We start from the raw sequence: 85,478 nt of genomic DNA on the forward strand, positions 1-85,478 counted from the left end.
TCATGGAACCATCCTGGGCCACCGGCCCAGACACATCGACACTCAACGCAGGACTTCCGGATCTCGCCCCGTCAAGGGAAAGGGTTGTTCTGAGCCGCTGGCCTCAACTCACCCTGACAGACGGGGATCCGTCCACGCAGTCCCGGCCTCAGGTTCAGATCGCGCCAGAGTCACCAGCCCCCATCCTCTCTCAGGAAGAGTGAAGTCATCCCGCACTACAGCCAAGGCCTCACCCGGCCGAGTCGCGGCGTAGTACATCAGGCCGAAGAAGGCTGCGAGCTTCGGGCCACGATCCCGGCCAACGTAGGACACTCCCACGAGACATTCGGCAAATTGCACCGGAGATAGCACCACTCGCCGGTCCACCTCGTCCGCGACCTTGGCAACCTTCCATTGCACCGTTCCCACTGGGTTCACCGAGAGATGCCCCATCTCGACCGCGTGGCCGAAGAAGTTGTGTAGAACAGCACGCTTCCGGCGCATGGTTGCGGCGGCAGCCGGGCTCCCATCGATCTTGGACGCACAGGCGTCCAGTGCAGCCCGGACCAGTGCCGGCCGATTGGCTACGTCGTCGAGTGCGTCAATCGGCAAGGCGTTTTGAGCCATCCAATCCAGAGCATCGGCGATGTCTCCGGGTTGCTCCTGGTCGCGCTTGGGCGGATTGAAAGCGGCATTGATCAGCGCCTTCCGGAGCGTGTCCGCCGCAGGAGGGTTTGCCGCTTTCGGCTTAACCAGCACCGGTAGCACGGTGGCCAGGGCTTGAGCCGTGCCACGCCGTGTCTTGGCAGCAGCGGTCGGCCACTTGAGTGTGGTGTACCTGAGCGCCAGGTCATAGACGGTGATCGTCTCTTGCGTCTCCATCATCGAAACAGGCAGACCCGTTTCGACATCGAAACCCTCCCCCTTGCGGGTCGCTTGGATCAGGTCGGATCGGAAACTCTCGGCCAGGCAGCGAGTCTTGAACGAACGACGCTTGAACCTGCCTGCCAACCGCCACCGCACCGAGTAGGGCTTGGGACGATCCTTGCGGATATCCAGGGGGTAGATGTCCACGCTGTAGGTGATCACGCAGCCTCCTCAAGGTTTTCGAGCCATGCGGCCAGGACGGAGCGGCGGATGCGCAACTCGCGGTTGGGCAGTCGGACGCACTGCGGGCCGGTGCCCAGTTCGCGCCAGCGTTGCCATGTGCGGCGCGGGATTTGGAGGTCGGCCAGGACTTCGGCGACGGTCAGGAGATCAGTCGGCTTCTGCGGGGTCATCGGCTCTCCGATCGATTCGAGGTCAGGCGCAGTTCGGGTGCGTGTGGGTGCCGTCGTCGAAGGTGAGCGGCAATCGGCATCGGATGCAGGTGGGTGCCGAGTGGGGAGAGGTAGCCGTACCAGCCGTACCAGCCTCGTTTTGCCTGGTCAGCCCAGGTACGGCTTGGTGAGGCGGTACGGCTTGAGCCGTACCGGGGGCGTGGGCCTGGTCGTGGCCAGCCGATCCGTGGCGATGTCCGGAGGAGGCTTCAAGCCGTACCACCGAGTGAAGCCGTACCGCCTCTGACGTGGGGTTATGCGGCTGGTACGTCTGGTACGGCTCTTCCGGGTGCCCCCGATCGGACTCCGCCTGCTCGCGGTTCGGCGGGCAGTAGCGGTTCCAGGCGTCGGCGAAGTCATCGCGGCGGTACCCCTTGGCCTGGCCTTCGGTGAACCGGTAGGTGCCGGGGCGAATGTCGTACTCGGCCAGGAGCTTGCCGAGCTTCATGGGTGTCATCCATTCCCCACGGGGGCCGAGCGTGGCCCAGGGCGCCTCGGGGTCGGCGCAAAGACGTTGGATCAGGACTCCGCTCGGCAGAGCGGGAACGTTCTCGAAAACGGCCTGGCAGTCGCGCAGGAGCCGCACCGAGAGAGGTTCCTCGCTCACCGCGTCCCGTTCGCCGGTGAGGACAACACAGGCGTTGCGGCCCCGCTCGGGCCAGTGCCCACCGGCCAGGTCGGCGATGGCGACAAGAGGCTCCCAGGTGTCGGCGGCCCGGTCCTCGACGGGCATGTCGGGCTCGGCGGCAGCCAGTTCGGCAGCGTGGGCGCGCACCCACGTGTGCAGCTCGGCGGCCAGGCGCCGTAGGGCGGGCCCGTCGCGACGTTCGCGGTAGGGGGCGACGGTTTCACCGGGGGCGCGCCGGCGCATTCGGATCACGGCGGCCCGGTCCTCGATGGTGTCGGGCATGTGGCCGATGCCGGCCAGAGCGGCCATGGCGAAGGTGGGGATCTTCTCTACGCGGGCTTTGGCAGCGTCGTAGCGGATCGTAGGCCGATTGCGCTGATGCCCGGCGTTCAGTAGCCCGCGCAGGTCCTCGTTCGCTCCCTGAGCCGCCGGACCGAAGATCGTGTCGGCCTCGTCGAGCAGGATCGTCGGCGGCTCGTCGGAGCCGATCGAGCGGTAAATGGCCGGGGGCGAGGCATTCACGGTGATCAGTGGTTCCCAGCAGGTGGCCTCGACGATGTCCAGGAGCCGGGACTTGCCGCAGCGCTTCTCGGGTGCCCGGATGACCAGGCGGGCGGCGTGGGCCCAGGAGGGTTGGGCGTGGGTGGCGGCTATCCACAGGACTACGGCGTCGGTGGCGTGGTCGGAGGGAAGCACGACGTAGCGAGTGAGGATCGCCCGCAGGCGGTCGAGCAAGGCGGCACCGTCAATGGTCTGGGCGTTGATGTCTGCGGTCGTCAAACCGGACTCCAAAGGGTTGGATGGGACGAATGGACGTTCAACGGAGGTTGCGGATGTCGAAGTGGCTGCGAATCCGTGTGGCACTCTGCTTGGTCCAAATCCTTTTCGGCTTGGGGCAGCTGATCACTGCTGTGGCGTGGGGCGGGGAGGCGTGGGGTTGGCGTGCTGGCATGGGGGCGTCGATACTGATGACCGGCGGCGTTCTCACGTACGGGATCTATGAGGAGGGGCGCAAGAAGGCCAGGGCCGAATCAAACGGGGATCAGAGATGAAACCTTGGATCTGGCAGGCGCTTTTGGCAGTGCTCTGGATCGCCATGAACACCGCGCTCCTGCTGAATGAACTGATTGCCAACGGGTGGACCCGGCAAGCTGTCATTCGTGCGGTTGTTACCGCGCTCGGCCTCATCTACTGCTATATCGCTTACACCACACGAAAGAAGAGCCAGAGCGACGCGGAGTAGCGACAGAGCAGTTCAAGCGGCCTCCGCACGGCTCGGCGGCGTGCCTGCCTCTCGGATCGCGCGAAGTGGCCGATAGGGCATCCCCCAGGACTTGGCCGCCTTTTCGCGGAGTTGTTCGCCGGTCAGACCCGGATCGTGGTCGAGTTGGTCCGCGCGTTGGCGTAGCCACTTCTCGCGGGCGGTGTGGCCGAGTGGTCCGGGGCGGTTGGCGATGGCGTCGCAGGTGAGTTGGACTTCCCGCCACAGGGCGGCGTGTTCGGCCTCGACCTGGGCTCGGCCGATTTCGATGCCGCGCCGGAGGGCGTCGCGGATGCCGGCGTCGTAGCCGATGTTCAGCACGTCCCAGCGGGTGGCCTCGGGTGAGTCCCAGCGCAGGTCTTGGCGGGGTGCCGGCCGATGCGTTCCCCAGCGGCTTACGCGGTTCATCGGCGCGGCCTCGGGTCGCCGGGCAGGCCCCGGCGGTGCTCGCGGGAGAAGTACTCGTAGATCCGGCGACCGAGGCGTACGCGGCGGCCGGTTCCGGCGCAGTGGCGGCACAGGCGGTGGCCGGCGCCGAAGGGGTTGTGGTGTTTTCCGGAGCCGTGGCAGCGTCGGCAGGCTGCGAACGGGAACGTGGCGCAGGCCAGGAGGTAGTACGTTGCGTAACCGAGTGCTGCGAGGGTGACTAGCGCGGCGGGGCTGTGCACTTTTTGCCTCCACGGGCTGTTTTTGGGCGCAGTGAGGGGAGCGCTGCTAGGTGTTAGCGCGCTGATCAGGATCGGGTTGTGGTGCTAGCGGTGCCGCTAGGTCTAGCGGGGCTAGGTGCTAGACCTAGCGGCAGGTTTCAGCCCTTTGAGGGGCGGGTTATTGCTTGTCGCGGTCACGTTTGGTGATGGCCTTGAGGATGTCGGGGCGCTTGAGTCCGCGACGGTTGGCGCCTTCTCCGGTGTCGGCGTCGGTGCCCCAGACCTGGCGGGTGACGACGCCGTAGGGCTTGAGGGCGGCGGTGAGCTGTTCCTTGGTGAGGGTGGGGTAGACCTCGGGCCGTAGCTCGGTCAGGCGCTCGGCCACGACTTCGGACCAGGCGTTGGGGGCGGAATCGGTGAGGATGAGGGCGATGTCGTCGAGCAGGGTGTCGCGGCGGATGGCGTCGGTGTTGAGGTTCTGGCCCAGGGCGTAGCCGGTGAGTGTTCCGGCTTTCTCGCGCATGGCCCGGGCGCGGGCCACGACTTGTTCGGCGGCCACGCCGTCGATGTAGTGCGTGCGGGCGATGACCGGGTCGTCGCCTTCACCGGCCAGGTAGCCGATGCCCCGGTCGCGGCGGGAGAACATCGTTGCGGCGATACCGGCGGCGTGCATGGAATCGCCGAGCACCATGTCGTTCTCGCGCCATCCCATGACCTTGAGGCAGAACCGCAGCACGGCGTTCGCGCTGATGCCCGGCGGGATGCTCTTGGCGTCGGGACGCTGTGTGGCCAGGATCAGGCTGATGCCGGCGGCCGGGCCGCGCTTGATCAAGTCGACGCAGATTTCCTCGAATTCGCCTCCGTACTGGGAGTGTTCGAACCACACCTGGCACTCGTCCACACCGGCGACGATGGGCTCAAGCCCGAGGCTCTTGCGGTCTGCCAGGTCGGGCGTGACCTTGTTCTCCGGGCAGATGTCGCGGGGAAGGTCACGGATCACCTTGGTGCGGCGGCGTAGCTCGGTGCGCAGCTCGCGCATGGCAGCCAGGCCGTAGGCGATGTCCTCGTCCTCATCCCCCGCCCGGTACCGGTGTGCCACCGGTTCGGTGGCCGACAGGTCGCCGGTGCCCTTGAGGTCGAACGCCAGTACCTTCGCCCGGGGGTCCAGGCACGCGGCCAGAAGAATCAGCCGCAGCGTGAACGTCTTGCCCATGCGCGGGACCGATCCGATGATCATTGACGCGAACATCAGGGTGAGCGCCACGACCTGGCCCCGGGGGTCGGTGCCGATCGTGAACGGCTCGAATAGGTCGACCTTTCCGGCCTTGAGCAGCGGCCATGCGGCCTGCCGGGATTTGGACATGTCCCGGTCGGCCACGAACAGGACCAGGCGGCCCGGGTGGACGTCGGCGTTCACCTCCGGCCAGACACACCCCAGGGGCCGGGCCAGAGCAGCGGCAAGTTTCTCCCGCTTCTCGACCACCTCAGCGGCCAAAGCACCGGGCGGGAGCGTGATGTCGGCCCGCCATCCGGCGCCGTTCTCGCGGGTGATCGGTGCGGCGAACCAGCCGCGTCCGGTATCTCCCTTGGCCATCGCCCGGTCGATGTCCACGATCCGCAACCGGCTCAGCGCCTCGACGACCTGATCGGAGGTGAGCGGCGTGACCTCGGTCCGGATCACGGCGGTGTCCAGCAGAGGACGATCAGCCGGCGCACCGATGATGCCGAGCAGGATCACGGCCACGGCGATCGTGGACCACAATAGCCAGGCCGGAACCAGGAACGCAGCGATCAGGGTGGCCAGGCTCAGGCCGGCGACCATCGCCGTGACGATCGAGCGCCACCTCACCCGGCGGTCTCGTTGACTCGACAGACGCTCATAGGTGCGCGCCTCGTCCGGACGTGTGGTGGCCGCCCGGACGATCGACTGCCGAACCGGCTCCCCTTCCATGTCGAACCACCAGCGCGAGTACCGGCTGACCAGCCGGGCCGCACCGCGCGGGGCGCGGAACGCCAGACGGGCGCTGTACTTGGGCACACGGACGCAGTGGTAGGCGAGGGTGTGTCCGGCCAGGCCGGCCGCCCACGCGGTGTTCGCCGTGAACTCGGTGCGAGAACGCAGCCAGGTCGGCACCACGGGACGACGCTCGGCCTCACGCATTCCGGCCAGGCTCCACCCGGCGCGGCGCTGTGCTTGCGGGCTGTCGACCAGCACCGCGTCCGGGCCGGTGCCGGGGGCCACGATCGTGCCCTCGATCGGAGGATCGGTGTCCGGTGCGGTGTCGGGTTCGGTGTCCGGGGACGTGTCCGGTCGGGTGTCCGGCACGCTGTCGGGTCGGGTGTCGGGTGTGGTGTTGCGGGCGCGGGCGGCGGCCAGGTCCACCACGTCGGCGTTACGGGTGGACGCGTCGTGGTCGTCGGGTTCGGGTGTTCCGTATGCGGGGGCGGTGCTCATCCGTGGTTCCCCTTCCAAGGTGGTGCGGTAGTTCCCGGGGTGGGGTGACCCGCCCGATGCGGGGCCGGGCGGGTCACGTCGTGTAGTGGGGTGTCAGGCGGCCAGGGGCCGGATGTCGGGCTGGATGTCGCCGGACTCGACGACGTCGGTGGCCGTGGTCTCGGTGGCCGGGCGGAAGTAGCGGCTGACGGTCCGCTCGGTGACGCCGAGCTGTTTGCCGATGCGGGCGTACGTCCATTCCGGGTGCTTCTCGCGCAGAGCCACGGCCTTGTCGGCGTTGCTCTGGCGGGGCCGGGCCGGCCGACGCTTACGCAGATCGGTCACGTCGCCCTGGTCATTGCCGTTCACCAGTGCAGCCCGGTTCGCGATGTCAGCCTCGGTCCAGCTCGGTAGCTGGTCGGCGTCCTCGATCGTCGCGTGGGGCTCCTGGTCGGGAGCCTCCTGTGCGGTCTCGGCCGGGGAGACTTCCGGCGTTTCCGTGACCAGGTGAGCCAGTGCCGCGCCCATGCCGAGCACGGCGACGGGCAGGCAGGCGACCAGGGCGACGATGGGCCAGGGCGCGTGCGTCATCCCGGCGGCTGCCATCAGGTGGTAGGCGACTTGGCCGGCCGCGCCCAGGCACAGGGAGCCGATGGCTGACCAGCGGGCGAACGTGCGGGCTCGGTTGCTGACGTTCATGCCGAGCCACACGTACATGGCGTACGCGGCGTAGGTCTCCACGCCGATCGGCAGGGTGATGGCGGTGTTGATCCGGGCCTCGTCCCAGATACCCGGCAGTGGGGCCACCGGGCCGAAACCGGTCAGCCGGCCGAGCTCGACCCAGCCGGACCAGATGGCCACGAACGCGGGCAGAGCCAGCAGCAGTACCGGCCAGGCGCGGCGTGGCGTGCCGCTGTGAGCCTCGCTCGGGTCGGTGGCGGTGTCCGTCGTGCTCATGCTCAGTGCTCCGTTCCCTTGCCGGGGGTGATCGTCTTGAGGTGCGCGGTCACGCGGCGCACGTCGTTCAGGCCGTCGTCGAGCCGGTCCAGGCGGGCACCGGAGCGCATCAGGGCGTCAGAAACCTGGGTGATGGACGCCTTCAGGTCGAGGTCCGCGTCGTGGGCGAGTCGACCGCCGTCGTAGGCGGCGTGCAGCCACCGCATGACGTGGGCGATGGATTGCTCCATGCCGTGGACGGTCGCCATCAGGTGGGCGATCACGGCGTCCACTTCGTGCGCCTCGCGGTATCCGGTGCCGCCGATCGTGAGGTGGTTCAGGCTCCGGATCGCCTCGGCGGCCAGATCGGCGAACTCATCCGGGCGCTTGGCGTTGGGGATGCTCATCAGCAGCTCACCTCAGTGGTCTTGGCCAGCAGCAACCCGTCCGGGCGGCCGGTGTCGATGCCCTGGCGGATCAGCCCGTCAACGCACCGGGACTCCACCACCCGCGACACCGGGCTATTCGTGTGTGCGCTCTCCCCCGCGATGGCTCGCAGCGTGAGCGTGGTCGGAACGGCCGTGATGACCGAGGCCAGAAGACCAGCGCCAATCCGGCGCAGGACCGGCGGGGCGTGTCGGGCGTGTGAACTGCGGATATGCGTGCTTGCTGTACTCATGCCGCACCGCCAAGTGGTCCACCGTTGAGCCAGTTGAGCGGCTCGGCGGACATGAGGTGCCTCAGCTCGGTTGCGCCAGTTACGGCCTGGTCCAGTCGATGACGAGCCAGTTCCGAGCCCTCGTCACCGGTGACGGCCATCGCGATCTCAGCGTCGACCACAGCGATTTCAGCTGCGATCAGAGGCCATTCGGCCTCGATCAGCCGCAGCTCGCGGCGGCTCGGCCCGTTCAATGATCTCCAGGAATGCACGGCGGTCCCCTTCCGTTGAGCAACTGGCTTAAGCCACTAAGTGGCTTGAGCCAGTTATAGCGACACGGCGGGGCGCACGTCAACAAGTGGCTTGAGCCAGATGTCCTAGACTCCCGATCCCGGGACCGAACGGAGAGGTCAACCACCCATGAGTACGCAGCGCGAACAGCCCCCCAGCCGTCGCATCGCCGACGTCCTGCGTCGGGCTATCGCGGACGGCACCTACCAGGAGGGCGACAAGCTGCCCTCCGAACGTGTCCTGGCCTCCACCTACGGATCGGCCCGCAACACGGCTCGCGAGGCGGTCAACATCCTGGCCACCGAAGGCCTGGTCGACGTGCGCCACGGCAGCGGCGCGTACGTGCGCAAGCAGGTCAAGATGATCCGCCTCGGAGCCGAGCGCTACAGCGAGAGCACGCGTCGAGAGACCGGCCTCTCACCCTTCCGGGCCGAAGCACTCAAGCAAGGCAAGACCGTGCGGGTGGACGTGCCCAACATCAGCCGCGTCATTCCGCCGGCCATCGTGGCCGAACGCCTCGCGGTCGACCCCCACACCGAATCCGTTGTCCAACGCGTAAACCACTACTACGCAGACGATGTGCCCGTTCAGATCGGCATCACATACATCCCGTGGACGATCGTCGAAGGATCCGTCCTGGCCACCGACGCCAAGACCGGCACCGGGAGCATCTACGCCCGGTTCGCCGAGCTCGGCCACCAGATCACCAACGTCCGGGAAGAAATCTCTGCCCGGATGCCCCGCCCCGATGAGGCACAGATCTTGCACACTCCACCTGGCGTCCCCGTCCTCGATGTCGTCCACACCGGCATCGACCAGGACGGAAAACCTTTCGAGGTAACGAACTTCATCATGCGTTCGGATTTGACCGGGCTCGACTACTCGATGGCTGTAGAGGACTGATCACGCGACATGGCAGACAACCCCACATCCCGAATCCGCCCCCGCACCGCCGATGACCTCCCCGCCCTGGGCGATCTCCTGGTCCGCGTCCACGAACTCGACGGCTACCCCGTCGAAGGCGTCGCCGACCCCATCGCCTGGCTCAAGTCCGACAACGAGCTAGCCGCACTCACCGCCGAGAAAGACGGCCAGGTCGTGGGCCACGTCATGCTCAGCTACCCAACCGACGCCGACGCCGCCGCGACCGAGTGGGCCGAGCGCGAGGACGAACCACGGGATGCCATCGCGGTGCTCGGCCGGCTGTTCATCGCGCCTGAAGCACGCGGGGAACGGCTAGGCGCGCGGCTCACCGACTCAGCCACTGAGATTGCCCGCAAGCTCGGCCGGCGCGCGGTGCTCGACGTGATGGCCAAGGACAAGGCGGCCATCCGGACCTACGAAAAACTCGGGTGGGAACGCATCGCCGCGATCAAGCACACCTTCGGCGACGGCCAGAGCGTCCCGGCCTACGCCTATGTCTCACCGCTGGAGTAACCCAAAGACTCCCCTGTCCGCCGGCCTCGTACGGGGCGTGGCCACGAAGGCGTGCAGGGGAAGCGTCGCCGTCCGGGGTCAGGTGCTCCCCTGCCCCGGACGGCGACCAGCAGGCAGGGCAGTCCGCTACCGGTTCGCACCCACCACCGGACTGCCCGACCAACCGCCCCCACCGCACCGGTGAACCCAAGAGTCCTGGCGCCGTGGGGGCAACCATCGTGACGCGACTGACCACCCTCCGTCGAGCCGCGTCACGGCAAGAAGGCTCCGGCCGCGTCCGCGCTGATGGCTTACCAGCGCCGGACGCGGCCGGGGTCTCTGATCGCCGAACGAGCTGCCCGCAACCGATGGGCGGAACCCAACGATTAGCATCGCATTTTCACACGGACAGTTACTTCCTGTTACTCTGAGCTTCGCAGCAGGTTGATCGCCGCGGTTCATGAACAGCCGGGCCAAATGCGAGGGGGCGCTATCAAGGATTGGGATTGGATTGGAATCTCCGGCCTAATCCTTTCAGTTGTAGGATTCGCCGTGACAATTTGGCAACTCACCCGCACCAAGAACGCGAGCATCGCAACGCGATCCGCGATTGAGCGCACAGAAAAACGAATGGCCTTAAACCACCTACTGACGCTCCTACCTCAGTTGCGACTATCGGAAAACGATCTCGATGTAGCCGTATTCGATAATGACGCACGCTTGGCCATGCGTGCATTAATGGCCTATTCACATACTGCCGTGGAAATCGCCAATCTCCTCGATCGCCACCCGCAACATGCCACCCTGGCAAAAGAGTTGAAAGACGCCGCCGGCAAGGCAGCCGAGACCAAGGTCGCTATCGCGGACGCGTCCGCCAAGGCGGGGGTAAAAGGCATGACTAAGAACTTCAGATCCAAAGTAGCCGGACTATCTAGCAACTTATCTGGAATTTCAACATTGGTAGCAATTGAAATGGGGCGCGAAAACTGATGCAAGCATTAACAACCAACCAGCGCCTTGCCCTCATCAACCGACTCCATCAGTTGGTTAAAGACAAAAAGATCATATGGGATCCTGAAGAAGACAGCGACTATGAGTTCTTTGCCACCCTCGAGAAATTTACATACACACTGACGTGTCGCGACAAGGACGATTCCTACCCGTTCAGCCTGGAAGTTTATGGCAGAGAAGCCCAGCGAACATTTGACCTTATCAACACTGAAGATGAATCGCTTCCAGAGCTTATGAGGACCGAGCTACGCGACCTTTACATGACAGTAAAGAAGGTGACACTTGCTTACGAGAATTTAACCCAGCAACTTTTCAGCGAGTTGGGACTTGAAGCACCACCGAGGGTCGAAGACGAGAAACCTCCCTTGTGACCCCATGGGATCAATGTACTACTGCCAAACTAGCAGGGAATCAACAAAGGGGAATTACCCCCAAATCTTCTGTTCGGCAAGTAATTATTTCCCATCAGGAACCAAGCGTTCAACAAGCATCTTAAGCAAATCGACTTCGGATTCCGTCGGTGCAGCCTTGCTCTCCAGGGGTTCGGATCGAAAAAGAGTCTCTCCAAAAGTCGCGAGCAGGCGTGCACGCTCAGCAGGCGTCATCTCGGCAGTGTAAGCACGGATGGTATTTAGGCGCACTTCAATCTTTGCCGACTCACTACTTGCGTTTGTGTGGCGTGATCCCTGCCTAGCGAAGTAGAAAGCCAAAGCCACGAGCGGGGCAAAAATGAAATACTTGTGCAATGCAGATGTCCATGAACCTTCATCCGGGCGAGCTAAAATCTCCCAAATTCCGAAAATTGTCACGGCCAGAACGAGAACTACTGCCGCGGCATGCCATTTGAAAGCCCTCTTCCTTTCCTCTCCTGCAAACTTCTGAAAGTATTCCGCCATCCCGGCCAGGCCCGAATCGCCAGCAGCACGTTTAGCGTCCCGGGCTGCTTCCTTGGCCTCCGCAAGAGTGGAAAGAAGTCGGATCTCTTCTGGACGAGCAAGAGTCTCCGCCATCTCAATTATCCGCTGACATTGATCGTTCAAATCTTGGCCCCTGGCCACACTAAGAGGATCGCCCTTAACTGCGACTGAGACTGAGAATGCATACTGCGTACGCCGGTTAGGCGTGAGACTTTTGAGAGCCCTGCATAGGTAAAGCGTCCACAACAGGATTTTGTCATCCTCGGCCGTCGGAGAGATTTCATCCAATGCTAAGTTTATTATAGCCAATTGCGGGGTATGCATACTACTTGGATGCGAAGCCAAACTACCAACTTCCTTCTCTGGATTAATTTTGATTGCCGCAAGCATTTGCCTCTCCGGTAGGGTTACTAACAGCCCAGGATCTGCAATTTCGCAAAATCTATCTAATGCTTCAAGGGAAGCTAATGCCAAAATCTTCAACGGATGCGTGTCATTCTCTGAAGCGTTCCATTGTTCGTGCAGCAGCTTGCTGCTAACGAGGACTTCTCTAATCCAATCCTCAAATGAGGAAGCTTGCACTTCTTCTATCTCGTAGGGTGCCACAGCATCCACCGTCCCCTGTCTTGTGTACTGCCTAAAGCGTTGGCCGAGCGGAGCGATCCTACGGCCGAGACGGGCCCGGAAGGGAGGGCCGACACCTTGATCTTTTGCGACCACCGTCTCCATCCAGCCGCGCACTGGTCGATCAGTTTAAGCGTCGACGAGTAGCCCCCCATGGCTGCGCCAATTAGAAGAGAACGCTCCCTGCCCCGTTTTTGCCCCCATTGACAAGCAACGGCGGGTTTCTGCAGTTCAGGACGCACTTTAGGCGCGGTTTCGTAATGAGCAGGTCATCGGTTCGAGTCCGATAGGTGGCTCAGGCAAAGCCCGAGATCAGAACCCTGATCTCGGGCTTTTCTGCGTGGTTGCAGCCGGTGGAACCTCTCGGGCTCCGCGACCTACCTACAAGTCGAGGTCAGGACAAATCCGGAGCCGGCGCTCGTGAAAGACCGGCGCGGCCTGGATCGCGTCCGGCAAGGCCGTGGGTCGGTTCTTGATGACCCATCGGAGAAAAAGCAGCCAGGTGAGCCAGCGCATGGCCCACGAGCTCGGACACCTGGTGCTGCATTCCAATACTCTGGGGAGCGATGATCTTGAAGCCGAGGCGAATGCCTTCGCGGCCGAGTTCCTCATGCCGGCGGAGCTGGTGCGACCCTCATTGCGCAACCTGAAGCTCGGGCGGTTGCTCGACCTCAAACGTGAGTACGGCGTCTCCATGCAGGCGCTGGTCGAGCGGGCCTACCAGCTTGACCTCCTGAGCCCCACGCAGCGAACCAGCACCTACAAACTGCTCAGCGCCAAGGGCTGGAGAACCCGCGAACCCGGCAGTGATGAAATCGCCCCCGAAGTAACCGCCCTGGCCCAGGCAATTGGTCAGAGCCTGAGCAGTCGTGGGCTCAGCCCGGCAGAGGTCGCCAGCATCGCCGGCTTCTCCGACGCCCGGCACAACAGTCTCTTCCTCCCGATCGGCCTTCGCGCGGTCTGAGCGGTCCAGACATCATCGCTCTCAGAGTGCTAATCCCAGCACCCGCTGATGCTCACGCCGGTACCGCCCCGGCGAAACCCCGAACTCCCGTCGAAAAGCATTGGAAAAAGCGAACTCCGAAGAATACCCCACCTGACCTGCGATCCCGGCCAGCAGCGTGTCCGTGTCACACAGCAACTGCGCGGCCCGGGTCAGGCGCTGGGTGGTGAGGTAGGCCATGGGGGAGGTGCCGGTCTGGGCCACGAACCGGCGACCGAAAGCCGTGCGGGACAGCCCCGCCCGGGCGCTGAGCTGGTCGACGGTCCAGGGGGTTTGGGGGTTGTCGTGGATCGCGCTCAAAGCTGCCGCGATCCCGGCGTCGTCGATCTCGAACAGGGGCTCGTGCCAGGCTCTCAGCGCGTGCACCAGGATCAGGTCGATCAGGGCCGTGCGGGTCAGGCTGGTGCCGGCCTGACGCTCGCTGATGTCCCGGCCCAGCACCGTGATCAGTGCGGACAGTTCCGGATGCTGGGCCGGGTCGGGCGAGACCACCATCAGGTCGGGGAGGTTGCGCAGGAACGGGTGCAGGTGGCCACGCCCCAGGCGGTAGGCGCCGCACAGGCATTCGATGTCGAACGTGCTCGAGGGCGGTGGCGGGGCCTGCGCCTCCAGCTTCATCAGCGGCAGCTCACGCAGCATACGGGGCCGCAGACTGAGGCCGTGCTCGGCACCGCTGGGGATGAGCACGATGTCACCGGCGTTCAGCAACTGGGGCTCGCCGGCGGCGGCGATCAGCCACGCCGATCCGGAAAGTACCGCGTGGAAGCCGATTCCCTCGAAGCTGTCGAACCGCATGCCCCAGCCGCGCGAACCACCGAACCAGCGCGCACCGGCCTCGCCGATCCGGGCACCGCCCAGAGCCACACTGACCAGGTCCATGCCCGCGATTCTAGGCCGATAACCACCTGGACCGACCGCGTCCTCACTCTCGCTCGAACAAGAGCCGACAGGGAAGGTTTACATGATCACGGACGACGTGGGTGACACTCCCACGAGTCGCCGCCCGGGCCACAAGCACCCGGGGCACACGCGCTGGTCAGGCCGGGGCCAGCACCGCCTCGGACCGCTCGGCCGCCAGGTACGTGTTCAGGATCGGATGCCGCCCGGCCACCGCGATATCACGCCAGAACCTCTGCAGCGTGCTGGATTTCGCGAAACCGCGGGTTCCCCCCAGGTCCAGCATCAGCTCGACGGCCGCGCGGCAGTCCCGGGACGCCTCCGCCAGTTCCCGCACCAGTCGCGGGCCATCGGTTTCGGGTATGTCCTCGGAATCGACCAGTGCAGCCACGGCCAGCATGGCCTGCTCGGCCCGGTTCGTCAGCCGGGTCGCCTCGGCCAGCCAGTACCGGGCTCCGGACGACTCCCCCATCCGCGTGTACGCGGTCATATAGGGCTTACGGTCCGACGCGAACAGGTCCTCGATCACGCTGAGCGCACCCCGCGTGGCCCCGACCACCGGCGCCAGCACGGTGAGACCGAAGTACAACCGGTCCGAGAGCGGGCCGGGCAGCGGCATCGGAGCGATGAGTTCCTCGGGCACCAGCACGCCGTCGGCAACCAGCGTGTGGCTCCCGGTACCTCGCATCCCGGCCATGTCCCAGGTGTGCAGCACCTTCAGCTCGGCCGTGGGAACCAGGGCTATCGAGAAGACGTCCGCGTCGAGCACACCGACCCCGGCCCAGGTCGCGTCCTCACAACCGGACACGCTCTTCCAGGAACCCGTCACCCGCACACCGTCGGCACCACGTTCTGCCCGCCCGGAGGGAACCCCCGTGCCACAGGCCTGCACCTGATCGAACCCATCGGGCAGCGCATCCCCGAAAGCTTTCTTCGCCAGGGTTTTCGTCACCGCGTTCGTGCCCACGTTCCAGCTGGTCGACGGGCAGGCCGACGCCAGCTCGGCGAGCCGCCGCACCGTGGTCACGGCCCCGGCGCCCCGGCTGAGCGTGAGATCGGCCCGCACGGCCTCGACACTCTCCGCCACCGGGCGCCCCTGGGCCTCGGTCTCGGCAGCATGCTCGGCAAGGATCTTCAGTTCTGAGCTCGTCACCCTCCCGAGCCAACCAGCGAACGCGGGTGCCGTGAATACGCAGGACACCCGCGTCCATCAGCAATCCGACGCCTCGGGCCGGTGCATCCAGCAGTGCGTTCTTCGCCCGATTCCCGATTGTGCGGCGGCCGCGTCCCTCAGCAGAATCGGAACATGAGGATCACCGCTGATCAGGCCCTGGCCTGGCGTCTGGAACGACAGTTCCTGAGCCCGCGGGAAAATGTCTCCCGGGCCGACATCGTGCGGCGCCTCGGCGGAGTGCAGAGCCAGGTGGCGTCAGCCGCGGAGACCTCGATCGCCACGCGGCAGCAGACTCCCGGCGCCGCCTCTCCCGAGAACGACGCACTGATCAGGACCTGGGCGATGCGTGGCACGTTGCACCTGTGCCACAGCAGCCAGCTGGCCGATGTGCTGTCGCTGCTCGCGGCCTCCCGCACCTGGACAAAACCTAGCTGGCAGAAAACCTTCGGCGCCACACCGGACGAGATCGACCAGCTCGCCGAGGCGGTGCGGGAGCTCCTCGGTGACGGCAACCCCATGACCCGCGACGAACTGGTGACGTGTCTCGTCGCGGAGAGCCGTTTCGCCGACCTGGAGACCGAACTTCGTTCTGGGTGGGGCGCTCTGCTCAAACCCCTGGCCTGGCAGGGAGCTTTGTGCCACGGGCCGGCGCGTGGCTCCCGCATCACTTTCACCACCCCGTCCGCCCTGATTCCCGGCTGGTCCGGGCTGCCCTCCCCAGACGACGCGGCGCCCTCGGTGATCACTACCTACCTGGGCGCTTTCGGACCGGCCCCGGCAACGACCTTCGACAACTGGCTGATCCGCGGTGTCACCCGCAAGAGCATGCTGCGGAGCTGGTTCACGGGGATGGGCGACCGGCTGACCGAGGTCTCGGTGGACGGGCAGAGCGCGTTCGTGCTGAGTGAGCACGCCGACGAACTCGCCGCGACGAAGCCGAGCCGGGCGGTGCATCTGCTCGGCCCGTTCGACGCCTACGTGCTGGGCGCGACCACGAAAGACACCTGGATGCTCCCCGCCGAGCACCGCGATCGGATCAGCCGGGCGGCGGGCTGGATCGCCCCGGTGATCCTCTCCGGCGGACGCGTGGTGGGCACCTGGGAGCTGGAGCACGGCGACGTCGTGACCGAGTTCTTTCCCGGTGAGAAGGTGCTGTCGCGCCGGGCCCTGGCGGCCGAGGTGGACCGGGTCACCGGTCATTGAGGACGACGTGCGGGGCTCGCGCGCCCGTCCGGGCTACCGATGGACGTCTCGGGTGCGGTCCTGACCGGCGCAAACCCGTACCGGTCCAATAGGCTCATCAGGTTGCGGCGGCCGGCCGTGACGAACATGAAGCAGGAGTTGCTGATGGCCGAGGAACGGACGATAGGTCAGCTCGTATCGCAGGCGAGTGAGGACCTCTCCGCACTCGTCCGTTACGAGGTCGCGCTGGCCAAGGCCGAGATCATGGCCGACGTGAAGCGGGGTGCCGTGGGCGGCGGCCTGTTCGGGGCGGCCGGGTACCTGGCCTTCCTGGCCTCGATCACACTGATCGTCACAATCGGCTTCGCCCTGGTCGCCGCGGGGCTGTCCGCCTGGCTGGCCTTCCTGGTCGTCACCGTGGCGCTGCTGCTGCTCGCCGGGCTGCTGGGTTTCCTGGGATTCCTCCAGGTCAAGAAGATCAAGCCGCCGCAGCGCTCGATCGCCTCGACCAAGAAGACCATCGCCGCGGTGAAGGGCAGTGTCCGGTCGTGACACCATTTGCCCGGTGAGGCTTCGCCGGGCCGACGACTCCGAGCCCTCCCCCGAACAGTCCGTACCCGCGCGCCCCGCTCTGGAACCGGCGGGCGCGCTCTATGTCGATTCCGCGGACACCCTGATCCGCGGTCCTTGGACCCACCGGTTCATCGCCGCGAACGGCGCCCGCTTCCACGTCGCCGAGGCCGGTGAGGGTCCGCTCGTACTGCTGCTGCACGGCTTCCCGCAGTTCTGGTGGAGCTGGCGGCATCAGCTGACCGCTCTGGCCGACGCCGGATACCGCGCCGTGGCCATGGATCTGCGGGGTTACGGCGCATCGGACAAACCCCCACGCGGGTACGACACGATGACCTCGGCGACCGATGTGGCCGGAGTGATCAAGGCGTTGGGCGAGGTCGAGGCCGTGATCGTGGGGCAGGACTGGGGCGGCTGGCTGGCCTGGTCGATGCCCGGTCTGGCCCCGCAGCAGACGCGTGCCGTGGCCGCCCTGTCGATGGGTCATCCGCTGGTGATGCGCCGCGCGCTGACCCGTAACCCCCGGCAGCGCCGTGCCTGGCGACGAGTGCTCGAGTTCCAGATGCCGATGCGCCCCGAGCGCCGGCTGGCCCGGGAAGACCTGGTCGGCGATGTGCTGCGCGACTGGTCCGGACCGGGCGGGTTCCCCGACGAGGAGAGCCTGGACGTCTACCGCAGGGCCATCCGGGTGCCGTTCGTGGCACACAGCGCCATGGAGTACTTCCGCTGGGCCTTCCGGTCAGTGCCACGCCGCGACGGCCGCCGGTTCTCCACCTCGGTGAACGAGCCGATCACCGTGCCCACGCTCAGTCTGCACGGCGAGGAAGACCCGTTCGTGCTGCTGCCCAGCATTCTCGCCTCGCACCGCCAGGTGACCGGGCCCCTGAATTTCGAGCTGGTACCCGGGGCCGGGCACTTCCTGCCCGAAGAGGCACCCGAGCGAGTCACGCAAGCATTGCTGGAGTGGCTGAAGAGCTTGTGAGGGCTCCTCAGCCACCGACGAAGTTGCTCAGCCGCTGGCGCAGTTGCCGGTACTGACCCGCTTCGTCTGGGCCGCGCCGGTCTTGATCGCGTCGCGGGCCTCGTCCATCGTCAGGGCGTAGCCGGTGTCGGCGTCGTCGAGCGACTTGGCGAAGACCACGCCGACCACGTTGCCGGACGGGTCGAGCACCGGGCCGCCGGAGTTACCGGGACGCACGTTGACGTAGAGCGAGTAGACCTCGCGCACCGCGCCCTCGTTGCCGTAGATGTCTTCACCGCTGGCCCGGACGATCGAGCGGATCCGCGCCGGGGAGACCTTGAACGGCCCGTCGTTCGGGAAGCCGACCACCACCGCGTCGTCACCCCGCTCCAGGTCGCCGGTCATCGACAACGGTGCGACCCGCAGCCTCGGCACCGCCAGCACGGCCAGGTCGCGGATCGGGTCGAACGACACCACGCGCGCGGCGTAGACCGTGCCCTTGCCCCCGACCTGCACCCGCGGCTCTGCCACACCGGCCACCACGTGCGCATTGGTGACCACCCGCTGCGGGGCGATCACGGCGCCGCTGCCTTCCTGACCCCGGCCGCAGCTGTTGGCCTCACCGGTGATCTTCACGACCGCCCGGCGGGCCTTGGTCACGGCCTCGCTGTTCACCAGCGCCTGGTCAGGTGCCGTGACCGGGGTGATGTCTTCCGGCTCCACGCCCGCGAACACCCGCGGGAAGCTGCTGGAACCGACGACGTCGCGGAAGCGGTCGGCCACGCCGATGAGCTGGGTCGGCACCAGGTCGTCGATGTACCGGATCACCTTGGACCCGGCGACCGTGCGGGACAGCTGCTCGGACGGCCCACCACGCACGGCGCCGGCGACGAACCACAGCACCAGCGCCACGGCCAGCACCCCGGCGGCCGCGCCGATGATGTGGTCGGCGATCGCGACGGCACCGCCCTCGGGCACCGCCTGACGGATGCGACCACCGAGCAGGGCGCCGAGGAACTGGCCCGCCCAGGCGGTGAAGATGACCGCGAGCAGCGTGATGATCGAGCGCTGCGTGCCCGGGTCGAGGCCGGTGACCAGCTGCGGCACCACGAACATGGCCAATACTGCCCCGCCGACGAATCCGCCGAGCGACAGCACGCCCACGACCAGTCCCTGACGGAAGCCGGAGATGGCATAGCCGAGCATGATCAGCACCAGGATGATGTCGATCATGGAACTTCCACCTCGTCCGGCCCGGACGTGTCGTGCACGCTCAGGCCCTGTTGTTCGATGAGATCCCTGCGCAGTTCCTGACGCGCCGAAAGGCGAACCTGTTGCTCGGGAACCTGGACTATCCGGGTGCGGTCCCACGGTTCTTCGAGCCCGGCGAGGCCCAGCATCCAGCTCAGCACCGCACCGGTGAAGCCCCAGACGAAGAGCCCGGACGCCTCGAACCCGGGACCGGCCCGGCGGTCGCGGAAGTGCGTCACGAACCGGTTGGCCGGGTCGGTCAGCTCGGCCAGCGGCACCCGGACGACCCGTTCCACCTCGCCGGGGTCACCGGGCACGGGGGCGGAAGGGCGCTGCCACCAGCCGATGACCGGGGTGACGCGGAAGTTGGTGACGTTGAGGAAGAGCTCGGCGCACTCGGCCCGCACCAGCACCTCTCCCGGATCGACCCCGGCCTCTTCCTGGGCCTCGCGCAGGGCGGCCGCGGCCGGGCCGGCATCTCCCGGGTCGACGCGCCCGCCCGGGAAGGCGACCTGGCCGGCGTGCGAACGCAGCGTGGCCGCGCGCTGCGTGAGCAGCACGTCGGGGCCGTTCTCGCCCTGACCGAAGAGCACGAGCACCGCCGAGTGCCGGGCATCGGGCCCGGGCGGGGTCATAGTGCCCAGGGCCGGGTGGTGCCGGGGGTCGGCGACGGCTTCGGTGAGCCGGTCGAGCCAGGCCGGTGGAGAGGAGGTCACGCGGGGACCGAGGTGAAGGCCGAGTCGCGCAGCAGTTTGGCGGCCTTGACCGGGTCGGTCTCGCCGATGCCGAACGAGGGGCAGAGCGCGGAGACCGGGCAGGCACCACAGGCGGCCTTGGTCGCGTGGCAGGTACGGCGGCCGTGGAAGATCAGCCGGTGGGACAGCATCGTCCAGTCTTTCTTCGGGAAGAGCGCCGCGATCTCGGTCTCGACCTTGACCGGGTCTTCCGAGGCGGTCCAGCCGAAGCGGCGAGCCAGTCGGCCGAAGTGGGTGTCGACGGTGATGCCGGGCACCCCGAAGGCGTTGCCGAGCACGACGTTCGCGGTCTTACGGCCGACGCCGGGCAGCTTGACCAGCTGCTCGAGCTTCTTCGGCACCTCGCCGTCGTGCTCCTCGACCAGGCGTGCGCCGAGCTTCAGCAGCGAGTCGGTCTTGGCGCGGAAGAAGCCGAGGGGCCGGAGAATCTCTTCCATCTCGGCCCGGTCGGCACCGGCGTAGGCGGCCGCGGAGGGGTATTTCGCGAACAGTTCCGGGGTGGTGAGGTTGACCCGCTTGTCGGTGGTCTGCGCCGACAGGACGGTGGCGACCAGCAGCTCCAGCGGGCTGGAGAAGTCGAGCTCGCAGTGCGCGTCGGGATATCGCTCGGTCAGCAGGCGGTGGATCTTGCGTGCCCGCCGTGTCAGCGCGACCGGGCTCTCGACCTCGGCCTTCTGCCCGTTTCGCCGCCCATTGCCTACCGTCACGCGCTCAGCGTACGCGTCACCACCGACAATCCGGATCTCCGCGAGAGACGGCCGAAACGGCGCGGCCCGCGAGCGCTACTCGTCGGTCGGGGCATGCCACCCACTTGGTCGCTCAAGACATCGTCGCAGGTCGCCCCGCATAACCCGATCCGCCGAACGCCTGGCCCGACCGTGGTCCCCCGGGAGTGTGAGGGGACAGTGGCCCGCTCAAGCGCCCCGATGCCACCGACGAACACTCATGCGTAACGCCGGCCCAAGATCCGGGTCCGGTTCGAGCCGTACGCCGCGCCTCTGCGTTCTGCAGCCGGCCGGGGAGAGGAGAAGCGGTGGCCCTGGGCCTGACCGATCCACTCACCGCCCTGTCGTTCTCGGCCATGCCGGTCGACCAGCTCACCGACTACCACCGAGCTCTGGTGGCAGCCCAGCGGGACGTCGACCACTGGCGGCGGCTGATCCTCGCCCGGATCGACCTGGCCGTCGCCTCCGTCACCGATCTCGACGAGCTGCGGCCACCTCCCGGTCTTCACGGGACGATCTGCCACCCGCCCGCCGGGCTGCGCCGGCTCATCGGGATCGCGCCCACCGACGTCCACGCCGGTGAGGGGGGCATGCTGATTCGTCTGCGCGGAGCGCTGGACGAGCTGGCCCGTTACGAGAGGATGCTCGAGGCCGTCACCGGGGAGGCGGCGGGCATCCTGGCCTACCGGATCGGCGCGGTCGCCTGAGCCGTCCAGCCACCGTCCGGCCACCGCCCGGCGCCGGTTCCGGTCCGGCGCCGACTTTCGGGGTAGCCCCGATTCCACAGCTCAAAGCCCTTTCCGCCATGATGGAGTGCAAGCATCCGGGGTAGGCGTGAGCCTGCCCCCACCCGTGGCCCCATGGCCACGACGTGCATCATCGGCGCACTGTGGGTGACCGTTCATCGGCCCCTGGTGTCACCGGGACCCAGGGGTGCGGCAAACTGCGTGCGGGTGGGGCATGATGCCTCACTGATGAGGCCGTCGGAATCGGGCGGCGTGTGAGGAGGAACAGGTGGACGACGACGTCGTTCGTCAGGCGCCACTGTTCGCAGCGCTGGACGATGAAGCTGCCGCAGCATTGCGGGCCACGATGGCGCCCACCGACGTCGCCCGCGGCCAGGCGCTCTTCCATGAGGGAGACCCCGGCGACCGGCTGTACGTGATCGTCGAGGGCAAGGTGAAGCTGGGGCGTGCCTCCGGCGACGGCCGGGAGAACCTGCTGGCGGTCCTGGGCCCGGGCGAGATGTTCGGTGAACTCTCCCTCTTCGATCCTGGCCCGCGGAACGCGACCGCCACCGCGGTGGCGGACACGTCGCTGATCGGACTCGGCAACGACGACCTGGTGACCTGGCTGACCGGCCGCCCCGACGTGGCCCGGCAGTTGCTGCGGGCTCTGGCCCGGCGCCTGCGCCGGACCAACGAGAACCTCGCCGACCTGGTCTTCTCCGACGTTCCCGGTCGGGTGGCCAAGGCCCTGCTGGACCTGTCCGAGCGGTTCGGGCGGCCCACCGACGACGGCCTGCGGGTGGCCCACGACCTCACCCAGGAAGAGCTGGCCCAGCTGGTCGGCGCTTCCCGGGAGACCGTGAACAAGGCCCTCGCCGACTTCGCCTCCCGCGGCTGGCTGCGGCTCGAGGCCCGGGCCGTGGTGCTCATGGACGTGGAACGGATGCGGCGCCGCGCGCGCTGAGCATCTGCGACGCCTTCCGTCCGGCCCCCTCCCCGGTGGCCGGACGGCGTCCTCAATCAGTGGTGGTACCCCCCAGATAGGTGAGCTGCGCGCGGACACTGAGCTCGGCCGCCGGCCAGACCGAAGGGTCGACGTCGGCATAGACGACCTCAACCACCTCGCGCGGTGTGCGGGCCCCGGCATCCACCGCCGCCCGCACCTGTTCCAGACGTTGCCGGCGGTGCGCCAGATATCGGTCGACGACCAGCCCGGGCTGTTCCAGCACCGGGCCGTGGCCGGGCAGCAGGTACCGCAGTTCCGCGGAGCCGGAAAGATCCCTCAGCCGCTCCAGTGAGTTCAGGTAGGCGTCCAGCCGCCCGTCCGGGTGCGCGACCACCGTGGTGCCCCGGCCCAGGACCGTGTCGCCGGTGAGCAGTGAACCCGACCGCGGCAGCAGGAACGACAGCGAGTCGGCGGTGTGGCCCGGGGTGGCCACGACCTCCAGTCGCACACCCCCCGCCTCGACCACGTCACCCCCGGTCAGCCCTTCACCGCCGTAACGGTGGGCCGGATCGAGCGCGCGCACGGGAGCCCCGGTGAGCTGCGCGAAGTGCCGCCCGGCCGCGCTGTGATCGGCATGGCCGTGGGTCAGCAGGGTCTGCACGACCCGGGCCCCACGATCGGCCACGGCCTCCAGCACTGCCTGAAGGTGCCGCTCATCGTCCGGCCCCGGGTCTACCACCACCGCCTCGGTCGAACCGGGCGCGGAGAGGATCCAGGTGTTGGTGCCGTCCAGGGTCATCGGCCCGGGATTGCCGGCGAGGACGCAGAAGGCCTCCTCTCCCACTGCACCGCCGAACCACGGCACGTTGCCGGGAGCCGGTTCCGGCCCTGACGATGGATGTGGCCCGGTGACATCGTGCGGTGGGTTCGGCACGAAGAAAATGCTACGGGTGCCACGCAATGCACAGCAGAAGCACTAGGTGCGTAGTTGCGCAGGCTGCCGATATTCGGTGGAGCTCGGGTGAATGCCCATTTGGCTGAAGGCAGTACGGTGGTTACTGATAGCGATCAACTCTTTGACGGGGTGTCAACGAGCGTTGGACTACATCGCGGGCGGACGGCGCTCTGCTCGCCGACACGGGGATGACGATGGGGGCGCAGGACACTTTCACGATCGAGGAGCTGGCCACGGCGGCCGGTATGACACCGCGAAATGTGCGGGCCTACCGGACCAAGGGACTGCTCGCCCCACCGACTCGGGTGGGCCGGACGTCCCGTTACCAGGACTCCCACCTCCGCCGGCTGCGCGACATCCGGCAGCTACGGGACGCCGGGCTACCCCTCAAGATGATCATCGACGCCGCGGCCCGGGGTGAAGACCTGGGGCCCACGGGGGCACTCTGGCAGGCCGCCGGGCCGACCGCGGTCGAACGAGGAAGACGCCGTCTCGACGGTGATGACGACAACCCGGCACCCACGGGTGCATCGGTGCTGGTCGATCCCGAGGCGTACGACCTGATGCGCACCCTGCGCGAAGCCGGGGTACCGGCCTCGACGGTTCTGCGGGTAGCTCTCCGGGCCGCCTCCGCGGGGCGGCTGCTGGCCCAGGAACTCACCGACGTCTTGGACGAGGGCGGCGAGCCGATGGCGCGCACACCCCGGAAACCCGTGTCGAACGGGCCGGATTTCACTCCCGGGCCGGTCCCCGACCTGGTCGTGCTGGACGGTGAACCGCAGACCGCCTACGTCATCGATCTGGCGACGGCCATCACCCGGGGTGTTCTGGGCAGCAGCGGGCTGGCCCGCGGCTGATGTCCTGAAAGTGTCGTGAAAGTGCCGTGAAAGTCGGGGACGGCGCCGGAATCCGGCGCCGTCAGCCCGAACCCCCTCAGGAGTTGATAGCGAGCACCATTTCCACCTCGACCGGTGCCCCCAGCGGCAGCGCGACCACGCCGACAGCGCTGCGTGCGTGCTGCCCGACCGGGCCGAACACCTCGCCCAGGAACTCGCTGGCGCCGTTGATCACCAGCGGTTGACCGGTGAAACCGGGTTCGCTCGCGACGAATCCGACGACCTTGACGATCCTGCGAATCTGGTCCAGATCGCCGATCACCGACCGCACGGCGGCCAGCGCGTTGAGCGCGCAGACCCGGGCCAATCCGTTCGCCTCAGCCGGGCTGATCAGCCCCTCACCGCCACCGCTGCCCACCCGGCCCGTGAGTGGTAGAGCACCGTCCACCATCGGGAGCTGCCCCGACACGTATACCCGGTCACCGTCCAGCACCGCCGGCACATAGGCCGCCACCGGCGCAGCGACCTGGGGCAGCACGTACCCCAGCTCGGTGAGCCTCGCCTCGATCCGTCCAGTCATCGCCGTCACCTGTTCAGTCTCGGGGGCGCTTCAGGTAGGCGACAAGGTTTGTCTCGTTGGGCCCAGGCACCACCTGAACCAGCTCCCAGCCGTCTTCGCCCCATTGATCCAAGATCTGCTTGGTCGCATGAACGAGCAGAGGCACCGTCGCGTATTCCCACTTGACCATGCCCGTGAGCCTATCCATGAGGTGAGTGGGGGTGCAGCCCTGGTTCTGGTAGGCGATGCAGGATTGTCACCGGATCGACACGCCCCGACGGGCCCAACCGCTCATGTCACCCTGCGGTCGCGACCGCGGCTGTTTACGCTGGTGCCGTGGCATCGCAGGGTTTTCGCACCGACTCGGCCCGGCGACGTCCGGCCCGTTCGCTTCCCGCCGGGCAACGGGAGACCGACTGGCCCGGCGTCCGGCTCCATATCGTGACCGGCAAGGGCGGCACCGGGAAGACGACGGCTGCGGCCGCCCTCGCCCTCGCTCTCGCCTCCGGTGGGCACCGCACCCTGCTCGCCGAGGTGGAGGGACGGCAGAGCATCGCCCGGCTCTTCGACATGCCCCCACTGCCCTACGAGGAGACGAAGGTGGCGGCTGCCCCGGGCGGTGGCGAGCTCTACGGCCTGGCCGTCGACCCGAAGGCCGCGCTGCTGGACTACCTCGAGATGTTCTACCGGCTCGGCCGGGCCGGCCGGATGCTCGAGAAGATCGGTGCCGTCGACTTCGCCACCACGATCGCCCCGGGCGTTCGCGACGTCCTGCTGACCGGCAAGGTCTACGAAGCGGTCAGACGCCGGGAGACGATCCGGGAGGGCAGCGCGGAGGTGGAGCGTCCGGTCTACGACGCCGTGGTGATGGATGCCCCGCCGACCGGCCGGATCACCCGTTTCCTCAACGTCAACGAGGAGGTGGTCGGGCTGGCCAAGGTCGGTCCGATCCGCAACCAGGCGAACTCGATCATGACCCTGATGCGCTCGAACCTGACCGCGGTGCACCTGGTCAGCGTGCTGGAGGAGATGCCGGTGCAGGAAACGGCCGACGCGGTCGCCGAGCTCGAGCAGATCGGGCTGCCGGTGGGTGGGGTCTTCGTGAACATGGTGCGCGAGCCCTTCCTGGCACCGGAGGCGCTGGAGGCCGCCACCCACGGTGCGCTGGACCGCTCCGAGGTGCTGGCCGGGCTGGCCGCGGCCGGGCTGGGCCGGCGCTCCCGGGCCACCGGCAACGACACCTCGCACGCCGCCCTGGCGAGCGCCCTGCTGGACGAGGCAGCCGGTCACGGGGAACGGGTCGCGATGGAACACAACGAGCGCGGCGAGCTGCTCTCCCTCGGACGCCCCACCTACGAGCTGCCCGCCCTGGCCGGCGGCATCGACCTCGGCGCGCTCTACCAGCTGGCCGGGCTGCTCGGTGAGCAGGGAGCGGCATGACGCTCGACATCGACACCCTGCTGGACGACCCCGCCACCCGGATTCTGGTGTGCTGCGGTTCGGGCGGTGTCGGCAAGACCACGACCGCGGCGGCACTGGGCGTACGCGCGGCCGAGCGGGGTCGTCACGTGGTGGTGCTCACCATCGACCCCGCCCGGCGGCTGGCCCAGTCGCTGGGCCTGGCCGAACTCGACAACACCCCCCGGCCCGTGGCCGGGGTCGACACCTCGGCGGGCGGTGCGCTGCACGCGATGATGCTCGACATGAAACGCACCTTCGACGAGGTGATCGAGGGGCACGCGACCGCCGAGAAAGCCGCCCAGATTCTGGAGAATCCCTTCTACCAAGCACTCTCGAGTTCCTTCGCGGGCACTCAGGAGTACATGGCGATGGAGAAGCTGGGGCAGCTGCGGGCCCAGGCCGACGCCGGTGAGCACGACTGGGACCTGATCGTCGTGGACACCCCGCCGAGCCGGTCGGCTCTCGACTTCCTGGACGCGCCGCAGCGTCTCGGTTCGTTCCTGGACGGCCGTTTCATCCGTGTACTCAGCGCCCCGGCGAAGGCCGGCGGGCGGGCCTACTTCAAGGTCATGTCCGCGGCGATCGGCACGGCCACCGGCCTGATGACGAAGCTGCTCGGCGCCCAGGTGCTGAAAGACGTGCAGACCTTCGTAGCCGCGCTCGACACCATGTTCGGCGGCTTCCGCGAGCGCGCCGACGCCACCTACCGGCTGCTGCAGGCGCCGGGTACGGCGTTCCTGGTGGTCGCCGCGCCGGAGCGCGACGCGCTGCGCGAGGCCTCGTACTTCGTGGAGCGCCTGGAGGACGAGGGCATGCCCCTGGCCGGGCTGGTGCTCAACCGGGTGCACACGGGGCCCGCCGAGGGACTCTCCGCCGAACGCGCGCTGACAGCGGCGGAGGATCTGGACGATGCGGGTGAGCACGCGCTGACGGCCGGGCTGCTGCGTATCCACGCCGACCGGATGCGCCTGAGCGAACGGGAGAGGGCGGTGGCCAGCCGGTTCGTGCAGGCCCACCCCGCCGTCGAGGTGGCCCAGGTGCCCGCCCGCCCGCAGGATGTGCACGACCTGGACGGTCTGCGCGGAGTCGGCGCGGACCTGGCCCGGTCCGGGCAGCCGGCCTTCTCCCTCTGATCGGCCCGTTCGCAAAACCGGGGGCCCGGGCTGGATGTCCAGCCCGGGCCCCGGTTCAAACGTCTGCGGAGCTCTCAGCCGACCTTGACGGCGGCTTCTTCATTGAGCAGGTCGATGATCCGGACCTGCTGCGAACGAGCTGTCTCGAGCAGTCGACGCCATGACTGCACGTTCGGGCGACGGCGGAGCAGCGCTCGGCGCTCCCGCTCGGTCATCCCGCCCCACACCCCGAACTCGATCTTGTGATCCAGAGCATCCGAAAGGCACTCGGTCCTCACCGGGCATGACATGCACACCAACTTGGCCCTGTTCTGTGCCGCCCCCTGAACGAACAGTGCATCAGGGTCACTCTTCCGACAAGCGCCCTGAGTTGCCCACTGGTTCACCGTCACACTCATTTCCCTCGGCCCTCCCTGGACCCCCGTGGATCCACGCTCACCCCCGAGCCGAACCCCTCTAGCGATGACGGTAGGTGAGCATCTGCAACGCCAATAAGGACCGGATGGATGAAACGGCATCGGCCGAAGTGACGATGAGTTACTCTGCGCAATCGTTTCGCTACAGATAGTGCCGGATTGAGAGATCATCTTGCCCGTCTGGCGGTGCTTCTGAGTGACCACGTCTCCATTGACGCGGGCGGTCCGTCACAGCACATTGACCTGCGAACACTCAAAGCTCGCCGTCCAACTTGCCCTTCCCGGACATCTCTGCCCAGTGGATCGCTCCAGCCCGTAATTTCGTTACGCCACCCTTTTGGGTTCTTAAGGCAGGCATATCCAGACCACGTCGCCCGGCGCGCAAAGCTACCGTTGCGTCAGGAGAGAGTCACACAGAGCAAGGATCGATACATGGATGCGCTGTGGATTCAGTGCCCGTTCCGGGGGCCGACGGCACGCGAAACCCGCTGGGACAGCGCGTGAAGCCGGGCCGGGGTCGCTGACAACGGTCGGCCACCACCCGGACGACCAGGGAAAAGATCCTTTCCCGATCGCGAAGATCGCACAGCAGCTCGTATTAACCTACGAAGCATGTCGTCGGCACCTGCCCCCAGAAATGTCTTGGGCCTGCTTGGCGCCTTCGTGGTGACCAGTCTGGTGGCGGGGGTCCTCGCAGCCGGTCTGGCCGTGCCCGCGATCGGCGCGACAGGTCTGGCCTCCAAGAACGCGGTCGAGGCGTTCGATGCGCTGCCCAGTGAGCTCGCCAGCACCCAGGTGGCCGCCAACACCACGGTGCTCGCGTCCGACGGGTCGGTGATCGCGACGTTCTACGACGAGAACCGCGTGCCGGTCTCGCTCGACAAGATGTCGCCGTACCTGCAGAACGCCATCGTCGCGATCGAGGACGAGCGCTTCTACGAGCACGGCGGCGTCGACCCGCAGGGTCTGATCCGCGCCCTGGTGGTCAACGAGATCGCCGGCAGCGTCTCGCAGGGTGCCTCCACCCTGACCCAGCAGCTGGTCAAGAACATGCTCAAGGAGCAGGCGTACCTGGCGGGCGACACGGCGGCCTACGAGGCCGCCGAGGAGCAGACGAAGTCCCGCAAGATCAAGGAGATCCGGCTCGCCTCCGCCCTCGAGAAGAAGATGACCAAGAAGGAGATCCTCGCGGCGTACCTGAACATCGCCTGGTTCGGTGGTCAGGTGAACGGCGTCGAGGCGGCGTCCCGCTACTACTTCAACACCACGGCCGCGAAGCTGACCCTTCCGCAGGCCGCGATGCTGGCCGGCATGGTGCAGTCCCCGGTGCAGTTCAACCTGGCCGACAAGGACAAGCTGGCCGCGGCCAAGAACCGCCGCGACACCGTGCTGAACAAGATGTACTCGCAGGGCATGATCGACGAGGAGACCCGCGACAAGGCGATCAAGACCAAGCTGCGCACGAAGATCACCCCCACCTACCAGGGGTGCGCGAACGCCGGCACGAGCGCCTACTTCTGCGACTACGTCTACAACCTGATCACCAAGAGCAGCGACTTCAAGGCCCTGGGCAAGACCCAGAAGGCGCGCCAGGCGGCCCTCAAGCAGGGTGGCTACACGATCCGGACCACGCTCGACCCGAAGCTGCTCAAGGCCAGCTGGAAGGCCGTGAAGGAAGCCATCCCGCCGAACGACAGCAGTAACGTCGCGACGGCCGCGGTCACCGTCGAACCGGGCACCGGCAAGGTGCTCTCGATGATCCAGGACAAGTACTACAGCGTGGACAAGGGCCGGAAGAACACCACGATCAACTACTCCACCGACTACAAATACGGCGGCTCATCGGGCTTCCTCACCGGTTCGACGTTCAAGCCCGTGGTGCTGGCCACCTGGCTGAAGGCGGGCAAGTCGCTGAACGCGACGATCGACGGGTCGCCCGGCTCCATCGCCGAGAACTCGTTCAAGCGCTGCGGCTCGAGTCTCCAGTCCAGTGCGACCTGGAACTTCGTCAACTCCGGCGACGGTGGTGCCCGTGGCTCGCTGAGTGTCTGGGACGCGACGGCCAACTCCATCAACGGTGCCTACATCCGCATGGAACAGCAGCTCGACCTGTGCGACGTGGCCGACATGGCCAAGGCCGTGGGCATGCACCTGGCCGCGCCGGTCAAGGGTCAGTGCGGCAACGAGAAGGCGACGACGAAGATCCCGAACTGCTACCCCTCGGTGGTGCTGGGTATCGCCAACCAGTCCCCGCTGACCATGGCCAACGCCTACGCGACGTTCGCCGCGAGCGGTAAGTACTGCAAGCCGATCGTCGTCACCTCGATCAAGGACCGCAACGGCAAGTCGCTCAAGGTCCCGACCGCGGACTGCAAGCAGACCGTGGACGCCAAGGTCGCGAACACCGTGACGCTGGGTCTGAGCCGCGCGCTGACCAACGGCACAGCGGCCCGCACCGGCCCGCTCTCCAACGGTCAGCCGGCCTCCGGCAAGACCGGTACCACCAACGACTCGCAGGACACCTGGTTCCTGGGCTACACCCCGCAGCTGTCCACCGCGGTCTGGGTCGGCCCGGAGACCGTGAACGGCGAGCGCAAGACCATGCGGGGCGTCACCATCAACGGCACGTACTGGAACAGCGTCTACGGTGGCTCGATCGCCGCGCCGACCTGGAAGAAGATCATGGAGGCCGCGCTCGAGGGCAAACCGGTCAAGGAGTTCCCGGAGGCCGACTCCAGCCTGACCCGCACGCCGACCACGAACATCCCCAGCGTGGTCGGGAAGAGCCCGGACGACGCCCGCGGCATCCTCGAGGACGCCGGGTTCCAGGTCAGCCAGAGCGGCGACCTGGAGACGTCCGACCAGCCCGCCGGCACGGTGGCCCGGGTCGACCCGTCGGGCTCGGCCAGCACCGGCAGCACGATCACGATCTACCTCAGCGCCGGCCCGAACACCGGTGACACCGAGGACAACACGGACGCCGAGGACACGGTCGAAGCTCCCACCACGGGGACCACCGACCCCGGCACCGGGAACGACACCGGCGGCGGTGGCGGACAGGGCAACGGCCGGTGACGTAGACCGGCAGGAACGGCGAAGGCCGGGAACCCCCGGGGTTCCCGGCCTTCGATCGTCGGTAGGGTTTTTCAGGCCCCGAGCCGGCGCTTCACTTCGGCGGCCACCAGGCCACCGTCAGCCTTGCCGGCGGTGCGGGCCCGCACGGCCTTCATCACCAGGCCCATCGCGGCCCGGCCGGTCTTGCCCGCAGCCTCGGCAGACGCCACCTCCTCGGCAATGATGGCGGCCACATCGTCGTCGGAGAGCTGCTCGGGCAGGTAGTCGGCCAGCACCGCGAGCTCGGCCCGTTCTTTCTCGGCCAGCTCGGCGCGGCCGGCGTCGGTGTAGGCGGTGGCGGCCTCACGGCGCTTCTTCGCCTCACGGGCCAGCACGGCCGTGACCTCGTCGTCGGAGAGCTCACGGGCGACGGTGCCGGACACCTCCTCACCCTTGATCGCCGTCATGGCCATCCGGATGGTGCCGGAGCGGATGGCGTCACGGGCCTTCATCGACGTGGTGAGGTCGGAACGCAGGCGGGCCTTGAGGCCGGTCGGGGAGTCGGACATGAGGCCATCTTCGCACTCGGGCCGATTCGGTAGTACCGGATTTCGGTTCACCGTCATCGATCCTCCCGTTCCACCGAAAACGCCTGATTGAGGACGCGTATGAGCTCCCTCCCAGCGGCCCCCGGTTTACTTCCCCGTACCGCGCGACCCATTCAGGCAGACCTGCGAGGATGTCCGAATGCGCACATCCGTGAAGCTTCCCCTCGCCGTGCTGGCCGCCGGCGCCGCCGGGCTGGGCTGGTCCCTCGCCGAGGCACAGGCCTACACGCTGCGCCGTTTCAGCGTGCCGGTCCTGCCCGCGGGAAGCTCGCCGCTGCGCGTGCTCTGCCTGTCCGACCTGCACCTGGTGCCGAACCAGACCAAGAAGCTCGACTGGGTGCGGGGCCTGGCCGCCCTGGAGCCCGACCTGGTGGTCAGTACGGGTGACAACCTGGCCCACCTGGAGGCCGTGCCCGCGGTGCTGCGGGCCCACGAGCACCTGCTGAAGCTGCCCGGCGTGTTCGTGCTCGGGTCGAACGACTACTTCGCCCCGCGCCCCAAGAACCCGGCGCGCTACCTGCTGCCCTACGGCGGGAAGAAGCGCATCCACGGTGTGCGCCTGCCCACCCGCGAGCTGGTCGAGGGGTTCAGCGAGGGCGGCTGGATCGACCTGAACAACCGCCGCGAGCAGCTGAAGATCAACGACCTCCAGCTGGAGTTCGTCGGGGTGGACGACCCGCACATCAAGAAGGACCGCTACTCCGAGGTGGCCGGACAGGCCGACCCCACGGCCGCTCTCACCATCGGTGTGGCCCACGCGCCGTACCTACGGGTGCTCGACGCCATGACCGCGGACGGCGCGGGCCTGATCCTGGCCGGCCACACCCACGGCGGCCAGCTCTGCGTGCCCGGCTACGGCGCCCTGACCACCAACTGCGACCTGGACCGCCGCCGGGCCAAGGGCGTCTCCCGCTACCCCGGCAACGGCTCCGTCCCGACCGACGCCTGGATGCACGTCAGCGCCGGCCTGGGCACCTCCCCGTACACCCCGGTCCGCTTCGCCTGCCGCCCCGAGGCCACGCTCCTGACCCTCACAGCCGCCGCCTGACGTGTGTTCCGTCTCGTTCTGAGGCCGGAACGGGTATGCATTTCAGACTTCGGCATCTCGTCGGGTAAGGTTGCAACCGCTCCACCGGGGTGTGGCGCAGCTTGGTAGCGCGCTTCGTTCGGGACGAAGAGGCCGCAGGTTCAAATCCTGTCACCCCGACAGCAAGACCGCCGGTCAACCACTCGTTGGTTGACCGGCGGTTGTGGTTTGCGGGCCGACCGAAGGTTCTGGGGAGAAATCTGGGAGAAGCCGACCCGGCCGCACCTCCACGGCCATTCTGTCGGTGGCCCCTGCCAGGATTCCCGTATGGATCCTCTGAAGCTGATCGAGACCAGCCCCGGCAACTTCTCCCTGATCATGAATGCGGGTGACACGCCCGCCGATGTGGTGGTCGGAGAGTCGGGTCACGAGCCGAACGGCTACTTCTGGGACGGCATGGCCAAGTGGCTGGTGCGCACCCAGGTGCCGGAGGTGGAGGGCCGGGTGAAGTTCGACCCCGAGGCCGGCATGTTCTGCGCCTACGGCCCGGACCGCGAGGCACTGGCAGTGCTCGGCACGGCTCTGGCCGCGGTCGTCAACGCGCCCGACCAGTTGCCCGCCCTGATCGCGAAGGGTGAGGCCGAAGGCGTCGACTTCGACGACTGACGAGACTGCTGGCAGGACTACCGCCAAGGCTGAGGGCGAGACCGGTGGACTGACTACTCGTTGGACTGGGACTCGGCCGGCTGTGGGACTCAGCCGCGGGACTCGGCCATGGGACTCAGCCGCGGGACTCGGCCATGAGACTCAGCCATGGGACGTGGCCGCACGATTCAGCCATGAGACGTGGCCATGGGGTGAGGGGGCCTGACCGATAGGGCCGAGATCCTCGTACTCCGTGCCCGGACGCCCCGGAATGGAGCTGGCGATACGCATCGCCGTTGCAACGATGCAACGCGAATCCGCATCACCAGCCCACCGGAAGGACCCTCGTCCATGCGCCGCCCCGCAAGACCTGCCACCCTCACCCCACTGCGTCCGGCTCGGCGCCTGCCCCGGGTGGGCAGCCGAATCGCCGCGATCCTGGTGATGGGTGCGCTGGTGACCTCGGGCTGCTCCACCAGCTCGTCCGGGGCCGCCGGGGCCGACCCCACGGCGTCGACCGAGCTCAAGGCCGAGGGGGTCGGTGCTCCCGACTCCTCGTCCGACGCGTCCAGCTCGACGGCAGCTCCCCTGTACGTGGACGGGGAGGTCCGCAGCGGCGACAACGACCTGGGTGACGAGGGCAGCTCCGCGGTCCTCGACTACTGGACCGACGAGCAGATGGCCGAGGCGATCCCGGCCGAGGTGCCGGAGACCGACGAGGAGGTCCGCGCCGAGATCGAGAACCGTGAGGCGCTCGAGAAGGACGGCCCCGAGGTCGTCTCCGACCCGGTCGAGGGCACCGACACCACGTCCGACCGGAAGGCCACCGACGTCACCAACTTCTCCCGCACCAACGGGAAGGTGTTCTACCGCAACGCCACCGACGGGAAGAACTACGTCTGCTCCGGCTCCGCGGTGAACAGTGCGTCGCAGCGGCTGGTCGCCACCGCGGCGCACTGCGTGCACGGCGGACCGGGCGGCGCCTGGCACCAGAACTGGATCTTCGTGCCTGGTTACGACAACGGAGACCGCCCGTACGGCTCGTTCCAGGGGGCCGGCTTCCGCACGTTCAACAACTGGATCGACTTCGGCCCGACCGCCCAGGGTTTCGCCTCGGACGTCGCCTTCGTCACGACGTTCGACAACGCCGACGGCAAGACGGTCGTGGACACGGTCGGCGGCCACGGCCTGACCACCGGCGGCAGCACCTTCGCCTACGACGTGAACGTTTTCGGCTACCCCGCCAACATCGACGACGGCCAGAACATGATGGCTTGCTGGGGACAGTCGAGCATGACCGCGATCGATCAGGAACCCTTCTCCGGCATTTCCGGCTGTGGCTTCGGCGGCGGCGCGTCGGGCGGTCCGTGGCTGACGGGCTACGACGACGCCACCGGCCTGGGCAAGCTCAAGTCGGTCAGCTCCTGGGTTCCCATGAACAGCGTCGAGACCATCAACGGCCCGTTCTTCGGCACCTCGGTACGCACCCTGTTCGAACTGGCCGACACTGACTGGGGGTCGTGGGGCTGACGGGAGCCTTAGGGCAGAGGACGCGCGAGCGCCAGTAGCGCTGCTTGCCAGGCCGGTGCCTGGCAAGCAGCGCCGGCCTTCATGTCGAGGCCGCGCCAGCCGGTCACCGCCCGGATCCCGTGCAGAGCGCTCACCGACCAGGTCTCCAGACCTTCGAGTGCGGTGGGTGGCACGTTCTCGTGCCGGGTCTCGACGCCCCACGCCCCGGCGATCCCGTCCAGGAGCCCCCAGGTGACTCCGGGCAGAACCGCATCGCTTCTCGGAGGGCTGTAGAGCACGTCCCCCCGCCACCACAGCACCGTGCTCAGCGCCCCCTCGAGCACCGTCCCGGCCGGCGACACCAGCAACGCCTCCCCCGCCCCCACCAGCGCTGCCTGACGTCGCAGGTCCGCCAGCCGGGGCAGGTCCGGGCCCTTGACACCCGGCCGGATCCGGGGATCCGGCACCCCGGGCCCCCACAGCACCACCTCGGACGAGAGGTCGGGAGCGGGCCGGATCCACAACGTCAGCTCGTCACCGGTGCGGTCGACCCGGGGGAACCACCGACCCGACCGGGGCAGAACGGCCAGGACATCGTCCATGAACCGGTTCACCCACCCGGAGGTGAGGGGCCGCACCGAAGGCGGGTGGGCGTCCATCATGGACATGCTCCGGACGAAACGCGCCCGATGCTCCTCGATGCCACGACAACGGCCCTCGTCGACGAGCCAGGAGTCCGCGACCGGTGGCCCGGGCCCGGCCGGGCGGGTGGCGGGCACGAAGTCTCCCGGCCCTCGCCAGAGCAGGGGGCCGGGTGGGATCGCACCGAACGGCTTCATCCAAGGAGTCCTTCGATCTTCAGGAAGTGACCGGGCCGTAAGATACCTGGCTCCCACCCCGCCCGAGGAGCCCGATGACGACTGACCCGCAGCCGGTCCGGACGCTGCTCGTGGACAACTACGACTCCTACACCTACAACCTGTTCCAGCAGCTGGCGGTGGCGAACGGCGCCGAGCCGATCGTGGTGCGCAACGACGAGTGCGACTGGGACACCCTGATGTCGCGCGTCCAGGGGACTTTCGACAACATCGTGATCTCTCCCGGGCCCGGGCGACCGGAGACCCCGGAAGACTTCGGACTGTCGGCTGCCGCGATCGCCTGGGCCCGCACCTCGGGCATGCCCCTGCTCGGAATCTGCCTGGGCCACCAGGGCATCGCCGTGGCCTTCGGGGCTCACACCGAGCCCGCTGCGCGCATCATGCACGGGCAACTCAGCCGGGTGCGTCATGAGAGCCCTCTGTTCGCCGGGATCCCGCAGCACTTCGAGGTCGTGCGCTACCACTCCCTGGCGATACCGGAGCCCTTGCCGGCCGGACTGACCGCGACGGCCTGGTCCGAAGACGGCACGGTGATGGCTCTGGAGAATTCCGGGGCAACGCTTTTCGGGGTGCAGTTCCACCCCGAATCGATTCTCACGCGGTACGGCTCCCGGATCATCGAGAATTTCCGCGACCTGACCAGCGTCCGCCCTTCTGTTTCGATCGCCCCAAAGCCTTTCCCCACAGTGGACGAGGAAAAAAGCACGCCGTTACGCCTCACCGTTCGCCGGTTTCCGGGGCCGGTCGACGCGGAGGCCCTGTTCGCCGCCCTGCACCAGGGATCCGGGGCGGTCTGGCTGGACAGCGCGCGCACCGGACGGTTCTCCTACCTGGCCTGCGCCCCGGGTGGGAATCTCTGGGAATCACTGATCCACCCGGCAGATTCGCCAGACGGGCCGTTCGATCGGATTCAGCGGCGGCTGCGGTCATTCAGCGTCGATGAGCCCGACCTGCCGTTCGACTTCACCGGTGGCTACGTGGGGTATTTCGGCTACGAGTGCGAGGCCGACCCGGCGACGGCCGGCCCTCACACATCCCCCTATCCGGATGCCGCGCTGGTGTTCGCCGACCGCCTCGTCGTGCTCGACCATGAGCAGGACGAGGTGTTCCTGGTGGCGCTTGACCCGGAGTCCGCATCTGCGGAAGACACCGAACAGTGGCTCGACCGGACCCGACACCTCATCGGGAACCTTCAGCCGCTGGAACCTCTGGCCGGTCCGCCCGTTTCCGTCGCCCGCCCGGTGCGAGGCCGCGACCAGTACCTGGCCGACATCCAGACCGTTCGGCGCCACCTGGAGCAGGGCGACACCTACGAGGTCTGCCTCACCACCCACTTCGACACCGCCACGACAGAAGCGCCCCTCACCGTCTACCGGCGGCTGCGGACCATGAACCCGGCTCCCTACGCCGCTTTTCTGGATCTGGGCGGGATCAGTGTGTCGTCCTCCTCGCCCGAGCGGTTCCTCCGGATCGACCGCTCGGGGCGGGTCAGCGCCAAGCCGATCAAGGGCACCCGGCCGCGGGGCTCCTCCTGGGACGAGGACCAGCGCCTGGCCAAGGAACTCGAGAACGACGTGAAGGAACGCGCCGAGAACCTGATGATCGTGGACCTGCTGCGCAACGACCTCGGGCGGGTCTGCCGGCCCGGTTCGGTCGTCGTGCCCGCCCTGATGCGGGTCGAGTCGTTCAGCACGGTGCACCAGCTGGTCTCGACCGTGGAGGGAGACCTGGCGCCGGGGCGCGACGCGGTGGACTGCGTGCGGGCCGCCTTCCCGGGCGGATCGATGACCGGCGCCCCGAAGGTGCGCACCATGCACATCCTTCAGCAGCTGGAGGGCCGGGCCCGGGGTGTCTACTCCGGCGCCGTCGGGTTCCTCGGGGTGAACGGCACGGCCGACCTCAGCATCGTGATCCGCACGCTGGTGCACGACGGGGAGGCCGTGAGCGTGGGAGCGGGCGGGGCCGTGACCATCTTGTCCGACCCTGAGCAGGAATGGCAGGAGGTGCGGCTCAAGGCCGACGCCGTGCTGCGGGCCGTGGGCGCGGTCAGCAGCGACTAGTGCGGCTGGTCCACGTGGGTGGAAATGCGCTGGCGGCTCCGTCGGTAGGCTGTCACCCTAGATCGGCGGGGTATGGATGCCGACCCGAAGAGGAGGGCACTCATGACTGACGACAAGCAGGTCAGCTCAGACACGAAGCGCAAGTTCCGCGAAGCCCTGGAGCGCAAGAACGCCAACGGCGGACAGCACCAGGGCGAGGTCCAGGGAAACGGGAAGGTGGGCGGGTCCCACGGCCCCGAGACCTCTGGCTCTCAGCAGATGTTCCGACGCAAGTCTTCGTAGTACCGGTCAGCTCTGACCAGGTCTGATCCGTTTCCGATCAGGTCCGACGAGGAAGGCGCCACCCGGAATCCCCGGGTGGCGCCTTTCGTCACATCAGAGCCTCCTCGGCCGGTCGGGTGGCATCGGGTTAGCATCGGCCGACCCGTGAGGCCCGCAACAGACCCGCCACCGAGGAGAGTTCTCGTATGATCCGCAACGTCGTGACGGGCCGGCTCAAGCCGGACGCCGACATCGCCCTTCTCGACGAGGGCCTGGCCGGCATCGTCGCCCTGGGCATTCCTGGCATGACCGACGTGAAGGTCGGCCGGGACGCCGGGCTCCGCCCCGGGAACTGGGATTTCACCATTGTGGCCGACTTCTCCGATGTCGCCGCGTACCGGGCCTACGACGAGGACGAGGAACACAACCGTCTGCGCCGGGAGATCTTCGGGCCGTTGTCCGCCGAGATCGCCCGGATCCAGATCGAGTTCTGAGCGCTCAGCAGCCCTGCTCCGACTGGCTCTCACGGCTGACGAAAAGGCTTGCCCCGACGTAGCTGTTGTCCGGTACGCCGATCGGCCCAGACTCTCGGAGCCGGTCCAGCGGCACCACGATCACCTCCAGCCGGTACTGCATGCCCAGAGGATCGAACGGCAGACCCACCGGTGGGCGCAGTTTCCAGCGGGACAGTGATTCCGGGTGCTGCCAGCCCGGGATCGGCGTGACGTGCCGGATGCCGTCGCCGACGCTGAGGTTCTCCACGGAGAACAGCAGCGTCCGGCCCGGTGGCAGGTTCGCGGTACCGCCGAGGTCTGGGCAACGGCCGATCCCGGCCCCGTTGTGCGGGGTGACGAAGGCCGCTTCCCTGCTGGTCACGGGCTTTCCCGGCCAAGGTGTCACGGGGGCTCCCCGCGGCGGGCGAGGCGGTCCCCCGCGCGGGTCGCCGGCGGCCTGGGTGCTCTCGATGGTGGACGACGTACTCGCCGGCCGCGGGGCGTCACCGGTGTGCGGTGCCCGCCGGGTGAACAACAGGGGCGCCAGGATCAGGCCGATGGAGAGCAGCGGGATCAGCACCAGGGCGGCCAGGAACAGACTCGGACGCGCCGGTCGGGCCGTGGCCAGAGCGCGTAGTTGCCCGGCCCAGGCCCGGGGGTCGGACGGGCGGTCCGCCGGGTCGTGGGCCAGCAGCCGGGTCAGGTGGTCGGCGAAGGCCCACGGGTCGGGCACCCCGGCATCGCGCGCCACCGCCTCGGCCCGCCGGCGGGCCCGGTCGGGAGAGAACGGGTCTCGGGCGTGCGGCGGGTTCTCCCCGACCATGCAGAACCAGGCCAGCGCGCCGAGCGAGTACAGGTCGGAGGCCGGGTCACGGGTCGCCATCGGATCGGCCAGCACCTCCGGCGCGGTGTAGGCCGGGCTGTGCCGGCCGGACAGGTCGCGGCCGTCGTCCACCCGCCGCATCGTGCCGATGTCGACCAGCACCACCCCGCGGGACGGGGCCAGGATGCAGTTCGTCGGTTTCACATCGCGGTGCAGGCTCGGGTTGCCCGCCGAGACCGTGCGCGAATGCAGCGCTCCCAGGGCCGCGGCGACCTGCTCGACGTAGCGGAGCCGGGTCGCCAGGGTCGGCGCGGTGGCGGGTGTACCGGCGAGCTCATCGGCCAGCGTCGGGCCGGGCACCCACTCCATCACCACGTACGGCGTCACCAGCGGGCGCAGTCCCGGAACGGGTTGCATCGAGTGCTGCGGATGCGGCGGCGGGCCGACGAAAACGTCCAGCACGCTCACCATGTGGTCGATCCGCATGATCAGCAACAGCGCCCGCAGGTCTTCCCACCGGCGCAGATCGGCCGGGGTGGGCCAGTCGTCGCCCATGTTCGCCGGCCGGCGCAGCCGTTTCACCGCGACCTGTAACGGCGAGGTCAGGTCGCCGCGGTACCGGGCCCGCCAGATGTCCCCCTCACCACCGGACAGGCCCGGGCCGAGGAGCTCGTAGCGGTCCGGATCGCCCGGGGGCCCGGCGAACCATCCGTTGGGCTGCGCCCCGCCCGCCATCCGGGACCGGTCGTCGGTGGCGAGCAGGCCGGAGACGTCGATCGGGCCGTCGACCGGTTCCGGCAGGTCACCGCCGAGAGTGACCGCGTCGGGCGCCGGCGTCGCGGGGCAGCGCTCCACCGGCTGGAGCCTCTCCGGCCCGGGGATGTCGGACACCGGAATCTGGGGCGCGGGAATCTCAGGTCGGCGCATCGAGTGCCTGTACGTCGGCCACCGTGATCGTGCCGCTGTTGATCGCCCAGCGGGCCAGCGCCGGGCGGAAGTCCTCGTAGACCTTCTCCAGGTTGAACGTGACCAGTGCGGCCACCCCCTGGGCCGCGAGTTGCTCGCGCAGCCGGCGCAACACGGTGCGGGCGTAGCCGGGGCTGCGGCCCACGCGCTCCCCGACCTGCCGGTAGGTGGCGGGAGCGGCCCGGCTTCCCGTGCGGGTGAGCAGCGGTTCGCAGAGCGCGGCCAGCAGTCTGCGCTGCGGAACCGTCAGGCCGATCGCCATACCGTCCACCGTCTCGACCGGATCCAGCACCAGCCGCGGCCGGTCGGGTGTCAGGTCACGGACGTCGACATGGACGGCGTACTCGCGGCCGAACCGGCCGGTCACCACGACCAGGAACTCGGGAAACGGCATCGAGGTGGTGGCTGCCCCGGGCTCCAGTACCCGTTGCGTTCCGACCAGCGGACGAAGAACGAGTTGTTTGCTGCGGGAGCAGTTCTGGACCAGCACACAGTCGTCGAGCGTGCGCAGGGTCGCCGTCAGCCGGGAGACGTGCTCGTCGGTGGGCCGGTGAGCGACCCGGATGGCCGCGTCGGTGCCCCGGCCGATCGTGAGTTCCTGCCCCGACAACAGCACCCGCCGGTCGGTGCCGTGGCTGACGATCGCGTAGGGCGACACCGCGGGTGGCGGGGCCCACTGACGCGGCACCCGAATCCCGGTCATGACCACCTCCGGGGGAACTCACCGGCCGGGCCGGTACAGGCTTGACGCACGACCAACAGTTTTCCGCATCCTCCGAGTGCTTGTCAGAACAACTATCGGACTGGCCCTCAGGAGTTCGACGAACGGGCCCTTCGACCGAGCTGCAACAAGGGTAAACACCTGCCTCCGAGAAGCTTTCAGTTGCCCGGAGCAAATAGCGCCAGAACCGTTCCGCCCTCGGAAAACGTCAGGGGCTGATCAGCCCCCGCTGGCCCGATCAGCCCCTGACGCCCGTAGATCTACGCCCGTACCCGGAAGCCTCTCCCGGAAGGAGCATTTCGTGCGACCATCCGAAACCGATGGCTCCGGTCCGGCGGATCACCCTGCCGATGCGATGCTTTCGTCCCGAAGCCGGGCCAGCCGGCTCATCGGGGCCAGGAACTCGTGGACCGACGGCCGGTCGTGCCCCTGCCTCCGAGCGGTCGCGCACGGGTACACCGCGCCACAACACGCACAGAAGCCCCCGATGGACCGGTGATCGACCGGCCTCACGTCGGGTTGGAGACGCTCCGGGCCCGGGCGGCCCGTACCCACGTCCGACGATGATGACGTCATGGCAGCCACGCTCAGATCACCGCCATCAGTTCGCGCAACGACGAGTCACCCAAGCGGTACTCGGCGGTCCAGCCGATCGCCACATAGGTGGAGCCGTACTGGGTGGACCAGACCAGATCGTCAGCCGCCAGACGAACACCGCGTGGATGAATGATCCATTCACGCAGCTCGTCGCGGTTCATCACAGCCAGGGCGCGAGACCCGAACCAGACCGTGACCGTCCCCGGCTCCACCTCAAGATGCAGCGAGCCGACGGACCAGTCCCGGGCATTACGTAGATCGACCTCGACCCGGCCGACCCACTCCCCGGTGTCAGGTCTTTCACCTTTCAGAGCTACTTGCTCCTGCATGGGCGTAAACCCCCGTTGTGTGGCATGGACCGATGCCTGGAACACATCGGTTCTCCCCCCGCCATTGAATAGTCTCGGTCACTACCCCGAGCAACTTCAATGTAACGTTTTGTGACGGGAGGAGCGTGACGACATCCGCGACCCTCGAATTGTTACTCGCCCGTTGTTCAGGAAAATGCCAAACTCGCCGCCATGAGCAGTGGGTCGGGCATGGGGCGACGTTCCCTCGGACGGCAGCTCCGAAGGCTACGGGAAATGGCCGGAAAGAAGCCGGAAGACGTGCGGTCGGTCGGGTCGCGCCAGAAGATCTGGCGAATGGAGGCCGGAAAAGGGCCCTTCAAGTACGCCGATATCCGCGCCCTCTGCTTCATGTACGGCGCCGACGAGGCCACGACCGAACGACTCACCGACCTGGCGGCGCAGGCCGACGAGGAAAACATCTGGGAAGACTTCACCGATGTCCTGATACCGGGCTTCGGTTTGTATCTGGACCTCGAGCAGTCGGCGGCGGCGATCAAGACCTACGACGCTGAGTTGATTCACGGCTTGCTCCAAACCCCGCCGTACCACGAAAATCTCACGATCGGTGAGGGCATGGAAGAAGGCGCGCGACGGCGTGACGCCGAGTTACGCATTACCCGCATGCAAACGGCCTTCGGCGGGGCTGATCCACCTCTCGTCACGGCTGTCATCGGCGAATCGGCGCTGCACCGGGTCATCGGTTCGGCTGACATCATGCGCGAACAACTGCGCTATCTTCGTCGCCTGAGCGACGAGAAGACCAATGTCGAGGTTCGGATACTTCCCTGGTCCGCCGGTGCGCACCCGGGTTTACGTGGCGGGGCTTTCACCCTCCTGGAATTCACCGAACCAGACACCGACGTGGTCTATCTGGAGTCCCAAGCAGACGCCCGGTACCTGGAAAAAGAAAGCAAGCTCCGTACCTACCGGGACGTCTGGGAAACGCTCGTGCAGAAGTCCGTCCGACTCGAGGAGTACACGACATGAGTACGCAGACCCCTTGGATCAAGGCTCAGGCCAGTGGCGGCGGAGGCCAGTGCGTTGAAATGCGGCGAAACGGACACGATGTCGAGGTGCGTGACACCAAGGCACACGGAAACGGCCCGACTCTCCGGTTCGCCCCGGTCGAGTTCTCGGCCTGGATCGACGCCGCCAAGGGCGGCAAGCTCGACGGTCTCAGCCGTCACTGACCTTTCGCACGATTGAGGGCCGGGGAGCGGTCGTCCGCTCCCCGGCCCTCGCACTTGCGCAGCGCAGAGCAGTTCTCAGTTGGCAGGCACCGGGAGCGGGGTGGGGTCGGTCGGCAGCGGCGGCACCGGCAGGGAACCGTGAATCTGGTTCTGCGCCTGGCACTTGCTGGTGCAGTTGGTCGCGCCCTGGGAAAGCTCGATGGCGTCTTCACCGAGCACGCCACCCAGCCGGCCGCCGGAGGTCACCGACCAGCGTGTCACCGAGCCGTCCTGGTAGAGCTTCGTGGCCACCTGCGGGCTGTCCTTGCCCAGCAGCATCTCGTGATAGCCGGTGCTGCTCTGAGCCGTGGTCACCGGGTCCTTGCCATCGCCAAAGTTGATCTTGCCGGTGAACTCGTTGGTGAAGTAGAAGAGCTTCGGCCCGAGGGTGTGAACGATCTCCACGTTAGACCCGAACTCGGGCTCCTGCTGGAAGATCCCGCCCTGGGCGAAGTCCTTGGCCTGGAACTTCATCGTGCCGCCGGCGGCACTCAGGATGATCGTGGCGTTGTCGTCCTTGACGTCGAGCCGGTCGATCTTCACCGTGCCGATCTGCGCCGGCGTCAGCACCGGAACCTTCGAGGCGAAGACGACGGTGGGCTCGGTGACCATGCGCTCCGGGTCGGCGGCACCGGTCAGCGTGTAGTTGTAGACCCCTAGCGTCGAGGGGTTCACGTCGAAGCCCACGTGCTTGCCCCGCACAGCGATCGTGCCGGTCACCGCCAGATCCTTCAGCTTCACGTCCTTGCCCTCGGCCGGGTTGTACGTGGTGCCGTTGACCGTGACCGCGAAGTCGCCCTTCGGGCCGGCCTTGGCCTGCGCCGCACCGGCGGGCACCAGGGTGAGAGCGGCCCCGCCCGCGATCAGCGCAGCAGTGGCCAGGGCGAGCGAGCGCGGTGTGCGGATGATCATGAGAACTCCTGTCGAGGGTGCCGGCGACACCCGTGTCGCCGCCGGCTCGTCTCAGTTCTCTCGCACCCGGGGTTGTCAGCGGTATGAGCCGATGGTTCTAGTACCCCGCCGTCTACCCCTGATTGCCGCTCACCAAACCTCAAATACTGCACTCCCGATGCACTTGCATTTCTCACTGATGGTGACGGATCTACTTGTTCTTCCTCAGTCCATTCACGCCGCGCAGTCCCACTCCACCGACACAGAACGCGCACCCGACGCAGTCGCGACAGCCGATGCAGAAGGCACACCCGACACAGTCCTGACAGCCGACACAGGCGAAGGTGCCGTAACACCGCCGGATACCGATCCCGAGCACGGTGAACAGGCTGAGCAGCACCCCGAAGCTGCCGCTGGTGCCGATGCTCCCGGCCACCCCCGCGCTGCCGCTGGTCGCGATGCTGCCGGCCACGCCCGCGCTTCCCGCTACGGCGATGCTGCCCGCCACCCCGGCGCTCCCGGCCACCGCCACGCTGCCCGAGACCCCGGCGCTCCCGGCCACCGCCAAACTCCCCGAGACCCCGGCACTCCCGCTCACGCCGATGCTCCCGGCAACCCCGCTCGAACCGGCCACCTGGATGCCGCCGGCTACGCCACTCGAACCGGAGACAGTGACGCTGCCGGTCACACCGCTTGAGTCGGACGCAGTGGCACTGCCCGGCACACCGCCCGCGTCGGACACGTCGCTGTTCCCGGTCACCTCAGCGCCGTTCTCAGCGCCGTTCTCGTCATCGGCGAACGACCCCGCCGCACCAGCGTTCTCCATCGACCCAGCCTCCCCATCCTGCCGTCCGGACTCTCAGCATGCTCCATGGCCGGGCCGTCCACACCCCCTTCGTGATCATGCAATCCCGGCGTCGGGCCGGCGGCGTGTTCCTCCTTCCCCGAAAACACCTCTTCTTTCCCGCCCTTCCTCAGCAATCAGGCAATGCCTCAGCCTTCGGGCGAGGAGATGCTCCGACGTCCCCATTCCCGGCCGGCCCGGGGAAGGTTTGCCGGATCACGAACGAGGGGGGAGGGTCAAGATCGGGGGTGGGCTGCCGATATGACCATCACGGTGCTCCGCCGTGGTTGGCTCGACCCACTGCGGCGGAGTGCCACCCAATCCGTCGCCGAGCGGGACACCCCCGGCCAATCAGGTCGCGCCCGGTCGCTGCGTGCAAGGATTCTCGCCATGACCGCGCCGAATCCACAGGACAGTCCACTCCCCGCCTGGGAACGACGCTTCCGGGCCGGGCGCATCGCGATGCCGGTCTGGGCGGCGGACGCGCCGCAGCGCTGCTCGGTGGTGGCCACCCACGAGGGCGTGCTGGAGATGCACAGCTGGAGTCCTGAGGCGGGGCTCACCCGGCTGACCTCGCGGAGCGAGGGGACGGCGCAGGGCGAGATCGACCCGTCCGGTGAGTGGATCTGGTGGTTCGACGACGCGGCCGGCAACGAGCACGGCATCTGGCGCAAGCAGCCGTTCGGATCGGCCCCGGGAGCCGACGAGATCGCGATTCCCGGCCTGGGGCCCTCCTATTCGGCCGGGCTGGCGCTCGGCCGGGGTGGCCTGGCGGTGATCGGCCAGAACGACGACGGTTATGGCACCCGGATCCAGGTCCAGGAACCCGGCCGGCCGCTGCGACTGATCTACGAGCACACCGAAGACGCTGGGGTGGGCGGCCTGAGCGAAGACGGCACCCTTCTCGCCCTGGCCCACAGTGAGCACGGCGACTCCCGCCACACCGCTCTGCGCGTGGTGGCGGTGAGCGACGGCTCGACCGTGGCCGACCTCTGGGACGGGCCCGGAAAGAGTCTGGAACCGCTGGGCTTTGCCCCTGTGACCGGCGATCCTCGGCTGCTGGTGCTGCACGAGCGCCGGGGCCGCGGCGAACTGCTGGTCTGGGACGCCGTGACCGGCACTGAGCTCGAGGTGAAACTCGATGTGCCCGGCGAGATATCGGATGCCGAATGGTTCCGGGACGCGTCTGCGCTGCTGGTCAGCGTGGACCACGAGGCCCGCACCCGGCTCTACACCTTCAGCCTCGTCGACCTGACCACCACCGCCGTGGGGCCGTCCGACGGAACCGCGATGGACGCGACCACCCGCCCCGGCGGCGAGGTCTGGGCCCTGTGGTCGTCGGCGGCACTGCCCGCGGCCGTGCGCAACCTGCAGGGTGACCTGGTGCTGGCTCCTCCGGGAGATCCGGCCCCGGCCTCGGTACCTCTCGAGGATGTCTGGGTCGACGGGCCGGGTGGGCGCATCCATGCCCTGCTGCGCCGGCCGGTGGGCGCAGCCGAGCCGCTGCCCTTGCTCATCGACATCCACGGCGGCCCGACCGCGCACGACGGCGACTGGTTCCGGGCCTACCCGAGCGCCTGGGTCGACCACGGGTTCGCGGTGCTGCAGGTGAATTACCGCGGTTCCACCGGGTACGGGTCGCAGTGGCGGGACGCCCTGGAGAAGCGGGTCGGTCACATCGAACTCGAGGACGTCGTCGCGGTTCGCGATCATCTGGTCGAGGTGGGCGTCGTGGCCCCCGACCGGGTGGTGCTGGCCGGGGCGTCGTGGGGCGGCTACCTCACGCTGCTCGGGCTCGGCCTGTATCCGGACCGCTGGGCGGTGGGGGTCGCCGGCGTGCCGGTGGCCGATTACCTGGCGGCCTACGAGGACGAGATGGAGGCGCTGAAGGCCTTCGACCGCTCGCTCTTCGGCGGTTCACCGGACCAGGTGCCCGAGAAGTACCGCGATTCCAGTCCCATCACCTACGCGGAGCAGGTGACTGCTCCCGTGCTCGTGCTCGCCGGGGAGAACGATCCCCGCTGCCCGATCCGGCAGATCGAGAACTACGTCGGGGTACTGGCCGAGCGGGGCGCGGAGCACGAGGTGTACCGGTACGACGCCGGCCACGGATCCCTGGTGGACGACGAACGGGTGCGCCAGGTGCGGGCCGAGATCGATTTCGTCCGGCGGTATCTGCCGGCCTGACCGACCCGGGAAGGGGAGCCCAGGCGCGTCCTCAATTGAAAACTACTGCGGGCCGGTACCTTTCGGTACCGGCCCGCAGATGTTCAGATGGGATCAGAACTCGGAGGCGATCAGCTCGGCGATCTGGGCCGTGTTGAGCGCCGCCCCCTTGCGCAGGTTGTCACCGGTCACGAACAGGTCGAGCGTGTTCGGGAAATCCAGTGCCTGGCGCAGCCGCCCGACGATGGTCGGGTCACCGCCCACGGTGTCGGCCGGGGTCGGGAACTGCTTGCCGTCCGGGTCGTCGACCACGAGCACGCTCGGCGCGGCCTCGAGCGTCTGCCGGGCCTCGTCCACCGTGATGTTCTCGGCGAAGGTGGCGTGCACCGCGAGGGAGTGCGTGGTGACCACCGGCACCCGCACGCAGGTGGCGGACACCTTGAGGTCGGGGATGCCGAGAATCTTGCGAGACTCGTTGCGGACCTTCAGCTCTTCGCTGCTCCAGCCGTCGCCCTTGGCCGAACCGGCCCAGGGGACGACGTTCAGGGCCAGCGGAGCCGGGAACGGCGAGGGGCCGTCGCCCAGCTTGGCGGTGATCGCGTCGCGCACGTCGCCGGCCACCGAGCCGAGGGAACGGTCGGCCGCGACCACCTCGAGCTCGTCGTGCAGCCGGTCGATGCCGGGCTGACCGGCGCCGGAGGCAGCCTGGTACGAGGCCACCACGAGCTCGGTGAGTGTCCACTTCCGGTGCAGGGCACCGAGCGCGTCGATCATGGTCAGCGTGGTGCAGTTCGGGTTGGAGATGATGCCGCGCGGGCGGTTGCGGGCTGCCTCGGGGTTCACCTCGGGAACCACCAGGGGCACGTCCGGGTCCATCCGGAAAGCGCCGGAGTTGTCCACGACGATCGCGCCGCGCTCGACCGCGATCGGACCCCATTCGGCCGAGATCTCGTCCGGCACATCGAACATCGCGATGTCGACGCCGTCGAACGCCTCGGGGCTGATGGCCTGCACCGCGACCTGCTCACCGCGCACGCTCAGCAGCTTGCCGGCCGAGCGGGCCGAGGCGATCAGGCGGATCTCGCCCCAGATGTCTTCGCGCTCGGTCAGGATGCCGAGCATGACGGTGCCGACGGCACCGGTCGCGCCGACGACGGCGAGAGTGGGCTTGCGGGTGCTCATCGTCCGGTACCTCCGTAGACCACGGCCTCGCCGTCGGCGCTGTCCAGGCCGAAAGCGGTGTGAATGGCGCGAACGGCGTCGTCCAGCCGCTCGGCGCGGGTGACCAGCGACAGCCGGATCTCCGACGTGCTGATCATCTCGATGTTGATGCCGGCCTCGGCGAGCGCCGCGAACATCTGCGCGGAAACCCCCGGGTGGCTCCGCATCCCGGCACCGATCAGCGAGACCTTGCCGATCTGGTCGTCGTAGCGCAGGGATTCGAAGCCGATCTGCTCCTGCGCCCGGTTGAGGGCGTTCATCGCCGTCTGGCCATCGGTCTTCGGCAGCGTGAAGGAGATGTCGGTCAGGCCGCTCACGGCCGCGGACACGTTCTGCACGATCATGTCGAGGTTGATCTCGGCGGTGGCGACCACCTGGAAGATCTCGGCGGCCTTGCCGGGCTTGTCCGGCACGCCGACCACGGTGATCTTCGCTTCGCTCCGGTCGTGTGCGACCCCGGAGATGATCGGCTGCTCCACCACTGCTCCTTCGACTGCTGCGACGGCCGGGGTGTCAATGACCCAGGTGCCTTCGCGATGGCTGAATGACGACCGGACATGAACCGGGAGGTTGAACCGGCGGGCGTACTCGACGCAGCGCAGGTGCAGCACCTTCGCCCCGGAGGCCGCCATCTCCAGCATTTCCTCGCTGGTGATCCGAGCGATCTGCTGGGCGGACGGGACGATGCGCGGGTCGGCCGTGAAAATGCCGTCCACGTCGGTGTAGATCTCGCAGACATCGGCCTCGAGCGCGGCCGCCAGGGCCACGGCCGTGGTGTCGGAGCCACCCCGGCCCAGCGTCGTGATGTCTTTCGTGTCCTGACTCACGCCCTGGAAGCCGGCGACGATGGCGATGTGCCCCTCGTCGAGCGCGGCCCGGATGCGGCCCGGGGTGACGTCGATGATACGGGCCTTGCCGTGCACCCCGTCGGTGATCACCCCGGCCTGGCTGCCCGTGAACGACCGGGCCTCCTGGCCCAGCGCGGCGATCGCCATGGCCACGACGGCCATCGAGATGCGCTCACCGGCGGTGAGCAGCATGTCGAGCTCACGGGCGGGCGGGAGCGGCGAGACCTTCTCGGCGAGTTCGATCAGGTCGTCGGTGGTGTCACCCATCGCAGAGACCACGACGCAGACGTCGTGCCCCTGCTTTCGCGTGTCCACGATCCGCCGGGCAACCCGCTTGACGCTTTCGGCATCCGCGACGGAGGAACCACCGTACTTCTGCACGACCAAGCTCACCGGGTCGCTCCTTGCTACTCGTGAAGGGAGTTTCGGACGTGGCTATCCTACCTGCGGCCGGAATGGTTACCGAGAGGGTATTTCGGCAGGTGAGATGCACGGCGGATGCCGGGTTGCTCCCCAGATCGTGCGGGCGGAACCGCGATTCGCCGGATCAATCGAGGTTGAGGGCCTCGAACTCCGCATCGGCGACCGTATCCGTGTCGACGTCGAGCCGCAGGTGCCCGAGCATGCTCTGCAACACACGCAGTGCGCTCGTGGCCCGTACCCCCCACGTGGACAGGTAGGAGAACTGCCACCACCACAGCGCCTCGTCCACCCGGCCGTCGCGGTAGTGCCGCAGTCCGTGGGCCAGGTCGGCGGCGACGTCGGCCAGGTCGTCGGACAGGATGCCGCGGATCAGTTCACCGGACGTCAGCGGGTCGACGATGTCGGCGTACTCGTCGAGACCGTCGAGCAGGTTGGCCAGACCGGTGCGCAGCGGGTCGATGTCGGGGTCCGGGCCGGCGTCCGGCTCGAACCGCTCGCTCGGGACCACATCGGTGATCGCACCCAGCCGGGCACCGCCGAGCAGGATCTGGGAGACCGCCAGCAGCAGCACCGGGATCGCCGTGTCCGGCGAGGAGCCGGCCGCCACCTCGGTGAGGGCGTTCAGGTAGGTCTGGGCATCGGTGGCCGTCTCCTCGGCCAGGTGATGCAGCTCCCGGGCCTCGTCGGCCTGCTCGCCGGTCAGGTCGATCGACGAACTGCCGCGGGTGCGTGCCTGCGGGATCGCCGAGGCACTGGCCTGGTGACGGCCTCGCGGGCCGGTGAGACGGCCGAACGCGTCGCGCTCGGGGTGCAGCGGATCGAAGCCGTTCCTGCGGGACTTCTGGTAATCGTCAGACATCGAGCAGTCTCCTCCCCTCGAAGGCCCGGCCCAGCGTGAGCTCATCGGCGTACTCCAGGTCTCCCCCGACGGGAAGACCGGACGCCAGCCGGGTGACCCTCAGACCCATCGGCTTCAGCAGCCGGGCCAGATAGGTAGCGGTGGCCTCGCCCTCCAGGTTCGGATCGGTGGCGAGGATGATCTCGGTGACCTCACCGGAGGCCAGCCGGGTAACGAGCTCCTTGACCCGCAGATCGTCCGGGCCCACGCCCTCGATCGGGCTGATGGCGCCGCCCAGCACGTGGTAGCGGCCGCGGAACTCACGGGTCTTCTCGATCGCGACGACGTCTTTCGACTCCTCGACGACGCACAGCACGGTGCCGTCCCGCCGGGCGTCACTGCAGATCCGACACAGCTCCTCCGCCGACACGTTGCCGCACCGGACGCAGAACCTGACCTTCTCGATCACCTCGGTGAGAGCAGACACCAGCCGGCGCACGTCCACCGGGTCTGACTGCAGGATGTGGAACGCAATGCGCTGCGCGCTCTTGGGACCGACGCCGGGAAGATGCCCGAGTTCGTCGATCAGGTCCTGCACCACGCCCTCATACACAAGCAGGAGCCTACGTGCTGCATCGGGCGGCGTCGCCCATCCCGCGCCTGCAGTCGCGGTGGGACGTCGCCCCGGACGAGTTGGACGAGTTACCCCGGCCCGTCGATCACCGCGTCCGTGAGCGGCGGCCAGGCCTGCTTGGACCAGTCGCCGAAGTCCTGGTCCGACAGGCAGACGCAGGCCAGGCCGTGGTCGGGGTCGGCCCACAGAAAGGTTCCACCCGCCCCGAAATGGCCGAACGCGTGCTGCGAGATCCGGGTACCGGCCCAGTGGCCCGGCCGGGCGAAGTTCCGCTCGAAACCCAGACCCCAGTCCAGCGGGTCGAACCGGCCCAGACCGGGAAGGATCCCGGACAGCCCCGGGAAGTGCACCCGCACGGCCTCGTCCAGGGTCTGCCGGTCGATCAGCCGGGGATTCAGCAACTCGGCGGCGAACTTCGCCAGGTCGGCCGCCGTGCTCCGGCCGCCCGCCGCGGGTGACCCCGGCAGCGAGGTGGCGGTCATGCCCAGCGGCGTCAGTACGGCCTCGGTCAGGTAGGTGCCGAAGTCGATGCCCGTGACCTGGGTGAGGTGCCGGGCGAGCACCTCGATGCCCTGGTTGGAGTAGATCCGCCGGGCTCCCGGCCGGGTCACCGCGGCCGAGCCGGAGTCGAACCCGTAGCCGGCCGTGTGCGCCAGCAGGTGCTCGACCGTCGCCCCCTCCGGACCCGCCGCGTCGGAGAGCGCGAGAGCCTCTTCCTCCAGCGCCACCAGCACGGCGTAGGCCGTCAGCAGCTTGGTCACCGAGGCCAGGGCGAACTCGTGGTCCTGGTCGCCCCGGGTCTCCACCACGGTGCCGTCGGCCCTGATCACGGCGGCCGACGTGTTGGGCACTCCCCAGAGGTGTTCCCAGTCGTCGATACCGGCGAGCATGCTCACAGGTCCCGCTCCTCGATCACACGACCGCCGAGCAGCTTCTCGATGGCCTGCACGCCCACCAGCGGTGGGTTGTCCAGGTCCTCGCCGCCCATGTCGCCGCCCATGTCCTCGTCCAGGTCGACGACGTTCTTGCGCTCCCGGGCCGCGGCGTTCACGGTGCCCGGGGCGGGGTCCGCCGGCTGCGGGGCCGGGGCCGGCCGGTTCTGCGGCCGGCCGCCCCGCGACGGTGACCAGCTGCTGTCCGGCGGGGCCTCGTCCTCCCGCATCGGCTCGTTCAGGTCGGGCGGGATGTCGTCGTAGGGCGAGGCCGCGGGGGTCGGCATGGCGTGTTCGTCGTCCGGCGCGGCGGTCTGGCCGCGCTTGTCCTGCAGCTTCGCGACCGGGTTCGGGCCTGTCTGTCCCTCCGCCGCCCGGGCGGCGGCCGCCGCGGCTACGGCCCGGGCCGCGGCCGCACCGACGGAACGGACCGGGGCCTCCTGGGTGACCTCACGGGTGGTCTCACGGGTGGCCAGGCCGACGCCGCCGGACGACTCCGGGGCGGCCGGGGACGCCAGACCGGCCGGCGGTTGCTGGTTCTGCGAGACCTCGGTCCAGGCCGAGGCCGGCGGGGGACTCGGCCGGGCGCTCGGCGGTGGGTTCGGGGCCGGGCGCTCGGTCCAGCCGTTCCGGGGACCCTGCGAACCCTGAGAGCTCTGGGTTTCCGGGGGCGGGGCCGGGCGGGGCTGTGGGGCGGAGTGCGGAGTCACCTCGGCCGGCGGGGCCGAACGGGCGGACATGATCGGTCCGCCTGGTCCCGGCTGTCCGCCCGGACCCGGCTGCCCGGACGGTCCCGACTGCCCGGACGACCCTGACGGTCCTCCGGCGGGCCGGCCGCCGGCCGCCTGGAACTCCGAGGTCACGGCCGCCTCGACGATGCAGTCCAGGCCGAGCACCTCGATCAGGGCCTGGCGCACGAAGTTGGGGTGCGGGCCGCGGCCGAACGACTGGGCGCGACCGGCCGAGTCGAAGCCCAGCAGCAGCCTCTTACCGTCGTAGTCGAGCACCTGGGCGTACTGCGAGACCAGGCTCCAGGTGGTGCGCTTGATCGAGGCGACCGCGTTGAGCACCTCGGTCCAGTTGCGCCGCACTGCCTCGAGGTCGCCGGCGCCGCCCGGTGAAGGCTGGGCGGTCGGAGAGGCCTGGGTCGGCGGGGAGGCCTGGGCCGGCTGCTGGACAGGCTGTTGCTGGACAGGCTGCGGCCGTGCTGCCGGTGCTGCCGGTGGGGTCTGCGGCGCGGTGGCCGACTCCGGGACGCCCGTCCGGTGCGGTGGGACTGCCGGGTTCGACGTTCCCACCGGGTTCCGGGCGATCGACTCGGACGAGGCGACCGGGACGGCCGGTGCTGCGGTCACAGCTGCGGTGGAGGCGTTCGTCGTCCCCCGTTCCGGGATGGCCTGGGCACCCCCGGGCGCCACGCCCGGACCGTTCTCGGGTGCAGTGTCAGTTCCCCCCTTGCCGATCGCCGCGCGAACGGCGGCGAGGCCGGAGGAGCGGGACTGAGGGCCGGGCGACTCGGCGTACGCCGGGGCCGACACCCCGTTCTGGGGTGCCCCCGGGGCCGCGGCCACTACGGCCCCGGAACCGATGCGCTTCTCCAGGCGGTCGAGACGGGCGCCGAGACCGCGCTGCTCGTCGTCGGCCGCGGGCAGCAGTAACCGGGCGCACAGCAGCTCCAGCTGCAGGCGGGGCGAGGTGGCACCGGTCATCTCGGTGAGCGCGGCATTGGTCACGTCGGCGGCCCGGGACAGCTCGGAGGAACCGAACCGGCCTGCCTGACTGCGCATCCGTTCCAGCTGGTCGTCCGGCATGCCCCGGAAGACCGCGTGCCCACCGTCCTTGACCGCCGCGACCACCAGCAGATCACGCAACCGCTCGAGCAGGTCCTCGACGAACCGCCGGGGGTCGTGCCCCGACTCGATCACCCGGTCGATCACCCGGAAGACCGTGGCTCCGTCACCCGCGGCCAGGGCGTCGGCCACGTCGTCGAGCAGGGTGGAGTCGGTGTAGCCGAGCAGGCCGATCGCGGTGGCATAGGTGAGGCCGTCCTCCCCCGCGCCGCCCATCAGCTGGTCCAGCACGGACAACGTGTCCCGCACCGAGCCGCCACCGGCGCGCACCACCAGGGGCAGCACGCCCTTGCCGGCCGGCACCCCCTCCTGCTCGCAGAGCTCGGCCAGGTACTGCACCAGCCGCTCCGGCGGGACCAGGCGGAACGGGTAGTGGTGTGTGCGCGACCGGATGGTGCCGATGACCTTCTCCGGCTCGGTCGTCGCGAAGATGAACCGGATGTGCTCCGGCGGTTCCTCGACGATCTTCAGCAGGGCGTTGAAGCCCTGCGGCGACACCATGTGCGCCTCGTCGATGATGAACACCTTGTAGCGGTCGCGGACCGGCGCGAAAGCCGCGCGCTCACGCAGGTCACGGGCGTCGTCGACACCACCGTGACTGGCCGCGTCGATCTCCACCACGTCCAGGCTGCCGGGCCCGCCGCGGGCCAGGTCGACACAGGACGGGCAGGTGCCGCAGGGCGTAGGGGTGGGACCCTGCTCACAGTTCAGGCAGCGCGCCAGGATGCGCGCGCTGGTGGTCTTGCCGCACCCACGCGGGCCGGAGAACAGGTAGGCGTGGTTGACCCGGTTCTTCGTCAGGGCGACCGAGAGCGGCCCGGTGACCTGCTCCTGACCGATCACCTGGGCGAAGGACTCGGGCCGGTAGCGGCGGTAGAGAGCGGTCGTCACGGCCGTCAGCCTAGGACAGTTGGGGTGGGCGCTTCAGGCTCGAATCCAAGATGTGGAGAAGTCCACCTGATCGCCTACAGATCCTGCTTGCCGGCGGGCCGGAACCGGGCATGAAAGGACCCCCCGCACACCCGCCAGAGCCTGCCTACCCTTGCTGCCTTCCGGCCCTGGGGGAGTTCAGCTGGTTGACGCCGCACGAGGGGTCTGCGCACCACTGTACCGAATCCTGGGCGGGTGCCGGACCAGCCCCCGCCGGAGAACCCCGCCAGAGCTGCCCGGGCCACGCCGGGGAGACCCCGTGTGCACGAGCACTCCCCAGATCTGGCTAGACTCTCCCACGGAGGATTCGCCTAGTGGCCTATGGCGCTCGCTTGGAAAGCGGGTTGGGTTAACGCCCTCAGGGGTTCAAATCCCCTATCCTCCGCCAGCTACGGCGGCCTGTTCCTGCACCTCAGCGTGCGGGAGCCGGCCGCCGTACGTCGTTCCGGCCCAGGCCCGGATCCTCAACGGATCGTCGCAGTTCGGTTGCACAACGCCATGAAAGTGGCGCAGGCGACGACAGAGACGACACAATCCTGAGGGTGATTTTCAAGGCAGTCGGCGAGGGCCGTCCGTATCCCGATCATGGGTACAGCACGTCCAAGCAGTGGTCCGACGTGCCGCCCAGTCAGGTCCGGCTGGACGACCTGGTCACCACCAAGCGCACCCTGGACCTAGATGCACTCCTGTCCGAGGACTCCACCTTTTTCGGTGATCTCTTCGCCCATGTCGTTCAGTACCAGGGCGAGCTTTACCTGGAAGATGGTCTGCATCGCGCGGTTCGTGCCGCGCTGCACCAGCGTCCCGTGCTGCACGCCCGGGTCCTGGTGATCGATGCTCAGGACGGCCAGGTGGGGGCTGCGCCCAGGGGCTGACCCGGCTGACCCGTCCGTGCCCGAGGGGGGCGTGGCCGATGGGGTCCAGCACGCATGTCCCGACCCGCGAGGAAAAGGCCCGGCGCCGACGCCGCCGGCAGAGCCTGACCTTCACCGCACTGTTCCTCGGCGTCCTGCTCGCCGGGGTGGGAGCACTCGGGAACTCCCTGGGCTGGTGGGTCGTCACCGCACCGGGACGCAACCGGCCGGCCTGCCCGGAACAGAGCGTCAGCCGACCGAACCAGACCTCGGTGAACGTCTATAACGGCACCGACCGGCGGGGCCTGGCCGGGGCGGTCGCCGACGAACTGCGCCGCCGGAAATTCCATGTGGTCGACGTCGCCAACGCCCCGGACGGGGCGCAGACGATCGCGGTCACCGTCAGGTACGGCCCCGGTGACCGGGTCCTGGCGCGCACCGTGGCCCGGCAGTTCCCGGGCCGGGTGAAACTGCTGCCGGAGCGGCGGGCCCACGGCGACCACTCCGTGGACGTGGTGATCGGCAGACGCTACAAGGCGATGCGGGAACGCACGCAGGCCGCCGCGGCGATCGCCGCCGATCCCACCCCGCGCGGCTGCCGGACCCCGACCGGTTCCTCCGCATCGACGGGACGGCGGCCCGGTCCGCCGTCCCGGGCAAGACTGTCGGTGGTGGCGCTTAATGTCATCAAACGTCATCAGGTGGTGTGGAACGACACCACCGAACGGGTTGATGAGCAGGCGGGGGGTCGCCATGTGTCTGAAGTGCGATGGGTGGAGCGATGAGGCCATCCTGGAGAAGAGCCGGAGCGACATCGAGCTCCACGGCTGGGGATACGTGCATGTCGAGGGCGATGGCGGGAGCCCTTGCCTCACCTACACGGTGGGCATGACCCGCTTTCACGGGCATCCTGAACTGGTGGTCACCGGGCTGGATGCCCGGCAGGCCACCACACTGCTCGACGACCTCGCCGACCAGATCCGGTGCGGGCTCCGGCTGATCGCCGGCGATCGGCTGGTCGAACACTGCTGCGACGTCCACCGGCTCCAGCTGGTCGGGGTGGACGACCCGCGCCGGCTGGTGCAGGCCCAGGAGATCTACGCCAGTGCAGCCGGCCTGGTGCCGGCTCTGCAGGTGGTCTACACCGACGACCAGGGGCACTGGCCCTGGGAGCCCGACTGGGCCGGGGGTACCTGGTGGCAGCCACTGCTCGGCCGGCCACCGCACCCCTGACGCACCCGTCCGGACGGGCCCGTCACACCTGGGCCCGTCCGCGTTCCCGGTCCTGCGCCTCGTCGAGATCAATCCGGAGCGGTCGGGAGGGCAGGAACGACGGGATGTGCCGGGCCGGGCGCGGTGCCCCGATCCCGGTCCGGATCCCGTTCGGCGAGGTCTCCGGCACCGTTCCGGGTGCCGGCACGGAGGTGGGCACGGCGCTCGGGGGCACGGTGACGGTAGACGTGGGGGCCGGGCCGGCCTTGATCACACCGAGCCGGGCCAGCTGGTGGATCGCGACCGTGGTGGCGAAGACGCCGTGGCCGAGCATCCAGGCGATGTCGAGAGGGGTGGTGGTGCCGTTGGCCAGGGCGGCGATGTTCCACTGGGTCGCCGTCAGGCGGATCCGCTCCACCGGCAACTGGGGCGCGCGCTGGATCGGTGCATCCATCCGCACACCGCGGGTCATCCGGCCCAGCACCGCCTTCCGGCGCTCGACCTCGGTCAGGACCTCGGCGACGGTGAAGGTGCGCACCGGTTCGCACCAGTGCCAGGCCCCGGGCCGGAACCGGGCGACGGCGCCGGTCGCGTCGGGCACCACGGCGCCCAGGGTGACCAGGGCGGCATCCGCCAGGGCGGTCCGGCGCAGCACCTCGGCATCGAACGCCGAGGTGGCGTCGCCGCTCAGCAACTGCGAGGCGGCCGAGACGGCCGCGTCGATGCGACCCCGGCGCAACGACGACACCAACCGGGCCCAGCTGCGCTCGTCGGTGTAGGTCGGCCGCAGGAGCAGAGCCTCGATGCCCGGCGTGAGCACCGACTCCACGTAACCGATCCGGCCACTGACCAGGTAAACCGTGCCACCCCAGCGACCGTTCAGGTAGAGCGCCCCGGTGGCCTGGTCCTCGGCCAGGTCGAAGAGCCGGTCGTACGCGGTCTCCTCCGACTCGGGCGGTGGTGAGACCGGTGGCGGCGTGCTGTCGCTGGCCCGTCCCCGGCCGGTCCAGCGCCCCCAGACGCTAGGCGCCATGGCCGGGTTCGATCACCGGAGGCTGGATCGCGTGCCTCAGCAGCGGGCCGAGGGCGCGCAGTTGCTGCCGGGCCAGCGCGAGGTTGGTCCGCGCCCGGTCCAGGGTCACGACCACGAGCAACCCGTCCACCCCGGCCTCGGGCAGGGGCGTGATCAGGTGATGCTTGCGCCCGAAGGTGATCGTGACGTCCTCCAGTTCGTCCGGATCGCCGAGGCTGGAGGTCATCAGGCCGATCACCTGGACGACATCACTGGCCGCGGCCGAGATGGTCGCCGCCACGGCCCCGTCGTCAGGAGCCTCGGCCGTGGTGTCGGCCTCGGTGGCCGGCTTCCCCACGACGGTGTCCAGCACGAAGGCCGAATCGGGCTCGACCAGGCAGGCCGTGACCAGCCCGTCGAGCCCTTGCAACCGGGCCAGGACAGCATGGACCGCATCTGAGCCACCCGATGGAACACCCAGGGGGGACGGTGGTGCATTCACCGGCATCAAACCCTGCTCAGAAGCTGCTCTGACAACCGGCAAAGCACTATCACATCGCTATCACGAGGCACAGATATCGAACTCGATTCTCTTTCGTCTTCTACCCGACTTCTTGACGCTGCCCCCGCCTGAGTGCAGTATTCTGCCGCTTACGAATTGTTACAAGCGCCCCGATACATCAGGTTCGATCCGCCACCCGCCGGCCACTTCGATGAACTCGCGAGATGCGCCGAAACGGGCACTCTGACCTTACCCGACACACCCTTGTGTCAACGTCGAAATGAGACTGGAGATCTTCCTGTGGACATCGATACCGCGCTGAAAGAAGCGATGGAGATCGACGGAGCGCTGGGCGTCAGCCTGGTCGACTACGGAAGTGGAATGTCGCTCGGAAGTCTGGGCGGCGGCAAGTATCTCGACCTGGAGATCGCGTCGGCCGGCAACACGGAGGTCGTCCGGGCCAAGATGCGCACCCTGGAGTCGCTCGGCCTGACCGAGACGATCGACGACATCCTGATCACCCTGGGCCGCCAGTACCACCTGATCCGGCTGGTCCGGGGGCAGGCTGCGAGCGGGCTGTTCATCTACCTGGCGCTGGACAAGACCAAGGCCAACCTGGCCCTGGCCCGTCATCACCTCAAGCGCATCGAGGGCGAGCTCACGATTTGATCCCCGCACTGTCCGGTTCGCGTCGACCCACCTCGGTCGCCGCGAACCGGTCGCTTCGCCAACCCCTTTCGAAGAGAGTCGGCTCCCCGCGATGACGGTCCAGGAAACCGAGCATCCGGCTATCGACGTTCTCCGGGTGCTCGCCATCAGCCGCAGTTCGGGTGCACTGGAAGTGCGTGGTGTACCCGGCGGTGCCTTCTTCCTGCACGAAGGAGACGTCACCTACGCGGAGACCATCGGTGTGCCCCCGGTGCCGGAGACCGGTGACCCCGAACTCCCCTCACTGATCCGATCGAACATTCTCGAGGCCGGCGTCGAGATGCTCTCGGCCCCGAGGGTCGAGGGTGACCGCCCTCTGTTCCGGCCCGGCCGCAAGCACTGGACCGGTCTGCGGTACCGCGTCGCCGTCGAGCATCTGCTGGCCGAGATTACCGATCTGATAGCCCATTTCAGAACACTCGGGGTGGGCCCCGACGACGAGGTGAGCCTGTCCTGGCTGCCCCGCGGGAAGACCGTCGTCATCGATGCCCAGCAGTGGGCGCTGACCTCCCGGCTGACCAGCGCCCAGAGTCCGCGCACCCTGGCCCGGCGCTCCGGGATCCCGCTCAGCGCAACCCTCAGCAGCATTGCCTCGATGATCGCCTCCGGGGTGGCCCGGCTCGTACAGGCCGATACCGCGCAGAACCCTTCCGTACCGGCAGATCTCGCGACGGCCGGGACACCCGCCCGGCAGAACGCCGAGCCCCCGGTCCTGCCGCCTGAGACCGGGCCGCTGGAGACCGATCGGGTCGTCTCCGCGTCGACCATCCTGACCGCGTCGAAGCCGATCACGACGCCGCCGCCCCCCGACCGGCTCCCCCGGCGCCGGCCTCGCACGATCGACACGGATCCGGCCGGGGACAGCCCACCGGCCCCGGTTTCCTCCGCTCCGGCCGACTCCGAACGGCCGACGGCACCACCGCGTCCGGCAACTCTTCCCGCCGATCTGGACCCGAACAGCCGGGTGGCTATCGCCCTTCGAGTTCTCGAAGGACTCAAACGGCTCTGACCTCGCCGTCCATGACTCAGACCGCACGGATCGCCATTCATCGGGCTATTCACCTGCGTGGCCGCGTCTCACGAGTCACTACGCAAATCCGCAGTCGCTTCTGTCACTGGCGTGACTTTCTTCAGAGCCCTTTCGGCATCTGCGCCGATTCAGGCATGCATCGCCACTGCAATCCTCACAATGGGGCATTGACGGCGCGGCCTTTGAATTACTGATCAGAAATTGCCGATAACCCGGCCCAACGCAACGAAGGGCGTGGCACTCCAGGATCGGAGTGCCACGCCCTTCGACGGCGGTGGCGGTGGGATTTGAACCCACGGAGGGCGTAAACCCTCACACGCTTTCGAGGCGTGCTCCTTCGGCCGCTCGGACACGCCACCGTGGAGAACCTTACCGAACCAGGGGCCGCTTCATCCAATCCACCCCCCGCAGTCCTCGCGCCGGCCGGGCCCACGCACCCGAAATCCCTTGGACTATCGGCGTTCCGCGAAGAAATTCAGAAGCAGACCGGCAGCTTCCGCACCGCGCACCCCGCCGACCACCTCGACCCAGTGGTTCAGTCGCGAGTCCCGCACGATGTCCCGGGTCGAGCCGGTCGCCCCCGCCTTCGGGTCCCAGGCGCCCAGCACGACCCGGGAGACCCGGGCCAGGACGATGGCCCCGGCACACATGGCACAGGGCTCCAGGGTCACCACCAACGTGGCCCCGTCCAGCCGCCAGCTCCCGGTCGCCGCGGCGGCCTGGCGCAGGGCCAGGAGCTCGGCATGGGCGGTCGGATCCTGGGCCGCCTCCCGCTCGTTGCGGCCTCTGCCCACGACACGCCCGGCGCGATCCACGACCACGGCCCCCACCGGCACGTCCCCGGTCACCGGGGCGAGGGCGGCCTCCTCCAGGGCCAGACCCATCCAGGCATCCAGTCGCGGATCGTCACTCACAGAGACCTCTCCTTCTACCGACCCGGATCCGGGTCTCAAGCCACGAGGCCTCAGGGCCCGGACACCGGTAGGTTGCCCGCATGCGCCTGCACGTCGTCGACCATCCTCTCGTCGCCCACAAACTCACCACGCTCCGGAACCGGGAGACCGACTCGCCGACGTTCCGTCGCCTGGCTGACGAACTGGTCACTCTCCTGGCCTACGAGGCCACCCGCGGGGTCCGGGTGGTGGAGCACGAGATCTCCACCCCGGTCGCCCCGGCCACGGGCGTCAAGCTGACCCAGCCCAAGCCTCTCGTCGTGCCGATCCTGCGGGCCGGTCTCGGCATGCTGGAGGGCATGACCCGGCTGATCCCGACGGCCGAGGTCGGCTTCCTCGGGATGATCCGGAACGAGGAGACCCTCGAGGCCAGCACATACGCCAACCGTCTCCCGGACGACCTGACCGGACGGCAGGTCTACGTACTGGACCCGATGCTAGCCACCGGCGGCACGCTCGCCGTGGCGATCCAGTACCTGATGGAGCGCGGCGCGGACGATGTCACCGCCATCTGCCTCCTTGGTGCACCGGAAGGCGTAGAACATGTCCGTAAGGCCGTCGGCGAAGAGGCTCCCGTGCAGATTGTTCTGGGCGGGATGGACCCCGGCCTGAACGAGCACGGCTACATCGTCCCTGGTCTCGGCGACGCGGGCGACCGCTTGTACGGCGTAGTGTGACCGCCGCCGCTACTATCAACCTCAAGCCGAGGTTGAGACTGGCGCGGTAGCCATGCGTGACAAGCTCGACACGGATAGAACATACTCGAAGCGCTACATTTGTCCTGAGTACACCACTCTGGGGAGGCCGCAGTGACGAGGACCCGGCGAGCGCTCGTGGTCATCCTGGTTGTCTTCTTGATCTACGCGGTCGTCAACGACCCGCGCCAGTCCGGAAACTTCGTGGGCGACATCTGGGACTGGCTTACCAGTGCCGCAGACTCGATCGGGACGTTCTTCGACACGATGTTGTCGAACTGACGTTCCCCCAAGGACGCCGGCTGACATCCGTCAGCCGGCGTCCTTGTTTTGCCCTGGGCCCGGAGAGCCCGGAGGGGCCGCGAGCTACTTCTTCCGCTTCGCCTGGGCCTTGAGGCGCTTGGCCACGGCGGCGGCCGTGTCGAGCTTCCTGGCCTCTTCCGGGGTCGGCGCCGACCCGCCGCGGTTCGCCGGCACCCACCAGCGATCGGCGTCGTCCGCGGGCTGCTGCGGGTACCGGTCCTGCAGTTCCTCCAGCAACACGCCGACACGACTCTGGATCTCGGCGGTGATCTGGAACGCCTCCATGCCGGCCTCGGGCCGGAAGGGCTCGCCCGCCTTCAGCATGACCGCCTTACCCCGCCCGAGGTCGGGCTTGCGGGCCTTGGTGTAGATCCGCTGCCCGCCCCAGATCGCCATCGGCACGATCGGCACGTCGGCCGCCACCGCCATCCGGGCCGTGCCGGTCTTGAAGTCCTTCAGCACGTACGACCGGCTGATCGTGGCCTCCGGGAAGACCCCGACGATCTCGCCGGCCTTGAGGGCCCGGACCGCCTCGTCGAAGGCGCCCGTGCCGGCGGCCCGGTCGACCGGGATGTGGTGCATGCCGCGCATCAGCGGGCCGGCCACCGGGTTCCGGAAGACCGATTCCTTGCACATGAATCGCACCAGGCGCCGCTGCGGGCGAGCGACCAGACCACAGAACGTGAAGTCCAGGTAGCTGATGTGGTTGCTCGCGAGCACCGCCCCGCCCTCGGCGGGTATGTGCTCAGCCCCCTCGACCGTGAACCGGATGCCAAGGGCGCGGAACGCCGTGCGGGCCAACGTGATGACCGGGGGATAGACCAGCTCTGCCACGGACCGAACTGTAGGCGGTCCGCCCCGGGGGCCGGTAGGGCGGTGGACCCGGGCCGCGCGATGCATCCCACATGCGGCCACACCGAGATCCCCGGCTGACCACGACCGGCGGACCACCTGCAGGAACACGTGCGACACCGGCAAATCTATGAATCAGGTGCCACATCGGTACACCAACGGTGTGGCGACCGACGATGACGTCTGGTTATGCATAGCTTTAAGCTGACACGAGCGACATGGAACGGCGGATGGGCTGGGCGGCGCTACTCTGTCACAACGGATTATTCGGTAAATCGTGACAGAACCCCTACCATCGACCTGACCTGGCGTGGCAAGGTCGTAACAGAACGTGCGGATTCAGCGGAGCCCGAAGCAGCGTGACGGCGCCGAGGTTACGGAGGGGTTCACCGGTGCCCTGGAGGTACGAATGGCCGTCATCACGTCGGTAGTCATGCTCGCAACCACTACTAACGATGGGCCCTCGCTCAACTCCAACGGAGTGGTCGAGTGGGGCGTCAAGAACATCATCCCGCTGGTTCTGCTGGTGATCGGGATAGGCATCATCGCCTCTGCCCGAAAAGGCAGGATCAGTGACAACGCCAACACCCTGACCAACGTGATGCTGGGTATGGGGGTCATCGCCGGCGCCGCCGTGCTCTACGGCTTCGCCGGTCAGTTGACCGAACTGGTGTTCGGGAACGGCTGAGGCATGCGGGTATCGCCTGATGACGAGGTCTATCGGGTCAACACCGTGTGGCTCGGCCCGAGCGGGCTGACCTTTCCCTGGACAGCCAGGTACAGCGCGTATGCGGCCTGGTTGGTGGCTTTCCTGCTCATCCTGCTCGTCGAGGCTGTCACCCCGCTCAAGGTGCACATCCCGCCGGTGTGGGAGCTCTGCATCGCCACGCTCGGAACCTACGGGCTGATGGGCTTCATCGATCATGAGCGCCCAGCCAGGGCGGTCTGGCAGACCTTCGTCTCGGATCTCACCGCTCCCCGGGCAGGCCGCGCTAGTAAGTACCGGCTGCAGCCCAAGGTCCGGGTACGGGACAAACGCACCTCAGCCCGGGCACGCAGGGCCAGCAGCTAGGGAGAGACGCGGCCACCTCATGGGGATCTTCAGCAGCGGCCAGACCCGGGCCGCGAACATGGCACTGGCGTTGCGGACTATCGAGGGCAATCTGGCGTTCACGGATCAGGCCGCCTGGGCCTGGTTCGCGCTACCCACGCAGCGCTGGGCCTTCCGGGCCGATGGTGACCGACTCAACCTGATCATCGACACGGCGACCCGGATGGCTGCGCTGTCCGGCCGTCGCCTGCACCTGCGGGTGACATCGCGACCGTACCCGGCCGCTTCCTGGGCCCGGGCACTGGACGCGCGCACGCCTGACCCGCTGCCCGGTATCGACGGGAACACCTGGGCCGATCACCTGGTCAGCGCGCAGCAGCACGTCCGCGCGTCGACCATGGCCGAGAAAGAGGTCTACCTCGGCGTCCAGGTGAGCGAGCGGTCCCAGATGGCGAGCTTCACCCAGCGGGTGCTACGCCGTCCCACCCTCGGCGAGCTGCAGAAGGTGGACAAGGACGCCGCGCTGGTCGCCGAGGCGATCGCCGGCCCCGGTCTGGAGGGCCGTCCGGTCACGCCGCGCGAGCTGGAGTGGCTGATGCGCCGTTCCCTGGGGCTCGGCCTGCCCGCTCCCGGCGCTCTCTCCCCGGTGCAGGATGGCCGCTGGGAGACCGAAGACCTGTACGAGCTCACCGAGGGCGTCGTGCACGAGGCCGAGCCGTTCGCGCCGACCGTGAAGGTCGCCCGCCGCGACCCCGGCGGCTCCGGCACCGAACGTCACGTCAGCGTCCTCACCGTCGGCCGGGTCGACGAGATCGAGATCCCCGACCCCTCGCACGAGCCCTGGCTGGTGCACGCCGACCGCCTGCCGTTCGCGGTCGAGTGGTCGATCCGCCTGGACGTCCTGGACGGCGACCAGGCGCTCGACGCCGTGCAGCGGAAACTGCTGGTGGTCCGGGACATGCAGCGCCACTACCGCGACCACGACCTGGACGAGCCGCTGGCCCTCGAGCGTCAGGCCCGGCAGGCCCGGGCCATCGAGGACGAGATGACGACCGGCGGCGACACCACCGCCTCCCGGGTCCACGGCTGGTTCCGGATCGCGGTGTCCGGCGCCACCCAGGAAGAGGCCCTGGAGCGAGCCCGGCAGGTCGTCGACACGTACCGCAAGCGGCAGGTCACGATCGCCCACCCGAAGGGGCAGCACGGGTTGTTGCGCGAGTTCATCCCGGGGGAACCGCTCTCGTCCACGGCCTACCGCCGTCGACTGCCCACGCTCTACTACGCGGCCGGGGTCCCGGCCGCCTCGTCCTCGCTGGGTGACCGGCGGGGCCCGTACATCGGCCACACCGCCGCCTCCAGCCGGCGGGCCGTCATGTTCGACACCCACTTCGCCACCGAGGTCCGCGAGACCTCGGGTCTGGTCCCGATCGTCGGTGCGCTGGGTTCCGGCAAGTCGGTCCTCGCCGGGCTGATCACCTACGAGGCCGTGCGCCGCGGCATCACCTCGGTGATGCTCGACCCGTCCGGCCCGTTGGCCCGGCTCACCGAACTGCCCGAGCTGCGCGACCGGTCCCGGCACATCGACCTGACCTCGGCGCCGTCGGGCACGCTCAACCCGTACGCCGTGGTGGTCCAGCCCCGGCCGGAGGACTACCCGACGCTCGACGCCCTGGAAGAGGCCCGCACACTGGCTGCGCAGGACCGCAAGCTCCTGGCCCTGGACGTGGCCACGATGTTGCTGCCGCCCGGCCTGGCCGCCGCGCCGCGCACCCGGCTCGTGCTCACCGAGGCGATCCGGGCGACCAAGGGCGCACCGCAGACCAGTCTGTGGACCGTGGTCGAGTTCCTGGAGTCCCGGCAGGACGACCACGCCGCCGACATCGCGGCCTACCTGCGCGACATGGCCGAGATGCCGCTCGCCCGGTTGTTCTTCCCGATCGGCCCGAGCACCGAGCCGATCCACGACGAAGCCGTGCTGACCGTGCTGACCATGCCCGGGCTGCTGCTGCCGCCCGGTTCCGTACCCCGCGAGCACTGGTCCACCCAGGAGCAGATGGCCGTGCCCCTGCTGCACCTGGCCTCCTGGTACGCGACCCGCACGATCTACGGCCGGCCGCGCAACGAGCGCAAGCTCGTGGCCCTCGACGAGACCCACTTCCTCGGTGAATGGGGCGCCGGGCGGGCGCTTTTCACCAGGCTCGGCCGAGACAGCCGAAAGTGGAACACCTGCGTCCTGGCCGCTTCCCAGAACCCCGCCGACGTTCTCGGCATGGAAGTCTCCAACTTCATCTCAGCCGCGTTCGTCGGACGGATCGAGGACGACCAGGTGGCCGCTGACGCCCTGCGCATGCTGCGGGTTCCGCCCGGGGTCGGGTACGAGGGTGTACTGGCCCGGCTCTCCCCCCGCTCGAGTACCGGAAACCGTTCCGGCCTGCGCGAGTTCGTCATGCGCGACGTCGACGGCAATGTCGACCGGATGCGGGTGGACCTGGATCATCTGCCGCAGGTCCTGGCCGCCCTGGACACCACCGCCGCACCGTCGTCGCTGCCTCGCCCGCCGGAGGAGTCGCGGCCGATCCGCGAACCTCGCACCGACCAGATCGACCTCACCGCAGTGGAACTCGACCCGTCCGGCGCGCCCGTGGGTTCCGGCCGGCCGGTCGCCAGCGGTGTGGGTGGTTCCTGGAGCTCCCGCGGTGGGCTGCGTAACGGCACTGATCCCCAGACCCCACCCGGAGGGTCCCGGCACGCCCTGCCCGTCGGCGCGTCCCGGGCCCGCCGGGGCACCCGTCCGCGGAACGGCACCGCCACCGGTGAGCACGCGACTCTCGGTACCGGATCGCACCGGGTGCTCGACGGCCCGGGTGATTCACCCTCCACGAACGGGAACGGCTGGCCGGCCGCTCCCTCGGACAACGACCGTCGTTCCGACGAGACCGGTGGGCAGCGATGAGGCACCGTCGGCGCGCCGTTGTCATTGCCGCCGCAGCGTTGGCCCTGGCCGTCGCCGGTGCCATCGCCGCCCCGGCGGCCCTGGCCTCCGGTAGTACCGGTCCGGCCGTGAAAGCATCGGCCGCACAGACCGTCGGCGTAGGCGTTGCCTCACCCGGCAGCGTCACCACGGCCGGTCTGCTCAGCGCCCCCGCCGCGCCCTTCTCCGACTGCGCCGAGGCCCCGGTGCCGGAGGTACCCGGTCGCGGTGTGGTCGGCTTCTTCGAGACGCCGCCCAAAACCCTTCCGGCGGATGAAGACCCGTTCGCCGACAACGCCAAGGTCTCGATCTACGAGGTCTACGGCTACGCCGGGGTGCGGTGGAACACGTACGACCTCGGGTGTGGCTCGGACATCGTCCGTAACCCCGACGCCTCGATCGGCACGGCCATCGGCAACTGGATCCTCGAGGTCCCGACCACGATGGTCGCCGCCACCGGCGCCGTGCTGGACGCCGCGTTCTCCCCCGACTTCCTCGGCGTCTTCGACCCGCTGATCACCAACGTCGTGGACACGCTGCAGCGCACCGTGTTCGAGCGCTGGGCGTTCGTCGTGGTCGCCGCACTCGGCCTGCTGCTCATCTGGCGGTCCCGGCAGGCCTCGCTGGCCTCGTCGGCCGGGGCCATCGGCTGGGCGCTGTTCGTGATGGTGCTGGTCACCATGGTGTTCCGCTGGCCCCTGGTGGCCGGGCACGCCGCCGATCAGACCGTCACCACCACCCTCTCCGCGGTGTCCAGCGGGCTCAACGGGAAGTCCGCCGACGGCAACGCCGGCGCGGGCACCGAGGCGACCTCCGGAATGCACCAGTCCCTGCTTTACGAGTCCTGGCTCGGCGGCACCTTCGGCAGTACCGACTCCGACGTGGCCGAGAAATACGGTCCGGTCATCTTCGACGCCACCGCGCTCACCTGGCGCGAGGCCGCGGTCATGCAGTCCGACCCGGCGCAGGGCAGGAAGATCATCGAGGCCAAGGAGAAGAAGTTCGAGACCGCGGCCAAGGAGATCAAGTCCGCCGACCCGGACGCTTACGAGTACCTCACCGGCAAGCGCTCGGACAGCCGGGTGGGCTACGCCATGCTCGCGCTCATCGCCACCCTCTGTACGGTGCCGTTCCTGTTCATCGCCGGCCTGCTCGTGCTCGGGGCGCTGATCATCGTCCGCTTCGGTGTCATGCTCTTCCCCGCCTTCGCGACGCTGGGCCTGTTCCCGACCATGCGGACCCTGGTGACGGGAATCGGCAGCACCGTCGCCGCGGCCCTGATCAACGCCATGGTCTTCGGTATCGGCGCGTCGGTCACGGTGCTCGGGATGGGCGTGCTGCTCTCCCCGACCAGCGCCACCCCGGGCTGGCTGAGCGTGATCCTCATGCTGCTGCTGACGATCGTCATGTGGGTGGCGCTGCGTCCTTTCCGGCGCCTCACCCAGATGGTCAACAGCCGGGAGAACCACTTCGCCGGCGCGGCGGGCGGGGTCTCCACCACGGCCCGGGGAGCGGCCCGCACCAGCACCCGCATCCTCACCGGTGCGCTCAGCACCTTCCTCGGCGTCTCGACCGCTCAGCGAGCCAACCCGGCCCAGGCGATCGCCGACGCCCAGGCCGCGGAGGGCCGCGCCCCGCAACGCATCGAGGGCATCAGCAACTACCCCGTCCCGGCCACGGCCGAAGGGGTCCTGCCGGCCGAGGCCCAGGGCGCACCCGCCCCGGTGGTCGCAGCGCCGGCCTCTCTCAGCAATGGCGTCACGGTCAACACCAGCCAGGTCACCGTGGTCCGCGGACCGGCCGTCACGAGCCGCGGCGAGGCCGGAGCGGCCCCGGCCGTTCCCAGTGAGGGCGGTGAGATCTACGCACCCACCGTCGCACCCGGCAGCCGGATCGAGTCCGCGACGGTCAGCCAGGGCAGCGGAGCCGGCCGGGCCGCCGCCCGGGCCGCCCTCTCCGGATTCGGCGGACCGGCCGAACGCGAAGACACCCCAGGTCGTTTCGAGACCGGTAGCACTCCCGGCCGGCCGAAGCGCGAGTTCGCCGCCGAGCCCGCGGCCAAGGTCGGCAGCGAGGGCTGGCGGCCCCAGGACGACGGCGCCCCGGTCATCCGTCCCGGCGACCGCGGCTTCCAGCGTCTGGAGAGCGAACCCTCGGACCATTTCGAGACCGAGCTCGACGAGGTCTTCCGCCCGCACCGTTCCGGCGCGGAATCCAGCTCTGACGACCGCGCCGGGCAACGGTAGGGCCAGCGTCAGATGACATCCAGTTCGGCAGGTTCCCATGGTTGCTGACTTCATCACCTGGCTCTGCAAGAGCCCGCGCCGCCTGGTCGTGGTCAGCCTGAGCGCGATCATCCTGATCTTCGTGATCGGCAGTGCCGCCGTCGGCGACAACGAGAAGAGCAACAGCAACGATAGTGGAGACGACCTGACCCGGGCCGCCGTGACCGCGGCCGTGGTTCCCGCGTCCGACCAATATGTCTCCGCCGCAGTCAATTTCGTCAGGCTGTGGGCCGAGCTGAAACCGGGTGAGACGTCGGCCGACTGGCTGGCCGCGCTCACCCCGCTGGCGACCCAGGACTACGCCACGGCCCTGAAGAGCACCGACACCGCCACCCTCCCGGGCACCCAGCCCGAGGGTGAACCGGTGGTCCGGTTCCTCGCCCAGGAGTCGTCCATGATCGCCGTCCCCCTCGCGGACGGGTCATCGGTGCTGGTGACCGTGGTCGCCGGGGAGGGGACGTCCGAGCCGATGGTGTCCGACGTGCAGCCCAACACCGGAGACTGAGCCATGGAACGGCGTGTACCGCTCAAACTGGTGATCGCGCTCCTGGCGGTCCTTGCCTTCCTCGGGGGCGGCCTGGTTCTGGTGCCGGCCATGATGATGATGGGCATTGCCGGAGTGTCGGAAGACGAGGCCAGCGGCGTCTCCCGGGCCCGGTGCAGCCCGATCTCCCAGACCGGTAACACCAACGTCGTGCTCAACGACGAACAGCTCGCGAACGCCCAGACGGTGATCGAGACCGGGGTCTCGCTCGACGTCCCGGCCCGCGGACTGGTCGTGGCCGTGGCGACCGCCATGCAGGAGTCGACGCTGCAGAACCTCTCCGGGGGCGACCTGGACAGTGTGGGGCTCTTCCAGCAGCGTGATGCCTGGGGTTCGCAGGCGCAGCGGACGGACCCGGAGCAGGCGGCCAAGATGTTCTACACCGGCGGTCAGGGCGGCCAGCGCGGTCTGAAGGACATCCGTGGCTGGGAGTCGATGCCGGTCACCGAGGCCGCCCAGGCCGTACAGGCATCGGCCTTCCCGTTCGCCTATGCCCGCTGGGAGTCCATGGCCTCCTCCCTGGTGGAGTCCGTGGTCGGCGACGACCCCCTGGGCTGCGACGAGAACGCGGTCGCGGCCAACCTGCCCACCGGCTCGGTCGGGAAGATGCTCCAGACCGCGCTGGAACAGCAGGGTGACCCGTACGTCTGGGGGGCCGTGGGCCCGGAGTCGTTCGACTGCTCCGGCCTCATCGTCTATTCCTGGCGCAAGGCCGGTCACCCGCTGAGGATCCGGACGGCGGCCCAGATGATGGACAACTCCACGATCATCGAGCCGGGCCAGGAGAAGCCGGGCGACCTGCTCTTCAGCGCGCTCGGCCAGCGTGGTTCGGCCGGGCACGTGATGATCGTGGTGGAGCCGGGCACTGCCGTCCAGGCGCCGAGAACCGGCCTGGACGTCAAGCTCTCCAAGTACAAGGTCGACGGCGTACACAACAAGATCGGCCGGCTCAACGACTCGGCCTTCCTCCAGAGCGCGCCGGCACCGGCCTGAATCAGCCCGCCGTCCGCATGAGTTCGACCGTGATCACCGTATCGTCCATGATCGCCACCGCACCGCCCATCGCCGCGTCGTTGCCCTCACCCCGCGCGGCCTGGGCGGATGCCTGACTCATCGACCGTTCCACGGCCGACCAGTCCACCGCGGCCCAGTCGGCCCAGGAGTCGGGCTCCCCGGGAAGCCGCACGGTGAGGTGCCCGCGGAAGGTGCGCCCGTTGGCGACCTCCATGGTCACGAACCAGACGTCGATCTTCTCCAGCGCCTCGCCGTACGCGTGCCCGGCGGGACCGTACGTCTCCAGCGCCCGGGCCAGGTTCCGGAGCGTCTCGCGCAGCACTCCGGGCCGGTCCGGTGTTCTCAGAAAGATCTGCAGCAGAAGGCGTTCCCGCTGACCGGAGGCACCGTCGAGCATCCGCGCGCTGAGCCGACGGTCGACCGCGACGATCAGCCGGTCCGAGGGCCGCATCCAGTGCTGCAGCGTGTCCCGCAGCGAGTCCTCCCGGGCGGGAGCCCCGGAAAGACGTTCCCGCCCGACCAGGAACAGCACCGTCTGCCCGTAGACCCCCTCGACGGTCAGGCTCGCCAGCTCGAAGTTCGGCGCCTGGGTGGCCAGCCCGGTCAGCACGTCGCGCAGCAGGCCGACGCGGGAGTGCGCGGTCAGGGCCAGCGTGCGCCAGTTGCGTTCCGGATCACTGGCCGCCTCGTCGTCCGGTACCACGTCGAAGTCTTTGTCGCTCAAGGGTTTCGACGACGAAAGGGGGGACAACGGCGGACGTTCGGCGTTGATCTGCACCAGCACCGAGAGCTTGCCCCCGCCGAAGGCCATGCCGTCCATGCGGTGTACCCGGTAGAGGAAGGAACCCAGACCCCGCAGCGAGTCGCCCCGGCGGTAGGTGACCCCGACGCTGAGCTGGATCCACCGCAGGCCCTGGCCGGCGTGGCCGGGTGGTGGCGGGGCCGGTAGCTGCACGCTGCCGACCTGGAAGTTGTAGCGGGCCGCGGCGGACACCACGGCCATCACCGGGTGCCGGGACAGGGCGATGGCCACCGGCGACACCGGCAGACCGATCATGATCCGCAGCACCCATTCCGGCGGCTCCTGCGGTGCCACCCGGTCCGGGTCGAGAGGCACCGGGGCGACCACGTCGTCCTTGTCCCCGCTGACGGCCCGCCAGTCGTCCATCGGCTGGTCGCGGAAGACCAGGTAGGTCATGGCCCGGCCGGCGGTGGCGGACTGCACGGCGCCGAGCAGGTTCACCGGGTCGGGAGCGGCGGCCCGCACGTCGACGCCGCGCGCGTTGAGGAAGCGCACCACCGACCGCCGAGCGGTGGTCACCGGGTTGCCACCCGTCTGGCTTCCCTCCAGCAGCCGTAGCAACTGCCCCTCCCCGGCGGGGCGGGTGACCACGTAGGCGAACGCGTCCCGGCCCAATAGCAGAGCCTCGGTGATCAGGGCCCGGCTGCGGCGCCCGCGCAGCATGTCCACGCGGGCGTACTCGGGCGAGTAGGCGCTGGTGACCCTCATCCGGGCCGACCGGGAGCGTTGTCCGGGCTTGGACCGCAGCGGCTCGGTGCGACGGAACCGCAGCATCAGCAGCGACTGCACCACGAAGGCGGTGACGGCGGCCCCGGTGGCGTAGTGCAGGGGCAGCAGGGCCAGGGCCATGGCCAGCAGCACGGTGGGCAGCACCGAACCGAACATCAGCCAGTAGGTGGCCCGGGTCATCAGGCCGCGCAGGGTGGAGGCGTGCCCGAGTTCCACCCGGCCGGCCAGCACCGCCGAGAACAACGTGAGGATGGTGGCCAGCACCTGCACGGCATCCCCGGCGCCGTCCCCCTTGGGCGGGTAGAGGCCCAGCAACACGCAGAGCACCCCGAGCACGGCCAGGTTCAGGCCGCCGGTGTAGCGGGCCACGTCGGAGACCTCGGACAGCGCCAGGTCAGCCTCGATCCGGGCCCGGATCGGCCGGGCCCGGATCGCGATGTCGTCGACCGAACTGGCCCGCAGCATCACGAGATTCACACTGGCGGTGTTCACGTCGACGCGGCGCCGCATCCAGCGGGGGAACCAGGAGCCGGAGTCCCAGGCCTGCCACAGCCCGGCCATGCCGTCGCCGAGCACCCCGTCGGCACGCACCCGGTCGAGATGCCCGCGCAGCTCACGCAGTCGCGTGTCCAGGCGGCGGGTGAGCTCCTCCCGGGTCGGGCGCCGCTGCCCCCGGGAGAACCACCCGCGCGGCCCACCGTCGTCCGCCAGTTCTTCGTGCGTCGCCTCGACCAGGTAGTAGCGCAGGCTGTCGAGTGCGGAATCCACCTTGTGCAGCGCCATCTCGGCGATCTGCACGTCCACCCAGGAGGAGGGGCGATCGGGCGGCATCTGCCGGGGGAACAGGCGTCGCATCAGCGCCTCGAGGCGCTCGAACGGGCTGGGAAGCTCGACGTCGATACGTCCCTGCACCCGGTCTCCACGGCAGACCACCCCCTCGGGCAGCACCAGCCGGATCTGCCGGTCCGCGTGGGCGGTCGGGGCGAGCAGGTCGATGCTCAGCAGGGCCCGGGGCTGGAACCAGGCCCGCCCCTGCCGCACCAGCCGTCGCGAGGGCACGTGCACCGTGTACGACATCGGCCTGCCCTCGTCGCGGATCGCGATGACGACCAGGGTGGTCCCGACCAGCGCCTCGAGGATCTCCCCGACGTGCGAGCCGAGCGCCGGCCGCAACCGGCCACCGTCTTCCAGCCAGGAGTCGACCCGGGAATCGACGGCGATCGGACCGGTCCCCGGTCCACCCGGAACATTGGGCCCGGTCAGGACTTTCATGACCTCGGTATCCAGCCCGGGTCGCGGTCCGGCGGTCCGCTCCGGCGCCTGGACCACGGCAATGGTGGACGTCGGCGGGCTCGGCTCGGGCGGGTGGAGGCCGGCCGGGGCGTCCGCGTCCGAGAACTCCTCGGCCAGGGAGATGTCCGCGGCCAGAATCGCGTCGAGCAGGTTCCGGGCGTCCCGGATCCCCTCCGGCACCGTACCCCCGGCGGGTAGCTCGCCACCTTCGGCCATCGGCGAGGCACCTGGCAGCATGCGCCGGATAGCGGCCGACAGCAACAGCTTCTGCGTTCGCTGCACCACCGCCCCAGGCTCCGGGCCGGTCTGCTGCGGCCGGCGGGTCATCACGTTGATGATCATCTCGGCCAGCGCCGCCGAGAGACGCTGGCGCACCTCGGCCTGGGTCAGCCGATGAATCCGCTGCCCGTTCGCGTCGCTGACCTCCAGCGACGCGATCGGGTCGGCCTCGTCGTCGGCCCACCGGTCGAGCGGCACGTCCAGCCGGTTCTGCCGGAAATCGGCCAGGAACTTCGGGTCCCGGCTCCTCGACGGCTCCCGGGGACGCATCGGCGGCAGGGCCAGCAACGGCAGCCAGGTCAGCCCGGCGTCCAGCTCGAACGCCTCGTGATCGGCGTAGGACAGGTCGACGTCCACGACCACGTCGGTGTCCACGGCCTGGGCCAGCTTGACGTGCAGTACCTCGGTCGTGCGACGGCACCAGGAGTTGTTCGCGACCAGGTAGAGCAGTTCCCGCCCGAGCCGGGAGTCCCGCTCGAACCGGACATCTTCGCTCCGGTACTCCTCGAGCGTTACCTGGCCCAGAGCCGCGCGCAGCCGTTCGGTACGGGAGATGACCGCCCGCTGCTGCTCCTCCTGCGTACCGGCCGCCTCCGCCATCCAGCCCTCCACCCGCGCGTCCGCCCGCTCGAAACTACCTATCAGCCAATCGAAATGCGCCGAACCACCGGCGGATCGGGCCACCCCTCGGGGCGCAGTACCGCCACTGCCGCAGCCACGTCGGGAGCCAGGTCGAGGTCGGTACCCGCGACCCGCCCGACCCCTGACGGCATCGAGGCCGACCAGGTCGCACCCTCAGCGTCCGAGGTGACCACATGACGCAGGGGCAGAGACAGCCCGTGCCCGCTGGCCTTGACCGACGACTCCTTGCGCGCCCAGGTGAGCAGGCGCCGGTGCTCGCGGTCGGCCCGGCGCTCGGTGGCGGCCCACTCCTGGTCGGCGAAGATCGAGTTCCGCAACGCGTTCCAGTCCACCGTGCGCCCCTGCTCGGCGTCCACGCCCACCTGTACCCCGGGGGCGGCGAGCGCCACGATGACCACCTCACCGGAGTGCGAGAGATTGATCTCCACATCCCGACTACCGTCGGTGGCTTCGAGAAATGGCTTACCATGCCCGTTCTCGCCGCACGAGATACAGAACGACCCGAGCTGCAACTGTGCCGGTGGGGTTCCGGTGACGGCCGAGAGCAGCCGCCGCAGCATCGAGTGGGCGGCCAGCCCACGGTCCCGGTCCTGCGCGCGCCGGTAGCGCTCGATCTTGGCCAGGCGGGTCTCGCTCAGGTCGGCCGCGAGCTGCGTCCGGACGTCGTCGGCGAGGTTGCCGACGTCCACCCGGGACCACCAGATCTCGATCTCCGTGCCCCGTGGCGCCGGGTGGCTGCCCGGGGAAGGGATCGCGTTCAGGACGTGCTCCCGCGGCGTCGTCGTCGGGGGTGTACGGGCTTCAGGCACCCGGACAGGATGCCCTGATCGGCGTGGCAATGCCACGAAACCCCACAATTCCGCAACCGCCCCGTGTCCATCGACTGATCATGCCCGACCCCGGGGAGCCGGTCAGAGGCGGGGGAAGTACTACTCGCCCTGCTCACGCTCGCTGGGCTTCTCCAGCACCACCACCCGGGCACCGCGCGGGTTCAGGTGCTCCATGAACCGCTTGATCGTGCCGCCCTTGCCCGCCGCGTCGCGACCCTCGAAGAGGATCACCACCTTCTCGCCGGAGCTCTTCACCCAGTTCTGGAGTTTCAGCAGCTCGATCTGGAGCAGCCGTTTCTCCGCCTCGTAGACGTCGCGGCCCATCCGCTCGGAGTACGGGTAGCCCTCGCGCCAGGTGTCCACCGGGTCCCCGGCCGGGGTGATCAGCACCGGGTCGTCGTCATCGGTGTCGTCGACGCTCAGGCCCTCCACGGGCCGGCCGCCGCCGGGCGCCCGCAGGTGCTCGCTGAGTTCGGCCATCCGCTCGTCCGCCGGGGGGGTTCTCCATCCCGCGACGTTCGCATCGCGTACCGGCTGTCCGACAGATCGTGAGGCGGAGTTTCACGGCCCCAGGGGCAGGAGTTCACCGCTCGTTGGTCAACGGTTGCCCGGTGTTCCCCCGGCCCGCGCGGGTCGCCCGGGTCGGGGCCGACGGCAACAGCAATAATTTTGGACGCGGACGGGCACCTGACCTGCCCGGAAACCGTCACGGGGACCGGACGTGCCGAGGTTCTCAGGAGGCGCCGTGATCATCGCTGCCGGATGATGGCAGCCCCATGCTGACCTCTCCGCCCGGTAGGGCCGGGAGGGGCCCAAGTTCCGCCCCGAAGGAGCCGAGCACACCATGTGGGTCGAGATCGCCCTGGTCGCCGTGCTGATCCTGATCAACGCCGCGCTCTCGGGCTCCGAGATGGCTCTGGTCTCGTTACGTGAGAGCCAGGTCAACCGCCTGGCCACGGAGAGCGAGAAGGGTCGTCGGCTGGCCAGTCTGACGAACGACCCGACACGTTTCCTGTCCACCATCCAGATCGGCATCACCCTGGCCGGTGCGCTGGCGTCGGCCACGGCCGCCGTGTCGCTGGCCCAGCCGCTGATCGAGCCGCTCGGCTTCCTCGGGAGCGCGGCCGAGCCGGTCTCGGTCGTCGTGGTGACGATCATGCTGACGTACGTGACGCTGGTGATCGGCGAGCTGGCCCCGAAGCGGATCGCGATGCAGACCGCCCAGTCGTGGGCGCTGCGCGCGGCCGGCCCGATCAACCTGATCTCGGTGCTGGCCCGGCCGCTGGTCTGGATCCTCGCCAAGTCGACGGAACTGGTCGTCCGGATGGTCGGCCTGGACCCGAAGGCGGCGCGCGAGGAGGTCTCCGAGGAGGAGATCAAGGACATGATCGCCGCCCAGGAGTCCATCCCCGAGCAGCAGCGCTCGATCATCGAGGGCGCGCTCGAACTCGACGAGCGCAAGCTCTACCAGGTGCTGGTGCCGCGCACCGACGTGGTCTTCGTGACGGCTGCGCAAGACGCCTCGACCGCCCGCGACCTACTGATCGAGGCCGGACTCTCCCGGGCCCCGGTGATCGGCGAGACCGAGGACGACGTCATCGGTTTCGTGCACCTGCGACAGCTCGTGGCCGGGATCGGCGCGGTCGCCGACTACGTGCGTCCCGCCCTGGTGCTTCCCGACTCGGCCGGTGTGCTGCAGGCCCTGGGCCGCATGCAGCAGCAGCGCGGTCAGCTGGCCCTGGTGATGGACGAGTTCGGCGCGGTCGCCGGCATCGTGACGCTCGAAGACCTGCTCGAGGAGATCGTCGGCGAGATCTACGACGAGTTCGACCTGGACACCGCACAGGTCCTGCACCGGCCCGACGGCGATATCGAGCTGAACGGCTCCTTCCCCGCCCATGACCTGACCGACCTGGGCATCGACCTGAACGCGGGCCGGAGCGCGACGATCGCCGGGATCATGCTGGAGGCCCTGGGCGAGTTCCCGGCCGCCGGCACCGAGACCGTCGTGGGCAACTGGCGCCTCACCGCGCTCGAGGTCACGCCGCGGGCCATCCTCCGGGTCCAGGTGCACCCGCTGGACTCCGACGAGCTGGCCCAGATCGAGGCCGCCAAGGAGACCGCGCGCCAGGCCCGCGAGAACCGCGATCTGCCGCCCGCCCCCGAACTGCCGGCCGGGCCCACCGAGGAGCCCACCGAGGAGCCCGCCGTGGCCGCCACGTCCACCCCGGCCGAACTGGCAGCCCTCGACCTGACCCCTGCCGATCCCCCGGCCCACACCGACAAGGCCTGACGACCTGGCGCCCCTCCCCCAGAACCCCTGTTCGTGATCATGCAAAATCTCCCCAGCGTTCTAGAACTCTCTCCATCACAGTTCTAGAACTCCGGGGAGGTTTTGCATGATCACGGAGGAAAGACGGGGACTTACTCGGGGCCGTGGGACGCGCGGGATCGCTCAGCCGTCCCGCCAGGGTTGGCCCACCTGCCTCGGACGCCATGAAGGCGCAGGTCAGGGGCTTGGCCAAAAGCGGTGCAGAGCCGGTGCCGGACCTGCGCAGCGCGGCGGATTGATATGCAACCGCCAGGTCCGGGATAATTCTTCCGGCTGCCCAAACAGCCACAACCGGGTTATCCACGGCCGAAAGGGTTGTTGCGCTGATGGCAGGCGAGCGGACCGGTCCGAGCACGCCCACGATCGTGCTGATCGCAGTACTGGCAACGCCTGTCGTGCTGATCCTGATCTTCTGGATGATCGGCAGCGGCGGGGGTGACAGCGCGGCGGCCAAGTCCAACCTGCCCCAGCTGGTGGGCAAAGGGCTGGAATGGGCCAAGGACAAGGCCGACAAGTCCGGTTTCGACAAGGTGGAGACCCACGACGCCCTGGGCCGTGACCGGCGCTGGAGCGATGACAAGGAGTGGGTGGTCTGCTTCCAGACCCCCGCCGCGGGCTCCCGCGACGAAGACTCCAAGGTCGAGCTGGGCGCGGTGCAGCTCGACGAGAAGTGCCCCTCGTCCGACCAGGCGCTGTACAAGGTCGCGACCACCGAGATGCCCGACCTGGAGAACCGCACGGCCTACATGGCCGGCCAGATCCTCGGTGAGAAGGCCAGCGTGCGCTTCATCGACCGGGAAGACGGCGACACGGTCGACGGCAACCTCGGCGACTGGCGGGTCTGTGACCAGCGACCCAAGGCCGGCGACACGTTCGACGGCGTGCCCGTCACCGTGACGGTCGCCCCCTACGAAGAGCGCTGCTGAACCGTATTCCTCGCACAGGGGGGATCAACAGGACCACCCTCGGCCCGGCTCGCGGCGCAAAGTCGCAGGTAGCCTGGCCGAGCGTGGTTCTGATCCAACCCGCCGGCTCGTCACCGGACAGGACAGCCTCTGCCCGGTGACTGCAGAGACTGAGGAGAACGGTGAGCACCAGTTCGGATAACGACGTCACGACGAAAACCGGCTCCGCCAACATCGGCGTGACCGGCCTCGCCGTCATGGGCCGCAACCTGGCCCGTAATCTGGCCCGCCACGGCCACCAGGTGGCAGTTCACAACCGCACGTACGCCCGCACCCAGAGCCTGATCGACGATCACGGCGACGAGGGTACGTTCGTCCCCAGCGAGTCGCTGGAAGACTTCGTCGACTCCCTGCAGAAACCCCGCGTCGTCATCGTCATGGTGAAGGCCGGCCCGGGCACCGATGCCGTCATCGACGATCTGGTGCCGCTGCTGGAAGAGGGCGACATCGTCGTCGACACCGGCAATGCGCACTTCGCCGACACCCGGCGACGGGAAGAGGCCCTCAAGACGAAAGGCCTGCACTTCGTCGGCTGCGGTGTCAGCGGCGGCGAGGAGGGCGCGCTGCTCGGGCCGAGCATCATGCCCGGCGGCTCGACGTGGGCGTACGACCGGCTCGGCCCGATGTTCGAGTCGATCGCCGCGCAGGTCGACGGCACCCCCTGCTGCACGCACATCGGCCCGGACGGCGCCGGTCACTTCGTGAAGATGGTGCACAACGGCATCGAGTACGCCGACATGCAGCTCATCGCGGAGGCCTACGACCTGCTGCGCCAAGGGCTGGGCGCCACGCCCGTGCAGATCGCCGACATCTTCCGCACCTGGAACGAGGGCGACCTGGAGTCGTTCCTCATCGAGATCACGGTCGACGTGCTCAGCCACATCGACGAGCGCACCGGCAAGCCGTTCGTCGACATCGTGCAGGACCAGGCCGAGCAGAAGGGCACGGGCCGCTGGACCGTGCAGAACGCGCTCGAGCTGGGCGTCCCGATCACCGGCATCGCCGAGGCCACCTTCGCCCGCTCGCTGTCCGGCCACGCCGCCCAGCGCGCCGCCGCGGGTGAGGCGTTCGGCTCGGGCGTCATCGATGGCTGGGTCGCGGACGGCGACCGCGACGCGTTCGTCGAAGACGTCCGCCAGGCGCTGTACGCCTCCAAGGTCGTGGCCTACGCCCAGGGGTTCGACCACATCGCGGCGGGCAGCGAAGAATTCGGCTGGGACATCGACCGGGGGAAGACCGCGACGATCTGGCGGGGCGGCTGCATCATCCGCGCCCGTTTCCTCGACCGGATCCGCGAGGCCTACGACGACCAGCCGAAGCTGGAAAGCCTTCTGGTGGCACCGTACTTCGCCGGCGCGGTGTCGAGCGGCTCCGACGCGTGGCGCCGGGTCGTCTCCGCCGCCGCACTGAACGGCGTTGCCACTCCGGCCTTCTCGTCGTCGCTGGCGTACTACGACGGTCTGCGCCGCGACCGCCTTCCGGCCTCGCTGATCCAGGGCCTGCGTGACCTGTTCGGCGCGCACACCTATCGCCGCGTCGACGCCGCGGGGTCGTTCCACACGCTGTGGGCGGGCGACAAGTCCGAGATCGAAAGCTGAAATTGAGGACGAGGTGGGCACCCAGGGTGCCCACCTCGTCCTCAATTTCAGAGATTTTCAGAGGAGGTAGCGAAACAGCGGACTGTCGGCCGGGATCTTCTCGATGTCCGGCGGCGACGCCTTCATCCGGGCGAGCAGAGCCGGGAGATCGGCCGGGCTGCCCAGCTCGATACCGACCAGCGCCGGCCCGGTCTCCCGGTTGTTGCGCTTCACGTACTCGAACAGCGTGATGTCGTCGTCCGGCCCCAGCACGTCGTCCAGAAAACGGCGCAGCGCACCGGGTTCCTGCGGGAAACCGACCAGGAAGTAGTGCTTGCGGCCCTCGTGGATCAGCGCCCGCTCGACCACCTCGGCGTAGCGACTGACGTCGTTGTTGCCACCGCTCAGCAGGACCAGCACGTTCGCCCCCGGCTGGGGCCGCACCACGTCACCGAGAGCGGCGGCGGCCAGGGCCCCGGCGGGCTCGGCGATGATGCCGTCGGACTGGTAGAGGGCGAGCATCTCGGTGCAGACCCGGCCCTCGGCCACGCTGACCACCTCGACCTTGGCGTCACGCACGATCGGGAAGGTGACGTCACCGGCCCGGCGCACCGCGGCCCCGTCCACGAAACCGTCGATCTCCGGCAGCGTGACGGGCTCCCCGGCCTGTAGCGCGGCCGACATGCAGGCCGCACCGGCAGGCTCCACCCCCACCAGGCGCACCTCCGGATGCCGCTCGGCCAGCCAGATGGCAGTGCCGGCGAGCAGACCGCCGCCTCCGACCGGGATCACCACGACCTCGGGCCGGTCCTCGCCCAGCTCTTCCAGCTGGGCGAAGGCCTCGGCGACCGCCGTGCCCTGGCCCGCGACGGTCCACGGGTGGTCGAAGGCCGGAACCAGCGTGGCCCCGGTGAGCAGGGCGTCCGCAGCGGCCTCGGCCGCCGCGTCGTCATAGGTGTCTCCCTTGACCCGCACTTCGACCAGGTCCCCACCGAGCACGGCGATGCGGTCGCGTTTCTGCCGGGGCGTCGTGCGCGGCAGGTACACCCGGCCGTGCACACCGAGTTTCCCGCAGGCGTAGGCCAGGCCCTGGGCGTGATTGCCGGCGCTCGCACAGACCACCCCGGCCTCCCGCGCCTGCGCAGTCAGCTGGGCGATCAGGTTGTAGGCCCCCCGCACCTTGTACGAGCGCACCGGTTGCAGGTCTTCGCGCTTCACCCAGACCCGGCCGGCGATCCGGGCTCCGACCCGGTCGAGCGGTTGCAGCGGAGTGGGTGCCAGAACGGCCGAAAGCCGTTGCGCTGCCTGCTCCACGTCGTCCGCGGTCACCGGCCCCGATGATTGCGTTGTCGTCGCCACGAGGGGCAGCCTAGGCGCAGGCCGCAGCCGCGTGGAGGGTCGTCTCACCTGCCGTCACCGGTGTGTCCTGCGGGCGCGGTGAGGCCGTCCGGGTGACGCCGGGGTTCAGGTCCGGCGCCGGGATGTCGAGAGCCTTGGGGTCCCTGCGCACCGGAGCAGAAGGAGATGCACGATGATTCGCCGCGTCCTCGTCACTGGTTCGGTCACGCTCGCCGTGATGCTGACCTCCGGCTCAGGCCTCGCCCTCGCTGCGGCGCAGGACGACACCGCGGCCGCACCCACGCTCAGCGCCACCTCGGTGAGTCCGGGAACCTCGTTCACGGTCACACCGCCGCAGCCCTGCCCCTCCGCGAGTGGTGCGCAAGACGTCTTCGTCACCTACACCGACTCCGAGGACACCACCTACCAGCTCGACCTGCTGACGACGGACGACAGCGGGGCCTGGGACGCCACCACCGTGCGATTGCCGGTGACGGGTCCGGACGAGAACGGCGCCTGGAACTCAGCGGGAGTGGCCGCCGGTCCGGGAACCGTCGACGTGCTCTGTCTGGATTCGGCCTACATGATGGCCGCCGGGGACGCCAGCAGTTTCTCCTCGGCCGCCCCCGGCCGGATCGGGCAGCGGATGATCGACCCCGACGACCCCGACGACCCGGGCGACGACCCCGATGACCCGGGCGATGACGAGGACGGGGTCACGCTGACCTACGCCCCGGCGGCCCTCACGGTGTCCGGCAACCCGGCTCGGGTGAACCTGACACCGAGCTTGGTCGTGCCGGGCGGAACCGTCGCCGTATCCCCCGTCGATGTCTGCGCCGCAGCCGCCACCACCGCCCGGATCGAGGTGAGCCCGGCGGCCCTGAGCGACGACGGTGGCGATGACAGCGGGGACGGATCGGGCGACGGTTCCGACGACGACGTGGCCGGTCTGGGCGCCGAGGCCGACCCGAACGCGATCGTCACCACCGAGGTCGACATCACCGGCAACACCTGGGCGGCGACGCAGCTGCCGATCCCCGACGACGCACCGCTCGGGGACTACGGGGTCACCGTCGACTGCCTGGACGCAGCTCAGGAGATCAGCAGCCGGTACGAGTCCGCGCCCCTGGCGCTGGGCACGGTGACCGCCGGCCCGCCGGTCTGCTCGGCCAAGGGGGCCACGGTCCGCCTGACCGGCACGTATCCGGACACTCTGATGACCGGCGACGACGAGCTGGACCTGCCCGCCACCCTGCGGCTCAGCGGCGCCGGCCCCTGGCCCGTCTCCCTGACCTCCGCCCTCACCGACGGTGTCGTGCTGAAGCAGAAGTTCTCGTGCCCGGCGCCGGACTACGAGATGACGGTGCCGAAGACCTCGGTGTCGTCGGCCGGAGCCGTCCGGGCCCGGGTCTGCAACACCGGCGACGCGGCCGCCCGCGCCGTGCTCCAGGTCGCCACCAGGGGACGCGCCTTCGCGACGGTCGAACGGCAGGTGCTCGAGAAGGGTGAGTGCGCCTGGCTGGACGGCGGCTCGGTGAAGAGGGGTGACTCGGCCCGCGGCCGGGTGCTGCTCGACCCGCCGGGTCACGGTGCGACCGACCAGGAAGTGGCCCACAGCTTCACCGTCCGCCGGAAGGGCTGATCCAGCGGAGCTACCGACGAGGGACGCCGGGTCACGGCCGGCGGGTACCGGCTCCCATCCCCGGTATCCGTTGTGCCGCACGGGCATCGCGCAGATGCCCACCGGCGTCCCTCGTTCGGGTTCCTCCCCCACCACTGTGTTCGTGATCAAGCGAACGCTGCCCGAGGAAGGTCTGCATCATCACGAGCACAGTGGGGGTCGCATCTCCACGGGGTGATGTCCACCCGTTCGCAGTAGCGTTCGGGCATGAGCGACTCCGCGGGTCCCCAGCTCCCTGTCGTGCCCTACGGCACCTGGCCGTCACCGATCAGCGCGGCTGACCTGGTCTCGGGCATCGTGCGCCCGATCGAGGCCTGGCCCGGCGCCACCGGCACCTGGTGGTCGCAGATCCGCCCCGATCAGGGCGGACGCGAACAGCTGGTGTTCCGCGCGGCCGACGGCCAGATCACCGATGTGCTCGGACCGGATTGGAACGTGCGTACCCGGGTGCACGAGTACGGCGGAGGCAGCTGGTGGGTCGCCGGCGATGTGGTGTTCACCGTGAACTGGGACGACCAGCGGCTCTACCGCGCCGAACCGGGCAAGCGCCCGGTGGCGATCACGCCCACTCCGCCGTCGAAGGCAGCCTGGCGGTACACGGACGGACGCCTCACTCCCGACGGCAAGACGGTCATCTGCGTGCGGGAGACGCACGAGGGCAACGACGTGCGCAACGAGATCGTTGCCATCCCGGCTGTTCCCGGTGACACCGAAGATCCTGCCCCACGCGTGCTCGTGAGCGGCGCCGACTTCGTCGCCGCTCCGCGCATCAGTCCCGACGGCCAGCACCTCGCCTGGATCGAGTGGCAACACCCGAACATGCCGTGGGACAGCACCGCACTGTGGATCGGGGAGCTGGCGTCCTCCGACGCGGGGCTCTCGATGGTCGACGCCCACCTGCTGGCGGGTGCCCAGCGGCTCGGTCACGGACGGGCGGCCCCGCGCGACGGACAGTCGCTCATGCAGCCCGATTTCGGGTCCGACGGTCAGCTTTACGTCATTTCCGACACCTCGCAGTGGTGGAACGTCTACCGCGTCGACGACACCAGCGGTGATCTCACGCCGGTACTGCCCCTGCGGCACGAAGTGGGCGGCCCGGCCTGGCGTTTCGGCAACAGCGACTACGCCACGGACTCCGGCGGCCAGACCTGGCTCACCTATTCGGACGACAAGGGAGCGAATCTCGTCCGACTGCAGGACGACTCGATAGAGACCGACGCCCTTCCGTTTCCCCACCTCGAGCAGCTGCGCCTTTCCCCCGACGGTTCCCGGCTCACGGCCATCGCGGCGCAGACCACGGCCGAGCCCGCCGTGGTCGAGTTCCGGGTCAATGACAAGGGCGCTCTCGCCTGGACCGTACTCAACGACGTACCCGACCACGGCCTCGACCCGGCCGGTATCTCGGTACCGCGCCATGTCACCTTCCCCAGTGTCGGCGGCCGCAACGCGCACGCACTGCTCTACCTGCCGGCCTCCGCCGCCGTGCGCGGTCCCGAGAACGAGCGTCCGCCACTCATCGTGACCGTGCACGGCGGTCCGACCAGTGCCGCGAGCTCCGCCTTCCGGCTGAGCACCCAGTACTGGACCAGTCGCGGGTTCGCCGTCATCGACGTGAATTACGGCGGGAGCACCGGTTATGGACGCCCTTACCGGAAGCTGCTCGACGCCTCCTGGGGCATCGTCGATGTCGAGGACGCCTGCGCGGCAGCGCTCTGGGTCGCGGCCCAAGGGCTGGCCGACGCCGCCCGCCTCGCGATCCGTGGCGGAAGCGCCGGGGGCTACACGGTTCTCGCGGCCCTCGCGACCCGCGACGTGTTCACCGCCGGCGCCAGCCTCTACGGCGTGGCCGACCTGGGCGCACTGGCCCGGGACACACACAAGTTCGAATCGCGTTACCTCGACGGACTGGTCGGTCCCTGGCCGCAGGCCGAAAAGATCTACACGGAGCGTTCGCCCCTGTCGCACATCAACGGCTTCGACCGACCCCTCATCGTGCTGCAGGGTGAGGAGGACGAAGTCGTTCCGCCGGCCCAGGCCGAGATGATCGTGGCTGCGCTCGCCGCCAAGAAGGTGCCGCACAGCTACCTGCTCTTCCCGGGCGAACAGCACGGGTTCCGCCGGGCGGAGAACATCATCCGGGCCTTCGAGTCCGAGCTGTCTTTCTACGGCCAGGTCTTCGGCTTCCAGCCCGACAACCTGCCCGAGCCGGTGCGCATCCGCTTCGCCGAGAACCTAGGCAAGCAGTAGTCCCTCTGTTCGTGATCATGCAAAGTGTCCCCGGGAACACTTTGCATGATCACGAACAAGGGACATCGGGAGAGTTGCGGACGACCTGCTGGCGGACGATGCACGCCTCGCCTTGGGTACGGGGTCACCCCGAACCGGTCCGCAAACGCAGTAATGGCGGCCCGCGCCGCCCGATCGAAAGTTTCTTCGTCGGGCGGGGGCCGCCATTACTGTCTTCAATTTTTGTCCGGCGATGTCCTACTCTCCCACACCGTAACCAGTGCAGTACCATCGGCGCTGGCAGGCTTAGCTTCCGGGTTCGGAAT

At 68.7% G+C, this 85,478-nt stretch carries 81 protein-coding genes, 3 tRNA genes, 1 rRNA gene, 1 other RNA gene and 2 pseudogenes; 44 read left to right on the forward strand and 44 right to left on the reverse strand.

Annotated elements, in window-relative coordinates; genetic code table 11:
- Nucleotides 1-108 precede the first annotated feature (108 nt).
- From QSK05_RS33855 to QSK05_RS33865, 3 genes are read right to left on the reverse strand one after another with little or no spacing between them, the layout of a single operon-like run.
- The gene (locus QSK05_RS33855; protein WP_285601500.1) at nt 109-1,068 is read right to left on the reverse strand and encodes a site-specific integrase; all 960 of its coding nucleotides are present in this window, start codon (nt 1,066-1,068) and stop codon (nt 109-111) included.
- The gene (locus tag QSK05_RS33860; protein ID WP_285601501.1) at nt 1,065-1,259 is read right to left on the reverse strand and encodes a helix-turn-helix transcriptional regulator; all 195 of its coding nucleotides are present in this window, start codon (nt 1,257-1,259) and stop codon (nt 1,065-1,067) included. Before QSK05_RS33860 ends, QSK05_RS33855 begins: the two co-directional genes overlap by 4 nt.
- Nucleotides 1,260-1,281: 22 nt before the next feature.
- On the reverse strand, nt 1,282-2,706 hold the full coding sequence (locus QSK05_RS33865) for a DUF3631 domain-containing protein (RefSeq protein WP_285601502.1): 1,425 nt from the start codon (nt 2,704-2,706) through the stop codon (nt 1,282-1,284).
- A 268-nt stretch (nt 2,707-2,974) separates the two neighbouring features.
- Here QSK05_RS33865 and QSK05_RS33870 point away from each other — a divergent pair, with 268 nt between their 5' ends.
- Nucleotides 2,975-3,169 (forward strand): hypothetical protein, encoded by a 195-nt coding sequence (locus QSK05_RS33870; RefSeq protein ID WP_285601503.1) that lies wholly within the window; start codon nt 2,975-2,977, stop codon nt 3,167-3,169.
- A gap of 12 nt (nt 3,170-3,181) precedes the next feature.
- On the opposite strand, the gene QSK05_RS33875 is transcribed toward QSK05_RS33870, so the two are convergent.
- From QSK05_RS33875 to QSK05_RS33905, 7 genes and pseudogenes are all read right to left on the reverse strand, one after another.
- Nucleotides 3,182-3,595: a hypothetical protein gene (locus QSK05_RS33875; protein ID WP_285601504.1), complete on the reverse strand. Its 414-nt coding sequence runs from the start codon at nt 3,593-3,595 to the stop codon at nt 3,182-3,184.
- On the reverse strand, nt 3,592-3,855 hold the full coding sequence (locus QSK05_RS33880; protein ID WP_285601505.1) for a hypothetical protein: 264 nt from the start codon (nt 3,853-3,855) through the stop codon (nt 3,592-3,594). Before QSK05_RS33880 ends, QSK05_RS33875 begins: the two co-directional genes overlap by 4 nt.
- Before the next feature lie 157 nt (nt 3,856-4,012).
- Nucleotides 4,013-6,289 carry a hypothetical protein gene (locus QSK05_RS33885; protein WP_285601506.1) on the reverse strand — a complete coding sequence of 759 codons (2,277 nt, stop codon included), beginning with the start codon at nt 6,287-6,289 and terminating at the stop codon, nt 4,013-4,015.
- Nucleotides 6,290-6,769: 480 nt separating this feature from the next.
- Nucleotides 6,770-7,183 (reverse strand): annotated as a pseudogene (locus QSK05_RS36575) (ABC transporter permease); the annotation flags it as partial.
- A 44-nt stretch (nt 7,184-7,227) separates the two neighbouring features.
- Nucleotides 7,228-7,611 (reverse strand): hypothetical protein, encoded by a 384-nt coding sequence (locus QSK05_RS33895; RefSeq protein ID WP_285601508.1) that lies wholly within the window; start codon nt 7,609-7,611, stop codon nt 7,228-7,230.
- Nucleotides 7,611-7,883 carry a hypothetical protein gene (locus QSK05_RS33900; protein WP_285601509.1) on the reverse strand — a complete coding sequence of 91 codons (273 nt, stop codon included), beginning with the start codon at nt 7,881-7,883 and terminating at the stop codon, nt 7,611-7,613. Before QSK05_RS33900 ends, QSK05_RS33895 begins: the two co-directional genes overlap by 1 nt.
- Nucleotides 7,880-8,134 carry a DUF6284 family protein gene (locus QSK05_RS33905; protein WP_285601510.1) on the reverse strand — a complete coding sequence of 85 codons (255 nt, stop codon included), beginning with the start codon at nt 8,132-8,134 and terminating at the stop codon, nt 7,880-7,882. The genes QSK05_RS33900 and QSK05_RS33905 overlap by 4 nt, the downstream gene beginning before the upstream one ends.
- 148 nt (nt 8,135-8,282) lie before the next feature.
- Between QSK05_RS33905 and QSK05_RS33910 the strand changes: the two genes are divergently transcribed.
- The 4 genes from QSK05_RS33910 to QSK05_RS33925 all read left to right on the forward strand — a co-directional run bounded on the left by QSK05_RS33910 (nt 8,283) and on the right by QSK05_RS33925 (nt 10,951).
- Nucleotides 8,283-9,056 (forward strand): GntR family transcriptional regulator, encoded by a 774-nt coding sequence (locus QSK05_RS33910; protein WP_285601511.1) that lies wholly within the window; start codon nt 8,283-8,285, stop codon nt 9,054-9,056.
- A gap of 9 nt (nt 9,057-9,065) precedes the next feature.
- Nucleotides 9,066-9,590, forward strand: coding sequence for a GNAT family N-acetyltransferase (locus QSK05_RS33915; protein WP_285601512.1), 525 nt, complete (start codon nt 9,066-9,068; stop codon nt 9,588-9,590).
- Nucleotides 9,591-10,121: 531 nt separating this feature from the next.
- On the forward strand, nt 10,122-10,559 hold the full coding sequence (locus tag QSK05_RS33920; protein WP_285601513.1) for a hypothetical protein: 438 nt from the start codon (nt 10,122-10,124) through the stop codon (nt 10,557-10,559).
- On the forward strand, nt 10,559-10,951 hold the full coding sequence (locus QSK05_RS33925; protein ID WP_285601514.1) for a hypothetical protein: 393 nt from the start codon (nt 10,559-10,561) through the stop codon (nt 10,949-10,951). The genes QSK05_RS33920 and QSK05_RS33925 overlap by 1 nt, the downstream gene beginning before the upstream one ends.
- An 84-nt stretch (nt 10,952-11,035) precedes the next feature.
- Here QSK05_RS33925 and QSK05_RS33930 read toward each other — a convergent pair whose 3' ends face one another.
- Nucleotides 11,036-12,103 carry a hypothetical protein gene (locus tag QSK05_RS33930; RefSeq protein WP_285601515.1) on the reverse strand — a complete coding sequence of 356 codons (1,068 nt, stop codon included), beginning with the start codon at nt 12,101-12,103 and terminating at the stop codon, nt 11,036-11,038.
- A gap of 520 nt (nt 12,104-12,623) precedes the next feature.
- Here QSK05_RS33930 and QSK05_RS33935 point away from each other — a divergent pair.
- Entirely contained in the window at nt 12,624-13,085 is a 462-nt protein-coding gene (locus QSK05_RS33935; RefSeq protein WP_285601516.1) for an ImmA/IrrE family metallo-endopeptidase, read from the forward strand.
- Between the two features lie 21 nt (nt 13,086-13,106).
- On the opposite strand, the gene QSK05_RS33940 is transcribed toward QSK05_RS33935, so the two are convergent.
- Entirely contained in the window at nt 13,107-14,003 is an 897-nt protein-coding gene (locus QSK05_RS33940; RefSeq protein ID WP_285601517.1) for an AraC family transcriptional regulator, read from the reverse strand.
- Between the two features lie 157 nt (nt 14,004-14,160).
- On the reverse strand, nt 14,161-15,174 hold the full coding sequence (locus QSK05_RS33945; protein WP_285601518.1) for an acyl-CoA dehydrogenase family protein: 1,014 nt from the start codon (nt 15,172-15,174) through the stop codon (nt 14,161-14,163).
- Nucleotides 15,175-15,327: 153 nt separating this feature from the next.
- Between QSK05_RS33945 and QSK05_RS33950 the strand changes: the two genes are divergently transcribed.
- The 3 genes from QSK05_RS33950 (at nt 15,328) to QSK05_RS33960 (ending at nt 17,929) form a co-directional block, all read left to right on the forward strand.
- The gene (locus QSK05_RS33950) at nt 15,328-16,398 is read left to right on the forward strand and encodes a winged helix DNA-binding domain-containing protein (protein WP_285601519.1); all 1,071 of its coding nucleotides are present in this window, start codon (nt 15,328-15,330) and stop codon (nt 16,396-16,398) included.
- A 126-nt stretch (nt 16,399-16,524) separates the two neighbouring features.
- Nucleotides 16,525-16,929, forward strand: coding sequence for a phage holin family protein (locus QSK05_RS33955; protein ID WP_285601573.1), 405 nt, complete (start codon nt 16,525-16,527; stop codon nt 16,927-16,929).
- Between the two features lie 13 nt (nt 16,930-16,942).
- Nucleotides 16,943-17,929 (forward strand): alpha/beta fold hydrolase, encoded by a 987-nt coding sequence (locus QSK05_RS33960; RefSeq protein WP_285601520.1) that lies wholly within the window; start codon nt 16,943-16,945, stop codon nt 17,927-17,929.
- Nucleotides 17,930-17,956: 27 nt separating this feature from the next.
- Here QSK05_RS33960 and QSK05_RS33965 read toward each other — a convergent pair whose 3' ends face one another.
- Genes QSK05_RS33965 through nth form a run of 3 tightly spaced genes read right to left on the reverse strand, consistent with a single transcriptional unit; the run spans nt 17,957 to nt 20,621 of the window.
- Nucleotides 17,957-19,141, reverse strand: a complete 1,185-nt coding sequence (locus tag QSK05_RS33965; protein ID WP_285601521.1) for a MarP family serine protease — start codon at nt 19,139-19,141, stop codon at nt 17,957-17,959.
- Nucleotides 19,138-19,875 carry an NUDIX hydrolase gene (locus QSK05_RS33970; RefSeq protein WP_285601522.1) on the reverse strand — a complete coding sequence of 246 codons (738 nt, stop codon included), beginning with the start codon at nt 19,873-19,875 and terminating at the stop codon, nt 19,138-19,140. The genes QSK05_RS33965 and QSK05_RS33970 overlap by 4 nt, the downstream gene beginning before the upstream one ends.
- Nucleotides 19,872-20,621, reverse strand: a complete 750-nt coding sequence (gene nth / locus QSK05_RS33975; RefSeq protein ID WP_285601523.1) for an endonuclease III — start codon at nt 20,619-20,621, stop codon at nt 19,872-19,874. The genes QSK05_RS33970 and nth overlap by 4 nt, the downstream gene beginning before the upstream one ends.
- A gap of 326 nt (nt 20,622-20,947) precedes the next feature.
- Here nth and QSK05_RS33980 point away from each other — a divergent pair, with 326 nt between their 5' ends.
- Together QSK05_RS33980 and QSK05_RS33985 are read left to right on the forward strand one after the other, a co-directional pair.
- Nucleotides 20,948-21,346 carry a hypothetical protein gene (locus QSK05_RS33980; RefSeq protein WP_285601524.1) on the forward strand — a complete coding sequence of 133 codons (399 nt, stop codon included), beginning with the start codon at nt 20,948-20,950 and terminating at the stop codon, nt 21,344-21,346.
- Nucleotides 21,347-21,653: 307 nt separating this feature from the next.
- A complete protein-coding gene (locus QSK05_RS33985) occupies nt 21,654-22,331 on the forward strand; it encodes a Crp/Fnr family transcriptional regulator (protein ID WP_285601525.1) in 678 nt (225 codons plus the stop codon).
- A 52-nt stretch (nt 22,332-22,383) separates the two neighbouring features.
- Here QSK05_RS33985 and QSK05_RS33990 read toward each other — a convergent pair whose 3' ends face one another.
- Nucleotides 22,384-23,247 (reverse strand): MBL fold metallo-hydrolase, encoded by an 864-nt coding sequence (locus QSK05_RS33990; RefSeq protein WP_285601526.1) that lies wholly within the window; start codon nt 23,245-23,247, stop codon nt 22,384-22,386.
- 215 nt (nt 23,248-23,462) lie between these two features.
- On the opposite strand from QSK05_RS33990, the gene QSK05_RS33995 reads away from it, so the two are divergent.
- Entirely contained in the window at nt 23,463-24,125 is a 663-nt protein-coding gene (locus tag QSK05_RS33995) for a MerR family transcriptional regulator (RefSeq protein WP_285601527.1), read from the forward strand.
- 76 nt (nt 24,126-24,201) lie between these two features.
- On the opposite strand, the gene QSK05_RS34000 is transcribed toward QSK05_RS33995, so the two are convergent.
- Nucleotides 24,202-24,684: a RidA family protein gene (locus tag QSK05_RS34000; protein WP_285601528.1), complete on the reverse strand. Its 483-nt coding sequence runs from the start codon at nt 24,682-24,684 to the stop codon at nt 24,202-24,204.
- Nucleotides 24,685-24,697: 13 nt separating this feature from the next.
- A complete protein-coding gene (sp36, locus tag QSK05_RS34005) occupies nt 24,698-24,853 on the reverse strand; it encodes a Sp36 family protein (RefSeq protein ID WP_285601529.1) in 156 nt (51 codons plus the stop codon).
- A gap of 146 nt (nt 24,854-24,999) precedes the next feature.
- Between sp36 and bagA the strand changes: the two genes are divergently transcribed.
- Nucleotides 25,000-26,103 (forward strand): ATPase BagA, encoded by a 1,104-nt coding sequence (gene bagA / locus QSK05_RS34010; RefSeq protein ID WP_285601530.1) that lies wholly within the window; start codon nt 25,000-25,002, stop codon nt 26,101-26,103.
- Entirely contained in the window at nt 26,100-27,257 is a 1,158-nt protein-coding gene (bagB, locus tag QSK05_RS34015) for an ATPase BagB (protein WP_285601531.1), read from the forward strand. The genes bagA and bagB overlap by 4 nt, the downstream gene beginning before the upstream one ends.
- 74 nt (nt 27,258-27,331) lie before the next feature.
- On the opposite strand, the gene QSK05_RS34020 is transcribed toward bagB, so the two are convergent.
- On the reverse strand, nt 27,332-27,655 hold the full coding sequence (locus tag QSK05_RS34020) for a WhiB family transcriptional regulator (RefSeq protein ID WP_232810328.1): 324 nt from the start codon (nt 27,653-27,655) through the stop codon (nt 27,332-27,334).
- A 630-nt stretch (nt 27,656-28,285) separates the two neighbouring features.
- Here QSK05_RS34020 and QSK05_RS34025 point away from each other — a divergent pair.
- Nucleotides 28,286-30,748, forward strand: coding sequence for a penicillin-binding protein (locus tag QSK05_RS34025; RefSeq protein ID WP_285601532.1), 2,463 nt, complete (start codon nt 28,286-28,288; stop codon nt 30,746-30,748).
- A gap of 71 nt (nt 30,749-30,819) precedes the next feature.
- On the opposite strand, the gene QSK05_RS34030 is transcribed toward QSK05_RS34025, so the two are convergent.
- The gene (locus tag QSK05_RS34030; protein WP_285601533.1) at nt 30,820-31,296 is read right to left on the reverse strand and encodes a GatB/YqeY domain-containing protein; all 477 of its coding nucleotides are present in this window, start codon (nt 31,294-31,296) and stop codon (nt 30,820-30,822) included.
- A gap of 178 nt (nt 31,297-31,474) precedes the next feature.
- On the opposite strand from QSK05_RS34030, the gene QSK05_RS34035 reads away from it, so the two are divergent.
- The 4 genes from QSK05_RS34035 (at nt 31,475) to QSK05_RS34050 (ending at nt 34,537) form a co-directional block, all read left to right on the forward strand.
- Nucleotides 31,475-32,383, forward strand: a complete 909-nt coding sequence (locus tag QSK05_RS34035) for a metallophosphoesterase (RefSeq protein WP_285601534.1) — start codon at nt 31,475-31,477, stop codon at nt 32,381-32,383.
- An 85-nt stretch (nt 32,384-32,468) separates the two neighbouring features.
- Nucleotides 32,469-32,542 (forward strand) — tRNA-Pro (locus QSK05_RS34040).
- A 147-nt stretch (nt 32,543-32,689) separates the two neighbouring features.
- Nucleotides 32,690-33,028, forward strand: coding sequence for an Imm51 family immunity protein (locus QSK05_RS34045; RefSeq protein ID WP_285601535.1), 339 nt, complete (start codon nt 32,690-32,692; stop codon nt 33,026-33,028).
- 330 nt (nt 33,029-33,358) lie between these two features.
- A complete protein-coding gene (locus QSK05_RS34050) occupies nt 33,359-34,537 on the forward strand; it encodes a trypsin-like serine peptidase (RefSeq protein ID WP_285601536.1) in 1,179 nt (392 codons plus the stop codon).
- 8 nt (nt 34,538-34,545) lie between these two features.
- Here the strand turns inward: QSK05_RS34050 and QSK05_RS34055 are convergent, their stop codons facing one another.
- A complete protein-coding gene (locus QSK05_RS34055) occupies nt 34,546-35,355 on the reverse strand; it encodes an aminotransferase class IV (RefSeq protein ID WP_285601537.1) in 810 nt (269 codons plus the stop codon).
- A 74-nt stretch (nt 35,356-35,429) separates the two neighbouring features.
- Between QSK05_RS34055 and pabB the strand changes: the two genes are divergently transcribed.
- From pabB to QSK05_RS34070, 3 genes are all read left to right on the forward strand, one after another.
- A complete protein-coding gene (gene pabB / locus QSK05_RS34060; protein ID WP_285601538.1) occupies nt 35,430-37,454 on the forward strand; it encodes an aminodeoxychorismate synthase component I in 2,025 nt (674 codons plus the stop codon).
- Between the two features lie 102 nt (nt 37,455-37,556).
- Nucleotides 37,557-37,736: a DUF5302 domain-containing protein gene (locus QSK05_RS34065; protein WP_231483878.1), complete on the forward strand. Its 180-nt coding sequence runs from the start codon at nt 37,557-37,559 to the stop codon at nt 37,734-37,736.
- A gap of 185 nt (nt 37,737-37,921) precedes the next feature.
- Nucleotides 37,922-38,209, forward strand: a complete 288-nt coding sequence (locus tag QSK05_RS34070; protein ID WP_285601539.1) for a Dabb family protein — start codon at nt 37,922-37,924, stop codon at nt 38,207-38,209.
- A gap of 4 nt (nt 38,210-38,213) precedes the next feature.
- On the opposite strand, the gene QSK05_RS34075 is transcribed toward QSK05_RS34070, so the two are convergent.
- From QSK05_RS34075 to QSK05_RS34085, 3 genes are all read right to left on the reverse strand, one after another.
- Complete coding sequence (locus QSK05_RS34075) at nt 38,214-39,959, reverse strand: serine/threonine protein kinase (protein WP_285601540.1); 1,746 nt, start codon at nt 39,957-39,959, stop codon at nt 38,214-38,216.
- Entirely contained in the window at nt 39,946-40,701 is a 756-nt protein-coding gene (locus QSK05_RS34080; protein ID WP_285601541.1) for a hypothetical protein, read from the reverse strand. Before QSK05_RS34080 ends, QSK05_RS34075 begins: the two co-directional genes overlap by 14 nt.
- A 605-nt stretch (nt 40,702-41,306) precedes the next feature.
- Nucleotides 41,307-41,645 (reverse strand): hypothetical protein, encoded by a 339-nt coding sequence (locus tag QSK05_RS34085; RefSeq protein WP_285601542.1) that lies wholly within the window; start codon nt 41,643-41,645, stop codon nt 41,307-41,309.
- A gap of 210 nt (nt 41,646-41,855) precedes the next feature.
- Between QSK05_RS34085 and QSK05_RS34090 the strand changes: the two genes are divergently transcribed.
- Both QSK05_RS34090 and QSK05_RS34095 read left to right on the forward strand, forming a co-directional pair.
- Nucleotides 41,856-42,653, forward strand: coding sequence for a helix-turn-helix domain-containing protein (locus QSK05_RS34090; RefSeq protein ID WP_285601574.1), 798 nt, complete (start codon nt 41,856-41,858; stop codon nt 42,651-42,653).
- Nucleotides 42,650-42,856 carry a DUF397 domain-containing protein gene (locus tag QSK05_RS34095; RefSeq protein WP_285601543.1) on the forward strand — a complete coding sequence of 69 codons (207 nt, stop codon included), beginning with the start codon at nt 42,650-42,652 and terminating at the stop codon, nt 42,854-42,856. Before QSK05_RS34090 ends, QSK05_RS34095 begins: the two co-directional genes overlap by 4 nt.
- A 75-nt stretch (nt 42,857-42,931) precedes the next feature.
- Here the strand turns inward: QSK05_RS34095 and QSK05_RS34100 are convergent, their stop codons facing one another.
- Together QSK05_RS34100 and QSK05_RS36715 are read right to left on the reverse strand one after the other, a co-directional pair.
- Nucleotides 42,932-43,807, reverse strand: coding sequence for a hypothetical protein (locus QSK05_RS34100; RefSeq protein ID WP_285601544.1), 876 nt, complete (start codon nt 43,805-43,807; stop codon nt 42,932-42,934).
- Between the two features lie 190 nt (nt 43,808-43,997).
- On the reverse strand, nt 43,998-44,390 hold the full coding sequence (locus QSK05_RS36715) for a hypothetical protein (protein WP_502879868.1): 393 nt from the start codon (nt 44,388-44,390) through the stop codon (nt 43,998-44,000).
- Between the two features lie 630 nt (nt 44,391-45,020).
- On the opposite strand from QSK05_RS36715, the gene QSK05_RS34110 reads away from it, so the two are divergent.
- Nucleotides 45,021-46,817, forward strand: coding sequence for a S9 family peptidase (locus tag QSK05_RS34110; RefSeq protein ID WP_285601546.1), 1,797 nt, complete (start codon nt 45,021-45,023; stop codon nt 46,815-46,817).
- 93 nt (nt 46,818-46,910) lie between these two features.
- Here QSK05_RS34110 and QSK05_RS34115 read toward each other — a convergent pair whose 3' ends face one another.
- The 7 genes from QSK05_RS34115 to ffs form a co-directional block, all read right to left on the reverse strand.
- Entirely contained in the window at nt 46,911-47,978 is a 1,068-nt protein-coding gene (locus QSK05_RS34115) for an aspartate-semialdehyde dehydrogenase (protein ID WP_285601547.1), read from the reverse strand.
- The gene (locus tag QSK05_RS34120) at nt 47,975-49,258 is read right to left on the reverse strand and encodes an aspartate kinase (protein ID WP_285601548.1); all 1,284 of its coding nucleotides are present in this window, start codon (nt 49,256-49,258) and stop codon (nt 47,975-47,977) included. Before QSK05_RS34120 ends, QSK05_RS34115 begins: the two co-directional genes overlap by 4 nt.
- A 154-nt stretch (nt 49,259-49,412) precedes the next feature.
- The gene (locus QSK05_RS34125) at nt 49,413-50,147 is read right to left on the reverse strand and encodes a DUF5063 domain-containing protein (protein ID WP_285601549.1); all 735 of its coding nucleotides are present in this window, start codon (nt 50,145-50,147) and stop codon (nt 49,413-49,415) included.
- Nucleotides 50,140-50,739 carry a recombination mediator RecR gene (recR, locus tag QSK05_RS34130; protein ID WP_285601550.1) on the reverse strand — a complete coding sequence of 200 codons (600 nt, stop codon included), beginning with the start codon at nt 50,737-50,739 and terminating at the stop codon, nt 50,140-50,142. Before recR ends, QSK05_RS34125 begins: the two co-directional genes overlap by 8 nt.
- An 89-nt stretch (nt 50,740-50,828) precedes the next feature.
- A complete protein-coding gene (locus QSK05_RS34135; protein ID WP_285601575.1) occupies nt 50,829-51,650 on the reverse strand; it encodes a serine hydrolase domain-containing protein in 822 nt (273 codons plus the stop codon).
- Nucleotides 51,651-51,652: 2 nt separating this feature from the next.
- Nucleotides 51,653-54,433: a DNA polymerase III subunit gamma and tau gene (locus QSK05_RS34140; RefSeq protein ID WP_285601551.1), complete on the reverse strand. Its 2,781-nt coding sequence runs from the start codon at nt 54,431-54,433 to the stop codon at nt 51,653-51,655.
- 111 nt (nt 54,434-54,544) lie between these two features.
- Nucleotides 54,545-54,641: signal recognition particle sRNA small type (gene ffs / locus QSK05_RS34145), an RNA gene on the reverse strand.
- A 131-nt stretch (nt 54,642-54,772) separates the two neighbouring features.
- Between ffs and QSK05_RS34150 the strand changes: the two genes are divergently transcribed.
- From QSK05_RS34150 to QSK05_RS34165, 4 genes are all read left to right on the forward strand, one after another.
- Nucleotides 54,773-54,860, forward strand: a tRNA-Ser gene (locus QSK05_RS34150).
- Between the two features lie 154 nt (nt 54,861-55,014).
- Complete coding sequence (locus tag QSK05_RS34155) at nt 55,015-55,347, forward strand: type II toxin-antitoxin system VapB family antitoxin (protein ID WP_231483862.1); 333 nt, start codon at nt 55,015-55,017, stop codon at nt 55,345-55,347.
- A gap of 38 nt (nt 55,348-55,385) precedes the next feature.
- Nucleotides 55,386-56,111 (forward strand): LytR C-terminal domain-containing protein, encoded by a 726-nt coding sequence (locus tag QSK05_RS34160; RefSeq protein WP_285601552.1) that lies wholly within the window; start codon nt 55,386-55,388, stop codon nt 56,109-56,111.
- On the forward strand, nt 56,080-56,559 hold the full coding sequence (locus QSK05_RS34165; RefSeq protein ID WP_285601553.1) for a DUF4262 domain-containing protein: 480 nt from the start codon (nt 56,080-56,082) through the stop codon (nt 56,557-56,559). The genes QSK05_RS34160 and QSK05_RS34165 overlap by 32 nt, the downstream gene beginning before the upstream one ends.
- Nucleotides 56,560-56,581: 22 nt before the next feature.
- On the opposite strand, the gene QSK05_RS34170 is transcribed toward QSK05_RS34165, so the two are convergent.
- Both QSK05_RS34170 and QSK05_RS34175 read right to left on the reverse strand, forming a co-directional pair.
- Complete coding sequence (locus tag QSK05_RS34170; RefSeq protein ID WP_285601554.1) at nt 56,582-57,571, reverse strand: hypothetical protein; 990 nt, start codon at nt 57,569-57,571, stop codon at nt 56,582-56,584.
- Nucleotides 57,561-58,052, reverse strand: coding sequence for a hypothetical protein (locus QSK05_RS34175; protein ID WP_285601555.1), 492 nt, complete (start codon nt 58,050-58,052; stop codon nt 57,561-57,563). The genes QSK05_RS34170 and QSK05_RS34175 overlap by 11 nt, the downstream gene beginning before the upstream one ends.
- Before the next feature lie 330 nt (nt 58,053-58,382).
- Here QSK05_RS34175 and QSK05_RS34180 point away from each other — a divergent pair, with 330 nt between their 5' ends.
- Nucleotides 58,383-58,721: a hypothetical protein gene (locus tag QSK05_RS34180; RefSeq protein WP_269327084.1), complete on the forward strand. Its 339-nt coding sequence runs from the start codon at nt 58,383-58,385 to the stop codon at nt 58,719-58,721.
- A 91-nt stretch (nt 58,722-58,812) separates the two neighbouring features.
- On the forward strand, nt 58,813-59,769 hold the full coding sequence (locus QSK05_RS34185; RefSeq protein ID WP_285601556.1) for a hypothetical protein: 957 nt from the start codon (nt 58,813-58,815) through the stop codon (nt 59,767-59,769).
- Nucleotides 59,770-60,062: 293 nt separating this feature from the next.
- Here QSK05_RS34185 and QSK05_RS34190 read toward each other — a convergent pair.
- Nucleotides 60,063-60,149: transfer RNA gene (locus tag QSK05_RS34190), tRNA-Ser, on the reverse strand.
- A 93-nt stretch (nt 60,150-60,242) separates the two neighbouring features.
- Nucleotides 60,243-60,674, reverse strand: coding sequence for a nucleoside deaminase (locus tag QSK05_RS34195; RefSeq protein ID WP_352303611.1), 432 nt, complete (start codon nt 60,672-60,674; stop codon nt 60,243-60,245).
- A 110-nt stretch (nt 60,675-60,784) separates the two neighbouring features.
- On the opposite strand from QSK05_RS34195, the gene upp reads away from it, so the two are divergent.
- Both upp and QSK05_RS34205 read left to right on the forward strand, forming a co-directional pair.
- Complete coding sequence (gene upp, locus QSK05_RS34200; protein WP_285601558.1) at nt 60,785-61,420, forward strand: uracil phosphoribosyltransferase; 636 nt, start codon at nt 60,785-60,787, stop codon at nt 61,418-61,420.
- 132 nt (nt 61,421-61,552) lie between these two features.
- Nucleotides 61,553-61,720: a hypothetical protein gene (locus QSK05_RS34205; RefSeq protein ID WP_231483853.1), complete on the forward strand. Its 168-nt coding sequence runs from the start codon at nt 61,553-61,555 to the stop codon at nt 61,718-61,720.
- An 84-nt stretch (nt 61,721-61,804) separates the two neighbouring features.
- Here QSK05_RS34205 and QSK05_RS34210 read toward each other — a convergent pair whose 3' ends face one another.
- Nucleotides 61,805-62,575 carry a lysophospholipid acyltransferase family protein gene (locus QSK05_RS34210; RefSeq protein WP_285601559.1) on the reverse strand — a complete coding sequence of 257 codons (771 nt, stop codon included), beginning with the start codon at nt 62,573-62,575 and terminating at the stop codon, nt 61,805-61,807.
- Nucleotides 62,576-63,002: 427 nt separating this feature from the next.
- Between QSK05_RS34210 and QSK05_RS34215 the strand changes: the two genes are divergently transcribed.
- From QSK05_RS34215 to QSK05_RS34240, 6 genes are read left to right on the forward strand one after another with little or no spacing between them, the layout of a single operon-like run.
- Entirely contained in the window at nt 63,003-63,281 is a 279-nt protein-coding gene (locus QSK05_RS34215) for a hypothetical protein (RefSeq protein WP_231483851.1), read from the forward strand.
- A 3-nt stretch (nt 63,282-63,284) separates the two neighbouring features.
- Nucleotides 63,285-63,665 carry a hypothetical protein gene (locus QSK05_RS34220; RefSeq protein WP_231483850.1) on the forward strand — a complete coding sequence of 127 codons (381 nt, stop codon included), beginning with the start codon at nt 63,285-63,287 and terminating at the stop codon, nt 63,663-63,665.
- A 19-nt stretch (nt 63,666-63,684) separates the two neighbouring features.
- Nucleotides 63,685-66,597, forward strand: coding sequence for an ATP-binding protein (locus tag QSK05_RS34225; RefSeq protein ID WP_285601560.1), 2,913 nt, complete (start codon nt 63,685-63,687; stop codon nt 66,595-66,597).
- On the forward strand, nt 66,594-68,861 hold the full coding sequence (locus QSK05_RS34230) for an MFS transporter (RefSeq protein WP_285601561.1): 2,268 nt from the start codon (nt 66,594-66,596) through the stop codon (nt 68,859-68,861). The genes QSK05_RS34225 and QSK05_RS34230 overlap by 4 nt, the downstream gene beginning before the upstream one ends.
- Before the next feature lie 37 nt (nt 68,862-68,898).
- Entirely contained in the window at nt 68,899-69,405 is a 507-nt protein-coding gene (locus QSK05_RS34235; RefSeq protein ID WP_285601562.1) for a hypothetical protein, read from the forward strand.
- 3 nt (nt 69,406-69,408) lie between these two features.
- On the forward strand, nt 69,409-70,437 hold the full coding sequence (locus QSK05_RS34240) for a C40 family peptidase (RefSeq protein WP_285601563.1): 1,029 nt from the start codon (nt 69,409-69,411) through the stop codon (nt 70,435-70,437).
- A 1-nt stretch (nt 70,438) separates the two neighbouring features.
- Here the strand turns inward: QSK05_RS34240 and QSK05_RS34245 are convergent, their stop codons facing one another.
- From QSK05_RS34245 to QSK05_RS34255, 3 genes and pseudogenes are all read right to left on the reverse strand, one after another.
- Nucleotides 70,439-74,161 carry a hypothetical protein gene (locus QSK05_RS34245; RefSeq protein WP_285601564.1) on the reverse strand — a complete coding sequence of 1,241 codons (3,723 nt, stop codon included), beginning with the start codon at nt 74,159-74,161 and terminating at the stop codon, nt 70,439-70,441.
- A gap of 41 nt (nt 74,162-74,202) precedes the next feature.
- The gene (locus QSK05_RS34250) at nt 74,203-75,012 is read right to left on the reverse strand and encodes a 4'-phosphopantetheinyl transferase family protein (protein ID WP_285601565.1); all 810 of its coding nucleotides are present in this window, start codon (nt 75,010-75,012) and stop codon (nt 74,203-74,205) included.
- A 129-nt stretch (nt 75,013-75,141) separates the two neighbouring features.
- Nucleotides 75,142-75,513: pseudogene (locus QSK05_RS34255) on the reverse strand (hypothetical protein); the annotation flags it as partial.
- A 364-nt stretch (nt 75,514-75,877) separates the two neighbouring features.
- Between QSK05_RS34255 and QSK05_RS34260 the strand changes: the two are divergent.
- From QSK05_RS34260 to gnd, 3 genes are all read left to right on the forward strand, one after another.
- On the forward strand, nt 75,878-77,326 hold the full coding sequence (locus QSK05_RS34260) for a hemolysin family protein (protein ID WP_285601567.1): 1,449 nt from the start codon (nt 75,878-75,880) through the stop codon (nt 77,324-77,326).
- Nucleotides 77,327-77,691: 365 nt separating this feature from the next.
- The gene (locus QSK05_RS34265; RefSeq protein WP_285601568.1) at nt 77,692-78,291 is read left to right on the forward strand and encodes a hypothetical protein; all 600 of its coding nucleotides are present in this window, start codon (nt 77,692-77,694) and stop codon (nt 78,289-78,291) included.
- A 161-nt stretch (nt 78,292-78,452) separates the two neighbouring features.
- Nucleotides 78,453-79,928 (forward strand): NADP-dependent phosphogluconate dehydrogenase, encoded by a 1,476-nt coding sequence (gene gnd / locus QSK05_RS34270; RefSeq protein ID WP_285601569.1) that lies wholly within the window; start codon nt 78,453-78,455, stop codon nt 79,926-79,928.
- 57 nt (nt 79,929-79,985) lie between these two features.
- Here the strand turns inward: gnd and ilvA are convergent, their stop codons facing one another.
- On the reverse strand, nt 79,986-81,236 hold the full coding sequence (gene ilvA / locus QSK05_RS34275) for a threonine ammonia-lyase IlvA (protein WP_352303614.1): 1,251 nt from the start codon (nt 81,234-81,236) through the stop codon (nt 79,986-79,988).
- A 202-nt stretch (nt 81,237-81,438) separates the two neighbouring features.
- On the opposite strand from ilvA, the gene QSK05_RS34280 reads away from it, so the two are divergent.
- Nucleotides 81,439-82,887 carry a hypothetical protein gene (locus tag QSK05_RS34280; protein ID WP_285601571.1) on the forward strand — a complete coding sequence of 483 codons (1,449 nt, stop codon included), beginning with the start codon at nt 81,439-81,441 and terminating at the stop codon, nt 82,885-82,887.
- Between the two features lie 246 nt (nt 82,888-83,133).
- Nucleotides 83,134-85,173 (forward strand): S9 family peptidase, encoded by a 2,040-nt coding sequence (locus QSK05_RS34285; RefSeq protein WP_285601572.1) that lies wholly within the window; start codon nt 83,134-83,136, stop codon nt 85,171-85,173.
- A gap of 224 nt (nt 85,174-85,397) precedes the next feature.
- On the opposite strand, the gene rrf is transcribed toward QSK05_RS34285, so the two are convergent.
- Nucleotides 85,398-85,478, reverse strand: a 5S ribosomal RNA gene (gene rrf / locus QSK05_RS34290); the annotation flags it as partial.

This window comes from Kineosporia sp. NBRC 101731 (assembly GCF_030269305.1).
Taxonomy (GTDB): domain Bacteria; phylum Actinomycetota; class Actinomycetes; order Actinomycetales; family Kineosporiaceae; genus Kineosporia.

Bases quoted from the DNA above. Each gene is read 5' to 3' on its own strand.
- QSK05_RS33860 (WP_285601501.1), bottom strand. From the start codon at position 1,259: ATGACCCCGCAGAAGCCGACTGATCTCCTGACCGTCGCCGAAGTCCTG.
- QSK05_RS33870 (WP_285601503.1), top strand. From the start codon at position 2,975: ATGAAACCTTGGATCTGGCAGGCGCTTTTGGCAGTGCTCTGGATCGCC.
- QSK05_RS33875 (WP_285601504.1), bottom strand. From the start codon at position 3,595: ATGAACCGCGTAAGCCGCTGGGGAACGCATCGGCCGGCACCCCGCCAA.
- QSK05_RS33885 (WP_285601506.1), bottom strand. From the start codon at position 6,289: ATGAGCACCGCCCCCGCATACGGAACACCCGAACCCGACGACCACGAC.
- QSK05_RS33895 (WP_285601508.1), bottom strand. From the start codon at position 7,611: ATGAGCATCCCCAACGCCAAGCGCCCGGATGAGTTCGCCGATCTGGCC.
- QSK05_RS33900 (WP_285601509.1), bottom strand. From the start codon at position 7,883: ATGAGTACAGCAAGCACGCATATCCGCAGTTCACACGCCCGACACGCC.
- QSK05_RS33910 (WP_285601511.1), top strand. From the start codon at position 8,283: ATGAGTACGCAGCGCGAACAGCCCCCCAGCCGTCGCATCGCCGACGTC.
- QSK05_RS33915 (WP_285601512.1), top strand. From the start codon at position 9,066: ATGGCAGACAACCCCACATCCCGAATCCGCCCCCGCACCGCCGATGAC.
- QSK05_RS33925 (WP_285601514.1), top strand. From the start codon at position 10,559: ATGCAAGCATTAACAACCAACCAGCGCCTTGCCCTCATCAACCGACTC.
- QSK05_RS33940 (WP_285601517.1), bottom strand. From the start codon at position 14,003: ATGGACCTGGTCAGTGTGGCTCTGGGCGGTGCCCGGATCGGCGAGGCC.
- QSK05_RS33950 (WP_285601519.1), top strand. From the start codon at position 15,328: ATGAGGATCACCGCTGATCAGGCCCTGGCCTGGCGTCTGGAACGACAG.
- QSK05_RS33955 (WP_285601573.1), top strand. From the start codon at position 16,525: ATGAAGCAGGAGTTGCTGATGGCCGAGGAACGGACGATAGGTCAGCTC.
- QSK05_RS33965 (WP_285601521.1), bottom strand. From the start codon at position 19,141: ATGATCGACATCATCCTGGTGCTGATCATGCTCGGCTATGCCATCTCC.
- QSK05_RS33995 (WP_285601527.1), top strand. From the start codon at position 23,463: ATGGGGGCGCAGGACACTTTCACGATCGAGGAGCTGGCCACGGCGGCC.
- QSK05_RS34000 (WP_285601528.1), bottom strand. From the start codon at position 24,684: ATGACTGGACGGATCGAGGCGAGGCTCACCGAGCTGGGGTACGTGCTG.
- sp36 (WP_285601529.1), bottom strand. From the start codon at position 24,853: ATGGTCAAGTGGGAATACGCGACGGTGCCTCTGCTCGTTCATGCGACC.
- bagB (WP_285601531.1), top strand. From the start codon at position 26,100: ATGACGCTCGACATCGACACCCTGCTGGACGACCCCGCCACCCGGATT.
- QSK05_RS34020 (WP_232810328.1), bottom strand. From the start codon at position 27,655: ATGAGTGTGACGGTGAACCAGTGGGCAACTCAGGGCGCTTGTCGGAAG.
- QSK05_RS34025 (WP_285601532.1), top strand. From the start codon at position 28,286: ATGTCGTCGGCACCTGCCCCCAGAAATGTCTTGGGCCTGCTTGGCGCC.
- QSK05_RS34030 (WP_285601533.1), bottom strand. From the start codon at position 31,296: ATGTCCGACTCCCCGACCGGCCTCAAGGCCCGCCTGCGTTCCGACCTC.
- QSK05_RS34035 (WP_285601534.1), top strand. From the start codon at position 31,475: ATGCGCACATCCGTGAAGCTTCCCCTCGCCGTGCTGGCCGCCGGCGCC.
- QSK05_RS34045 (WP_285601535.1), top strand. From the start codon at position 32,690: ATGGATCCTCTGAAGCTGATCGAGACCAGCCCCGGCAACTTCTCCCTG.
- QSK05_RS34050 (WP_285601536.1), top strand. From the start codon at position 33,359: ATGCGCCGCCCCGCAAGACCTGCCACCCTCACCCCACTGCGTCCGGCT.
- QSK05_RS34055 (WP_285601537.1), bottom strand. From the start codon at position 35,355: ATGAAGCCGTTCGGTGCGATCCCACCCGGCCCCCTGCTCTGGCGAGGG.
- pabB (WP_285601538.1), top strand. From the start codon at position 35,430: ATGACGACTGACCCGCAGCCGGTCCGGACGCTGCTCGTGGACAACTAC.
- QSK05_RS34065 (WP_231483878.1), top strand. From the start codon at position 37,557: ATGACTGACGACAAGCAGGTCAGCTCAGACACGAAGCGCAAGTTCCGC.
- QSK05_RS34070 (WP_285601539.1), top strand. From the start codon at position 37,922: ATGATCCGCAACGTCGTGACGGGCCGGCTCAAGCCGGACGCCGACATC.
- QSK05_RS34075 (WP_285601540.1), bottom strand. From the start codon at position 39,959: ATGCGCCGACCTGAGATTCCCGCGCCCCAGATTCCGGTGTCCGACATC.
- QSK05_RS34080 (WP_285601541.1), bottom strand. From the start codon at position 40,701: ATGACCGGGATTCGGGTGCCGCGTCAGTGGGCCCCGCCACCCGCGGTG.
- QSK05_RS34085 (WP_285601542.1), bottom strand. From the start codon at position 41,645: ATGCAGGAGCAAGTAGCTCTGAAAGGTGAAAGACCTGACACCGGGGAG.
- QSK05_RS34090 (WP_285601574.1), top strand. From the start codon at position 41,856: ATGGGGCGACGTTCCCTCGGACGGCAGCTCCGAAGGCTACGGGAAATG.
- QSK05_RS34095 (WP_285601543.1), top strand. From the start codon at position 42,650: ATGAGTACGCAGACCCCTTGGATCAAGGCTCAGGCCAGTGGCGGCGGA.
- QSK05_RS34100 (WP_285601544.1), bottom strand. From the start codon at position 43,807: ATGATCATCCGCACACCGCGCTCGCTCGCCCTGGCCACTGCTGCGCTG.
- QSK05_RS34110 (WP_285601546.1), top strand. From the start codon at position 45,021: ATGACCGCGCCGAATCCACAGGACAGTCCACTCCCCGCCTGGGAACGA.
- QSK05_RS34115 (WP_285601547.1), bottom strand. From the start codon at position 47,978: ATGAGCACCCGCAAGCCCACTCTCGCCGTCGTCGGCGCGACCGGTGCC.
- QSK05_RS34125 (WP_285601549.1), bottom strand. From the start codon at position 50,147: ATGTCTGACGATTACCAGAAGTCCCGCAGGAACGGCTTCGATCCGCTG.
- QSK05_RS34135 (WP_285601575.1), bottom strand. From the start codon at position 51,650: ATGCTCGCCGGTATCGACGACTGGGAACACCTCTGGGGAGTGCCCAAC.
- QSK05_RS34160 (WP_285601552.1), top strand. From the start codon at position 55,386: ATGGGGTCCAGCACGCATGTCCCGACCCGCGAGGAAAAGGCCCGGCGC.
- QSK05_RS34165 (WP_285601553.1), top strand. From the start codon at position 56,080: ATGTGTCTGAAGTGCGATGGGTGGAGCGATGAGGCCATCCTGGAGAAG.
- QSK05_RS34170 (WP_285601554.1), bottom strand. From the start codon at position 57,571: ATGGCGCCTAGCGTCTGGGGGCGCTGGACCGGCCGGGGACGGGCCAGC.
- QSK05_RS34180 (WP_269327084.1), top strand. From the start codon at position 58,383: ATGGAGATCGACGGAGCGCTGGGCGTCAGCCTGGTCGACTACGGAAGT.
- QSK05_RS34185 (WP_285601556.1), top strand. From the start codon at position 58,813: ATGACGGTCCAGGAAACCGAGCATCCGGCTATCGACGTTCTCCGGGTG.
- QSK05_RS34195 (WP_352303611.1), bottom strand. From the start codon at position 60,674: ATGGGTCTGGCCCTGGAGGAGGCCGCCCTCGCCCCGGTGACCGGGGAC.
- upp (WP_285601558.1), top strand. From the start codon at position 60,785: ATGCGCCTGCACGTCGTCGACCATCCTCTCGTCGCCCACAAACTCACC.
- QSK05_RS34215 (WP_231483851.1), top strand. From the start codon at position 63,003: ATGGCCGTCATCACGTCGGTAGTCATGCTCGCAACCACTACTAACGAT.
- QSK05_RS34220 (WP_231483850.1), top strand. From the start codon at position 63,285: ATGCGGGTATCGCCTGATGACGAGGTCTATCGGGTCAACACCGTGTGG.
- QSK05_RS34225 (WP_285601560.1), top strand. From the start codon at position 63,685: ATGGGGATCTTCAGCAGCGGCCAGACCCGGGCCGCGAACATGGCACTG.
- QSK05_RS34230 (WP_285601561.1), top strand. From the start codon at position 66,594: ATGAGGCACCGTCGGCGCGCCGTTGTCATTGCCGCCGCAGCGTTGGCC.
- QSK05_RS34235 (WP_285601562.1), top strand. From the start codon at position 68,899: ATGGTTGCTGACTTCATCACCTGGCTCTGCAAGAGCCCGCGCCGCCTG.
- QSK05_RS34240 (WP_285601563.1), top strand. From the start codon at position 69,409: ATGGAACGGCGTGTACCGCTCAAACTGGTGATCGCGCTCCTGGCGGTC.
- QSK05_RS34245 (WP_285601564.1), bottom strand. From the start codon at position 74,161: ATGGCGGAGGCGGCCGGTACGCAGGAGGAGCAGCAGCGGGCGGTCATC.
- QSK05_RS34260 (WP_285601567.1), top strand. From the start codon at position 75,878: ATGTGGGTCGAGATCGCCCTGGTCGCCGTGCTGATCCTGATCAACGCC.
- QSK05_RS34265 (WP_285601568.1), top strand. From the start codon at position 77,692: ATGGCAGGCGAGCGGACCGGTCCGAGCACGCCCACGATCGTGCTGATC.
- QSK05_RS34280 (WP_285601571.1), top strand. From the start codon at position 81,439: ATGATTCGCCGCGTCCTCGTCACTGGTTCGGTCACGCTCGCCGTGATG.
- QSK05_RS34285 (WP_285601572.1), top strand. From the start codon at position 83,134: ATGAGCGACTCCGCGGGTCCCCAGCTCCCTGTCGTGCCCTACGGCACC.